Source organism: Bradyrhizobium diversitatis (assembly GCF_016031635.1).
Lineage (GTDB): Bacteria > Pseudomonadota > Alphaproteobacteria > Rhizobiales > Xanthobacteraceae > Bradyrhizobium > Bradyrhizobium diversitatis.
Genome location: NZ_JACEGD010000023.1, coordinates 1 through 98625, shown reverse-complemented (window position 1 = coordinate 98625; position 98625 = coordinate 1). Strand labels below are relative to the sequence as shown.

The 98625-nt window shown below is 64.0% G+C and carries 93 protein-coding genes, 1 tRNA gene, 1 other RNA gene and 1 pseudogene; 63 read left to right on the top strand and 33 right to left on the bottom strand.

The features are described from left to right. Window positions 1–188, top strand: a 188-nt coding sequence (locus H1B27_RS25005; RefSeq protein WP_197965826.1) for a transposase, incomplete at its 5' end; no start/stop codon positions are given. Between the two features lie 144 nt (window positions 189–332). Here the strand turns inward: H1B27_RS25005 and H1B27_RS25000 are convergent. After that, window positions 333–605 carry a hypothetical protein gene (locus tag H1B27_RS25000; protein ID WP_197967876.1) on the bottom strand — a complete coding sequence of 91 codons (273 nt, stop codon included), beginning with the start codon at window positions 603–605 and terminating at the stop codon, window positions 333–335. A 278-nt stretch (window positions 606–883) separates the two neighbouring features. Here H1B27_RS25000 and H1B27_RS24995 point away from each other — a divergent pair, with 278 nt between their 5' ends. Further along, window positions 884–1861, top strand: a complete 978-nt coding sequence (locus H1B27_RS24995; RefSeq protein ID WP_197967875.1) for a dienelactone hydrolase family protein — start codon at window positions 884–886, stop codon at window positions 1859–1861. Window positions 1862–2070: 209 nt separating this feature from the next. Here H1B27_RS24995 and H1B27_RS24990 read toward each other — a convergent pair whose 3' ends face one another. The 3 genes from H1B27_RS24990 to H1B27_RS24980 all read right to left on the bottom strand — a co-directional run bounded on the left by H1B27_RS24990 (window position 2071) and on the right by H1B27_RS24980 (window position 6482). Further along, complete coding sequence (locus tag H1B27_RS24990; protein WP_197967874.1) at window positions 2071–2781, bottom strand: CPBP family intramembrane glutamic endopeptidase; 711 nt, start codon at window positions 2779–2781, stop codon at window positions 2071–2073. Window positions 2782–3212: 431 nt separating this feature from the next. Further along, on the bottom strand, window positions 3213–4880 hold the full coding sequence (locus tag H1B27_RS24985) for a hypothetical protein (protein WP_197967873.1): 1668 nt from the start codon (window positions 4878–4880) through the stop codon (window positions 3213–3215). 963 nt (window positions 4881–5843) lie between these two features. Then, window positions 5844–6482, bottom strand: a complete 639-nt coding sequence (locus H1B27_RS24980) for a TetR/AcrR family transcriptional regulator (RefSeq protein ID WP_061879333.1) — start codon at window positions 6480–6482, stop codon at window positions 5844–5846. A 130-nt stretch (window positions 6483–6612) separates the two neighbouring features. Between H1B27_RS24980 and H1B27_RS24975 the strand changes: the two genes are divergently transcribed. From H1B27_RS24975 to H1B27_RS24960, 4 genes are all read left to right on the top strand, one after another. Then, window positions 6613–7842 (top strand): cytochrome P450, encoded by a 1230-nt coding sequence (locus tag H1B27_RS24975; protein ID WP_197967872.1) that lies wholly within the window; start codon window positions 6613–6615, stop codon window positions 7840–7842. A 132-nt stretch (window positions 7843–7974) separates the two neighbouring features. Continuing rightward, window positions 7975–11646 (top strand): AsmA family protein, encoded by a 3672-nt coding sequence (locus tag H1B27_RS24970; protein WP_197967871.1) that lies wholly within the window; start codon window positions 7975–7977, stop codon window positions 11644–11646. Between the two features lie 356 nt (window positions 11647–12002). Further along, a complete protein-coding gene (locus H1B27_RS24965) occupies window positions 12003–13127 on the top strand; it encodes a DUF2336 domain-containing protein (RefSeq protein WP_197967870.1) in 1125 nt (374 codons plus the stop codon). Between the two features lie 47 nt (window positions 13128–13174). Beyond that, window positions 13175–13417, top strand: a complete 243-nt coding sequence (locus H1B27_RS24960; protein ID WP_197967869.1) for a hypothetical protein — start codon at window positions 13175–13177, stop codon at window positions 13415–13417. A 32-nt stretch (window positions 13418–13449) separates the two neighbouring features. Here the strand turns inward: H1B27_RS24960 and H1B27_RS24955 are convergent, their stop codons facing one another. Both H1B27_RS24955 and H1B27_RS24950 read right to left on the bottom strand, forming a co-directional pair. Then, window positions 13450–15168, bottom strand: a complete 1719-nt coding sequence (locus H1B27_RS24955) for an ATP-binding protein (RefSeq protein ID WP_197967868.1) — start codon at window positions 15166–15168, stop codon at window positions 13450–13452. Beyond that, window positions 15168–16679 carry an ATPase domain-containing protein gene (locus H1B27_RS24950; RefSeq protein WP_197967867.1) on the bottom strand — a complete coding sequence of 504 codons (1512 nt, stop codon included), beginning with the start codon at window positions 16677–16679 and terminating at the stop codon, window positions 15168–15170. The genes H1B27_RS24955 and H1B27_RS24950 overlap by 1 nt, the downstream gene beginning before the upstream one ends. Before the next feature lie 116 nt (window positions 16680–16795). On the opposite strand from H1B27_RS24950, the gene H1B27_RS24945 reads away from it, so the two are divergent. After that, on the top strand, window positions 16796–16978 hold the full coding sequence (locus tag H1B27_RS24945; protein ID WP_197967880.1) for a hypothetical protein: 183 nt from the start codon (window positions 16796–16798) through the stop codon (window positions 16976–16978). 235 nt (window positions 16979–17213) lie between these two features. Next, window positions 17214–17699: a YkgB family protein gene (locus tag H1B27_RS24940; RefSeq protein WP_061879326.1), complete on the top strand. Its 486-nt coding sequence runs from the start codon at window positions 17214–17216 to the stop codon at window positions 17697–17699. A 94-nt stretch (window positions 17700–17793) separates the two neighbouring features. Here the strand turns inward: H1B27_RS24940 and H1B27_RS24935 are convergent, their stop codons facing one another. From H1B27_RS24935 to ssrA, 8 genes are all read right to left on the bottom strand, one after another. Next, on the bottom strand, window positions 17794–18291 hold the full coding sequence (locus tag H1B27_RS24935; protein WP_197967879.1) for a GNAT family N-acetyltransferase: 498 nt from the start codon (window positions 18289–18291) through the stop codon (window positions 17794–17796). A gap of 175 nt (window positions 18292–18466) precedes the next feature. After that, window positions 18467–20335: a ferrous iron transporter B gene (feoB, locus tag H1B27_RS24930; protein WP_197967866.1), complete on the bottom strand. Its 1869-nt coding sequence runs from the start codon at window positions 20333–20335 to the stop codon at window positions 18467–18469. Window positions 20336–20370: 35 nt separating this feature from the next. Then, window positions 20371–20646: a FeoA family protein gene (locus tag H1B27_RS24925; RefSeq protein ID WP_061879324.1), complete on the bottom strand. Its 276-nt coding sequence runs from the start codon at window positions 20644–20646 to the stop codon at window positions 20371–20373. A gap of 115 nt (window positions 20647–20761) precedes the next feature. After that, window positions 20762–21013 (bottom strand): ribbon-helix-helix domain-containing protein, encoded by a 252-nt coding sequence (locus tag H1B27_RS24920; protein WP_025038043.1) that lies wholly within the window; start codon window positions 21011–21013, stop codon window positions 20762–20764. Further along, window positions 21010–21198, bottom strand: coding sequence for a DUF4169 family protein (locus tag H1B27_RS24915; RefSeq protein ID WP_028177109.1), 189 nt, complete (start codon window positions 21196–21198; stop codon window positions 21010–21012). The genes H1B27_RS24920 and H1B27_RS24915 overlap by 4 nt, the downstream gene beginning before the upstream one ends. A 287-nt stretch (window positions 21199–21485) precedes the next feature. After that, window positions 21486–22913, bottom strand: a complete 1428-nt coding sequence (gene fumC / locus H1B27_RS24910; RefSeq protein WP_197967878.1) for a class II fumarate hydratase — start codon at window positions 22911–22913, stop codon at window positions 21486–21488. Between the two features lie 86 nt (window positions 22914–22999). Beyond that, complete coding sequence (locus tag H1B27_RS24905; protein WP_061879322.1) at window positions 23000–23518, bottom strand: SspB family protein; 519 nt, start codon at window positions 23516–23518, stop codon at window positions 23000–23002. Window positions 23519–23635: 117 nt separating this feature from the next. Further along, window positions 23636–24001, bottom strand: a transfer-messenger RNA (tmRNA) gene (ssrA, locus tag H1B27_RS24900). Between the two features lie 84 nt (window positions 24002–24085). Between ssrA and H1B27_RS24895 the strand changes: the two genes are divergently transcribed. From H1B27_RS24895 to H1B27_RS24840, 12 genes are all read left to right on the top strand, one after another. Then, window positions 24086–24682, top strand: a complete 597-nt coding sequence (locus H1B27_RS24895) for a chromate transporter (RefSeq protein ID WP_197967865.1) — start codon at window positions 24086–24088, stop codon at window positions 24680–24682. After that, on the top strand, window positions 24679–25209 hold the full coding sequence (locus tag H1B27_RS24890; protein WP_197967864.1) for a chromate transporter: 531 nt from the start codon (window positions 24679–24681) through the stop codon (window positions 25207–25209). The genes H1B27_RS24895 and H1B27_RS24890 overlap by 4 nt, the downstream gene beginning before the upstream one ends. Window positions 25210–25305: 96 nt before the next feature. Next, on the top strand, window positions 25306–26067 hold the full coding sequence (locus tag H1B27_RS24885; RefSeq protein WP_061879319.1) for a tripartite tricarboxylate transporter TctB family protein: 762 nt from the start codon (window positions 25306–25308) through the stop codon (window positions 26065–26067). 7 nt (window positions 26068–26074) lie between these two features. After that, window positions 26075–27589 carry a tripartite tricarboxylate transporter permease gene (locus tag H1B27_RS24880; RefSeq protein ID WP_197967863.1) on the top strand — a complete coding sequence of 505 codons (1515 nt, stop codon included), beginning with the start codon at window positions 26075–26077 and terminating at the stop codon, window positions 27587–27589. Between the two features lie 148 nt (window positions 27590–27737). Beyond that, window positions 27738–28718 carry a tripartite tricarboxylate transporter substrate binding protein BugD gene (locus tag H1B27_RS24875; RefSeq protein WP_061879317.1) on the top strand — a complete coding sequence of 327 codons (981 nt, stop codon included), beginning with the start codon at window positions 27738–27740 and terminating at the stop codon, window positions 28716–28718. A 187-nt stretch (window positions 28719–28905) separates the two neighbouring features. Beyond that, the gene (locus H1B27_RS24870) at window positions 28906–29700 is read left to right on the top strand and encodes a thymidylate synthase (RefSeq protein WP_197967862.1); all 795 of its coding nucleotides are present in this window, start codon (window positions 28906–28908) and stop codon (window positions 29698–29700) included. 5 nt (window positions 29701–29705) lie between these two features. Continuing rightward, window positions 29706–30191, top strand: a complete 486-nt coding sequence (locus H1B27_RS24865) for a GNAT family N-acetyltransferase (RefSeq protein ID WP_197967861.1) — start codon at window positions 29706–29708, stop codon at window positions 30189–30191. After that, window positions 30191–30700 carry a dihydrofolate reductase gene (locus H1B27_RS24860; RefSeq protein WP_131869807.1) on the top strand — a complete coding sequence of 170 codons (510 nt, stop codon included), beginning with the start codon at window positions 30191–30193 and terminating at the stop codon, window positions 30698–30700. The genes H1B27_RS24865 and H1B27_RS24860 overlap by 1 nt, the downstream gene beginning before the upstream one ends. Before the next feature lie 153 nt (window positions 30701–30853). Next, complete coding sequence (hflK, locus tag H1B27_RS24855) at window positions 30854–31990, top strand: FtsH protease activity modulator HflK (RefSeq protein ID WP_061879314.1); 1137 nt, start codon at window positions 30854–30856, stop codon at window positions 31988–31990. Further along, on the top strand, window positions 31987–32883 hold the full coding sequence (gene hflC / locus H1B27_RS24850) for a protease modulator HflC (RefSeq protein WP_061879313.1): 897 nt from the start codon (window positions 31987–31989) through the stop codon (window positions 32881–32883). Before hflK ends, hflC begins: the two co-directional genes overlap by 4 nt. Window positions 32884–32954: 71 nt before the next feature. Then, entirely contained in the window at window positions 32955–33161 is a 207-nt protein-coding gene (locus tag H1B27_RS24845; protein ID WP_028177121.1) for a DUF2065 domain-containing protein, read from the top strand. A 143-nt stretch (window positions 33162–33304) separates the two neighbouring features. Continuing rightward, window positions 33305–34819 (top strand): Do family serine endopeptidase, encoded by a 1515-nt coding sequence (locus H1B27_RS24840; RefSeq protein WP_197967860.1) that lies wholly within the window; start codon window positions 33305–33307, stop codon window positions 34817–34819. A gap of 95 nt (window positions 34820–34914) precedes the next feature. Here the strand turns inward: H1B27_RS24840 and serB are convergent, their stop codons facing one another. Further along, complete coding sequence (gene serB, locus H1B27_RS24835) at window positions 34915–35820, bottom strand: phosphoserine phosphatase SerB (protein WP_197967859.1); 906 nt, start codon at window positions 35818–35820, stop codon at window positions 34915–34917. A gap of 10 nt (window positions 35821–35830) precedes the next feature. Between serB and miaA the strand changes: the two genes are divergently transcribed. The 10 genes from miaA to H1B27_RS24785 all read left to right on the top strand — a co-directional run bounded on the left by miaA (window position 35831) and on the right by H1B27_RS24785 (window position 46617). Beyond that, window positions 35831–36772: a tRNA (adenosine(37)-N6)-dimethylallyltransferase MiaA gene (gene miaA, locus H1B27_RS24830; RefSeq protein WP_061879310.1), complete on the top strand. Its 942-nt coding sequence runs from the start codon at window positions 35831–35833 to the stop codon at window positions 36770–36772. 328 nt (window positions 36773–37100) lie between these two features. Beyond that, window positions 37101–38876 carry an acetolactate synthase 3 large subunit gene (locus H1B27_RS24825; protein ID WP_197967858.1) on the top strand — a complete coding sequence of 592 codons (1776 nt, stop codon included), beginning with the start codon at window positions 37101–37103 and terminating at the stop codon, window positions 38874–38876. Between the two features lie 4 nt (window positions 38877–38880). Further along, complete coding sequence (locus H1B27_RS24820) at window positions 38881–39852, top strand: threonine dehydratase (protein WP_197967857.1); 972 nt, start codon at window positions 38881–38883, stop codon at window positions 39850–39852. A gap of 23 nt (window positions 39853–39875) precedes the next feature. Further along, window positions 39876–40418, top strand: a complete 543-nt coding sequence (ilvN, locus tag H1B27_RS24815) for an acetolactate synthase small subunit (RefSeq protein WP_028177127.1) — start codon at window positions 39876–39878, stop codon at window positions 40416–40418. A gap of 3 nt (window positions 40419–40421) precedes the next feature. Next, window positions 40422–41117: a class I SAM-dependent methyltransferase gene (locus tag H1B27_RS24810; RefSeq protein WP_197967856.1), complete on the top strand. Its 696-nt coding sequence runs from the start codon at window positions 40422–40424 to the stop codon at window positions 41115–41117. Between the two features lie 49 nt (window positions 41118–41166). Further along, the gene (locus tag H1B27_RS24805) at window positions 41167–42042 is read left to right on the top strand and encodes an EamA family transporter (protein WP_197967855.1); all 876 of its coding nucleotides are present in this window, start codon (window positions 41167–41169) and stop codon (window positions 42040–42042) included. 7 nt (window positions 42043–42049) lie between these two features. Further along, window positions 42050–42652 carry a LysE family translocator gene (locus H1B27_RS24800; protein ID WP_197967854.1) on the top strand — a complete coding sequence of 201 codons (603 nt, stop codon included), beginning with the start codon at window positions 42050–42052 and terminating at the stop codon, window positions 42650–42652. A 133-nt stretch (window positions 42653–42785) separates the two neighbouring features. Beyond that, window positions 42786–43805, top strand: coding sequence for a ketol-acid reductoisomerase (ilvC, locus tag H1B27_RS24795; RefSeq protein WP_027577255.1), 1020 nt, complete (start codon window positions 42786–42788; stop codon window positions 43803–43805). 656 nt (window positions 43806–44461) lie between these two features. After that, window positions 44462–44731, top strand: a complete 270-nt coding sequence (locus tag H1B27_RS24790; protein ID WP_246515689.1) for a hypothetical protein — start codon at window positions 44462–44464, stop codon at window positions 44729–44731. A 173-nt stretch (window positions 44732–44904) separates the two neighbouring features. Further along, entirely contained in the window at window positions 44905–46617 is a 1713-nt protein-coding gene (locus H1B27_RS24785) for a sulfatase-like hydrolase/transferase (RefSeq protein WP_197967853.1), read from the top strand. Window positions 46618–46772: 155 nt separating this feature from the next. On the opposite strand, the gene H1B27_RS24780 is transcribed toward H1B27_RS24785, so the two are convergent. Both H1B27_RS24780 and H1B27_RS24775 read right to left on the bottom strand, forming a co-directional pair. Then, complete coding sequence (locus tag H1B27_RS24780) at window positions 46773–48329, bottom strand: glycine betaine ABC transporter substrate-binding protein (RefSeq protein ID WP_197967852.1); 1557 nt, start codon at window positions 48327–48329, stop codon at window positions 46773–46775. After that, entirely contained in the window at window positions 48326–49108 is a 783-nt protein-coding gene (locus H1B27_RS24775) for an ATP-binding cassette domain-containing protein (protein ID WP_061879300.1), read from the bottom strand. The genes H1B27_RS24780 and H1B27_RS24775 overlap by 4 nt, the downstream gene beginning before the upstream one ends. A gap of 129 nt (window positions 49109–49237) precedes the next feature. On the opposite strand from H1B27_RS24775, the gene H1B27_RS24770 reads away from it, so the two are divergent. From H1B27_RS24770 to H1B27_RS24680, 19 genes are all read left to right on the top strand, one after another. Then, window positions 49238–50056, top strand: coding sequence for an ABC transporter ATP-binding protein (locus H1B27_RS24770; RefSeq protein ID WP_061879299.1), 819 nt, complete (start codon window positions 49238–49240; stop codon window positions 50054–50056). After that, the gene (locus H1B27_RS24765) at window positions 50056–50844 is read left to right on the top strand and encodes an ABC transporter permease (protein WP_028177134.1); all 789 of its coding nucleotides are present in this window, start codon (window positions 50056–50058) and stop codon (window positions 50842–50844) included. The genes H1B27_RS24770 and H1B27_RS24765 overlap by 1 nt, the downstream gene beginning before the upstream one ends. A gap of 101 nt (window positions 50845–50945) precedes the next feature. Continuing rightward, window positions 50946–51488 (top strand): DUF305 domain-containing protein, encoded by a 543-nt coding sequence (locus tag H1B27_RS24760; RefSeq protein WP_197967851.1) that lies wholly within the window; start codon window positions 50946–50948, stop codon window positions 51486–51488. An 11-nt stretch (window positions 51489–51499) separates the two neighbouring features. After that, window positions 51500–52969, top strand: a complete 1470-nt coding sequence (locus tag H1B27_RS24755) for a YncE family protein (RefSeq protein ID WP_197967850.1) — start codon at window positions 51500–51502, stop codon at window positions 52967–52969. A 39-nt stretch (window positions 52970–53008) separates the two neighbouring features. Then, complete coding sequence (locus H1B27_RS24750) at window positions 53009–53527, top strand: sigma-70 family RNA polymerase sigma factor (RefSeq protein ID WP_197967849.1); 519 nt, start codon at window positions 53009–53011, stop codon at window positions 53525–53527. Beyond that, window positions 53524–54297, top strand: a complete 774-nt coding sequence (locus H1B27_RS24745; RefSeq protein ID WP_197967848.1) for an anti-sigma factor family protein — start codon at window positions 53524–53526, stop codon at window positions 54295–54297. The genes H1B27_RS24750 and H1B27_RS24745 overlap by 4 nt, the downstream gene beginning before the upstream one ends. A gap of 141 nt (window positions 54298–54438) precedes the next feature. Next, entirely contained in the window at window positions 54439–55464 is a 1026-nt protein-coding gene (locus H1B27_RS24740; protein WP_197967847.1) for an ABC transporter substrate-binding protein, read from the top strand. A gap of 30 nt (window positions 55465–55494) precedes the next feature. Further along, the gene (locus H1B27_RS24735; protein WP_197967846.1) at window positions 55495–56199 is read left to right on the top strand and encodes an NUDIX hydrolase; all 705 of its coding nucleotides are present in this window, start codon (window positions 55495–55497) and stop codon (window positions 56197–56199) included. 92 nt (window positions 56200–56291) lie between these two features. Continuing rightward, a complete protein-coding gene (locus tag H1B27_RS24730; RefSeq protein ID WP_197967845.1) occupies window positions 56292–57614 on the top strand; it encodes an ABC transporter substrate-binding protein in 1323 nt (440 codons plus the stop codon). 15 nt (window positions 57615–57629) lie between these two features. Then, complete coding sequence (locus H1B27_RS24725) at window positions 57630–58397, top strand: ABC transporter ATP-binding protein (RefSeq protein ID WP_061879292.1); 768 nt, start codon at window positions 57630–57632, stop codon at window positions 58395–58397. Window positions 58398–58400: 3 nt separating this feature from the next. Continuing rightward, window positions 58401–59105, top strand: coding sequence for an ABC transporter ATP-binding protein (locus H1B27_RS24720; protein WP_061879291.1), 705 nt, complete (start codon window positions 58401–58403; stop codon window positions 59103–59105). A 5-nt stretch (window positions 59106–59110) separates the two neighbouring features. Further along, entirely contained in the window at window positions 59111–59992 is an 882-nt protein-coding gene (locus tag H1B27_RS24715; protein WP_197967844.1) for a branched-chain amino acid ABC transporter permease, read from the top strand. Then, complete coding sequence (locus H1B27_RS24710; RefSeq protein WP_197967843.1) at window positions 59989–61008, top strand: branched-chain amino acid ABC transporter permease; 1020 nt, start codon at window positions 59989–59991, stop codon at window positions 61006–61008. The genes H1B27_RS24715 and H1B27_RS24710 overlap by 4 nt, the downstream gene beginning before the upstream one ends. Beyond that, the gene (locus H1B27_RS24705; RefSeq protein WP_197967842.1) at window positions 60968–61897 is read left to right on the top strand and encodes a polyphosphate kinase 2 family protein; all 930 of its coding nucleotides are present in this window, start codon (window positions 60968–60970) and stop codon (window positions 61895–61897) included. Before H1B27_RS24710 ends, H1B27_RS24705 begins: the two co-directional genes overlap by 41 nt. Then, entirely contained in the window at window positions 61894–62931 is a 1038-nt protein-coding gene (locus H1B27_RS24700; RefSeq protein ID WP_197967841.1) for a patatin-like phospholipase family protein, read from the top strand. The genes H1B27_RS24705 and H1B27_RS24700 overlap by 4 nt, the downstream gene beginning before the upstream one ends. A gap of 787 nt (window positions 62932–63718) precedes the next feature. Further along, entirely contained in the window at window positions 63719–66049 is a 2331-nt protein-coding gene (locus H1B27_RS24695) for a mechanosensitive ion channel domain-containing protein (RefSeq protein ID WP_197967840.1), read from the top strand. Window positions 66050–66332: 283 nt separating this feature from the next. Continuing rightward, on the top strand, window positions 66333–67985 hold the full coding sequence (locus H1B27_RS24690; RefSeq protein ID WP_082822036.1) for an NAD-dependent malic enzyme: 1653 nt from the start codon (window positions 66333–66335) through the stop codon (window positions 67983–67985). A gap of 190 nt (window positions 67986–68175) precedes the next feature. Then, entirely contained in the window at window positions 68176–68694 is a 519-nt protein-coding gene (locus H1B27_RS24685; protein WP_061879285.1) for a septal ring lytic transglycosylase RlpA family protein, read from the top strand. A gap of 104 nt (window positions 68695–68798) precedes the next feature. Continuing rightward, complete coding sequence (locus H1B27_RS24680) at window positions 68799–68963, top strand: hypothetical protein (protein WP_197488710.1); 165 nt, start codon at window positions 68799–68801, stop codon at window positions 68961–68963. A gap of 100 nt (window positions 68964–69063) precedes the next feature. Here H1B27_RS24680 and H1B27_RS24675 read toward each other — a convergent pair whose 3' ends face one another. The 3 genes from H1B27_RS24675 to H1B27_RS24665 all read right to left on the bottom strand — a co-directional run bounded on the left by H1B27_RS24675 (window position 69064) and on the right by H1B27_RS24665 (window position 72565). Then, window positions 69064–69369, bottom strand: a complete 306-nt coding sequence (locus tag H1B27_RS24675) for a hypothetical protein (RefSeq protein WP_061879284.1) — start codon at window positions 69367–69369, stop codon at window positions 69064–69066. 111 nt (window positions 69370–69480) lie between these two features. Then, complete coding sequence (locus H1B27_RS24670; protein WP_061879283.1) at window positions 69481–69753, bottom strand: hypothetical protein; 273 nt, start codon at window positions 69751–69753, stop codon at window positions 69481–69483. Window positions 69754–69883: 130 nt separating this feature from the next. Beyond that, window positions 69884–72565, bottom strand: a complete 2682-nt coding sequence (locus H1B27_RS24665) for a flavin-containing monooxygenase (RefSeq protein WP_061879282.1) — start codon at window positions 72563–72565, stop codon at window positions 69884–69886. A 190-nt stretch (window positions 72566–72755) separates the two neighbouring features. On the opposite strand from H1B27_RS24665, the gene H1B27_RS24660 reads away from it, so the two are divergent. Together H1B27_RS24660 and H1B27_RS24655 are read left to right on the top strand one after the other, a co-directional pair. Further along, window positions 72756–73004, top strand: coding sequence for a hypothetical protein (locus tag H1B27_RS24660; RefSeq protein ID WP_061879281.1), 249 nt, complete (start codon window positions 72756–72758; stop codon window positions 73002–73004). A gap of 75 nt (window positions 73005–73079) precedes the next feature. Then, window positions 73080–74546: a carboxylesterase/lipase family protein gene (locus H1B27_RS24655; protein WP_197967839.1), complete on the top strand. Its 1467-nt coding sequence runs from the start codon at window positions 73080–73082 to the stop codon at window positions 74544–74546. A 7-nt stretch (window positions 74547–74553) separates the two neighbouring features. Here the strand turns inward: H1B27_RS24655 and H1B27_RS24650 are convergent, their stop codons facing one another. Next, window positions 74554–74733, bottom strand: coding sequence for a hypothetical protein (locus H1B27_RS24650; protein WP_036006694.1), 180 nt, complete (start codon window positions 74731–74733; stop codon window positions 74554–74556). Between the two features lie 156 nt (window positions 74734–74889). On the opposite strand from H1B27_RS24650, the gene H1B27_RS24645 reads away from it, so the two are divergent. After that, window positions 74890–75684: a DODA-type extradiol aromatic ring-opening family dioxygenase gene (locus H1B27_RS24645; RefSeq protein ID WP_061879339.1), complete on the top strand. Its 795-nt coding sequence runs from the start codon at window positions 74890–74892 to the stop codon at window positions 75682–75684. 47 nt (window positions 75685–75731) lie between these two features. On the opposite strand, the gene H1B27_RS24640 is transcribed toward H1B27_RS24645, so the two are convergent. From H1B27_RS24640 to glgC, 3 genes are read right to left on the bottom strand one after another with little or no spacing between them, the layout of a single operon-like run. After that, a complete protein-coding gene (locus tag H1B27_RS24640) occupies window positions 75732–75992 on the bottom strand; it encodes an SWEET family sugar transporter (RefSeq protein ID WP_061879279.1) in 261 nt (86 codons plus the stop codon). Window positions 75993–76024: 32 nt separating this feature from the next. Further along, window positions 76025–77479, bottom strand: coding sequence for a glycogen synthase GlgA (glgA, locus tag H1B27_RS24635; protein ID WP_061879278.1), 1455 nt, complete (start codon window positions 77477–77479; stop codon window positions 76025–76027). Beyond that, a complete protein-coding gene (glgC, locus tag H1B27_RS24630; RefSeq protein ID WP_197967838.1) occupies window positions 77476–78738 on the bottom strand; it encodes a glucose-1-phosphate adenylyltransferase in 1263 nt (420 codons plus the stop codon). The genes glgA and glgC overlap by 4 nt, the downstream gene beginning before the upstream one ends. Window positions 78739–79086: 348 nt before the next feature. Here glgC and H1B27_RS24625 point away from each other — a divergent pair, with 348 nt between their 5' ends. From H1B27_RS24625 to H1B27_RS24615, 3 genes are all read left to right on the top strand, one after another. Beyond that, window positions 79087–79548, top strand: a complete 462-nt coding sequence (locus H1B27_RS24625; RefSeq protein ID WP_197967837.1) for a hypothetical protein — start codon at window positions 79087–79089, stop codon at window positions 79546–79548. Between the two features lie 374 nt (window positions 79549–79922). Next, the gene (locus tag H1B27_RS24620; protein ID WP_061879275.1) at window positions 79923–80237 is read left to right on the top strand and encodes a septal ring lytic transglycosylase RlpA family protein; all 315 of its coding nucleotides are present in this window, start codon (window positions 79923–79925) and stop codon (window positions 80235–80237) included. A 44-nt stretch (window positions 80238–80281) separates the two neighbouring features. Beyond that, window positions 80282–81451 (top strand): Gfo/Idh/MocA family protein, encoded by a 1170-nt coding sequence (locus tag H1B27_RS24615; protein WP_197967836.1) that lies wholly within the window; start codon window positions 80282–80284, stop codon window positions 81449–81451. A gap of 184 nt (window positions 81452–81635) precedes the next feature. Here H1B27_RS24615 and H1B27_RS24610 read toward each other — a convergent pair whose 3' ends face one another. The 5 genes from H1B27_RS24610 to H1B27_RS24590 all read right to left on the bottom strand — a co-directional run bounded on the left by H1B27_RS24610 (window position 81636) and on the right by H1B27_RS24590 (window position 87689). After that, window positions 81636–82946 (bottom strand): ABC transporter substrate-binding protein, encoded by a 1311-nt coding sequence (locus tag H1B27_RS24610; RefSeq protein ID WP_197967835.1) that lies wholly within the window; start codon window positions 82944–82946, stop codon window positions 81636–81638. A 182-nt stretch (window positions 82947–83128) separates the two neighbouring features. Further along, window positions 83129–84364 (bottom strand): ABC transporter substrate-binding protein, encoded by a 1236-nt coding sequence (locus H1B27_RS24605; RefSeq protein WP_197967834.1) that lies wholly within the window; start codon window positions 84362–84364, stop codon window positions 83129–83131. A gap of 40 nt (window positions 84365–84404) precedes the next feature. After that, on the bottom strand, window positions 84405–85886 hold the full coding sequence (locus H1B27_RS24600; protein ID WP_197967833.1) for an ATP-binding cassette domain-containing protein: 1482 nt from the start codon (window positions 85884–85886) through the stop codon (window positions 84405–84407). Beyond that, window positions 85886–86812, bottom strand: coding sequence for a branched-chain amino acid ABC transporter permease (locus H1B27_RS24595; protein WP_197967832.1), 927 nt, complete (start codon window positions 86810–86812; stop codon window positions 85886–85888). Before H1B27_RS24595 ends, H1B27_RS24600 begins: the two co-directional genes overlap by 1 nt. Window position 86813: 1 nt before the next feature. Beyond that, on the bottom strand, window positions 86814–87689 hold the full coding sequence (locus H1B27_RS24590) for a branched-chain amino acid ABC transporter permease (RefSeq protein ID WP_061879272.1): 876 nt from the start codon (window positions 87687–87689) through the stop codon (window positions 86814–86816). Between H1B27_RS24590 and H1B27_RS24585 the strand changes: the two genes are divergently transcribed. After that, the gene (locus tag H1B27_RS24585; protein WP_197967831.1) at window positions 87680–88036 is read left to right on the top strand and encodes a hypothetical protein; all 357 of its coding nucleotides are present in this window, start codon (window positions 87680–87682) and stop codon (window positions 88034–88036) included. The genes H1B27_RS24590 and H1B27_RS24585 overlap by 10 nt on opposite strands. A gap of 204 nt (window positions 88037–88240) precedes the next feature. On the opposite strand, the gene H1B27_RS40325 is transcribed toward H1B27_RS24585, so the two are convergent. Next, on the bottom strand, window positions 88241–88426 hold the full coding sequence (locus H1B27_RS40325) for a hypothetical protein (RefSeq protein WP_246515685.1): 186 nt from the start codon (window positions 88424–88426) through the stop codon (window positions 88241–88243). Further along, entirely contained in the window at window positions 88423–89661 is a 1239-nt protein-coding gene (locus tag H1B27_RS24575; protein ID WP_061879270.1) for an SMP-30/gluconolactonase/LRE family protein, read from the bottom strand. Before H1B27_RS24575 ends, H1B27_RS40325 begins: the two co-directional genes overlap by 4 nt. A gap of 176 nt (window positions 89662–89837) precedes the next feature. On the opposite strand from H1B27_RS24575, the gene H1B27_RS24570 reads away from it, so the two are divergent. From H1B27_RS24570 to H1B27_RS24550, 5 genes are all read left to right on the top strand, one after another. Further along, entirely contained in the window at window positions 89838–90110 is a 273-nt protein-coding gene (locus H1B27_RS24570) for a hypothetical protein (RefSeq protein WP_197967877.1), read from the top strand. A gap of 398 nt (window positions 90111–90508) precedes the next feature. Further along, window positions 90509–92071 carry a 2-isopropylmalate synthase gene (locus tag H1B27_RS24565; protein WP_061879268.1) on the top strand — a complete coding sequence of 521 codons (1563 nt, stop codon included), beginning with the start codon at window positions 90509–90511 and terminating at the stop codon, window positions 92069–92071. Between the two features lie 283 nt (window positions 92072–92354). Next, window positions 92355–93359, top strand: coding sequence for a TRAP transporter substrate-binding protein (locus H1B27_RS24560; RefSeq protein ID WP_197967830.1), 1005 nt, complete (start codon window positions 92355–92357; stop codon window positions 93357–93359). A 197-nt stretch (window positions 93360–93556) separates the two neighbouring features. Further along, window positions 93557–94165, top strand: coding sequence for a Spy/CpxP family protein refolding chaperone (locus H1B27_RS24555; protein WP_061879266.1), 609 nt, complete (start codon window positions 93557–93559; stop codon window positions 94163–94165). 177 nt (window positions 94166–94342) lie between these two features. Then, window positions 94343–94418 (top strand) — tRNA-Lys (locus H1B27_RS24550). 231 nt (window positions 94419–94649) lie between these two features. Here H1B27_RS24550 and H1B27_RS24545 read toward each other — a convergent pair. Further along, window positions 94650–95693, bottom strand: a complete 1044-nt coding sequence (locus H1B27_RS24545; protein WP_197967829.1) for a tyrosine-type recombinase/integrase — start codon at window positions 95691–95693, stop codon at window positions 94650–94652. Continuing rightward, window positions 95644–95922 carry a hypothetical protein gene (locus H1B27_RS24540; RefSeq protein ID WP_197967828.1) on the bottom strand — a complete coding sequence of 93 codons (279 nt, stop codon included), beginning with the start codon at window positions 95920–95922 and terminating at the stop codon, window positions 95644–95646. The genes H1B27_RS24545 and H1B27_RS24540 overlap by 50 nt, the downstream gene beginning before the upstream one ends. Window positions 95923–97265: 1343 nt before the next feature. Between H1B27_RS24540 and H1B27_RS24535 the strand changes: the two genes are divergently transcribed. Together H1B27_RS24535 and H1B27_RS39825 are read left to right on the top strand one after the other, a co-directional pair. Next, on the top strand, window positions 97266–98342 hold the full coding sequence (locus H1B27_RS24535) for a recombinase family protein (RefSeq protein WP_197967827.1): 1077 nt from the start codon (window positions 97266–97268) through the stop codon (window positions 98340–98342). Window positions 98343–98385: 43 nt separating this feature from the next. After that, a pseudogene (locus H1B27_RS39825) lies at window positions 98386–98625 on the top strand (IS4 family transposase); the annotation flags it as partial.

Below are 98625 nucleotides of genomic sequence, written 5' to 3'. Positions count from 1 at the left end.
GTGAGCGGAAGAAGATTGAGATGCGGTTTGCACACCTGAAGCGCATTCTCAGGCTCGGTCGGCTTCGACTGCGTGGACCACGAGGCGCACAGGATGAGTTTGTTCTTGCTGCCATCGCGCAAAATCTGAGGCGCCTCGCGTCGCTCGTTGCACGACCTCCGCCCGCTCATGCTCTCTGCATCGCGTAGCGTAGGAGTTGCGTAGAGAGCGTCAGGGTCGGCGGATCAAAGCCGGTCCACTTTGCCCAATGGCCGAAGGGGCATTCGTCGGTTACAATGACTTTTGCAACAATATCGGCAAGTAGCGGACATTGCCAACCGACATAGTGATGATCATGGTCCCGCGGACGAAGGGTGGAACCGACTTAGAAATTCATCGATTTCACTATCGTCTGCCTGCCAACCTGAGCCACGCTCAGTTCTCAGCATTGACAGGCCGAGGAGTACTAGAGGGCCATCTGCGATAAGCTCGAGCGTTCCCTTCTTCGCGGTCCAATGCTCCTGGCCATCCCTATTGATGCGCTCAACGAGATATCCGAGTTTGGTCAGCGTGAGATATGCCGGAACGTCGGTATTGCCTGCGGCCGCAATGCGTTCTTGCGCCATCTCGTCCCTCACATCAGTTGAGCCAGAAGTTGACTGCGGCCTCGCTCATCGCAATCGACCTTGCCCGCACTCCGCGACGACCGCAATGGGGGTCAAAGGCCGCCCTTGCCCGCTCGCATCGCCCTGTTCGGGTCAGCTACAGGAAGCGGACCTTGCGGCGCTTTGGGCTAAGGTCAGGCACGGGCATAACAACAGACGTAGCTTTCGTGGAAGCGGCCGGGTAGTTTTGCTTGATCAAGGTGAGGCGAAGGCACCCGATGCACCGGATCTTATGCGGAGTGGTGGCGGCGTTCGCATACGGAACGGCGGCCGGACATTGCCGGACGCCGCAGACAGACGCGACCACAATCACGTTTCAGTCTGTCACCTACAGCGACATGCGCCAGCTTTTGGCGCGAGACGCCACGACCGGACCGGTGACGATCAAGGCGACCCTCGCGCTTCCCGAACAAGTGAAGGACCAATACCCCGCCGTCATCGTCGTGCACACGCTCGCCGGCTATCGCGACGCAAACGAAGGCTATATCGCTACCGAATTGCGCAAGGCAGGCTTCGCCACGTTGACCTATGACAGCTTCGCTGCGCGCGGAACCACCGGCACAGCCCTGCAGGGATCACCAGGTTATTTGCCGATTGGCGTTGCGGACGCATACGCCGCATTGCGCTTCCTTTCCAGCGAGAGTCGGATCGACGCCAGGCACATTGCGATCATCGGCTTCTCGTATGGTGCTGAAGTGGCCCATCTTGCGGCAATGGAGACGCTGCGGTCGGCGCTCAATCCCGGACCAGAGCGGTTTGCCGCCCACGTCGCATTCTATCCCGGAGGTACTTTTGCCGCGATTGCCGATCCGGCCGCCTATGCCGGCTCCCCGATCCTGATGCTGCTTGGCGACAAGGACGATAACTTTCCAGTGACAAAGATCGACGGTTACCTGGCTTACGCGCGCGCCGCTGGGGCGCCAGCTCCAATCCAGACCGTAGTCTATCGGGGCGCCTACCACGCATGGACAGTTCCCGATCTGACCACTGCCCGCTTCTACCCGGACCTCGTCAGCACGAAAAAATGTCCGCTCCTCCTGCTGGGACCGAAGCGGCCGGCCCTGCTAATCGACGGAGAGCCGAAGCCATTTGACCCGGCCGCTATTGGAGCCTGCCTTGCCGCAGCGCCCGGATATTCGATGGGATTTGACGCGGCGGTTCGCGCCCAGTCGATCGCTGATACGGCTTCCTTCCTTCAGCGAAGCCTGCGGCCTTAAGGCAAAAATCAGCGTCATTGCTGCAATTCAACCCGAGGCGTCACAATGTCCGCTCGGGGCAATCTGTTCGGTTTGGCCCGGTCAAAGTGGCGTCCGTTACACCTCACGTCCGAGACTTTGAGGTCGGCCGGAATTTGTCGCAACGATGCCACTAGCGAACGCCTGCGACGGGTCCAGGTGCCGCATTGCCCTCCCAGCCGCTCGAACAACTAGGCGGCTTGCGCGAACCAAGCCATCAACGGATAGGACAGCGTGAGCTGCGCGTTGAAAAGTGCGTGGACGAGCCAAGCGGGAGAAAGCGATTCGTAGCGCAAGCGCAGCGCGTACGTCACCAGGCCCAACAAAATCATCGCTGCAGCCCAAACGAGACCGAGCGGAATAATATGATTGGCAGCAAAGATCACGGTTCCAAAGGCCAGGATGTTGGAATCTTGCCAGCCAATTCGACGCAGCCAAGAAACCAAGAGGCCACGGTAGAGGATTTCTTCGGTCACCGGCGTTGTCACGACGAAAAGAAAGACCACAATTGCGATTGCCTTCGCGTCATGAAAATCGATCCGAACATCCTGGCTTCGATGTCCAGTTACGCTAGCCAACCAATGTGTCACGATGGGCACGCCGGCTGTGACGATCCCGAAGCCAATGAGGCTCGCGGCGATGGCGGGGAGGGTTAGTCTGCGAAATCTGAAGACGTCCGAGCGCAAGGTCTGACGCGTTGTCCAGACCAATGCCAAGGCTACGGCAAGCCAACTGCTGATTGCGTACGACAGCAGGCCAAGCTGGGTGGCGCGGGCAGCTCGGCGGAAGCGCGGTGTATGAAGAGCCACATCGCCCGGGCGGCAAGTCCAATGGTCATCACAATGACCGCAAGCGCCATAGGGGCAAGAACCAGCATCAAAGTTATGATGCTCCGACGCCATTCGAAACCGGCGCGCGAAGTGACGTTCAGGCCGGTGGGCGGCCCCTCGGTTTGCGACATGCGATCAATCACCCCTCGCTCTGCGCGCCTGACCGTATAACAACCTTTGCGGGTTCTCTAGTGGTCCCGCACCATCAAGGGAGCCAGAATGACCGCTCTTTCTGGAAGCTGCGGTCGGTCCGGTCATAGCTCTCGATAAAGTCGTCACCGTTGCATGGCTCTCGGCAGAGAGCCGGATGCTACCGTTGGTATCGATCAAGCGAGGGATGTGGCTAAGCGCAACGAGCCTTACGGATAGGTCTGCACGGACCGGTGTACATCCGGCCGGTCTGCAGGCGAGATTTCCCGACGCATCTGCGCGTCGAGTGCAGCAAACGACCTGATGAACCTGCGCATCCATCCGATCGGTTCCCGGCTACGGGTCAAGCTAGACTAGCGATGGTCGGGCGTATCTTGCCTGTACTGCCGCCAGGGATCAGATGCCGGCTTTGGCTCCTCTGAGGATAGGCCCGCCCTATCTCGAAAGCGGCGCCGCGCTCCGAGCCAAAGATCTTCGCTATAGACCGCTGCAACAAAGCAGGTGAGGAACAGAACGTACGGGTTGGGGTCCGTCGGCTGGCTTCCCCCTGAAGCGGAAAAGATGGCCAATCCGCCCATTGCGGCAAGGAAGACGACGATCGCCGCCGAAAAGCCGCGAATGATTACCCCTGCGAGATCGGACGCCACTGTCTGGTCCTGATAGTCCAGGAGTGCTCCTTTTCGTACGGCTGTGGAAATAGTCGCGCCCAATAGACCGAACCCGAGCATCCCGGCAATCAGCGTCAGGTCCAACGAACCTGTACTGAGCAACCAGCGAGCCGTTGTACCGAATGGTCCCCAGTTTTCGGCCGGAACCAGATCGGGAGCATCCTCCGGCAATTCACTTGTGTTGCAAGTAGCGATTTGCCGTAAAGGCTGCTCTAGGGGCTCAACAATCTGTTTTATGAGATCGCCGCCCAGAACGCGCGTAAACAGAGTTGGCGACGTGAGCCGCTCAAGCGTACTCGACAGATTTATGATGACGCTATCAAAGTTCTCAACTCGACCTTTGCAGTCCCCAATCCTGCCTCCGATAGCCCCCACCTGATTCCGATACCAAGCCTGAAGCTTTTCGGAGTAACGTGCGCGCTCTTGTGCTCCGCGACCAGCGTTGATACCGAATTTCCTGATAGCCTTATTCATTTGCTCGTCTTGTCGACCGAGGCCCGTATATTGGAGGTTCTTGTAAGCGACGAGAGCACCATTCCGAATGCTGTCGAGGCTTAAAAGGAGTGGTGAAGCGACGGCCTTCATGTCTTCATCATTTGACGATGCCAACTTCTCTTTGAGGGTTTTCAATATCGTCGGTTCGCGAATATCTCCGGGAAACTGGCGCTCATAGTCTTCGGCCGAATAGCCCGCCTGCTCTAGCTCTGCTGCGAGCGTCTCCTTCTCTTTCGCTGTTGCTTCGGCCGATTGCCGCAAATACGGAACGGCGACGATTGAGGAAATGCCGACGGTTCCGCCCAAGGCGACAATCGCCAGAAGAGCCACGAGCGTGCGTGTCCTGTACGAAATACTCGCAAAGCCAGCGATCGCCGCCGAACCGAATCCTACTCTCCGTGGAGCGACCAGACAGCTCAGGAGGGTGCCGAGAGCTGCCCATTCAGCCAAGCCGATAAACAGCCTGGTCAGTTCGAGCCGCGACAGGAAGCTCGTTAGTGCTGTTACGAGCAGCCCAGTCAGCCGCATGAATTGATCAAAGAACACAGTTGGATTTGAGCTGCTCTTGAACTGAGCGAGCGTTGTCCCGATTGACTGGGGCACGCTGCTCAGCAGCGGCTTTATGAATCCATTCAGCGCGTCGATCGGATCGCTAAGAATATGGGGGTTAAACCACAAAACGATGCCGAGCGACACGAACCGCGCGGCTGGTGTTTCACCAAATGCGCCGATGTGGCGGACCACCAACCGAATGATCTTCCAGACGAGCCACCACAAAAAGAAAAAAAACAAGAGGCCGTACAGAAGTGAAGCGGCCCACAAGATCAACAAAAGAACCATCTCATTATACTGTGACATTGCAATTCCGCTTTATCGATACAACCCGCATCTAGGCGCAACTGCGCGGCAATACGTTAGCTTAAGCTATTGTAGATGAGCTCCGCGACGGCTTTGTTGCTTCCTTGAGATCGTAGGCGCCCAGAAATCGCATGTGCTGCCTGTGCCACTTTCCTAAGTAAATCAATCATAGAAACGAAGCCCCCAAGGCGCCAATGCGGGGCAAGATTACGTGGCCTGCTACAAAGAGCGTGTGATCCATTTCACCACGAATCTCGCAGCCGCGAAGTGTCGTCCGTATCGATTCGCCACAAATCGTGTCTTCCAAGCAATGCCACGCACCACCGACTACTTCGCCAATGGCTGCCTAAGAGGCACCACCGCTGCTGAACGCACCTTTGCGCGGTAAGCTTGCTGTGTGCACTGACAGACAGCCCGCGATGCTGCGTATACCTGATGGCGGCATCCGTCGCGGTGCCTCCGCTCCTGCTCCAGCCCGTCCGACTACGGCAAGAACCGCTACAACCCTGCCACCGGCCACATGCAGGTCTGCGTCCCCGCTAGTTCAAGGTTGCTCAAGCTGCGATCGAGCGGCTTCACGCAATTCGCGATTGGGGAAGTCATCGTAGAAGTTGAGCACCGCCTGCTCGATTGTTCACTTCTTCAAGCCCAGTTGCTTGAGACGCCGAAACCCGCTCTGTGTGTCCCCTTGGCTCACAAGCCGCTTGATCGCCGCGACGGTACCGCGCCTTGTACGCATCGCGACGAAGGCTGTGGGGTGATAGTCACTCTTTGCGCTGATGTGAATGGACTCGTTGATCCACGCGTCTAGGTCAGATACGTTGCTCATCATCAGCCTGCTACGTGGCCTAAACGACTTCAGCTTCCTTTGATGATGCTAGACTAACCGACCGCGAGGTCGGGGAATTCCTGTATTCGTATTTTGGATGGCCGGTGGAGCCGGTCGGTCCCGACGAGGCCTGATCAAGGCTCGACGCGGACCACTTCGACGTGGTCCGAGGCCAATCCCGTCCTGCGCCTGAGATCCGTGATCGCGCGCAGGAAACTGTCGGCCGGCGTCGTCTCCGGATCGATCAGCCGGTGCAGGCGAAAGCCGTCTTCCAGCGCGAGCACGACGGAGGCCATCCAGGGCGGGTTCAGATTGTCGTTGCGCCCGTTGCTCTTCAATGTCGCCTCGACGATGTCGGCGACCAGCTTGCGCCGCGCGCGCAGGCGCTTGGCAAGCTCCGGGCGGCGCTTCTCGGCGCGTGCGACGAACAGGATCATCTCCATGTGGAGGAGGGGCGAGCGGCCGAGCGGATCCTGCCGGCTGCGGTCCATCGTCTTCAGCGCCGCGATGAAATCGTCGAGATTGTCGTGCTGCGCGAGGATGTCCATGTTGCGCCGGATCGACTGCTCGACATGGTCCTCGAGCATGGCGATGATCAACTCGTCCTTGCTCTTGAAGTTCGAATAGAACGCCCCGCGGCTAAAGCCCGCCGCCGCCGCGATCGCCTCGATGCTGGCGCCGCCGATGCCGTCCTGTTCGAACACGCGCGCGGCCGCCTCGAACAGCCTGTCGCGCGTATCGTCCCTGGTCGGTCTCGTTCTCACCCTTGACATCGGCACAGGTTAGGGCAGACTGCAACTCGATACAACAATGTATCGAGTTCGATCATTCAGGGATGGTTACGCTGCGCATGAGGGGCTGCCCGGCGTATTCGATTCATGCGGCAACCGGTCTGAGGTCACCATGAACGAGCACGTGCAAGGCGCCGGCGGCGGACCGCTGTTCAACCCGCTCTCGCCGGACTTCATCCGCGATCCCTATCCGCATTACGACCGGCTGCGCACGCTCGATCCGATCCATGTGACGCCGTTCGGCCAGTTCGTCACCAGCCGCCACGCCGAGGTGAGTCTCGTGCTGCGCGACAAGCGCTTCGGCAAGGATTTCGTCGAGCGCAGCACGCGACGCTACGGCCCCGAGATCATGAACGAGCCGGTGTTTCGCAGCATGAGCTACTGGATGCTGCAGGCCGATCCGCCGGACCACACCCGGCTGCGCGGCCTCGTGGTGAAGGCCTTCACCGCCCGCCGGGTCGAGGACATGCGGCCGCGGATTCAGCAGATCGTCGATGAGGCCATCGACGCCGTGATCGATCGCGGCCACATGGACCTGATCGAGGATTTCGCCTTCCGCCTGCCCGTCACCATCATCTGCGACATGCTCGGCATCCCCGAGGAGCATCGCGAAGTCTTCTACAAGAGCTCGCGCGACGGCGGGCGGCTGCTCGATCCCGTGCCCTTGTCTGCGGAGGAGATCAAACAGGGCAACGCCGGCAACCTGATGGCGCAGATGTATTTCCAGCAGCTGTTCGAGCTGCGCCGCCGCACTCCCGGGGATGACCTCATCACCCAGCTCGTGCAGGCCGAGGAGGACGGCAACAAGCTCACCAACGAGGAACTGACCGCCAACATCATCCTCTTGTTCGGCGCAGGCCACGAGACCACGGTCAACCTGATCGGCAACGGCCTGCTCGCGCTCCACCGCAATCCGGATCAGCTGGCGCTGCTCAAGGCGCGGCCCGAGCTGATGGAGGGGGCGATCGAGGAATTCCTGCGCTACGATTCCTCGGTGCAGATGACCGGGCGCGTCGCGCTGGAGGATGTCGACCTCGGCGGCGCGAAGATTCCGAAGGGCGAGAGCGTGCTGTGCCTGCTCGGCTCGGCCAACCGGGATCCCGCGGTCTATCCCGATCGGCCCGACCGGCTGGACGTCACCCGCCCAAACGTGAAGCCGCTGTCGTTCGGCGGCGGCATCCATTTCTGTCTGGGTGCCCAGCTGGCGCGCATCGAGGCCGAGATCGCCATCGCCACGCTGCTGCGGCGGCTACCCGACTTGCGCATCGACGACGTCGAAAACCCGGAATGGCGGCCGACATTCGTGCTGCGTGGTCTGAAGCGGTTGCCGGCGAGCTGGTGAGGCGCGCCGGCGTTAACCTCCGCGCGCAACAGTCGCTGTGACTTCGCCACACTTCCCTCTATATAAGGGGCTGTTCCGGCGCGCCTGAGGCCCTCAGGTTCGGCCCGGGCCGGTTTGGCCGAGGGGAGACCCGTGCAGACGACGCTGCTCGGATTGGCGATTGCCTTCATTATTGCGCTGCTGGCCGCGCTGATCGGGCCTTACTACGTCGACTGGAACCAGTTCAGGCCCCAGTTCGAGGCGGAGGCCGCCAAGATCATCGGCGTGCCGGTGCGGGTCGCGGGCGAGCTCGACGCGCGGCTGCTGCCGGCGCCGACGCTGCGGCTGCGCGGCGTCACCTTCGGCGGCAACAACGATCTCGGCCGCCTGCGCGCCGACAAGCTCGACGTCGAGTTCAGCCTCGGCTCCCTGATGCGCGGCGAATGGCGCGCCACCGAGCTTTCGGTGGGCGGCATGGCGCTGGATCTCGGCCTGGACGCGCGCGGGCGGGTCGATCTGCCCTCGATCGCGAGCGGCGCCTTCGATCTGGCGTCCCTCGCCATCGAACGGCTCAATCTCACCGGCCGCATCGCCCTGCACGACGCCGCCAGCCGCTCGACGCTGGAATTGAACGACATCGCCTTCTCCGGCGACGTGCGCTCGCTCGCGGGCTCGGTGCGGGGCGACGGCAGTTTCAGCGCCGCCGGGGTGCGCTATCCGTTCCGCGTCTCCTCCGGCCCGAGCGCCGACGGCAGCGCCACCCGTCTCCACCTCAACATCGATCCCGGCGAGCGCGCCATCCTCGCCGATCTCGAAGGCGTGCTCGCCTTCGACAACCGCCAGCCGAAATTCGACGGCGCGCTGACGCTCGCCGTGCCCGCGATCAGGAAGGCGGGCGAGGCGGGGCCGACGCCCTGGAAGCTCGCGACCAGGCTCAAGGCGGATCCGGCCGGCGCGAAATTCGAGCAGATCGACGCGAGCTTCGGCACGGAAGACGCCGCGCTGAAGCTCGGCGGCGTTGGTGAACTCAGGTTCGGCGCCTCGCCGCTGCTGCGCGCGGTGCTGTCGGCGCGGCAGGTCGATGCCGACAGGCTGACGGCCAGGGACGATGCCGATCCGCAGCGCGTCCTGCCGGCGCTGCGGGCGGGCCTTGCGGCGATCCCGCAGACGCCAATCCCGGCGCAGATCGAATTCAATGCCGATCAGATCATGCTCGGCGGCCGTCCACTTCAGAACATCGCGGCCGAGCTTCAGACCGACGGCAGGTCATGGACCTTCCAGCGGCTCGAATTGCGTGCGCCCGGCACGACGCAGCTTTCACTCAACGGCGCGACCCCCGGCGCGGACAGCTTCAGCGGCCGTCTGCGCATCGAATCGTCCGATCCGGACACGCTGGTGGCCTGGCTTCAGGGCCGCAGCGAGGTCAACCGGCGCAGCACGCGGCCGCTGCGCCTCGCCGGTGACGTGACCATCGCCGCCAATCACCTCGCCATCGACAAGCTGAAGGCCGACATCGACGGCGGCGCGGTGGAGGGCCGCATCGCCTTCGTGCAGACAGGCGCGAGCAAGGGCTCGCGCATCGACGCGGAGCTCAAGGCCGACCGGCTCGACCTCGATGCCGCCGCGAGTTTTGTCCGCGCGCTCGCGGGGCCGCAGGGCGAGTGGCCGGAAGAGGCGAAGCTCTCACTGGATATCGGCCGCGCGATCTCCGCCGGCCAGGAGCTGCGGCCGTTCGCAGCCAGGCTCGCCTACAGCCCCGCATCGCTGTCGCTGGAGCAGTTGCGCTTCGGCCAGGCCAGCGGCCTGACCACGGAGGCGAGCGGCAGCTTCGACCGCACCAAAGCCACCGGCAAGCTCGCGGTGAAATCCTCGGCCAGTTCGCTGCGCGAGCTCACCGCGCTGATCGAGCCGTTTGCGCCCGCGGTGCGCGCGCGCTTCGATGCGCTGCCGTCATCACCCGGCGCGGCCCGTCTCAAGCTCGATCTCAGCCTCGACAGGAACACCGAGCATGCCGATCGCAGCAATGCGCGAATCGTGCTCGACCTCGACGCGCCGCAGCTCAAGGCGACCACGACCCTGGTCGCGCAGACGCCGGCGGCGGCCATCGGAGGAATCGACCTTGAAAGGTTGCGCAACAGCGACTTCACGCTGGATACGAAGGGCTCGGCATCGCAGGCCGGCGCGCTGCTGGCGCTGCTCGGGCTCGATCGCGTCGTGGCCGCGGGCGAGGGCGCCTCGCAATTCGAAGGCCGCCTGAGCGGCGCCTGGCGCCGGCCGCTGCAATTGAACGCGAAGCTCAGCGGCGGCGGGCTCGATGCGGATGCGCAAGGCAGCGTCGAACTGTCGGAGCCCAAATCGTCCGAACCTAAGGCCAGCGTGAACCTGCGGGTGCGCAACGTCAATCTGGCGCCGCTGCTCGGCACCGGGCCGGCCGACAAATCGGCGCAGAACGTCAGCCTGTTCTCCCGCCTCACGCTGTCGGGCAATCGCCTGACCTTCGACGATCTCGACGGCAATGCAGCAGGCTCGCATCTGCGCGGGCATCTTTCGATGACGCTCGATCAGGAGAAGAGCGTCGACGGCGAGGTCGGCCTCGACTCGCTCGATCTTGCCCCGGCGCTCGCAATCGCGATCGGCGCGGCCGGACATGAGTCCGGTGAGCCGTTCAGTCCGGGGCTCGTCGGCGGCTGGCGTGGCCGCATCGCCTTTCAGGCCTTGCGAGGAACGTTGCCAGGCGGCATCGAGCTGCGCCCCTTCGGCGGCACGATCCGGAGCGACGGGCAGTCGCTCGCGTTCGATGCGCTCAAGGCCGGCCTCGGCGGCGGCGAGATGTCCGCGAGCCTCGACGCGCGCAACGGCGCGAATGGTCTTGCGCTGAACGCGCGCATCGAGCTCGGCAATGTCGATGCGGCGACGCTGCGCTATCGCGATCTCGCGCTGTCCAAGGGGCGCGCCTCGGTGCAGATGGCGCTCACCAGCCAGGGCCGCAGCGTCGCGGCTTTGACCGGTGCGCTCGCCGGCAACGGCACGGTGACGCTCGAGTCCGCGGAAATCAGCGGCCTCAATCCGCGTGCGTTCGAGATCGCGATCCGCGCCAGCGACGGCGGCCAGGTCGCCGACGACAACCGTCTGCGGCAGCTCGTCGAGCCCGCGCTGTCGGCCGCTCCCATTACGATCGCCTCGGCCCAGATCCCGTTCACGATCCGCGACGGCCGGCTGCGCGTCGGCGCGACGTCGCTGGAGGCCAAGAACGCCCGCGCCATCGTTTCCGGCGGCTACGACATTCCCGCCGACCAGGCCGACATCCGCGCCAGCCTGACGCCGATCATGACCGGCCTCTCCGGCGCCCCGCCGGAGATCCAGCTGTTCGCGGCAGGGCCCCCCGACAAGCTGAGCCGCACCATCGACCTCACGCCGCTCTCGTCATGGCTTGCGGTGCGCACGATCGATCGCGAGACGCGTCGGCTGGATGCCATCGAACGCGGCGAGCCGCCGCCGGCCACCGCTGCGCTGCCGACGCTGGTGTCTCCGGATGCAGCGCCTGAGCAGGCGCCGGCCCATGTGCCCCTGCCGGGGCAGGACCCCCGCCGCATGCCGGCAAGGCCCAAGGTGGAGTCGAGGCCCGCGCCGACGCCGCGGGCGCCGCAGGCGGCTCCCGCTACGCCAAGCCCCCCACTCACAAGCCCGCAGCTCGCAAGCCCGCCGCTCGCAAGCCAGCAGGCCGCGCCACTGCCGCCGCCGATCGAGGTGAAGCCGGCTCCGGGCCCGCCGCCCGCCAAGCCCAGGCCAAAGCCGCCGCTGGTGCTGACGCCGCAGAATCCGTGAGCGCGAAGTCGGTTTGGAGAGACGGAGCCGCGGGCTCGTTTAGCCTCTCCCGCTTGCGGGAGAGGTCGGCGCGAAGCGCCGGGTGAGGGTTCTCTCCTCTGGGGGACTATCCCGTTGCGGACACACCCTCTCCCCAACCCTCTCCCGCAAGCGGGAGAGGGGGCGCACCGTCTCCGCTGCCCGCCCGTTAACGCATTCCCTCGCATTTGAATGAATCTTGCTCGGCAAAACTGATTTGCCGATTTTACTGAATTCTCGCGTTTCATCTCTAGCGTCGGTTCCCAGAGGAATTCGGCGTCGCGCCAAGAGCGGCGGGACGGCTTGCCAAACGGCTACCAAGAACTGGGGTGATCGAGATGAACGGGGCGAAATCGCTTCTGCAGGATCTGGACGACGCGATCGCGCGCGGCACCGACGAAAGCCGGGCGAAGGCGTTGTGGCATGCGACCGATATCCTGATCACCGGCCGCTACAGCGACGACGAGATCTCCACGTTCGGCGAGGTCATCGGCCGGCTCGCCGAGGAGATCGAGGTCGCCGCGCGGGCGCAGCTCTCGGAGCTGATGGCGGCCTGCGACCACGCGCCGCTCAACGTCATCGAAAAGCTCGCGCTCGACGACGAGATCGAGGTCGCCGGTCCCGTGCTGCGCGAGTCCAATCGTCTCGACGAGAAGATGCTGGTCGAGAGCGCCCTGACCAAGAGCCAGTCGCACCTGCTCGCGATCGCCCAGCGCAAGTCGATCGGCGAAGCCGTGACCGACGTGCTGGTCAAGCGCGGCAACCAGGAGGTCGTGACGTCGGTTGCCAGGAACGACGGCGCGCGCTTCTCCGGGTCCGGCTTGTTGCACATGGTCCGCCGTGCCGAGGGCGATTCGATTCTCGCCGAACAGCTTGGCCTGCGCAAGGACGTGCCGCGCCACATCTTCCAGCAGCTGATCTCGAAGGCGTCGGAAGACGTCCGCCGCCGCCTCGAGACCGAGCGGCCCGAGATGATGGCGCAGATCCAGAGCTCGGTGACCGAGCTCACCGGCGATCTCCAGTCCAAGTTCGGCCCGTCCTCGCGCAGCTATTTCGTCGCCAAGCGCGTGGTCACGACGCAGTACCGGCAGGGCAACCTCAACCAGGACTCCATCTCGAACTATGCGCGCCAGCACCGCTTCGACGAGGTGCAGATCGGCCTGTCGCTGCTCTCGTCGCTGCCTGTCGACGTGATCGAGCGCGCGCTGATGGATCGCAACCGCGAGATGATCCTGGTCTTGTGCAAGGCGCTCGACTTCTCCTGGGACACGACGATGTCGCTCCTGTTCCTCGGCGCCAAGGATCATCTGATCACGGCGCGCGAGCTCCAGGACAACGAGCGCGAGTACGGTCGGCTCAAGATCGAGACCTCGCGCAGCATTCTGAAGTTCTACCAGTCGCGCAAGAATGGCGCGGGTGCCGAGACCGTTACGGGCCGTCAGCCCGAGTTTCAGGTCCACTAGTCGGGTGCACTGAGCATCATCCCGGAATTCGAAGGGGAGTATTTGCAATGTTGCCTCAATTCGGCACCGCCGTTCGCAAGAAGAACCTCGGCAATGCTGTCACCGCCGATCTCGGCGGCGGCGCACCGGACAAGGCGTCGGTCGACGCCGCCTGGCTCGTGCTGGAAGCCGCCAACGATCTCGGCGACCACGCCGCCGTCGATGCCTGCCGTCGCGTCATCGACGCGGAGTTGAACGGCGCGGTCGCAGGCAGCGCGGATGTCGACCTCGTGCTGGGATATTTCCGGTAGGCACGAGTCAATCCTGCCTGACGCGCCGAACCTCAAGAGTTCAGCAAAGAGCTGGAGCGTTTGGATTGCGTATCAACTTGAAGGGTCGATTTCGCGGCATTCAGCGCCGCGGCCAGCTCGTCGATGTGATACGGCTTGGCTAATATCTGGATGCCCGCCGTTTCGGCTTCATGGATCGCGGCCTCGGCGTATCCGCTGGTCAGCAGTACGGGTATGTCGCTACGTCGTCTCCTGATCTCCCGCGCGAGTTCCACGCCATTCATGCCGCCCGGCATCATGATGTCCGAAAAGATGAGATCGACGGAACGACCATCGGCCAGAGCACCGAGAGCAGCTGCGGCGCTGGCGGCCCGCGTGACTTCGTAGCCGAGCTGACCAAGCATCTCACCAACGAGTGCGGCCACCTCGTCGTCATCTTCGACCAGCAGGATTTGGCCCTGGTCGTTCTTCTTCGGCCGTACCGCCCTGTTGAAATCGATCAAGTGTCGTTGCTTGGAAGCGAGATTCAACGAGCGGGGCATGTAGAGCTCGATGCTGGTGCCCTGATCGACTTGCGATTTGATGCGGACGGTCCCGCGTGACTGGGTCGCAAACCCGTGGACCTGCGCGAGCCCCAGTCCGGATCCCTTGCCGACGTCCTTGGTCGTGAAGAACGGCTCGAAGACCCGCGACAGGATCTCCGGAGGCATGCCGACGCCCGTATCGATGACCGACAGCCTGACATAGTCGCCGGCGATCTCCCCGTCATTCAAATCGGGCAGATTCTCGCCGCGGACGACGATGGTGCCGCCGTTGGGCATCGCATCCCGGGCATTGACGGCCAGATTGAGAATGACCAGCTCGAGCTCGCCGGGATCGACCTCGACCGGCCAAAGAGCATCCGGGAAGTCGAATTCGACGTGGACGTCGCCTCGCAGGCTTCGATCGAGCAGCTCGCGCATACCGCCGATCTGCATGGCGACGTCGACGGCTTCCGGGCGCAGCCTCTGCCGGCGTGAGAACGCCAGCAGCTGCTTGGTCAGGCTGGCGCCGCGCTGTGCGGCCTGGATCATCCCGTCCATCAGACGCCGGCGCCGGTTTGGATCTGTCTGGCGGTCCAGCATGTCGAGGCCTCCGGAAATCACCATCAGCAGATTGTTGAAGTCGTGCGCGACCCCGCCGGTGAGCTGGCCGATAGCTTCGATTTTCTGCGCCTGGCGAAGCGTTTCCTCGACGCGAGCGCGCTCGTTCATTTCGAGACGCAGTTGCTCGTTGGCCTCCTCCAGCTCTCGCGTGCGCTCGACCACCAGTTTTTCGAGCTCCTGCGCAGTCTGCTCGCGCGCTGCGATCAGGGCCCGGATCTCATATTGACGCCGCCGTGCCCGCATCGCCGATTGAACCGCGCTGGTCAGCGTGATCGGCTGGACCGGTCGTTCGAGCAGCGAAACGTTGCGAAGCAGGGCGACGATATTGCGGCGCCAGGCGACGACCGCGGGCTGCTCTCGATGGCTGGTGAGAACGACGAAGGGGAGGTCGGACCATGGCGGTTGGCTCGCGATCCATTCAGCGAGCGGCGCCGTGTCTTTCCCGAATAGTCCTTCCTCGGCAAGGAAGACCGCGCCCACGCCGGCACTCATCTCGCTGACGAGTTCGGGCAGACTTCGGCAGTTGACCGCTTCGAGGCTCGCACTGCGGAAAAGCTCGGCCGACGCCGGCCCGTCGCGGCCGATCGGAGCGAAGATGAGAACGCGGTGTCCGCGGTCGGCGCTCATCAGGCCGATCCTTCCGGGATGTCCGTGCCGGTATAACGCGGATTGCCCGAAAAGATGCCCATGAAGTCGGTGAGAGGCGGGCCGAGCTTGACACCGGTGCTGCCGAGCCGAAACTCGCGGATGGTGTGCTCGTGGTTGCCGCTGCGCTTCTTGACGACAGACAAGGCGCGCCGCACCGATCCGCCGGCCTCGAAATAGCGCAGCATGAGCACCGCGTCGCTCAAATAGCTGATGTCGAGCGGCGTATCCATCGGACCGACCAGCCCATGTTGAGCGAGGATCAGGATGGTGAGCACTCCCTGCTGCGCAAGGTAGGTCAGAAGTTCGTGCATCTGCAGGATGAGAAACCGCTCGTCCGGCATCGCGTTCAGGTAGCCGTTCAGGCTGTCGATGATGACCACGCGGGCGTTATCGATTTCCGCGCTCCTGCGCAGGGTCGCTGCGAACTCGCCCGGCGACAGCTCGGCTGGATCGATCTGTTGAAAGCGGATAAGGCCGGACTCGACGTACTTTTCGAGCGGCAGGCCGAGCGTCCGGGCGCGGGCTTCCACTGTGCCGCGGCCTTCATCGAAGGCAAAAAACGCAGCGTGCTCGCCGCGTTCCGCGGCCGCTATCGCATATGTGAGCGCGAGCGAGGATTTACCCACTCCGGCAGCGCCGATGAACAGCGCGTTGGTGCCGCGTTCGAGCCCGCCTCCGAGCAGTTGGTCCAGCTCGGGATTGCCGCTGGGCGTGAACTCGCCGGGAAACGGTTTGTGATGCTCGGCCGCCACGAGGCGCGGGAAGATCCGCAAGCCGCCCTTTGCAATCGTAAAGTCGTGGAAGCCGCCGCGGAATCGAATGCCGCGCATCTTGATCACGCGGATCCGTCGTCGCTCTGCCCCGTAGTCGATCGCGAGCTGTTCGAGCATGACGACGCCGTGCGCGATCGAATGCAGTTGCAGATCATCCTGGGAGGACGAGAGATCGTCGAGGAGCACGACGGTGCAATTGCGGTTGGTGAAGAAATGCTTCAAGGCCAGCACCTGGCGCCTGTAACGAAGCGGGTTCTGGGCAAGCAGACGCAGTTCGGAGAGGCTGTCGAGCACGACGCGCGTAGGGTTGATCCGCTCGACCTCCTTGAAGATCAGACCGGTCGTTTCGCTCAACTCCATCTCGGCGGGATGGAAGACTGTGAGCTCCCGGTCCGGATCGAGCGTGGTCTCGGGCGGGACCAGTTCGAAGATGTCCACGCCTTGCAGGGACCAGCCGTGCCGTTGGGCTACGACCGTCAGCTCCCGCTTGGTCTCGGACAGGGAGATATAGAGCACGCGTTCGCCATCACGCACGCCGCTGAGAAGGAATTGCAGCGCAATCGTGGTTTTGCCCGTGCCCGGCCGCCCCTCGTACAGATACATCCGATTGGCGTCGAAGCCGCCGCCCAGAATATCGTCCAGGCCGTCGCTGCCGGTGGAAACTCGTGGCAAATCTGTGGGGCTACCGTCTGCAGCGCCCGTGGACGTACCGGTCATTGAAATCCCTTACGCTTCTTCGCTCCGGGCAGGCTGGCGTCCAAGCCTCCCGCAGGCCAGCGGCCCGGGAAAGGAACTCATGGGCCGGCACCGAGTTCCCGCCCCGAGAAGATCGCATGGCCGAGGTGCCGGCGGCAGGCTACGTCGCGCTGGTGCTCGGCGTCGTGTTCTCCCTGGTCGTCGGCGTCGGCCTGATGGCGCTGGTGTTCTACAGCAGCCGCAAAGGCTATGACGAACCGGCGGTGCTGATCCCGGAGCAGGAGAGCGAATCGGAGAATGGACGCAGCGACCCGCCGTGACTGGCCGGGCCCGGGAGAGCGACGATGCCCATCGTGCTCCTGTTTAGATTCCATGGACGGGTAGGACCAACTTCATCTTGCGCAGCAGGATCTTCGTCGCGGGTACGCGCACTGCACGCGGCTGTGATCGGTGGAACCTGTGCCGCCGGTAACGCGGCAGGCTTCCCCGCCGTACAGCCTGCAGCGGACGTTTCGTTCGCAAATCAAAGAACGCGTAGCCGGGAGAAATCGTCACATGAACGGGTTCAACGTCGCCGAGAATGGCGAGGGTTCTTATCGTCCTCTCGCCATTCTTCGCTGGGTCATGGTGGTCATCTTCGTGTCGTTTGGAATGCAGAAGTTCACGCTGCAATCGGCGCAGGGCATCGCGCAGTTCATCAGCAATAGCCCGTTCATCTCCTGGCTGTCGGTGTTCGGCTTGAGGGGAGAGGCCTATTTTCTCGGTGTTTCCGAGTTCGTGATTGCGGCGCTGCTCGCAGCCGGCGCGTTCAGCCCGATCCTGTCTGCCCTCGGCTCGTTCATGGGTATCGTGACCTTCGCAATAACATGGTCGTTCTTCTTCACGACGCCCGGGGTCGTGACTTGGAGCCTGTCATCCGATCCGATGGCGTGGAATTTGACCGGCGAGTTCCTGTTCAAGGACATCGTCCTGCTGTGTGTTTGCGTCGTGCTGTTTCTCACCTCGCTGCCGCGGTCGCTCGTTCGGCTCCGCACCGGCTGAGTCAGGCCGTCGAGGTCATTTGCGAAGCGGGCCGTTGCCGGGCTCAACTTCGAGAATAGCAAATCGTATCGGCTTCCAGCCCCTCTGGGAGCCCTCAGCGCCGGATGCGGTAAATCACGACATCCTCGCCGTGGCGGTTCGTGCTCCGCTCGAGAAGGTAGTTCGATTTCTCCAGCACGCGGCGGGATGCACCGTTCCCGACATGGACGATGCCGACGACGGACGTCAGCGCGAGCTGTGCCAGTCCGATGCGCGTCATCGCAGTCGCGATCTCACCGGCAAGTCCCCGGCCCCAGAGGTCGCGCGTGAACGCGTAGGCGATCTCGATCTCGTCGATGTCATCCACCAGGATGTGCCGGAGGCCCGCCCGCCCTGCAAACGACCCGTCGCTCGTTCGCAGCGCCCACAGCCCAAAGCCATACCGGTCCCAATGCGCCATGTTGACGTCGAGATATTCCTTCGTTGTCTCGGCCGAGCGCACGCCGCCGAGATGACGGGACACCTCGGGATCGAGATGCAATGCGACGAGATCTGCGAGATCGGCCTTGCGCAGTCGTTCGGCGGTCAGTCGTTCGGTGACGAAGCGATCGATGGAGCCAGATGGACGCATTTCGAGAAGGTCGCCATGCCGTAGCGGGCCGATGATGCCATTATGCCGCTGTTTTGCCCGACGGTGCAAGTTGATTTAGGATAATCCGCAAGTCATTGATTTCACAACCCCCGTCTACTGTGCATGGGGTTGTTTTCGCATTTTGATCCGGCGAGGGCTATCCCGCCCCGAACGCGACCGCGACATTGTACGTCACGAGGCTCGCCGCATAGGCCAGCACCAGCATGTAGGCGAAGGTCACGGCCATCCAGGCCCAGCTTCCGGTCTCGCGCCGGATCACGGCCAGCGTCGAGGCGCATTGCGGGGCGAACACGTACCAGGCGAGCATTGACAGGGCGGTCGCCAGCGACCATTTCGTCGCCAGCACCTGGCCGATCTGCTCGGCCGCCTCCTTGCCGCCCTCGATGGCGTAGACGGTGCCGAGGGCAGCGACCGCGACTTCGCGCGCCGCCATGCCCGGGATCAGGGCGACCGCGATCTGCCAGTTGAATCCAACAGGCGCGAGCAGCGGGGCGAGCGCCTTGCCGATCATCGCCGCCAGGCTGAAATCGATCGCCGGCTCGGTCGCGCCCGCCGGTGGCTGCGGGAACGAGGCCAGGAACCAGATCAGCACCATCATCGAGAAGATCGTGGTGCCGGCGCGGTGCAGGAACATCTTGGCCCGCGTATAGACCCCGATCGCGATCGATTTCAGCCGCGGCATCTTGTAGTCCGGCAGCTCCAGCATGAACGGCGCCGGCGCAAAGTCGCGGATCATGAAGAACTTGATCACGAACGAGACGGCAAGCGCGCTGACGATGCCGGTGGCATAGAGGCCGAACATCACGAGCCCCTGGAGGTTGATGAAGCCCCAGACGTCCCTGGCCGGAATGAAGGCCGAGATGATCAGCGTGTAGACCGGAATGCGCGCCGAGCAGGTCATCAGCGGGGCGATCAGGATCGTGGTGAGGCGGTCGCGCTTGTTGTCGATGACGCGCGTCGCCATGATGCCGGGAATGGCGCAGGCAAAGCTCGACAGCAGCGGAATGAAGGCGCGGCCGTGCAGGCCGGCGCCGCCCATGATGCGGTCCATCAGGAAGGCGGCGCGCGCCATGTAGCCGAAATCTTCCAGCAGCAGGATGAACAGGAAGATGATGATGATCTGCGGCAGGAACACGATCACGCTGCCGACGCCCGAGATCACGCCGTTCTGGAGGAAGCTCTGGAGCAGGCCGCCGGGCAGGGTGTCGTGGACGAACTCGCCGAGCGCATCGAAGCCCGAATTGAGCAGGTCCATCAGCGGCTGCGCCCAGGCGAACACCGCCTGGAACATCACGAACAGGATCAGCGCGAGCACGATGAGGCCGCCGACCGGATGCAGCACCACGGCGTCGATCCGCGCGGTCCAGGTGTCGGGTCTGGCAGGCAGGCTGACGCAGTCGGCGATGATGCGGTCGGCCTCGCGCTGGGTGGCGCGCAATTCGCTGACGCTGAGCGCGCGCCAGCTGTTCTCCTGCGGCTCGGCGAGCTTCGCCGAGATGTCGTCGGTCAACTGGAGCAGATCGGCCGTGCCGCCCTTGCGCACCGCGATCGAGGTGACCACGGGCACGCCGAGCTCCTTGGCGAGCCGCTCGACGTCGACGGTGATGCCGCGACGGCTCGCGATGTCGAACATGTTGAGCACGAGGATCATCGGCCGTCCCGTGCGCTTGAGCTCGAGCAGCAGGCGGATGGTCAGGCGCAGATTGGTGGAATCAGCGACGCAGAGCACGAGATCGGGCACCGTCTCGCCGCTGGCCTTGCCGAGCACGAAGTCGCGGGTGATCTCCTCGTCCGGGCTGCGGCCGCGCAGCGAATAGGTGCCGGGCAGGTCGACCACCGAGACCTGGCGTCCGAGGGGGGTGACGAAGAAGCCCTCCTTGCGCTCGACCGTGACGCCGGGATAGTTCGCAACCTTCTGCCGGCTGCCGGTCAGGGCGTTGAACAGCGAGGTCTTGCCGCTGTTCGGCGTGCCCACCAGGGCGAGATGCAGCAGGGGGAGTTCCATGTGATCAGGGCCCGGATGAGGCGTCCCGTCGCGATCTAGGCGACGATGATGGCCATGGCTTCGCGACGGCGGACCGCGATGGTGATGCTGTCGACCCGTACGGCGATCGGATCGCGCCCGACCAGCCCCTCATGCAGGATCTCGACCCGGGCGCCCTCGACGAAGCCGAGTTCGATCAGGCGGCTTTCGAGCTCGACGTCCGAGAGCGCCGAGCCCGCCTGCTTGGCGGAAAGGTGCTGGATGACGCCGGTATAGCCGCGCTGGGCCAGACCCAGCGGCATGTGCGGACGCGTGTCAGTGGTGTCGGTCATGCCCTGTATTTTCAACGCAAGGCATCGAGGTCAAGCGCGCACGTTCGCGGAAGCTGCACCTTAGAGTGATTTTAAAGTGTGGCAGCCGGGGTGCCCTCGTGGGCGCCCCCGAAGGCTACTGGGCCGGGACCTTGTCCGGCTGGGCGGCCATGGCGCGGCTCTTGAAGTAGTCCAGGACGAAGAGGCGGATCGCCGAAGACAGATTGCCTTGCTGGCGGTTGTTGTCGATCTCGCCGACCAGCTCGGACAACGTCATGTTGCGCAGGCCGGAGATCTCCTTCATGCCGTTCCAGAATGCCTCTTCCAGGCTGACGCTGGTCTTGTGGCCGGCGACGACGATCGAGCGCTTCACGACGGGCGACTTCATGGCTGCTCCTCGTGATCGATCCGGTGCTGGTCCAGATGCTCCTTGGCCTGGTCCGCCCGCTTCTCCTCCGCCGAGCGTGCCGCCTTCGTGCGACCGAATTTCGCCCGGTTGGCGTCCGCCTGCTTCGCCGAGGCTTCCCGCTCGGCGCGCTTCCTGAATCGATTCAGGTTGATGACGTTCCCCATGCCGCGTCTCCATCATCCGCTCCTCTTCAGGCAGGATGAAACATTCAGAAACAGGGTGCCGCGTTGCGCCCCGCAAGACCCGCAAGACTTGATCGCCATTCGCTCGTCCTCGTCAATCGGCCCATCGGGCCATCAAACGATGAATTTCGCCCGTCGAGGGCAGAATAGCTGCGTAACACGCCGCTCCGCCGTAACATTGACGGTAATCAAATCCCTCCCCCAAAACCGCATATTTCTGGAGGGTCGAGGCTCCGTATCATTACGGATGGCTGTCGGAATTCGGAAATCTATCCCGGGCTGGTCATCTTCTCGGGGCGTACCAGACGGTCGAACTCGTCGGCCGAGACGAAGCCGAGCCGCAGCGCCTCCTCCTTCAGCGTGGTGCCGTTGGCATGCGCCGTCTTGGCGACCTTTGCCGCGTTGTCGTAGCCGATCTTCGGGGCCAGCGCCGTGACCAGCATCAGCGAGCGCTCCATCAGCTCCTTGATACGCTTTTCGTCGGCGCGGATGCCGCTGACGCAATGTTCGGTGAAAGAGCGTGCGGCATCCGCCATCAGGCGGATCGAGTGCAGCATGTTGTAGGCGAGCACGGGCTTGTAGACGTTGAGCTCGAAATGGCCCTGGCTGCCGGCGACGGTGATGGCGGTGTGATTGCCGAATACCTGGCAGCACACCATGGTCATCGCCTCGCACTGGGTCGGATTGACCTTGCCGGGCATGATCGAGGAGCCCGGCTCGTTCTCCGGCAGGATCAATTCGCCAAGGCCCGAACGCGGGCCGGAGCCGAGCAGGCGGATGTCGTTGGCGATCTTGAACAGGCCGGTCGCGACCGAATTGATGGCGCCGTGCGCCAGCACATAGGCGTCGTTCGAGGCCAGCGCCTCGAATTTGTTGGCGGCGCTGGTGAAGGGGAGCTTCGTGATCCCGGCAACATGCCTTGCGAACAGTTTTGCAAAGCGCGGCTTCGAGTTGAGGCCGGTGCCGACGGCGGTGCCGCCCTGCGCCAGCGGATAGAGCTCCTTCACCGCGATCTTGAGCCGGGCGATGCCGCTTTCGACCTGCGCGGCATAGCCGGAAAATTCCTGGCCCAGCGTCAGGGGCGTCGCATCCTGGGTGTGGGTGCGGCCGATCTTGACGATCCTTGCGAACTCCTTCTCCTTCTTGCGCAGCGCGCGGAGCAATTCGCCGAGGGCAGGGACGAGATCGGCATTGATGCGGCTTGCGGCCGCGATGTGCATCGCGGTGGGAAACGAGTCGTTCGACGACTGGCTCATGTTGACGTGGTCGTTGGGATGTACCGGCTTCTTGGCGCCGAGCTCGCCGCCGAGAAGCTCATTGGCGCGGTTGGCGATCACCTCGTTGAGGTTCATGTTGCTCTGCGTGCCGGAGCCGGTCTGCCACACGACAAGCGGAAAATGATCGTCCAGCCTGCCTTCGATCACCTCGCGCGCGGCGCGGATGATGGCGCCCGCCCGGCGCCGGTCGAGCAGGCCGAGCTCGAGATTGGCCTGCGCCGCAGCGAGCTTGACGATGCCGAGAGCATGAACCAGCGAGATCGGCATGCGATCGGTGCCGATGCGAAAATTCTGGCGCGAGCGTTCGGTCTGGGCCCCCCAATAGCGGTCGGCGGGGACCTCGATGGGACCGAAGCTATCGGTTTCGATGCGGGTCGCGGAGCTTGAAGGGCGGGTCTTCTTGGCCATGAGCACATCCATTCCGCCGCGCGAAAGCCGCACGGCCATTCATGTGCTCTCTATATACGCAGTTTGGCTGCGTGCGACGGGCTCGAGCCCAACCTAGATCATTTCTTACGGAAACGATCGAGCCGCACGACTTCGGCGCCACCCTGGCTCGGCGGGGTCGGCTCGTCGGTGGCTTCCGCTGTCTCGGTCGCAGGTGCCGGGACCGAGACGGCCGACGGCGCGGGCGCTGCAGGCAAAGTCTCGGGCGCGACCTCGGCGACGTCGGAGGTGTCGAACTGGAGGCCGAACTTCACGGACGGATCGAGGAAGCTCTTGATGGCACTGAACGGCACCACCAGCCGCTCCGGAATGCCGCCAAAGGACAGGCCGACCTCGAACCGGTCCTCGAGCACGGTCAGGTCCCAGAACTGGTGCTGGAGGATGATCGTCATCTCTTCCGGGTATTGCGCGAGCAGCCGCGGCGACAGCTTCACGCCCTCGGCCTTCGACACGAAGGTGATGAAGAAATGGTGCTCGCCCGGCAGGCCATGGGCCGCGGCGTCGGTCAGCACCTTCCGCAGCACGCCGCGCAGCGCGTCGCGGGCCAGCACATCATATCGGATATGATCGGTCGCCATGGTGGTCCTGTTGCATCCCCGAAGCCGGGCCCTGCCGGCCCGACTCGCCAAGCCGCAATAGTACCGCGCCTGACGGGTGAGCAGGAGTCCCCGCCGGGGAAGAAATGAAAGAGTTAAAGTGGAGGCTTCTGTTGCCAGGTGCCTCCGAACCCCGCCTAGCGGAGCTTAACCCGCTAGGACTTTAGAGTGGTCTTTCAAACTGCGTTACGCAGCCTGAGCAACCGGAGCAAAGTTGTCGTTGGCAACTATTGCAGTAGCCCGATAACGGCGGAACAATACCGGGAAAAAGTACGCCCTTTACGCCCTCGTCGATCCTATTTCGCCCCCGCCAAAGCCCGCTTCGGGACTGCCCGATGGTGGGCTTTGGTGGAGGCGCCGGGTACCGCCCCCGGGTCCGAATGGTTTATTGCGACGACCGTTTATTTCCATAGCCGGCGAACCGGCACTCCCAATATAGGACGCAAAGCTTTCGAAAAACAGGGGTTTCGAGCGGATTGGCTGCGGTTCCCTTTGGATAGGTTCCGGACCGTCTTGGCCACGGCGCGACCCTCGTTCTAAGCTCCTGCCATGTCCTCGGGTTCAGCACCGGCCGTCCAAGAGCCGGATCTCGCCACCACACCGCCAAGCCTGGTCGCGCTGTTTCTGGCCTTCGCCAGGATGTCGCTGGCGGGTTTCGGCGGGGTCCTGGTGTTTGCCCGGCGAGCGATCGTCGAGCAGCACCGCTGGATGACGGCGGACGAGTTCAACGAGACCTTTGCGCTCTGCCACTTCCTGCCCGGGCCCAACATCGTCAATCTGTCGATGGTGTTCGGATCGCGGCTGCGCGGCATCGCCGGCGGCGTTGCCGCCTTTGCCGGGTTGTTGCTGCCGCCGACGCTGATCATGACGGCGCTGGCGATCGCTTACGCCCGTTTCGGCGATCTCGAGGTGCTGCGCCGCATCCTTGCCGGCATCTCCTGCGCGGCGGTCGGCCTCTTGATCGCCGTGGTCTTCCGCATGATGATGCCCCTGCTCAAGCGGGCGGATCCCTTCGCGGTGATCCTGATGCTCGGCGTGTTCCTCGCCATCGGCGTGCTTCGCCTGCCGCTCCAGGCGGTGCTGCTGATCGCGATCCCCATCAGTATCGGCCTCACTTATTTCCTGCGGCGGAAAGTAGCAGCATGACCGGCCACAGCCCGATCTGGTCGCTGATCTCCACCTTCGGTCTGATGTCGCTATTTGCCGTCGGCGGGGCCGCGGCAGCGGTGCCCGAGATGCACCGGATCGCGGTGGAGGTGAATCACTGGATGACTGACAAGCAGTTCGCGGACGCCTATGCGATCGCGCAGCTCTCGCCAGGTCCGAACGTACTTATCGTGACGTTAATCGGCTATGCCGTGGCCGGCGTCCCCGGCGCGCTGGCGGCGACGCTGGCGATGTGCCTGCCGACGGCGCTGCTTGCCTATTATGTCAGCCGGCTCCTGAATCGCCCCAGCCAATCGCGCTGGCCCGGCCTGATCCAGGCTGCATTGGTTCCGCTCTCGATTGGTTTGATGGCGGCGAGTGCCCTTATCCTGGCCCAGTCCACCGATCGCAGCATTGCTGCACTGCTTCTGACCGCAATGGTTGCCGTGATGGCGTCCGTCTCGCGCGTCAATCCCCTGTGGCTCCTGCTCGCTGGGGGCGTGTTGGGTTTTGCTGGCATTGTGTAGTGAAAATCGCTAGGCAGTGATCCGGGGCGGGGGATCCAGTTCCAGCGGATTTAGAACAACAGTGCTCGTGACTTACGGGTCGCGGAGGAGACAGGCATGGCCGACACGATGGGCCACTCAGCGACAGCTACCCGAAACACCAAGGTAGCGCTCGGCTTTTGTCTGCTGGCGATTGCGCCGCAGATTTTCGAATTGATCTGGTCGATCGGGACGATCTTCGGCTGGGGCACCGGCCGCGGTCCGGCGGCGGTCGTGACCAGCCACGCGACGGCGCTGCTCGCCGACGCGCCCAGTGCCATATTCGGATCGTTCGGCGGCGGCACCAAGAAGATGTCGTCCGAGGTGCTGCTGGCGCTGATCTATTCCTATCCGCTGTTCGCCGTGGCGATCCTGACGCTCTTCATGACGATCCGATCGGCACAGGATTATGTCGGCGGCGTCGTTCTCATGGCGCTTGCGCTGTTCGCGTTGTGGGCAGGGAGCGACTTGCAGGGCATGCGGGGCTTCTCCTTCGGCGCAGGCACCGCGCCGCGCATGTTCGGCGGGCTGCTGGTCGCCTTGTCCGCCGGCATCGCCCTGACCGGCCTTCTAACCGATGGGCCGCCGATGGCTCATTATTCCTGGCGGGGACCGCTGTTCGTGGTGGCCGCGATCCTCTTCTTCGCCCTGTCGATCCGGTCGCTCGGCCTCGTGGTTACGGCTTTTTCGAGCTTCATGATCGCGGCGACGGGCTCGCACGAGACGCGATGGCTCGAAGCGGTGATCGTCGGCGCCTGCCTGACGGTCGGCTGCGCCATCCTGTTTCCCTACGTGCTCGGGCTGCCGATGCCGATGTATCCGCGTTTCCTGAACCAGTGAGGGCGTAATGGATATTTTTGCCAACCTCGCTCACGGCTTCGCCGTCGCCTTTTCTCCGATCAACCTGCTGATGTGCCTGATCGGCGCCCTCGTCGGGACGCTGGTCGGCGTGCTCCCGGGCATCGGTACCATCGCTACCGTCGCGATGCTGCTGCCAATCACCTTCGGACTGCCGCCGGTCGGCGCGTTGATCATGCTCGCCGGCATCTATTATGGTGCCCAGTATGGCGGCTCGACCACGTCGATCCTGGTCAACATACCCGGCGAGGCAACATCGGTCGTCACCGCCATCGACGGCCACCAGATGGCCAAGCAGGGCCGCGCCGGCCCGGCGCTGGCGATTGCCGCGATCGGCTCGTTCTTCGCCGGCTGCGTCGCGACCGTCTTGATTGCCATCCTCGGCGCGCCGCTTACGAAGCTCGCGCTTGCCTTTGGCCCGGCCGAATATTTCTCGCTGATGGTGCTCGGCCTGATCTTCGCGGTGGTCCTGGCCAAGGGCTCGGTGCTGAAGGCGATCGCCATGATCGTGTTCGGCCTGCTGCTGTCGATGGTCGGCTCGGACATCGAGACCGGCGCCTCGCGCATGGCCTTCAACATTCCCGAGCTCGCCGACGGCCTCGGCTTTGCGACCGTGGCGATGGGCGTGTTCGGTTTTGCCGAGATCATCCGCAATCTCGACCATGGCGCCGAGATGAATCGCGATCTCGTGCAGCAGAAGATCACCGGCCTGATGCCGACCAAAAAGGATCTGCTCGACTCGACGCCGCCGATCCTGCGCGGCACCGTGCTCGGCTCGATCCTCGGCATCCTGCCCGGCGGCGGCGCGGTCATCGCGTCGTTTGCGGCCTATACGCTCGAGAAGAAGCTGGCCAAGAACCCGTCGCGGTTCGGCCGCGGCGCGATCGAGGGCGTCGCGGGGCCGGAGAGCGCCAACAACGCCGCGGCGCAGACCTCCTTCATCCCGCTGCTCACGCTCGGCATCCCGCCGAACGCGGTGATGGCGCTGATGGTGGGCGCGATGACCATTCACGGCATCGTGCCGGGTCCGCAGGTGATGCAGAAGCAGCCGGATCTCGTCTGGGGCATGATCGCCTCGATGTGGATCGGCAATCTGATGCTGATCATCATCAACCTGCCGCTGGTCGGCATCTGGGTGCGGCTGCTGCGCGTGCCGTACCGGCTGATGTTCCCCTCGATCGTGATCTTCTGCGCGATCGGCATCTATTCGGTGAACAACGCGCCGGTCGACGTCATCCTCGCAGGCGTGTTCGGTTTGGTCGGATATTGGCTGATCAAGCACGATTTCGAGCCGGCGCCGCTGCTGCTCGGCATGGTGCTCGGACCGCTGATGGAAGAGAACCTGCGCCGTGCGCTGCTGATCTCGCGCGGCGACTGGAGCGTGTTCGTCACGCGCCCGTTGTCGGCGGTGCTGCTTGCGGTCGCGGCGAGCCTCTTGATCCTCACCGTCCTACCGGCGTTGCGCGCCAAGCGCGACGAGGTGTTCACGGAGTCCGAGAACTGAGGTCGCCTGCGCCTTGCGTCGGCTCGGGTCCTGCGTCGGCGTGCCGCATCCGAAAGTCGAATCGACTTGTGTGACGGCTTCGTGAAGTGAAAATGCCGGCCTCTTGGCCGGCATTTGTGTATAGCCAAGGGGACTACAGGGGATCGACATGACCTTTATTCGCGCGCTCGCGGGCGCATGTGCCGCAGCGCTCGCCTCGCTGGGCGCCTTTGTTGCACCGGTCGAGGCGCAGACCTATCCGACGCGCAGCATCACCATGATCGTGCCGTTTGCGGCCGGGGGCCCGACCGACGTCGTCGCGCGCATCGTCACCTCGCACATGGCGCAGACGCTGGGACAAAGCATCATCATCGAGAACGTCGTCGGTGCCGGCGGCACCACCGCGACCACGCGCGCCGCGCGCGCGGCCAATGACGGCTATACGCTGATCACCGGGCATATGGGTACGCATGCCGCATCGGTGCCGCTCTATCCGAAGCTCGCCTACCATCCCGAGAAGGACTTCGAGCCCATCGCGCTGCTCGCGGGCACGCCGATCCTGATCCTCGCGCGCAAGGACTTTCCACCGAAGGACCTGAAGGAGTTCGTCACCTATGTGAAGGCGAACGCCGAGAAGGTGAACGCCGCGCATGCCGGCGTCGGCTCGGTCTCGCATGTCTCCTGCGAATTGCTGCACTCGATCCTCGACATCAAGCCGGTCGGCGTGCCCTTCAACGGCACGGGACCCGCGATGAACGCGCTGGTGGCGGGCCAGGTCGATTACATGTGCGACCAGATCGTCAACGCCGTGCCGCAGATCAACGCCGGCACCATCAAGGCCTATGCGATCGCAACGCCGGAGCGCAATCCGTCGCTGCCGAATGTGCCGACGACGGCCGAAGCGGGCCTGCCGAAGTTCCAGGCCCAGGCCTGGAATGCGATATTCGCGCCCAAGGGAACCTCGCCTGCGATCGTCGCCAGCCTGAACGCTGCGGCCGTCAAGGCGCTCGATGACGAGACCGTGCGCAAGCGCCTGCTCGAGCTCGGCAGCGTTATCCCAAGTCCTGCCGAACGGACGCCGGAATCGCTGGCCGCCCTCGTCAAGGGCGAGATCGCGAAGTGGACCCCGGTGCTCAAGCCGGCAACTTAGGCAATGCGATCAAGCTGATAGGCAGAAGGGCGGGACGCAGGTTCCGCCCTTGTCGTTTGTGCCGGGACCACTCATTTTTCCGGGTATAATGGCGGCGGACAGCGAATCGCTGCTGTCGCAGCATGGGGGCGGCCGCTAACTTCGCCGCCTCCCCCAGAGGCTGCCGTCTTCCTAAGGTTTTTGGCACATGCACCAGTATCAGGACCTGCTCGAGCGGATTCTTTCCGACGGCGCCGAGAAGACCGACCGGACCGGCACCGGCACGCTCTCGGTGTTCGGCCACCAAATGCGCTTCAATCTCTCCGCCGGTTTCCCGATGCTGACCACCAAGCGGCTGCCACCGAAGGCGATCGTGCACGAGCTGTTGTGGTTCCTGAAGGGCGACACCAACATCAAATATCTGCGCGACAACGGCGTCACCATCTGGGACGAATGGGCGGACGCCAATGGTGATCTCGGCCCGGTGTACGGCCATCAATGGCGCTCCTGGCCCACGGCCGACGGGCGCAGCATCGACCAGATCGCCAATGTCATCGACATGATCAAGCGCACTCCCGATTCCCGCCGGCTGATCGTCACCGCCTGGAATCCGGCCGACGTCGAGAAGATGGCGTTGCCGCCCTGCCACCTGCTGTTCCAGTTCTATGTCGCGAACGGCAAACTGTCGTGCCAGCTCTATCAGCGCTCCGCCGACGTCTTCCTCGGCGTGCCCTTCAACATCGCCTCCTATGCGCTGCTCACCATGATGGTGGCGCAGGTCACCGGGCTGAAGCCAGGCGACTTCGTGCACTCGCTCGGCGATACCCATCTCTATTCCAACCATCTGGAGCAGGCGAAGCTCCAGCTCACCCGCGCGCCGCGCGCGCTGCCGGTGATGCGTATCAACCCTGATGTAAAGGACATCTTCTCCTTCCGCTTCGAGGATTTCGAGCTCGTCGGCTACGATCCGCATCCGCACATCAAGGCGGAAGTCGCGGTCTAGCGCCGATGTCGTTGGCCATCCGTCGTGCCCAGGCTGGAGAAGCTGGCCTCGTTCTGTCCTTCATCCGCGAGCTTGCCGAATACGAAAAGCTTTCGCACGAGGTGGAGGCGACCGAGGCTGACATCAACGACGCGCTGTTCGGTGATAGGCCGCAACTCTATTGCGCGATCGCCGAATGGAAAGGTGAGCCGGTCGGCTTCGCGGTGTGGTTTGCGAATTTTTCCACCTTCAGCGGCCGCCACGGCATCTATCTCGAAGATCTCTACGTGCGGCCGTCGCATCGGGGCAGGGGCCTGGGCAAGGCGCTGCTGATCTATCTCGCCAGGGAATGCATCGAGAACGGCTGGTCGCGCCTGCAATGGGCGGTGCTCGACTGGAACGCGCCGTCGATCGCGTTCTACAAGTCGCTCGGTGCCGTCATGATGGACGACTGGACGCTGTGCCGCGTCACCGGGCCTGCGCTGACGCGGCTTGCCGGGAACACGCCCTGATGGAGATCGTCTTCGTCGTTGCGATTGCGGAGAACGGCGTCATCGGCGCCGGCAGCGCCATCCCGTGGCGATTGAAATCCGACATGGCCCGCTTCAAGGCGCTCACGATCGGCAAGCCGGTCATCATGGGCCGCAAGACCTTCGAATCCCTGCGCCGGCCGTTGCCGGGCCGCACCAACATCGTGATCACGCGCGATGCGGCTTATCGTGCTGCTGGTGCCGTCGTCACGACATCGGCTCCGGATGCGGAGGCGGTCGCGCGCGGCGATGCCCTGCGACGTTCGGTCACTGAGATCGCCGTGATCGGCGGCGCCGAGATCTATCGGCAATGGCTCGATCGCGCCGATCGTCTCGAAATCACCGAAGTGCATGCGCGGCCCGAAGGCGATACGCATTTCGACATCGACAAGGCCGGGTGGGAGGAGACGGCGCGCATACGTCATCCTGCCGGACCCGATGACAGCGCCGACTTCTCCTATGTGACATATCGTCGGCGGGCGGGCCATTAACCGCATTTGCCAATGTTAACATTGACTTTTCTGCCCCTAGGCTTAGCTCGGAAGACGACCCGGGCTGCGTTGTAAGGGACCTGCCTGTCCCCTATAAAGCCGGACCGGAGAAAGCGGGCGGGGGCAATTCCACCCTGCCGAGGAGAGCGTCGAATGCCGTGGAAGAATCAGGGCGGTGGCCCGTGGGGCTCGGGTCCAAAGGGACCATGGGGCTCAGGCCCGCAACCGGTCGGGCCGAGGCCGCCGGATCTGGAAGACCTTCTGCGGCGCGGCCAGGACCGCCTCCAGCAGATCATGCCGGGCGGCTATTTCTCCGGCATCGGAATCACGCTGATCATCCTGCTGATTGTGGCATTCTGGCTGCTGTCGGGCTTCTTCCGCGTGCAGTCCGAAGAGCTCGGTGTCGTGCTGCGCTTCGGCAAGCATGTCCGCACCGTGCAGCCGGGCCTGAACTATCACCTGCCCTACCCGATCGAGACCGTGCTGCTGCCGAAGGCTCTGCGCGTCAACACCATCTCCATCGGCATGACGCTGATCGACGATCCGGCGCGGCGCGGCCGCTCGGTTCGTGACGTGCCGGAAGAGAGCCTGATGCTGACCGGCGACGAGAACATCGTCGACGTCGACTTCACCGTGCTCTGGCGTATCAAGCCGGACGGCGTCGGCGATTTCCTCTTCAACATCCAGAATCCCGAAGGCACCGTGAAGGCGGTCGCCGAGAGCGCGATGCGCGAGGTGATCGGCCGCTCGCAGATCCAGCCGATCCTGACCGGCGCGCGGAACGTCACCGAGCAGAACGTGCATGAACTGATCCAGAGGACCCTGGACAGCTACGGCGCGGGCATCCAGATCAGCCAGGTGCAGATGCAGAAGGTGGATCCGCCGGCGCAGGTGATCGACGCCTTCCGCGACGTGCAGGCGGCGCGCGCCAATCTCGAGCAGTTGCAGAACGAAGCGCAGACCTACGCCAACCAGGTGGTGCCGCAGGCGCGCGGACGTGCAGCGCAGATCCTTCAGGCCGCCGAAGGCTACAAGGAGCAGGCGGTCGCAGAGGCCAAGGGCCAGAGCGCGCGCTTTCTGAAAGTTTACGAGGAATACAAGAAGGCGCCCGACGTGACGCGTGAACGGATCTATCTTGAAACGATGGAGCGCGTCCTCGGCGGCGCCGACAAGCTCGTCTATGACGGCGGCGCCTCGGGGCAGGGAATCGTGCCCTATCTGCCGCTACCCGAACTGACGACCAAGCGGCCGCCTACCACCGGTCCGCAGTCGAGTGGAGGCAGCCGATGAGGTCTCCGGTTACAGGTTTCGTCACTCTGCTCGGGCTGCTCCTGGTCCTGATCGTCGGCTACATGTCGCTGTTCACGGTACAGCAGACCGAGCAGACCATCGTGCTCCAGTTCGGCCGGCCCGTCGACGTCGTCACCACACCCGGCCTGCATTTCAAGGCACCGTGGAATTCGGTGATCAACATCGATAAGCGGATCCTCGATCTGGAGAATCCATCGCAGGAAGCGATCGCATCCGACCAGAAGCGGCTCGTCGTCGACGCCTTTGCGCGCTACCGCATCAAGGATGCGCTGCGCTTCTATCAGAGCATCGGCTCGATCCAGGCTGCCAACATCCAGCTCACCACGCTCCTGAACGCGGCGTTGCGCCGCGTGCTCGGCGAGGTCACCTTCATCAATGTGGTGCGCGACGACCGCGAGAAACTGATGCTGCGCATCCGCGACCAGCTGGATCGCGAGGCCGATGGCTACGGCATCGAGGTCGTCGACGTCCGGATCCGCCGTGCCGACCTGCCGGAGCAGAACAGCCAGGCGGTCTACCAGCGCATGAAGACCGAGCGTGAGCGCGAGGCCGCCGAGTTCCGTGCACAGGGTGGACAGAAGGCGCAGGAGATCAAGTCCAGGGCCGACCGCGAGGCCACCGTCATCGTCGCGGAGGCCAATTCGCAGGCCGAACAGACCCGCGGTGCGGGCGATGCCGAGCGCAACCGCCTGTTTGCGGAAGCCTACAGCAAGGACGCCGACTTCTTCGCCTTCTACCGGTCGATGACGGCCTATGAGAACGGTCTGCGTTCGAATGACACCCGCTTCCTGCTGCGGCCGGACTCGGATTTCTTCCGGTACTTCAGTAATCCGTCCGGCAAGATGGCAAATGAGACGCCGGCGAAGCCGTAAGCTAGACAAGGGCGGCCGGTCTGGCCGCCCTTTGTCCAGACAAGAACAGTATAGCGGGAGGTTCCATTCCGATGAGGTCCATTGCGTTCGCCGACTTCCTCATCGGCCTAGGCATCCTGTTCGTGCTTGAAGGCTTGATGTTCGCGGCCAGTCCCAACTGGATGCGCAAGGCCATGAAGAGCGCCATCGCTACGCCGGACAACGTGCTGCGGGCGGTTGGGATCGGTTCGGCCGTGGCCGGTCTGGTCCTGATCTGGGTTATCCGGCGCCCGATTTAGGGCATCAGGCCAACGCCAAAGTGAAGGCGCCAGACCGGTTTTCGTCGTATTGTCGGTGTCTTGAGGCCCGTTAAGCTCCGCGCTTGCGCCGTGCCCCCGTTCGAGCGCAGTCTGGCGCCGAATCCCTTTGCCTGGAGATCACAATGACCGCTGCCACCACTGCCCCGTCCCGCTCGCGCCGTTGCGTGCGACTTGGTGTGCGAATTGGGCTGGCCGCGCTCGCCGTCGGTGCTTTCAGCGCGTTCGGCACGCCGGCCCATGCGCGTGGACCGGATGGCATCGCCGACGTCGCCGAGAAGGTGATCGACGCGGTCGTCAACATCTCGACCTCCCAGACGGTCGAGGCCAAGGGCGGCGGCGGCAGCAACACCATGCCGCAACTGCCGCCCGGCTCGCCGTTCGAAGAGTTCTTCGACGACTTCTTCAAGAACCGCCGGGGTCCCGGTGGCGGCAGCAAGGGCGACAACCCGCCGCGCAAGACCAACTCGCTCGGCTCCGGCTTCATTATCGACGCATCAGGCGTCGTCGTCACCAACAACCACGTCATTGCGGACGCCGACGAGATCCACGTCATCCTCAACGACGGCACCAAGATCAAGGCCGAGCTGGTCGGCGTCGACAAGAAGACCGATCTCGCCGTGCTCAAGATCAAGCCGCCGAAGCCGCTGGTCGCGGTCAAGTTCGGCGACTCCGACAAGTTGCGCCTGGGCGACTGGGTGGTCGCGATCGGCAACCCCTTCAGCCTGGGAGGCACGGTGACCGCCGGCATCGTCTCGGCCAAGAACCGCGACATCTCCTCAGGGCCATACGACAGCTATATCCAGACCGACGCCTCCATCAATCGCGGCAATTCCGGCGGTCCGCTGTTCAACCTCGACGGCGACGTCGTCGGCGTCAACACGCTGATCATCTCCCCATCCGGCGGCTCGATCGGCATCGGCTTCGCCGTGCCGTCGAAGACGGTGGTGGGCGTCGTCGATCAGCTCCGCCAGTTCGGCGAGCTGCGCCGCGGCTGGCTTGGGGTGCGCATCCAGAGCGTCACTGACGAGATCGCCGAGAGTCTCAACATCAAGCCGGCGCGCGGTGCGCTGGTCGCCGGCGTCGACGACAAGGGCCCGGCCAAGCCGGCCGGCATCGAGCCGGGCGACGTCGTCGTCAAGTTCGACGGCAAGGACGTCAAGGACCCGAAGGACCTGTCCCGCGTCGTCGCCGACACGGCGGTCGGCAAGGAGGTCGACGTCGTCATCATCCGCAAGGGGCAGGAAGAGACCAAGAAGGTCACGCTCGGCCGCCTCCAGGACCCCGAAAAGGTGCAGGCCGCGGTGAAGACCGACGAGCCCGCGCCCGAGAAGCCGGTGACGCAGAAGGAGCTTGGCCTGGACCTCGCAGCGCTCAACAAGGATCTGCGCACGCGTTACAAGATCAAGGACAGCGTCAAGGGCGTGGTCGTCACCAATGTCGACGCCAATTCAGACGCTGCAGAGAAGCGCCTCTCGGCCGGTGACGTCATCGTCGAGGTCGCGCAGGAGGCCGTTTCCAGCGGCGCCGACATCCAGAAGCGGGTCGATCAGCTCAAGAAGGACGGCAAGAAATCGGTGCTGCTGCTGGTCTCCAACGGCGACGGCGAGCTGCGCTTCGTCGCACTGAGCGTGCAGTAACTTCATCCGTCATTCCGGGGCGATGCGAAGCATCGAACCCGGAATCTCGAGGTTCCGGGTCTGGTGCTTCGCACCATCCCGGAACGACGATTGTGTCAGCCCTCCACGAACTCCTCCCGCCGATATCCCTGCGCATAGAGCAGCGCGGTGAGATCGCCGTGATCGATCCGCGCGGCCGCGGCCGCGGCCACCGCGGGCTTGGCGTGATAGGCCACGCCGAGCCCCGCCGCCTGGATCATCGCGAGATCGTTGGCGCCGTCGCCGACCACCACCGAGTCGATATCATCGAGATCGAACGACTCCATCAGATCCACCAGCGTCGCGAGCTTTGCGGCGCGGCCGAGGATCGGCTCCTTCACCTCGCCGGTGAACTTGCCGTCGCGCACGACGAGCTCATTGGCGCGGTTCTCCTGGAAGCCGATCCTGGCGGCGACCGCGCGCGTGAACAAGGTGAAGCCGCCGGAGACGAGGCAGGTATAGGCGCCGTTCGCGCGCATGGTGGCGACCAACTCGCGGCCGCCCGGCGTCAGCGTGATGCGCTTGGCCAGCACCTCGTCGACCACGTTTGCGGGCAGGTCCTTGAGCAGCGCGACGCGCTCGCGCAGCGCCGGCTCGAACTCGATCTCGCCGCGCATCGCGCGCTCGGTGATGGCGGCGACATGCGCCTTCACCCCGACGAAATCGGCGAGCTCGTCGATGCATTCCTGGCCGATCATGGTGGAATCCATGTCGGCGAGAAAAAGCTTCTTGCGCCTGAAGCCAACAGGCTGCACGACGATATCGATGGGCAGGTCGCCGCGGAGCTCGCGCAACCGCTGCTCGATGGCGTGACGGTCACTTCCGAGGTTACTGTCGGTGCCGAAGGGGATGTCGACCGCGACCCCGTCGAACAGCCAGTGCGCGGGCGCCGCTTGTGGCAGCACGGCGCGGGCGCCGTCGACGATGGTCGAGTCGAGCGCGGGATTGTCGGGGTTGCAGATCAGCGTGGCAACGAGGGACATTGAGGTTTTCGTGAGCGAGGGGCATTCAAGCAAGGCCGTGCTTATCGCAGGCCCGACCGCCAGCGGCAAGTCGGCGCTGGTGCTCGAGCTTGCCCTCGCCACCGGCGGTATCGTCATCAATGCCGATTCCATGCAGGTCTACCGCGACCTCCGTATCATTACGGCGCGGCCGACAGCAGCGGACGAGGCGCTCGTGCCGCATCGCCTCTATGGCCATGTCGATGCCGCCGTGAATTTTTCGGCGGGCGCCTGGGTCAGCGACGCGGCGAAGGCGCTCGATGAAGCAAGGGCTCAAGGCCGTCTGCCGATCTTCGTCGGCGGCACAGGGCTCTATTTCAAGGCTCTGACGGCCGGCCTCTCAGTGGTGCCGCCGATCCCGGCCGAGGTGCGGGAGGACGTGAGGGGGCGACTGGAGCGGAACGGCGTCGAGGCGCTGCACGCGGAACTTGCGCGCCGGGACGTGGCAGCAGCCGAGCGATTGAACCTGCGCGACCGCACGCGGATTGCGCGCGCGCTCGAGGTGATCGAGGCGACCGGGCGTTCACTGCTCGACTGGCACCGGGAGGGACAGCCACCGCTGCTGCCCAAGGACAGATTTCGCGCGGTCTTCCTCGCGCCCGAGCGGGACGAGCTCTATGCCCGCATCGATGCCCGCTTCGACGCCATGCTGGGTGCCGGTGCGCTGCGGGAAGTCGAGCGGCTCGCCGCCAGACACCTCGATCCGCTGCTGCCGGCGATGAAAGCCCATGGCGTGCCGGCCCTGATCCGGCATCTGCGCGGCGAGCTCGGCCTGGAGGAGGCCGCCAGCATTGGCCGCGCCGACACCCGCCACTACGCCAAGCGGCAATTCACCTGGTTCCGGCACCAATTGCCGGAATTCGAATGGGTCAGGCCGGAGGAGGCAAGGGGTTGGCTCGCGGCGGTCGTGAACGCGGGCAGGGCTTCCGACTAACGCGGTTTTGTGGCGGGGGCTCGAATTTACCTCTCGCCGAACCCGGGGAACAGGGCTACACTGGCAAAATCGCGTGGGAACCGCCGCATTGCCTTGACATCCGGGCTTTGGCCGCTATGTTTCGCGCAACCTTTGGGAAGCCGATCGCCCGCCATGCGTAACATTATTACCAAACTCCTTATCGCCGTCGTACCCAGGCACACCGCCGGGGATGGCTAGCTGCCATCCACAAGACAGGCGGTGTGCATGGGCCCTCTTCGGGGCCTTTTTTATTTCCCGAACCCGACACGAACGAAGCCGCTGACAACAGCGCATCCGGAGCAAGCCAATGAGCGACAAGAGCCACGATCCGAACCAGATGACCGGCGCCGCGATGATCGTCCGCGCGCTCATCGATCACGGCGTGACCGACATTTTCGGCTATCCCGGCGGCGCCGTGCTTCCGATCTATGACGAGATCTTCCAGCAGAGCGAGGTCCAGCACATCCTGGTCCGCCACGAGCAGGGCGCGGGCCATGCCGCCGAGGGCTATGCGCGTTCGACCGGCAAGCCGGGCGTTGCGCTGGTGACCTCCGGTCCCGGCGCCACCAACATGGTGACGCCACTCACCGACGCGCTGATGGACTCGATCCCGCTGGTCTGCATCTCCGGCCAGGTGCCGACGCATCTGATCGGCAACGATGCCTTCCAGGAATGCGACACCGTCGGCATCACGCGTCCCTGCACCAAGCACAACTGGCTGGTGCGCGACGTCAACGATCTCGCCAAGGTGCTGCATGAGGCGTTCTATGTCGCAACCTCGGGCCGTCCGGGCCCGGTGCTGGTTGACGTCCCCAAGGACGTGCAGTTCGCGACCGGCACCTACCATCCACCGCGCAAGTCCGATGTGCACCGCTCCTACGCGCCGCGCGTGAAGGGCGATGCGACGCAGATCCGCAAGGCCGTGGCGCTGCTGGCCAGTGCCAAGCGTCCCGTGATCTACAGCGGCGGCGGCGTCATCAATTCCGGCCCCGAGGCGACCAAGCTCTTGCGCGAGCTGGTCGAGGTCACCGGCTTCCCGATCACCTCCACGCTGATGGGTTTGGGGGCGTACCCGGCCTCGGGCAAGAACTGGCTCGGCATGCTCGGCATGCACGGCACCTACGAGGCCAACATGACCATGCATGATTGCGACGTCATGCTGTGCGTCGGCGCGCGCTTCGACGACCGCATCACCGGCCGCGTCGATGCGTTCTCGCCGGGCTCGAAGAAGATCCACATCGACATCGACCCGTCCTCGATCAACAAGAACATCCGCGTCGACGTTCCGATCATCGGCGATTGCGGCAACGTCCTCGGCGACATCCTCCAGGTGTTCAAGGCGGAGGCGAAGAAGCCCGACATCAAGTCGTGGTGGCAGCAGATCGCGCAATGGCGCGCCCGCAACTCGCTCTATTACAAGAAGAGCAACGACGTCATTCTGCCGCAGCACGCGATCCAGAGCCTGTTCGAGGCGACGCGCGGCAAGGACACCTACATCACGACCGAGGTCGGCCAGCATCAGATGTGGGCGGCGCAGTTCTACGGCTTCGAGGAACCGCATCGCTGGATGACGTCCGGCGGTCTCGGTACCATGGGCTATGGCCTGCCGGCGGCGGTCGGCGTGCAGGTTGCCCATCCCGACAGTCTCGTCATCGACATCGCGGGCGATGCCTCGGTGCAGATGACGATGCAGGAAATGTCGACGGCGGTTCAGTACGAGCTGCCGATCAAGATCTTCATCCTGAACAACCAGTACATGGGCATGGTGCGGCAGTGGCAGCAGCTGCTGCACGGCAACCGCCTGTCGCATTCCTACTCGGAAGCGCTGCCGGATTTCGTCAAGCTCGCGGAAGCCTATGGCGCCGTCGGCCTCCAGGTGCACAAGCCCGCCGATCTTGATGGTGCGATCAAGGAGATGATCTCGGTCAAGCGTCCGGTGCTGTTCGACTGCCGCGTCGCGGCGCTGGAAAACTGCTTCCCGATGATCCCCTCCGGCAAGGCCCACAACGAGATGCTGCTGCCGGAGCAGGCCAACGACGAGGCGACCGCGAAGGCATTCGCCGGCGGCAAGGCGCTGGTGTGAGGCCATGTTCGACCTGAGGGAGCTCGAGCGCGCACATGCGATCGTGGGGCAGGCGGTGCCGGCAACGCCGGCGCATGCCTGGCCGTTGCTCGCAGGTCGGCTCGGCACCGAGGTCGTGGTCAAGCACGAGAACCACACGCCGATCGGCGCCTTCAAGGTGCGCGGCGGCCTCGTCTATCTCGAACGGCTGAAGCGCGAGCGGCCGAAGACACCGGGCATCATCTCGGCGACGCGCGGCAATCACGGTCAGAGCCTCGCCTTTGCCGCGAGCCGCCACGGCGTGCCCGCGGTGATCTATGTGCCGCGCGGCAACTCGGTCGAGAAGAACCGCGCGATGAAGGCCTTCGGTGCCGAACTCGTCGAACACGGCGAGGACTTTCAGGCGGCACGCGAGGAAGCCGAGCGTCGCGCGCAGTTCGCCGGGCTCCACATGGTGCCCTCGTTCCACCCGGATCTCGTTCTTGGCGTTGCGACCTACGCTCTCGAACTGTTCCGCGCAGCGCCGGACCTCGATATCCTCTATGTGCCGATCGGGCAGGGCTCCGGCATCTGCGGCTGCATCATGGCGCGCGACCTGCTCGGCCTGAAGACCGAAATCGTCGGCGTGCAGTCGACGGAAGCGCCGTCCTATGCGCTGTCGTTCGCGGCCGGAAAGATCGTGACGACCGAAACCAGCAACACGCGAGCCGACGGCATGGCGACGCGCATCCCTGACGAGGATGCGTTCGCGCTGATCCGCAAGGGCGCCTCGCGCATCGTAGAGGTCACAGACGACGAGGTCGCCGCCGCGATTCGCGCCTACTGGACCGATACGCATAATCTCGCCGAAGGCGCCGGTGCAGCGGCGCTGGCGGCGGCGCTGCAGGAAAAGAGCAAGCTGAAGGGCAAGCGCGTCGGTCTCGTGCTGTCTGGCGGCAATATCGATTTCGATCTGTTCCGCCGTTGGGTCGGGACGGACGCGCCAGCGATGGCGTGACGGAGAGACAAGAGGGGACGACAATGAACCAGCCCGCATCCGCCTATTTCATCGAGGACCGTCACGATCCCAACGAGACGCATACGCTTGCGGTGCTCGTGCAGAACGAGCCGGGCGTGCTCGCGCGCGTCATCGGCCTGTTCTCGGGTCGCGGCTACAACATCGAGAGCCTTACGGTCTCGGAGACCGAGGCCCAGAAGCATCTGTCGCGAATCACCATCGTCACCACGGGTACGCCGATGGTGATCGAGCAGATCAAGCACCAGCTCGATCGCATGATCCCGGTCTACCGCGTCGTCGACATGACCCTGACCAGGCGTTCGATCGAGCGCGAATTGGCGATGGTCAAGGTGCGCGGGCAGGGCGAACACAGGGTCGAGGCGCTGAGGCTGGCGGATGCATTCCGCGCCCGCGTGATCGACGCCACCACCGAGAGCTTTGTGTTCGAGATCACAGGCAATACGGACAAGATCAATCAATTTATCGACCTGATGCGCCCGCTCGGCCTTGTCGAGGTGTCGCGCACCGGCGTCGCCGCGATCGGTCGCGGGCCTGAAGGGATGTGAGCCATGCTGGCGCGCGACTGGTACTACAACGAGCGGAACCGGATGGGGATCGAGCCCGCTGTGGCCTCGATCTACGACAACCATGACGATGCCGATCTGCGGGCGCGCGCCGCTCTGAAGATGCTCGGGGTCCAGCGTGGCTGGCGCATCGCCGATATCGGCTGCGGCAACGGCGTGCTCGCCACCGAAGCGGCGTTGATGGGGGCCGACGTCGACGCCATCGACATTTCGCCGGCAATGCTGGCGCTGGCCGAGATCTATGCCCGCGACCGCAAGGCGCCCGTGCGCACCCAATCCGCCGGTCTGCTCAGCTTCGCCTACCGTCCGGAATCCTACGATCTCATCGTCAGCGAGTTCACGCTGCACCATCTGCCGGATTTCTGGAAGGCGGTGGCGATGTCGCGGATTTTTCGCGCGCTCAAGCCCGGAGCGACGTTTTATCTCCGTGACATTGTTTACTCATCGATGCCCGACGCGATCGAGCGTGACGTCGAGCAATGGGCCGACTTCCAGATCAAGAACCACGATTTCTCCCGCGAGGGCGTGGTGACGCATATGCGCGACGAATATTCCACCTTCGGCTGGGTGATGGAGCGGATGCTGACCGACGTCGGCTTCACGCTGGTCTCGGCCGATTACCACGCGCCGATGCACGGCACCTATCTGCTGCGGAAACCGAAAGCCGGCGAGCAAGGCTAGACCAGAACAACAAGCAGGGCTGCGAGACAAAGCAGAACCGGAAACAACAATGAAGCCGGCCGACATCCTCATCGCCGTCATGGTGGCGATCATCTGGGGGCTTGCCTTCGTGGCGAGCCGGATCGCGCTCGACGAGCTTTCGCCGGAGTTGATGTCGGCGTTGCGTTTCACGATCGCCGCGGCGCCGTGCCTGTTCATTCCCAAGCCGAAAATCGCCTGGTCACTGCTGATCGCGATCAGCTTCACGCTCTTCCTCGGTCAGTTCCTGTCGCAGGCCTACGGCATCGCTCATGGGGTGCCCGTGGGCCTGACCAGCGTCGTCGTGCAGAGCCAGGCACTCTTCACGATCGGCTTTGCCGCGCTCGCGTTCGGTGAGCGGCCGACACCGATGCAGACTTTGGGCATCGTCGTTGCCGCGGCGGGCCTTCTGATGATCTGCGGCACCGTCGGGTACGATTTCAGCGTCGGCGCCTTTGCGGTTCTGATGATCTCGCCGCTCAGCTTCGCAATCGGCAATCTGCTGCTGCGCGGCGCCCGCGGCGTGCCGATGTTCGATCTGTTCGCCTGGCTCTGCCTCGCCGCGGCGGTGCCGCTGTTCGTGCTGGCACTGATCGCCAACGGACCAGCGCCGACATGGACGTCGCTGACGCACCTATCGCTGACGTCGGCGCTCTGCATGCTGATGCTCGGCGGCATCTCCACCAGCATCGCCTATTGGCTGTGGGGCCGCCTGTTGCGCGACTATCCCGCCGCGCAAGTGGTGCCGTTCGCGCTGCTGGTGCCGTTCGTCGGCTCGGCCGCCTCCAGCATCATTTTCGGCGAGCGGTTCGGACCGTTGCGCCTCGCCGGCATGCTGACCGTGATCGGCGGCATCGCCGTGATGGTCCTGGCGAAACGCCCGCAAGTCCTGCCCAAGACCGCGTGAGGTGAATATGACCTACTCGCTGTTCTACGCCTTCCTCGCCTTCATGGCGGTCATGTACTTCACCCCGGGGCCGAACAACATCATGCTGTTGTCCTCCGGCCTGACCTACGGCTTCCGGCGCACGATCCCGCATATCGTCGGCATCGTCATCGGCTTCGCCTTCATGATCGCCGCCGTCGGCCTCGGGCTCGGCACCGTGTTCCTGGCCTATCCGATCCTCCAGACCGTCTTGAAATATGCCGGCGCCGCCTACCTGATTTACCTGGCCGCCGTGATCGCGCTGTCCGGTCCGGCGAAGCCGGGCGAGGAGAAGGCGCGCGGCCCGATGACCTTCTGGGGCGCGGCCATGTTCCAGTGGATCAACGCCAAGGGCTGGGTGATCGTGATCGGTACCATCACGGCCTATGCCGCGATCGCCCAATTCCCGCTCAACATCGCCATTCAGACCGTGATCAGCCTCGTCGTCGGCACAGTCTCGACAGTGGTCTGGGCCCTGTTCGGCACCGCGCTGCGCCCGGTCCTGACCTCCGAGCGGCTGATCCGCGCCTTCAATATCCTGATGGCGGTCCTGCTGCTCGCTTCCCTCTACCCCGTTTTCATGGATGCATGATGTCGCGGATTTCCATGCAGAAACGGGTTTCCCTCAGGGCTGAAAATGCTCTAGACAGCCCCCGAAATCCGCAAATTTCACCCTTCGGACACTGACCATCGGCCGATTTTCGGCCCTGAACGAGGAAACGACCATGCGTGTTTACTACGATCGCGACGCCGACCTGAACCTGATCAAGGGCAAGAAGGTCGCCATCGTCGGCTATGGCAGCCAGGGCCACGCCCATGCGCTCAACCTGAAGGATTCCGGCGTCAAGGAAGTCGCCATTGCGCTGCGCAAGGGCTCGGCCTCGGCCAAGAAGGCGGAAGCCGCCGGCTTCAAGGTGCTGGAAGTTGCGGAAGCCGCCAAATGGGCCGACCTCGTCATGATGCTGACTCCGGACGAGCTTCAGGGCGACATCTACCGCGAGCACCTGCACGACAACATGAAGAAGGGCGCCGCCCTCGTGTTCGCCCACGGCCTCAACGTCCACTTCAATCTGCTCGATCCGCGTGCCGACCTCGACGTGCTGATGATCGCGCCGAAGGGCCCCGGCCACACCGTGCGCTCGGAGTATCAGCGCGGCGGCGGCGTGCCCTGCCTGATCGCGATCGCCAAGGACGTCTCCGGCAATGCCCATGACCTCGGCCTGTCCTACGCCTCCGCCATCGGCGGCGGCCGCGCCGGCATCATCGAGACCACCTTCAAGGAAGAGTGCGAGACCGACCTGTTCGGCGAGCAGGTCGTGCTCTGCGGCGGCCTGGTCGAGCTGATCAAGGGCGGCTACGAGACCCTGGTCGAAGCCGGCTACGCGCCGGAGATGGCCTATTTCGAGTGCCTGCACGAAGTGAAGCTGATCGTCGACCTGATCTATGAAGGCGGCATCGCCAACATGAACTACTCGATCTCCAATACCGCCGAGTACGGCGAGTACGTCACCGGCCCGCGCATCATCACCGACGAGACCAAGAAGGAGATGCGCAAGGTCCTGGCCGACATCCAGGGCGGCAAGTTCGCCCGCGACTGGATGCTCGAGAACAAGGTCAACCAGACCTCGTTCAAGGCGACCCGCGCCAAGCTCGCCGCGCACCCGATCGAGGAAGTCGGCGCGAAGCTCCGCGACATGATGCCCTGGATCAAGAAGGGCGCGCTGGTCGACAAGAGCAAGAACTGACGGCTACGCCGTCATTCCGGCGGCGCGAAGCGCAACCCGGAATCCAGAGGTTGTGGATCGAGATTTCCGGGTTCGCGCTAACGCGCGCCCCGGAATGACGGACGAACGCAACCTTGCTCGCCAAACCAAATCTTAAATCTTCGCGGCTATGATCGAGCGAGATCGCAAACAGTGGTCTCGCTCTTTCCATCCCGCGCGAAGCGCTGCTGCTTTATTCAAATTCTTCGCAAGTTGACGCGCGGCCTGAACGCGAAGAACCGACTTTTAAACCACATTCTTGGCATCGCGGCGTTTGTCGCACTTTCTCGCTGCATTCCGAACATCAAAACCTCTGCGTCTTCAGGGCCAAGGATTCGGCTCTTCATCCGCATTCTCATCTCGTGTCCACCGAGAGCCGGGCCGTTGCATGCCGGCCGAGCGCATCGCCGAAATCGTGCTCGAGCGCTGACCGCGGCAGGTCCGAAGGTGCGCCATCAGATCACGCCGGAGCCGATGCGCCACCTGATCGGGGCCGTCTTGCCGCTGCCGCGTACTGATCGATGCTGCGCTGCAACTTGCGGCGGAGGGAATCGAGCTCTCCGTCCGTGAGGCCGCCTGCCGGGCGGCAGTGTCGGCGGGAGCGCCGTTCCGGCACTTCCCGAAACCGGGATGCCTTGATGGTGGCCATGGCAGAGGAGGCGCAGCGGCGCTTTCGTGCCAAGATCGAGACGGGGCTGGGCTCGGTGCCGGCCGCTGACCTGCTGGCCGGCTTTCACGCGTTCCGCCTCGCTTGTCTGCGCTGGGCCACGGCGCAACCCCGCGCGTGTCCAGATCATCTCCAACGGGCGCGATTTCGTCCATGGCGTTGGCGCGTGGAGGAGCGTGAAATCGAGCGGGTGGCGGAAGCGGTGCTCGACCTGTTCATCGCGGGCGTTGCCAAGCCGTAGCAGCTTCGCCGCTCGCTAACATTAGGCGAAGGTCGGACCGCCCCGTGCGTTGCCTGTCCTTGACCATTCCGTTACAGTTTTATGACACGGTGCAGGCTTCCGGCTGCGCCGGACGCCCTGACCGGCCGGTCAGACGTGTCACAGGGCCGGACTTGAAGTTCAGCGTATTGTCGATGGCGTCCGCGCCCAATCCAGGTCCTTCTGCCGCGACCGCCGTGCTGGCGAGCGTCGCCGCGCTCGGCATCTGGCGCCTGCTCGCGGTTGCAGCGCCGCATCTCGCTGCGCTCGCGCTGATGTACGAGACCGAGACCGATTTCGGCTCGCGCCTGTCCTTTGCGCTGGCTTGGGGCATCCTGAACTTCTTCTGGATCACGCTGCTGCGGCGGCCGGCGCTCTCGGGCGCATTGTCGCTGACCATGGTCGTCGTGCTGGTGCTGCTGTCGCAGCTCAAGCACGAGGTCGTGCAGATGACGGTCAATTTCATCGACCTGATGATGATCGACCGCGACACCGTCGCGTTCCTGTTCACGATCTTCCCGAACTTGCGCTGGTCGGTGATTCTGGCCGGCCTGATCACGCTGCCGTTGATGTATTCGCTGTGGTGGCTCGACCCGTTCCGCGTCCGCCGCCTGCCGGCGCTGGCCTGCAAGCTCGCCTGCCTCGCCGGACTTGTCGGGTATTCGCTCTACCATCCGGATGAAGCCTGGCGCAGCTATTACGACGACGGCTATCTCTCGAAATTCTTCCGCTCGGGCGTCAGCGCGGTGTCGGATTTCGCGCAGTACGGCTTCATGGAGGCGGCCGCTTCGACCAATGAACGGCTCAACATGCCGCTGGTCGATGCCTGCCATCCCGCCGGCCGCCGGCCGAACATCATCATGATCCATGATGAATCGAGCTTCGATATCCGCGCGGCGCAGGGCATCAAGGTGTCGCAGGGCTATGGCAGCCACTTCACGTCCTGGGACGGCAAGCAGCGCACGTTCCTCGCCGAGAGCAATGGCGGACCGAGCTGGTTCACCGAATACAACGTGCTCGCGGGGCTTTCCTCGCGCTCGTTCGGACGCTTCGCTTATTTCGTGACGCGCATTGCCTCGAGCCGGGTTGAGCGCGGCCTGCCGCTGGCGCTGCGCCGCTGCGGCTACGAGACGCTCTCGCTCTATCCCGCCAATGGCGGCTTCATGGGCGCGCGCAGCTTCCAGATGACGACCGGCATCGAGCGCTTTCTCGATGCGAAGGACCTCGGCGCGAAGGATGTCGAGCCCGACAGCTTCTTCTACGACAAGGCGCTCCAGCTGATGGGCCAGCAGCCGCCGAACAAGCCGCTGTTCACCTTTATCTATCTCGGCGCCAATCATTTCCCCTGGGAGACGCGCTTCCGTCCCGACCTGCTGCCGAACTGGCGCGCGCCGGGCAATGTGCCGTCGATCGACGAATATCTGCGCCGGCAGGCAATCAGCGCCGAGCAGTACAAGGCCTTCGTCGCAGGCCTGAGGAAGAATTTTCCGGGCGAGCCCTTCCTGATCGTGCGCTACGGCGATCACCAGCCGGAATTCGCAGCGCAGATCCTCGAGCCCGGGCTCGACGAGGGCGCTCTCGGCAAGAAGCTGGACAATTACGATCCACGGCTCTACGCGACCTATTATGCGATCGACGCCGTCAATTTCGAGCCGCTGAAGAGCGCGGCCGTGATGGACACGATCGACGGTCCCTATCTGCCGCTGGTGATCCAGGAAGCCGCCGGCATTCCGCTCGACCCGTCCTTCGCCGAACAGAAGGAGATCATGCTCCGCTGCAACGGCGTCTTCTACGGCTGCAGGGACGGCGCCGAGGCGCGGCGATTGAACCGGCTGCTGATCGACGCGGGGATGATCAGGGGGCTTTAGTTTTTGTCACCGTCATCCTGAGGTGCCGGAGCGTAGCGGAGGCCTCGAAGGATGCACGACCCGGCTGCATCGTGGCCGTTCATCCTTCGAGGCTCGCCGCACGGTACTATGCGCCGCGCAGCTCGCACCTCAGGATGACGGGTCTTGCCGCGAACCTACTGCTTAATCTTCTCCCACAGCCATCGAGCGACCGCATCCGGCGAGGAGTTCGCGTCATTTCCACTGGCGCGCAAATTGGCTTCGCGCATGGTGGCGATGTCGATCCTGCCGAGCAGCGGCCTCAGCGCCGCCTGCAGTCGCTCGTCACCGGCGCGTTTCGGCGCGAGCAGCAGGATGGCGTCGTAGGGCGGGATGGCGTGCCTGATATCGTCCAGCGCGACGAGATCGTACTTCGCGATCAGGCCATCGCTGGTGTAGCCGGCGATCACGTCGACCTCGCCGCTGGCGGCGGCCGCATACATGAAATCCGGCTGCATCTGGCGTTGGGCGCGGAACGAAAGGCCGTAGGCCTTTTGCAGGGCCGCCCATTCGGGCCGCGAGAAGAATTCGTAGTCGCCGGCAATCGACATCGTCGATGCGTGTGCGGCGAGATCGGCGATGGTGCGGATGCCGAGCGCCTCGGCGCGCTTCCTCGGCATCACCAGCGCATAGGCATTCTCGAAGCCGAGGTCGCCGAGCAGGGTGATGTTGTCCCTGGCGAGCGCTGTCTTGAGTTCCGCGAGCAGCTCGGTGCGCGGCTTGATATCGCTGCGATGCAGCTGGTTGGCCCAAAGCGTGCCGGAATAGTCGACATAGAGATCGATGTCGCCGGCCTTCAGCGCCTCGAAGATCACGCTCGAACCGAGGCTCGAGCGCGCCGTCGCGGACAGGCCGGCGGCCTGGAGACGGTCCCTGAGGAGCGCGGACAGCACATACTGCTCGGCAAATGTCTTGGTGCCGACGACGTAGCCCTGCGAGGAGCGGCCCATTGTCGGCACCAATGTTGCGGCAACGAGAGCTGCGATCCCGCTGCAGCCGAGCGCCGCGCGCAGACGGCTGCGACGACGCAGACCATTCTCGATCAGGCCAAGCAGTTGATCGACGGCGAGCGCGAGCAGGGCCGAGGCCAGGCAGCCGAACAGCACGAACACCCAGTTCTGGGTCTGGAGTCCGGCAAAGATGTAATTGCCGAGGCTGGTTTGCCCGATCGGGGTCGACAGCGTCGCGGTCCCGATCACCCAGACCGCGGCGGTGCGGATGCCCGCCATCATCACCGGCAGCGCCAGCGGCAGCTCGACCATGAGCAGCGATTGGCGTCCGGTCATGCCGACGCCCTTGGCGGCTTCGATCAGCGCGGCATCGATGCCGTTGAGCCCGGTGATGCCGTTGCGCAGCACCGGCAGCATCGAATAGAGCGCCAGCGCCAGCATCGCCGGCAGGAAGCCGAAGGCGGAGAAGGAAACGCCGAACCAGGTCAGCGCGACCGAGGCCGCCGCGAGCAGCAGCGGATAGAACAGTGCGAGCAGCGCCAGTCCCGGCACGGTCTGCACGATGCTGGCGAACGCGAGCAGCATGCCGCGCGGCGCCGGGCGATTGCGCGTGAGGATCGCCAGCGGCAGGCTGACGACGAGACCGAGCGCCAGTGCGGCAAGGCTGACCTGCACATGGTTGCCGAGATAGTCGGGCAGATGCGCCAGCGCCTCGCCCCAGCGTGGATCGGCGAGGAGGCTCATGCCGCACCGCTCTGCGGCAACAGCGCATTCAGCCGATCGGCCTGGCGCCGCGGCGTGCGCAGCAGCTCCAGCACGTAGGCGTCGCCGCTCCTGGTGAGCTCATCGGGCGTGCCCTGCGCGCGCAGCTGTCCGCCGCGCATCACTGCGATGCGGTCGGCGAGCAAGAGAGCCTCCGTCATGTCATGGGTGATCATCACGGTGGTCAGCCCCAGCTTGCGATGCAGCGAGCGATAGTCGTCGCCGAGCGCATCGCGGGTGAGGGGATCGAGCGCGCCGAACGGCTCGTCCATCAGCACGATGCGAGGCCTTGCCGCGAGCGCCCGCGCCACGCCGACGCGCTGGCGCTGTCCGCCGGAGAGCGCTTCCGGCAGACGGTCGCGATGGGCGGCACGGTCGAGCTGCACCAGCTCGAGCAGCTCGTCGACACGCGCCGCGATATCCGCCGCCGATACACCCAGTAGTCTCGGTGTGATCCCGATATTGTCGGCGACGCTCAAATGCGGGAACAGCCCGCCGCTCTGGAACACGTAGCCGATCCGCCGCCGCAGCGCGACCGGATCGACGTCTCTCACATCCTCGCCCTCGACGGTGATGGTGCCGCCGTCGGCCTCGATCAGCCGGTTGGCGAGCCGCAGCAGCGTGGTCTTGCCCGAGCCGGAGCCGCCGACGATCGCCACAAACTCGCCCTCGGCGACGTCGAGCGATACATCGCTCAGAGCCATGAGGGAGCCGAAGCTCTTGGTGACGTGTGCATAGCCGATCATGGGACTGGACGGCATCAGACCTGCGCTCGGCTCGGTTGCCTCTGAGGGGCGGGGTGACGGGACCCATGCGTAGCACGCTTGGCGCCTTGATTGAACTTGGCCGCGCGAGCGGCTAAGGCATCGGCCTGAATTCGGAGGAAGCACATGACGACGCCCACGGCAGTGGCGCTGGAAGATGCCAAGGTCGCGTTCCGCCTCGGGGACGGGCGGGTCTATACGGCGGTCGAGAAGGCCCATCTCACGGTCGCCCAGGGCGAGTTCGTCGCCATCGTCGGCCCGACCGGCTGTGGGAAATCGACGCTGCTCAACGTTGCGGCCGGGCTGCTCAAGCCCGCCGCCGGCAGCGTCCGGATTTTCGACCGGCCGCTGGCGGGGCTGAACCGGGATGCCGGCTACCTGTTCCAGGCCGACGCGCTGTTCCCGTGGAAGACCGCGCTCGACAATGTCGCGATCGGGCTCGAGATCAAGGGCACGCCGCGCACTGATGCGCTGCCGCGGGCGCAGAAATGGCTGACCTCCGTCGGCCTCGGCGCCTTTGCGAGCCGTTATCCGCACATGCTCTCCGGCGGCCAGCGCAAGCGCGTGGCGCTGGCGCAGGTGCTGATCCGCGATCCCAAGATCCTCTTGATGGACGAGCCGTTCGGTCCGCTCGATGCGCAAACCCGTCAGGTCATGGGCAATCTGCTGCTCGACCTGTGGAGCGCCGACCGCAAGGCGGTGCTGTTCGTCACCCACGACCTCGAAGAGGCGATCGCGCTCGCCGACCGTGTCGTGATCATGTCAGCCGGGCCATCCTCGCGCATCATCGGCGACTGGCGCGTGAACCTGCCGCGCCCGCGCGACATCTTCGAGGTGCGGCTGGACAAGGAATTCCATGCGCTGCATCGCGAGATCTGGAGCGTGCTCAAGGACGAGGTGATGAAGGGCTACGCGCAATCGACGCACGCGGCGGAGGCGATCTGATGTCGCGTCCGACGCTGCTTGCGCTGCAAATCCTGGTCGCGGTCGTCTGCATCGTGCTGTGGCAAGTGCTGTCGACCGTTCCCGTCTTCGGCAAGATCCTGCTGCCGCCGTTCTTCTTCTCCAACCCGTTCGACGTGTTCAGCCAGATCGTGAAATGGTTCTCGTCCGGCGTGATCTGGAAGCATCTCGGCATCACGCTGGCGGAATCGATCCTCGCCTTCGTGATCGGATCGCTCGGCGGCGTGCTGGTCGGCTTCTGGTTCGCGCGCCAGCCGCTGGTCGCCGCCGTGTTCGATCCCTACGTGAAGATGGTCAACGCACTGCCGCGCGTCGTGCTGGCGCCGATCTTCGCGCTGTGGCTCGGGCTCGGCATCTGGTCCAAGGTCGCGCTCGGCGTCACCTTGGTGTTCTTCATCGTGTTCTTCAACGTCTATCAGGGCGTGAAAGAGGTCAGCCGCACCGTGCTCGACAACGGCCGCATGCTCGGCATGAGCGAGCGGCAGTTGATGCAGCACGTCTATTGGCCGTCGGCGCTGTCCTGGATGTTCTCCTCCCTGCACACTTCGGTCGGCTTCGCGGTGGTCGGCGCGGTCGTCGGCGAATATCTGGGATCGGCGGCGGGGCTCGGCTATCTCATTCAGCAGGCCGAGGGCGTGTTCGACGTTGCCGGTGTGTTCGCCGGCATGTTCGTGCTCTCGGCCTTCGTCATCCTGATCGACTACGGCGTGACGCTGGTGGAGCGGCGGCTGCTGGTGTGGCGGCCGACCGCGTCGGATGGGCGTGGTTAAGCCGCCTCGTTGCGCGCTGACATTTATGTGATCGGCAGGCCGGAATAGAACGCGCGGCCGCGCGTCAAACCCCCATGCGACCACCCGCATGGGAGTTCTTGATGTACCCGTCACAGTTTCGCTGCGCCGTAGCGGCGCTCTCAGCCAGATGTCGATGGCCCAGGTTCGGCTTCGGCTTCGGCGCGGCGTTCCTCGCCGCGCACATTCTCGTCGCGTTCGCGGTGCCTTCGCTCGCGTTCGCGCATGAGTCCCATCCGGGCAACCCGCCGGCTGCGCTGAGCACGGAGGAACGGGCCTTTCTGGAAGAAAATGAAGCCGCCATGACCAAGATGATGAACGACATGGCGGTCAAGCCGACCGGCGACGTCGATCGCGACTTCGTCGCGATGATGAATCCGCATCATCAGGGCGCGATCGACATGGCGGTCATCGAATTGCGCTATGGCAAGAACGAGCAGCTGCGGCGCATCGCCCAGGAAATCATTGTCGATCAGATGCAGGAGATCGCGGCCATGAAGCTCGCCATAGGCGAGCCGGCCACGGACACCGCACCTGCTCCGACGCAACCGGCATCCGCTCCGGTGGCCAACGTTCGTCATCATTCGGGCATGCAGATGGATATGCCCGCCGGAATGAAGAAGTAGGAGCGACTTACATGAGCACATCGAAATGCAGGTTTGTGAGAAGCATTTTCCTGGCCGCCACGATGCTTGCAGGCGGATCCGCCGCATGGGCGGGGCAGGCACCGGGCGCGCTGTCCGCCCCCGATATTCCGATCAGCCATCACGACCGCGTTTACGCCGCAGAACAATTCTCGAATACGGTTTCGGTCACCGACCCCGTCGACAACAAGCTGCTTGGTGTGATCCGGCTGGGCGACCCGCAACCCGGCAATTTCAGCCCGCTCTACAAGGGCCAGGTCCTCGTGCACGGCATGGGCTTCTCGCCGGATCACAAGACGCTCGCCGTGGTTTCGATCGGTTCGAACTCTGTGAGTTTCATCGATACCGCGACCAACGCGGTCAAGCACGTGACTTACGTCGGGAGGTCGCCACACGAGGCGTTCTACACGCCGGACGGCAAGGAGGTGTGGGTCACCGTCCGCGGCGAAAACTATATCTCCGTCATTGACCCGACCAGCTTTAAGGAGAAAACCCGCATCACGACCCCGAACGGGCCCGGCATGCAGATTTTCTCACCCGACGGCAAGTATGGCTACATCTGCTCGTCCTTCAATCCCGAGACTGACGTGGTCGCTGTTGCCGAGCATAAGATCATAGCGAGGGTGAAGCAGGAGAGTCCATTCTGCCCGAACATCGCGGCGACGCCGGATGGGAACCAAGTATGGTTCACGCTGAAAGACGTGGGCCGGACCCAGGTGTTCAACGCGAGGCCGCCGTTCAATGCGATCAAGACCATCGAAACCGGCCCGATCACAAATCACGTCAACTTCGCGCATACGACCAAGGGCACGTATGCCTATGTCACTGTCGGTGGCCTGAACGAAGTGAAGGTATTCCGCACCGACGACTTCTCGCAGGTCGCGACGATCCCGGTTGGTAGTCTTCCGCACGGTGTGTGGCCGTCCGGCGACGGGACCCGCATCTATGTCGGGCTGGAGAATGCCGACGCGCTTGCGGCTATCGATACGGTAACCAACAAGGTCATCGCAAACGTTCCGATCGGCCAGGCGCCGCAGGCGATCGCCTATGTCCCGAACGCCGCGCCTGACCCGGATGACCGCCAAAACTTGCAGGCTCTCGGCGTTGCCGGCCAGGTTGCCCATCTCGCGCTTGTATCGAAAGGTGGTGCGGGGGGCGGCCAGGCGCCGACCAGCGTGTCGTTGTTCGATCAGGGCTTGATACAGGTCCTGCAGGCTTCGGTGACGGGACTTCAGCCCAGGCAGAAATATGTGCTGGCGCTGGCGGACCATGGCGATGGAAGCGGGCCGCTGCAGCCATTGGCAGCGTTCATGACCAATCCGGCCGGATCAGCCATCGTCAACGCGGTCGGTCCGATCCGGCAGATCGTCGACCAGTCTGCCGCGGCTGCCAGGCGATATCTGGTGATTGCGTCCGGCGAAGCGGCCATGCCGGGCGACGTCATTCAAATCGAGACGCGATGACGTTCGGCGGGCATCAACCGAGATGAGGCGGAGCGCGTCATGAAGGATATGCTGGTTCAGGTCGAGCCGCTGATCCCCGCACTCCGCCGCTATGCGCGTGCGCTCATGCGCGATCGCGCGGCGGCTGACGATCTGGTCCAGGATTGCCTGGAGCGCGCCGTCAGCCGCTGGCAGCAGCGGCGCGATGGCAGCGTCCGCGCCTGGCTCTTCACCATCCTTCACAATCTGGCGATCACGCAATTCCGCCAGGCCACAGCGCGGGGAAGGCATATGCCGATCGACGATGCGGGTGAGCAGGAGCTTGCCAGCGCGGCAGCGCAGGAACAAAGACTGATCTACCGGGACGTCCTGAGCAAGCTTGCGCGACTGCCGGAAGAGCAACGAGCGGTCTTGCTGCTGGTCGCAGTCGAGGATCTCTCCTACGCGGATGCTGCGAAAGTTCTCGGCGTTCCCTTGGGCACCGTGATGTCGCGCCTGTCGCGCGCACGGGAGCGGTTGCAGCAGGAGATGGATGCGGTGGGGCCGAGGAACGTCGTCGCATTGCGGAGCTTGAAATGAACCAGCGGCCGATCACGGAAGATGATCTCCACGCCTATGTGGACCAGGCGCTCGAGCCCGAGCGTCGCGCCGAGGTCGCATCCTATCTGGACGAGCATCCGGATGTCGCCAGCCGCGTTGCGGGCTTCGCCAACCAGCGCGAGCAGCTGCGTGGCGCGCTCGCGTCGATCGCCGACGAGCCATTGCCCGCGGAATTGAACCTGTCGCACATCATCGAGAGCCGGAAGCGCCGTCCCCTGCGGGCGTGGCGGGCAATCGCTGCGATGTTGCTTCTAGGTATCGGAGGCCTCGGCGGATGGACCATGCGCAGCGTACTGCAGGATAGCTCGAACGGACTATCCGCGTTGGCCCAGGAAGCAGCCTATACCTATGGCGTTTACGCACCGGATCGCGTGCGCCCGGTCGAGATACGGGCGTCCGACAGCGCAGAGCTCACGCAATGGATATCCAACCGGCTGAAACAGCCGGTCAAGGTACCGGACCTCTCCGTCTCGGGCTATCGGCTGATGGGCGGGCGCGTGGTCGCTACCTCGCACGGTCCGGCCGCGATGTTCATGTACGACGACGATCGCGGCGATCGCCTCGTGGTGCTGACGCGTCCGATGAGCAGCCGCAATCAGGATGCGCCGATGATGCCGCAGTCGTCCGGCGACGTCGCGGGTTTTGCCTGGATAGACGACGGCCTTGGCTATACCCTCGTCGGCCAGCTTCCGACAGACACCCTCAAGCCGATCGCGAACGAGATCCGGAAGCAGGCGCGTCCGATCTAGCGGCGAAATTCACGAAACGGGCCCGCGCATCGGCGCGAGCCCGATCGCGAGGGCTCAAGGCCGATGGCCAGCCCACCCAGGCAGCGCTTCTCAAGCCCGTCCCGCTGCTCTATGGTGCCGCCGGCCGAACGGAGGACACCAATGAAGAACACGATTGCCAGGCTCGCCGGCGCGCTGCTCGCGCTGACGCTCACCACCTCGCTTGCCGCGGCGCAAAGCAAGGTGACCATCGCGGTCGGCGGTGGTTCCTGCCTGTGCTATCTGCCGACGGTGCTGGCCAGGCAGCTCGGCGAATACGAGAAGGCCGGCGTCAGTGTCGAACTCGTCGACCTCAAGGGCGGCTCGGACGCGCTCAAAGCCGTGCTCGGCGGCAGCGCCGACGTGGTCTCCGGCTATTTCGACCATTGCGTCAATCTCGCGGCCAAGAAGCAGGAGCTGCAGTCCTTCGTGGTCTATGACCGCTATCCCGGCCTCGTCCTTGTGGTCGCGCCCTCGCGGACCAACGACATCAAGTCGATCAAGGATCTCGCCGGCAAGAAGGTCGGCGTCAGTGCGCCCGGCTCCTCCACCGACTTCTTTCTGAAATACATGCTCAAGAAGAACGGGCTCGATCCAGCCGGTACCGCCGTGATCGGCGTCGGCCTCGGTGCCACTGCGGTTGCCGCCGTGCAGCAGGGCCAGATCGATGCGGCCGTGATGCTCGATCCTTCGGTGACCGTGCTTCAGGGCAGCCACAAGGATCTGCGCATCCTTTCGGACACCCGTACCCAGAAGGACACGCTCGAGACGTTCGGCGGCGAATATCCGGGCGGCGCGCTGTACTCGACTGCGGCCTGGATCAACGGCCATGAGAAGGAGACGCAGGCGCTCACCAATGCGATCCTCGCGACGCTGGCCTGGATCCACTCGCACAGCCCTGAGGAGATCATGGCGAAGATGCCGGAGGAGACGGTCGGCAAGAACAAGGACCTCTATCTCGCCGCGCTGAAGAACACGATCCCGATGTTCTCGGAGACCGGCAAGATGGATCCGAAGGGCGCGGATGCCGTGCTCGCGGTGTTCAGCGTCGGCTCGCCCGAGGTCGCGAACGCCAAGATCGACGTCAGCAAGACTTTCACCAACAAATTCGTCGAGCAGGCCAAGAAGACCACGGGCAATGCCAAATAGCCGACGCGAAGGCGTGGTAATCGCCCGGTCATGACGTCACCGGTCATACATCGCGTCACGACGCTCGATCTTACGGTGCGGTCGATCGTCTGGCCGTTCGCCGAGGAACGGCGCGCCGAGATCGCGGCGCATTTCGCCGAGAAGCAGCGCGAGCGGCCGAAGATCTGGAACGGCCGCGTCCTGCTCGGGTGCGACGCCGCGTTCAACGGCGGTCACCTGACGGCGACCTATTTCGAGACGGATTTCGCAAGCTTCCTCGCCTGGCGCGACTGGGGCTTTCCCGACAAGGCCGTGTTCAACGGCTTTGGCATGGGCGCGTTGCGCGCCTCCGACGGGGCCTTCATCATGGGCGAGATGGCGCCCCACACCGCCAACGCAGGCCGCATTTATTTCCCCTCGGGAACGCCTGATCTCGACGATGTCAGGGACGGCGCGCTCGACATTCCCGGCAGTGTCGTCCGCGAGCTCGGCGAGGAGACCGGTCTGACCGCGGCCGACTATCGGATCGAGCCGGGCTGGCATTGCGTGGTCACAGGCCCCACGATCGCGATGTTGCAGGTCATCAACCTGGACATGCCGGGCGATATGGCTCGCGCCCGGATCGAAGCCAACCTTGCGCGCGAAACCGAGCCGGAGCTGTCGGCCATTCACCTCGTGCGCGGGACCAGCGATCTCAGGCCGTCCATGCCGCGATTTGTCACGGCCTTCGTCGAGCAGCAGTTCGCAGCGCGCTGATGCGCGAGGCTTGACATCGCCGCGCGCAGCCCATGTGATGGGCCGAAGAATTGCACCAAGAATGCAATGCACAATCGTCCAGGGAGGTTTTGATGCGCCTGCGCATGGCTGCCCGTTTGGTACGTGGGTTGTTGGTCGCCGTATCGGCGACGGGCTTGGCGGCGTCCGCCGAGGCCCAAGACAAGGCTCAGGAGAAGAAGCTCAAGATCGGTGTCATCTATGATCTGACCGGCCCGCTCGCCGGCGGCGGCTCGGAGCTGCAATATACCGGCGCAAGGATCATGCTGGATCAGTACAGCGCGAAGGATGTCGAGGGCTACAAGATCGAGGCGATCTATGCCGATGCCCAGAGCAAGCCGGACGTCGCCATCAATGAAGCGATACGTTTGATCGAGCAGGAAAAGGTCGACATGCTGCTCGGCTTCTTTTCCTCGGCGCAGTGCGTGCCGGTGGCAGCGCGCGTCGAGCAGCTGAAGAAGTTCATGTGGATCACGACCTGCATTTCGTCCGCGGTGCTGGAGAACAAGAACTACAAGTACGTGTTTCGGCCGCAGGCCTCCGGCGATCAGTTCGGCATGATGACGATGGACTTCATCGCGCAGAACACCAAGGAAAAGTTGGGCAAGGATCCGAAGGACCTGCGGGTCGCCATCATCCATGAGGACGGCGCCTACGGCGTCGACGTTGCCAAAGGCAATGAAGCCGGTGCCAAGAAGGCCGGTTTCAACATCGTGCTCAGGGAAGGCTATTCGGCCACGGCCCCGGATTTGTCTGCGCTGGTCACCAAGCTGAAGCGGGCCAAGCCGGATGTGATCTTCCACACCGGCTACAATCCCGACATCACCCTGTTGCTCCGGCAAGCCCGCGAACAAGGGCTGAAGTTCGGTGCACTGGTGGGACATGGCGCCGGCTACGGGGTCTATGAGAAGCTGAAGGAAGGCCTGGGCGCCGATGTCAACTACGTCTTCAACACCGATCCGATCTCGATCTGGCTCGCCAACCAGAAGAGCATGGATCCGAAGCTGCCGCCGATCATCAAGGCGGTTGGCGAGGAGTTCGACAAGCGCAAGCCGGGCATCGCCATCCGTTCAGCCCATGTCGGCATGGCTGCGTCCAACACCTACCTGTTCCTGACCGACGTGCTGCCGCGAGCGATCAAGAAATATGGCGGCATAGATCCCGACGCCCTGCGCAAGGCAGCACTCGACACCGACATACCCGAAGGCGGCACCATGCTCGGCTTCGGCGTCAAATTCCACGGCGAGGGCTCGCCAATGGCCGGCCAGAACGAGCGCTCGTTCCCCGTCGTGATCCAGTACGTCGATGACAAGTCCTACGTGGTGTGGCCCAAGAGTCAGGCGCAGCGCGAGGCCGTGCTGCCGCTGCCGAAAGGCGCCACCTACAGCAACCAGTAGCGGCGGAGAACGGCGGTGCTGGAAGTGAACGGGCTGGTGAAGCGGTTTGGCGGCTTCACCGCCGTGAACAACGTGTCGTTCAAGGTCGACGAGGGCGAGATCCTCGGCCTGATCGGCCCCAACGGTTCGGGCAAGAGCACGATCTTCAACATGCTCTCCGGCACGCTGGCGCCGACATCAGGTTCGATACTTTTCGCCGGCCACGAGATCGCGGGCCTCGCGCCGCACCGGATCATCAACAGCGGCATCGGCCGCACCTTCCAGATTCCGCGCCCCTTCCGCCGCCTGACCATTTTCGAGAACGTCGCGCTCGCCGGTTTCTACGGCCAGGGCCGCCACAGCCGCGCCAGGGCGGAAGAGGCGGCCGAGCGCTCGCTCGCCATGGTCGGCCTGCCCACCGATCGCCATGCCAGCGTCGATGGCCTCGGAGCTGCCGGCCTGAAGAAGCTCGAACTCGCCAAGGCGCTCGCCACTGCGCCGAAGCTGTTGCTCGCCGACGAGAGCCTCGGCGGCCTCGACGAGGCCGAGATGGATCAGGCCGCCGACATGCTGCGCAACATCCGCGACGAGCTCGGGATCACCATCATCTGGGTCGAGCACATCATGGGCGTGCTGATGCGGGTCGTCGATCGCGTCATGGTGCTGGATCACGGCGAGAAGATCTCGGAAGGCCTGCCGAGTGCGGTCGCCGGCGATCCGCGCGTGATCGAGGTCTATCTCGGCACCGATGCCGAGACCACGCAGGCCGCGGCCGCCGAAGCGCGCCGCCGCGCGGGAGGGTAGCCGATGCTGGAGCTTCGCGGCGTCAATGCCGGCTACGGCACCTTCCAGGCCCTGTTCGACGTCGGCCTCGATGTGAAGGCCGGCGAAGCCGTCGGCGTCATCGGCCCGAACGGCGCCGGCAAGACCACCCTGATGCGCGTCATCTCCGGCCTGATCAGGCCCTCGCGCGGCTCGATCAGAATGGAAGGCGTCGACCTCGTGGCGACGCCCTCGCACAAGATCGTCAGCCTCGGCATTGCGCATGTGCCGGAGAACCGGCGGCTGTTTCCGCAGCTCACGGTGGACGACAATCTCAAGATGGGCGCCTTCATGAAGGAGGCGCGCGGGCGCTATATCGAGCGGCTCGAAGTCGTGTTCGAGCTGTTTCCGCGCCTGAAGGAGCGCCGCCACCAGATGGCGGGCACCATGTCCGGCGGCGAGCAGCAGATGTGCGCGATCGGCCGCGCGATGATGTCCAATCCGAAGCTGCTGCTGCTCGACGAGCCCTCGGCGGGGCTTGCGCCGGTCGTGGTGCAGCAGGTGTTCGAGCTGGTGAAACGGATTCGCGCCAGCGGGCTGACCGTGCTGATCGTCGAGCAGAACGTGCAGCAGGTGCTGAAGGTGGTCGACCGGGCCTATCTGATCGAGGCGGGCACGATCAGGGCGTCCGGCACCTCGGCCGAGATGCTGGCGAGCGACACGGTCAAGGAAGCATATCTCGGGGTGTGACGGGCATGCAGGCGTTCCTGGACATTTTCGACATCTACCTGCTGGAGGCCGTGATCAACGGCATCCTGCTCGGCGGCGTGCTGGCGCTGCTCGCGCTCGGTCTCAATCTGATCTTCGGCGTCATCGACGTCACGTGGATCTGTTATGCAGAGCTCGTGATGATCGGCATGTACGGCATGTACTTCATGGTGCAGTACTACGGGCTCAGCTATTTCGTCGCCGCGCCGCTCACCATCCTGCTGGTCGCGGTGCTTGGCGCGGCGCTGCACTACCTCGTGATCGCGCCGCTGCTGACTGCGCCGCCGATCAACCAGCTGCTCGCGACCGGCGGCGTGCTGTTTGTGCTGCAGAGCTTTGCCACCGTCGCCTTCGGCATCGACTTCCGCAATCTCGGCATCCGCCTGCCGGTGCTTGCCTTCGGCGACATGAACTTCAGCTACGCACGGCTGCTATCGTTCCTGGCGGCGCTGATTGGCATGGTCGCCGTCTATCTGTTCATGACGCGAACCTTCACCGGCACTGCGATCCGCGCCATCTCGCAGGACCGGCAGATCATGGCCTTGATGGGCGTCGATACCAGGCGGATCTATCTGATCACCTCGGCGCTGGGCGGCGCGCTCGCCGGCCTCGCCGCCTGCCTCCTGGTGCTGCAATACGACGTGCATCCCTTCGTCGGCCTCTCCTTCGGGCCGATCACCTTCCTGATCTGCGTGCTCGGGGGCCTCGGCAATTTCATCGGCGGCTTCATCGCCGCCTTCGTGTTCGCCGAGATCATCTCGCTCGGCGGCCTGTTCTCCGATCTCGAATGGGGCTATGTGCTCGCCTTCGCCTTCTTCATCGTCATGATGTTCATCCGGCCCGCGGGCCTGCTTGCGAGGCGCCGATGATGGGGCAGGGGCGGCTTGCAGCCTGGGGAATAGGCCTGGCGGCGCTGGTCGCGCTGCCCTTCGTCTATCGCGATCCCTATCATCTGCACATTCTAGTGCTGATCCTGATCTGGTCGTTCGCCTACACCTCCTGGTCGATGATGGGGCGGTTCGGCCTGGTCTCGCTCGGCCATGGCGGCTTCATGGGGATCGGCGCCTATGTCACGGCGCTGCTCTGGAATCATCTCGGCCTGTCGCCCTGGATCGGCATCCCCATCAGCATGGTCGCGGCCGGCGCGCTGGCGCTGATCGTCGGCTATCCCTGCTTCCGCTTTCGCATCACGGGGCATTATTTCGTGCTGGTGACGCTGGCGCTGTCAGGCATCGTGCTCCAGGTGATCACGGCGACGCGCGACTATACCGGCGGCTCGCTCGGCCTTACCCCAGACCGCGCGTCCGGCAACAAGCTGCTGGCGCTGCAGTTCGACGACAAGACGACCTGGTACCTGATTGCGCTCGCGGTCTGGCTGTTCGGCATCGTGGTCTGGCACTGGGTCGATCGCAGCATGGCTCGCTATGCGCTGGAGGCGATCTCGGAGGACGAGGATGCCGCTGCCGCCGCCGGCGTCGATGTCACGGCGGAGAAGCTGAAGATCACGCTGCTCAGCGCGCTGATGACGGCGCTCGCCGGCGCGATCTACTGCCAGTACCAGATGTTCATCACGCCTGACACGGTCAGCGGCATCGCGGTGTCGCTCCAGATGGTGTTCGCGGCCATCGTCGGCGGCCTGTTCGTCTCGCTCGGCCCGACCGTCGGCGCCATCATCACCATTCTGCTGGCCGAGACCTTGCGCATCGGCTTCGGTACCAAGGCGGTCGGCTGGGACAACCTCGTCTACGGCGTGCTGCTCGTCCTTTTCATCATATTCCTTCCCAAGGGCATCCTTGGTAGCTTGCTCGACCGATTGAAGCCGCAACGCAAGGTGCCCCGCGCTCATGAACAAGAAGCCGTCCAAATCGCTCGCCCGGGAGCTTGACCGCTACATCTCGCCATTCCGCCACGATGGTTCGGGCAAGTTTCACCTCAAGGACCACAAGACCGACGAAAGGGGCGATCTCGACAAGGAGAAGGCGCAGGCGGTCCTCGATTCGAACAAGAAGCGGATGATCGAGTTTCAGGAGAGGCTTTACGCGCAGGACCGCTGGTCGCTCTTGATCGTGTTCCAGGCGATGGACGCAGGCGGCAAGGATTCTGCGATCAAGGCGATCTTCGAGGGCATCAATCCGCAGGGCTGCGAGGTTCATGCCTTCAAGGCACCGAGCAGCAAGGAGCTCGATCATGACTTCCTCTGGCGTCATATGATCGCCTTGCCCGAGCGCGGGCGTATCGGCATTTTCAACCGCTCCCACTACGAGGAATGCCTGGTGACGCGGGTGCATCCGGAGATTCTCGCCAAGGAGAAGCTGCCGCCAAAGCTCGTGACCAAGAACATCTGGAGGGAGCGATTCGAGGACATCTCGGCGTTCGAACGCTATCTCTGTCGCAACGGCACCGTGGTGCTGAAGTTCTTCCTCAACGTGTCCAAGGATGAGCAGCGCGAGCGCTTCCTCGCGCGGCTGGACGATCCGGCCAAGCAGTGGAAGTTCTCCATGGACGACATCAGGGAGCGCGCGCTGTGGCCGCGCTACCAGGCGGTCTACCAGGACATCGTCCGGCACACGGCGACGTCCCATGCGCCCTGGTACGTCGTGCCCGCCGACCACAAATGGTTCGCCCGCGTCGTGATCGGCTCGGTGATCAATGCCGAGCTGGAAAAGCTCGACCTGCGCTTCCCCCGGGCCGACAAGGCCTCGCTGGAGGAGTTCAAGCAGGTGCGCAAGGCGCTGGAGAAAGAAGGGACGGGAGGCAAGAAGCAAGCAAAGTGACAGCCAGCGGGACCACGAACTGCAAGGACGTCAACTTCGCGCTCCAGGGCGGCGGCGCGCACGGCGCTTTCGTGTGGGGCGTGCTCGACCAGGTGCTCGAGGACGGCAGGCTCGCGATCGAGGCGATCAGTGCGACCAGTGCCGGCGCGATGAATGCGGTGGCGATGGCCTCCGGCATGGCGCATGGAGGCGCTGAGGCCGCGCGGGAGAGCCTGCACGCATTCTGGTACGAAGTGTCGCGCATGGACATGGCGTACGATCTGATGTCGCCGCTGAACCAGTGGATCCAGGCCCTGAAGCTGCCGCCGGAATATCATCCGGTCCACGCATTCATCCATACGCTGACACACACGCTGCCGCCGAACCTGCTCAATCCCTTTCATTTCAATCCGCTCCGAGCGCTGCTGCAGCGCGTGGTCGATTTCGACCGGCTCAATTCCTCGCCCGAGGCGCCGCAGCTGTTTCTCAACGCCACCAACGTCCGCACCGGCAAGATCAAGGTGTTCCAGAGCCCGCTGCTCACGGCGGAAACCGTGCTTGCCTCGGCCTGCCTGCCGCCCTATTTCCAGGCCGTCGAGATCGACGGCGAGCATTATTGGGATGGCGGCTATCTCGGCAATCCCGCGATCTATCCGCTGATCTACCGCAAGGGAAGCCACGACGTCATCATCGTGCAGGTCACGGCGATCCGGCGCGACGATCTGCCGGCCAGTGCCGCGGACGTCCTCCACCGCATCAACGAGATCAGCTTCAACTCGTCCTTGATGCGCGAGATGCGCGCGATCGCCTTCGCCACGCGGCTGATCGACGACGGCGAGCTCGACAGCAACAAGCACAGCCGCATGTACATGCATTGGATCGGCAACGACGCGTTGATGTCGCAGCTCGGCACGGCCACGCAATTCCATCCCGAATGGAGCCTGTTGTGCCGCCTGCGCGACGAGGGCCGCGCGGCGGCGCGAAGCTGGTTGGCGCAAAACTTCGACCAGATCGGAAAGGCATCGACCGTCGACTTGGCGGGCATGTTTCTCTAAAACGCGAAAACAACCCCATGCACAGTAGCCGGGGACAGCGAAATCAATGAGTTGCCCATTGCGTAATGCATTTGCGGTTTTTTCGAAGCTCATTTGACTCGTCGGGCAAAACAGGGGCATGATGTCACCATGCCTCGCCGCCCCTTGAGGTCCGCATCTCCGATTGGACAAGAGCACAGCCGTTCAGGGAACCCGCGCGTCAAATGTGATCGTCATATCTTCTGGTCCTGCTTGACAGTTTTGTGTCGCAGGAGGACCATGCCAAGGGTCGCAAACAAGCGACACGCAACGTCCACCTCATGAGCAAGGGGAGGTCTATGACGCCACCTCCGCAAATCCAGCCGCGTTAATTGCGATGGAGCTCGTTCGGACTATCGCATAGCGGCAAAACCGCGAACGGCACGCCGGGACAAGGTTTAGCGGGCTGCATCAGTGAGGCAAAGCCCCTACCTTCCCGGCGCTGTATTTTTGCAGCACATCGATCGCGTCTGACGGCCGTGACGAGGCCGTTGCGGTGAGCATCCATGACATTCTGCTGTCCGCCGTCCTCCTCCTCGCCGTCATTCCGCAATGAGGGGAGAGGTGTTTGCGCGCACGGGGCCTGAAGGCTTTTCGCTGACGCCAGGGCCCCTGATCTTGCATTGCGGCAAATGCCAAGAGAATGTCGCCTCAAAGGCCAACTTCCGACACAGGGCCGGGGCGAATAGCGGCAATCCGACATGATGCATGTGCTTCGTCGGTGACGGTCCCGACGCCGCTGGCGCATTCATATTTCCAGGGAATCCTCGTGTCGCATAAGCTGGCCGCGGCGCTCCTCGCCGCTCTCTTCCTCACGATTCCATATTCCTCCGGCGCCCGTGCCGAGCCGTCTCCGTCGCCGGCAAACAGCGCTGCCGCACTATCGCCCGACGAGGCGAAGCGCGCGCTGGAAACCCTTCAGGACGACAAGAAGCGCGCGCAGATGATCGACACGCTCCGCGCGATCGCCAACGCGTCCGGTCCGCAGCAACCCGCGCCCGAGCCAAAATCGCCGATCCCGCTCTCGGCCGACGGCCTCGGTGCGCAGCTCCTGCTCACGGTGTCGGAGGAGATCGGCGAGATCTCGGGTGAGATCGCCGGCATGGCGCGGACGCTCACGCACTTCCCGGCGTTCTATTACTGGATCATGCGGACCGCGAACGATCCCGCGGCCTACAATCTCCTGATCGAGATCGCCTGGAAACTGGCGCTGGTGTTCGGTTCTGCCTTCTGCGCGGAATGGGTGATCTTCCGCCTGATCCGGCGTCCGGCCGCGTTCCTGGAAGCACGCGCGCCGCAAACAGCACGTCTGCCAGGGCAGGCCCTGCCGATCGCCGATCCGCCGTCATCGGTCGCGGATGTCACCCCGCAGCCGGAATTGCACAAGCGCCGTCACAGCCTCGCGCGGATCTGGCAACTGTTGCTGCGGTTGCCTTTCGTGCTGGGTCGCATCGTGCTCGAACTGCTTCCCGTGATCGTCTTCGTGGGCGTTGCTACGGCGCTGCTCGGGACCGAGATCGGCGAGCCCACCACCGTCCGCCTCGTGATCCTCGCAGTCGTCAACGCCTATGCGTTCTCGCGCGGGCTCATCTGCATGGTCCGGGCACTGGTGGGGCCATTCGGCCTGTTCCCGGTGCGCGCCGAGACCGCCGCCTATATCGAGATCTGGGCGCGCCGCATCGTCGGTGTCGGCGTCTCCGGCATCGCCTTCGCCAATGTGGCGCTGCTGCTCGGCCTGCACCGCGCCGGCTACGCCGCGCTGCTGCGCATGGTGATGCTGGTCGTGCACCTCTTCATCGTCGTCATCATCCTGCAATGCCGCCGCCAGGTCGCCGACGCCATCCGCGCGCCGGCCGAGCGGCAGGGGATTGCGGCCCGTTTGCGCAACCGCATCGCCGGGGGCTGGCACTATCCTGCCATCGCGCTCGATCTCGCGTTGTGGGCGGTTTGGGCGCTCAACATCCGCAACGGCTATTCGCTGCTGCTGCAATATTTCGTCGGCACGGCCGTAGTGGCGCTGGTCACGCGCGTCGTCATCATGGTGACGCTGAGCCTGATCGACCGCGGCTTCCGCATCAAGCCTGAGATCCTCCAGCGCTTTCCGGGCCTCGAGATCCGCGCCAACCGCTATCTGCCGCTGCTGCGCAGGATCGTGTCCGGCGTGATCACCTTCATCGGCTTCGTCGCCGTGCTCGAAGTCTGGGGCGTCGACGCCATCGTCTGGTTCTATGGCGGCCAGATCGGCAGCAGGCTGATCTCCGCCGTGGTGACGATCGGCCTTGCCGTGTTCATCGCAGCCGCGATCTGGGAAGCCAGCAACGCGCTGCTGGACCGCCAGATCAATGCGCTGTCCCGGGACGGCCATTATGCCCGCGCCGCGCGTCTGCGTACCTTCCAGCCGATGCTGCGCACGGCGCTGCTCTGCCTGATCGCCACGGTGGTCGGCCTCACGGCGCTCAGCGAGATCGGCGTCAATGTCGCGCCGCTGCTCGCGGGTGCCGGCATCGTCGGCATCGCGATCGGCTTCGGCTCGCAAAAGCTGGTGCAGGATCTCATCACCGGCCTGTTCCTGCTGCTGGAAAACACGGTCCAGGTCGGTGACAATGTCAGCGTCTCGGGGCTCTCGGGCGTGGTCGAGAACGTCTCGATCCGAACCATCCGCCTGCGCGCCGGCGACGGCGCCGTCCACATCGTGCCCTTCAGCGCGGTCACGACCATCACCAATGCCAGCCGGGGCGCCGGCAACGCCTCGGTCAGCGTCAACGTCGCCTACAAGGAGGACACCGACCGTGCCGGCCAGATCCTCAAGGACATCGTCGACGAGATGCGCCGCGAACCGGAATTCCGTGCGTTGATACGCGGCGACCTCGAGCTCTGGGGCGTCGACAAGGTCGACGGTGCGATGGTGTCGATCGTCGGCCAGATCCGCTGCACCGAGGCCGGGCGCTGGCCGGTCCAGCGCGAATTCAACCGGCGCATGAAGCTGCGATTCCAGCAGAACGGTATCGAGGTCGCATCCGCTACCCAGACCATTTTGATGCACATCGCGCCACCGGCGGATAGCGCCGCCAGTCTGACGCCGCGGCGGGCGGCTGGATAAGCAGCCCCCCAGATTTCTGGCTGCCCTCTCTTGATGCGGCAGCGCGAACATGGCCGCTTTCATGAGGCCGAGACGGTGAAATGGTAGCCTCTCATTGAGACGGCCGACATCAAGCCGGACTAGCCCCGTCAACCCTTTTCTCGCACGCAACTGCCAGGCGTTCGCGAGAATCTCGCTGCGGTGCGAGATCATCGTCCATTCTCGAGTCCTCTCCGTCCTTGATCTGGATGGAGCGCTGGCCGACAATGTGCGCGGTTCAAATAGAAGCTCCTTGGGGGAATTCGTGAATAGACCTGCCCGGGTCGTTGCCCAATCGACGTCGTCCAATTCGCAGCAAGGCATGACGCTGCTGCGCGATCCCTTGCTCAACAAGGGGACTGCCTTCACGGAAGCGGAGCGCGAGACGCTCGGCCTGCGCGGCCTCCTGCCGCCTTGCGTGCTGACGATGGAGACGCAGGCCCAGCGCGTGCTCACCCATCTGCGCACGCTGCCGACGGATCTGGAAAAATACGTCGCCCTGAACGCGCTGCATGACCGCAACGAGGCGCTGTTCTTCCGTGTCGTCGTCGACAATATCGACGAAATCCAGCCGATCATCTACACGCCGACGGTCGGGCTCGCCTGCCAGAAATACGGCCTGATCTTCCAGCGGCCGCGCGGCATGTTCATCTCCTCGCGCGATCGCGGCCAGATCGCGGAGATCCTGAAGAACTGGCCCTATCCGGCCAGGCTGATCGTCGTCACCGACGGCGAGCGCATCCTCGGCCTCGGTGATCTCGGTGCCAACGGCATGGGCATTCCGGTCGGCAAGCTCTCGCTCTATTCGGCCTGCGCCGGCGTGCATCCGGAAGCGTGCCTGCCCATCGTGCTCGACGTCGGCACCAACAACGAGGAGCTGTTGAATGATCCCTATTATATCGGCCTGCGCGAGCGGCGGCTGACCGGCGAAGCCTATGATAGCCTCGTCGACGAGTTCATGCAGGCTGCGCGAAAGACATTCCCGGGCGTGCTGATCCAGTTCGAGGATTTCGCCAATCACTCCGCCTTCAAGCTGCTGCACAAGTACCGGGATGAAGCCTGCGTCTTCAACGACGATATCCAGGGCACCGCGGCGGTGGCGCTCGCGGGCCTGTTCTCAGGCTTGCGCATTTCCGGCGGCAAGCTCAGGGATCAGCGCATCCTGTTCCTCGGCGCGGGCGAGGCGGCAACCGGCATCGCCGATCTCGTGGTGTCCGCTATGATCGCCGAGGGTGCCACCGAGGCCGAGGCGCTCCGCCGCAACTGGCTGGTGGATTCCCGTGGTCTCGTCGTCAGCGGCCGCGAGGGCCTCTCCGGTCACAAGCTCCGCTATGCCCACACCGACCAGGCGCCGATCGCCGATTTCCTCACCGCGATCAAGACGCTGAAGCCGACGGCGATCATCGGCGTTGCCGCGGTTGGCGGCGCCTTCACACCCGACGTGCTCAGGACGATGGCCGAACTCAACGAGCGGCCGATCGTGTTCGCATTATCCAACCCGACGTCGAAGGCCGAGTGCTCGGCGGAGGATGCCTATCGCTACACCGAGGGCCGCGCGCTGTTCGCCTGCGGCAGCCCGTACGATCCGGTGAAGCTCAACGGCCGCAGCTTCGTGCCGCGCCAGGGCAACAATTCCTACATCTTCCCCGGCGTCGGCCTCGGCGTCATCGCCAGCGGCTCGCGCCTCGTCACCGACGAGATGTTCATGGCGGCAGCTCATACGCTTGCCGATTGCGTCGGCAAGGAGGACCTCGCGCAAGGCAGTCTCTATCCGGCACTGCCGCGCATCCGCGAGGTCTCGGTCCGCATCGCTGCGGCCGTTGCCGACGTCGCCTATCAGCGCGGGCTCGCGGACGGACCTGCGCCGAATGACGTGAAGGCTTTGGTCCAGTCGCAGATGTACGAGCCGAAATACTGAGGCCCAAAGCGCGATGCGATCAGGCCGCCTCGCACGCTGGCCAAGGGCCGGCTGTTCCGATTCAGAACACGCACTGTGGTGGAATCGTCACAGCCGGTCGTGAAACGTCCGCGGCCCCAGAGCCGCTTTTGTTCCGACAAGGTTCTGCCCTCATTGCCGACCGAAAATCCGGCCGTTCGGAGGGCGTACCATGTCTCGCATTGCACGTGCCGAAACTGCCCGGATTTCCTTCGCAACCTCGTGCCGGCCGCTGCTCGCGGTCGTCGCCGCAGCATCGCTCGCCGCCTGCGCGCAAGCGCCGGTCGGCCGCCAGAAGGCCGATCTCGCCGCGACCGGCCGGCATGCCGCGGTGGAGCGGCCGCACAGGGTGGCGGCGCTGCATCCACGCCCGATCAGCCGGGCGCGTGCCCCGGACCGTGACGCCAAGCAGACCCCCTCGCACGGCGTCGCCAGCTTCTATTCGGATACGGAAACCGCGAGCGGCGAGAGGTTCGACAAGAACGAGTTGACCGCGGCGCATCCGACCCTGCCGTTCGGCACCAAGCTGCGCGTCACCGATACCTCCTCCGGCCGCTTCGTCACCGTCAGGGTCAACGATCGCGGACCCTATGTTCGCGGGCGCGTGGTCGACATCACCCCTTCTGCGGCCGAGGCGCTCGGCATGGTCGACAAGGGCATCACCAATGTCAGGCTGGAGGTCGTGCAATAGGGGCACGACTCGGCAAGACCGATGCGACCTGCTTAACCGGCTGTTAGCTGCTTCTCGATCACCATGGCTGCCCACACAATTCGGGGCATTCGGGGAGGCGGCGCTTGAACACGATCAAGTATCTCGAAGATCAGGCTGCGCGCGCCGAGCGGCTCGCCAAACGGATCACGGATACGCCGACGATCGAAAAGCTCCTGACCTTCGCCGGCGAGCGCCGCCGCGAGATCGAGGTCATCGCCGGCAAGCACCGCGGCACTCGTTCCCCGTAAACCATGCCTTGAGCGCATCGCGCCACGTCATTCGGCGTGCCCTCAAAGAGCGCCGCGGAACCGGCGCTTCCTTATCGCCTGCAATCGGCGCAACGGGGCTTTAGCGGTGGCTCTCGACGAAGTCGCTGAGATAGTCGGGCAGCGCCACGCCATCGATGTCGCAGCGCGCCTTTATCTCGCCGGCAACATCGGCCGAGATGTCCTTCATCCAATGCTCGAGCGTGTTGAACGAAATCACCTTGACGGGGTCGTTGAAGCAGCCGGCGACGAGCTCGTCGATCGTGGTTTCGAGATCGCTCCGCTCAATGCGGATTTCGGTCGACCGGTCGAGGCGATCGATCACCACGAAGAGAGTCTGGTCTGCGCCATAGGGCACGGCAGGTGAAGATATGCCAGCTTCAAGCATCTGAGGCGCTCACGCCTTGGCTTCCGATCTCGGCTTCCGATCTTGGCTTCCGATCGCTGACAACGGAAAAGTCCGGATGAAGGTTCCTATGCGCGTGCTTCCAAGCTGCCGTCAGAGAAATTCCCTCAGCCGCGACAGCTCGGTGACGTGCTCGGGCGAGAGGATCTCGGTCACGAGTGGCGGCTGCGGCGCCGTCCGGATCTCATAGAGATGCCGGGTCGCTGCCGGCTTCTCCATGAAGGCCGAGATGCACTCGTCGAGGGTACCTTCGCTGATCTGGTATGATTCCCGGTCCAGCCGGCGCTGGTTTGCAAGCGAAGGCCATTTATGCAGCACCGCGAGCGCACCAAAATCGACCTTTGAACCCGCGACCGAATCCCCCATCGCCTCGCCTCACGCAGGAAGCCCCCAGCACGCCGATTTGCGTGCCGGGGCTCGCACCTATCGCTGCATCTCGATGCCGCAAGCGCCTCAACGCGGCAGCTGGGAAAAGGTTCCCGCCGTCTCGTTGCGATCAGCTCGCTGCCGCCGCGATCTTGAGGCTGGCCCGACCGCTGCTGTGCTCGTCGCCGCGGCCGACCTCCGGCGGGAGCCCGGCGAAGCGGCGCAAGGCCTCGGCCATCCGCACCCGGCCAGGCACTCCGGTGATCACCACATCGACCATGGTGAAGGACGAGTGGAAATGGCCGCGGGCCTGAAGCTGCTCGACCGGGACGCCGGCTGCGGCCATTGCCTCGGCATAGGCGACGCCCTCGTCGCGCAACGGATCGAACTCGCAGGTGACGACAAACGCTGGCGGCAGCCTTTCGACCTTGCCGCGCAGCGGCGAGACGCGCGGATCGGTGCGGTCGGCCGGCGAGCAGTAGAGGTCCCAGAACCAGTACATCAGCGAAAGCGTCAGGAAATAGCCGGTCGCATTGTCGTTGTAGGACGGGCGATCGAAGGTGCAGTCCGTGACCGGGCATATCAGGAGCTGGCCCGCGATTTCGGGGCCGCCACGATCGCGCGCGAGCTGGCAGGTGACGGCTGCGATGTTGCCGCCGGCGCTCCAGCCCGCGACCAGCACCGGGCCCGGTTTGCCGCCGAGCTCGCCGGCGTGCTCGGCGATCCAGCGCGTCGCCGCATAGCCGTCTTCCGCCGCAGTCGGGAAGCGATGCTCCGGCGCATGGCGATAGCCGACGCTGACGAACATCATGCCGGTTCGCCGCACCATGTCGCGGCAGAACGGCTCGTCCGACTGCTCGTCGCCGAGCACCCAGCCGCCGCCGTGGAAATAGACCACGACCGGATGCGGCCCGGGCGTTGCCGGCTTGTAGACGCGATAGGGCAGCGGACCGTCGGCGCCGGGCAGGGTGCCGTCGACGATCTCGCCGATCGGTCGTCCGGCTGGGCGGCTCTTGTTGAACTCGTTGACGAAGGCGCGCGCCCCGATCGCGCCCATCGACTCGATCGGCGGCAAATTGAGCGATGCGAGCAGGTTCAGCACCAGCCGCACGTCCGGCTGCAGGCTTACCACCTCGCCATCATTGCACTGCGCAGCAACGTAGGGACCGGTGAGCCTGAAGCCGAGCATGCCGCGGTTGACCACCTCGTCGCAGATGCTGCGATAGGGGCCGACGCCGCCGGTATAGGGCATCAGTCCCTGGACCTTGCCGGGTACGTTGGCGCCCGTATACCAGGTATTGGCGAGCCGGTGCAGCGTCAGCGTCGAACAGTCCGCCATGTGCCGGCCCCAGCCGGCCTGCGCAGTTTCTGTCGGCTCGATCGTGGTGAAGCCGGCCTCGCGCAGCGCAGCAAGGCGATCCACGACCCAGTCGACATGCTGCTCGATCGACACCGCCATGTTCGACAGCACCGACGGGCTGCCGGGGCCGGTGATCATGAAGAAGTTCGGGAAGCCCGCGACCGTGAGGCCGAGATAGGTCTCCGGTCCCTTCGCCCAGACGTCGGAGAGCGACTTGCCGCCGCGCCCGGTGATCGGGTGCACGGCGCGGATCGCGCCGGTCATCGCGTCGAAACCGGTCGCGAACACGATGACGTCGAGGTCGATGCTGCGCCTGGCCGTCGTGATGCCGCCTGCCGTGATCGCCTTGATCGGCTCCTGGCGCAGATTGACCAGCGTGACGTTCGGCCGGTTGTAGGTGGCGTAGTAGTTGGTGTCGAGACAGGGGCGCTTCGCCCCGAACGGATGATCGTCCGGCATCAGCGCCGCGGCGGTTTGCGGGTCCTTCACGGCGGCTGCGATCTTCTCGCGGATGAGATCGCAGATCAGCTTGTTGCCTTCGAGGTCGACCGCCTGGTCGGCCCACAACTGCGTCAGGATGTAGACGAGATCGCCCTTGCCCCAGGCTTCCTCGAACCGCGCGCGGCGCTCGGCGTCGGTGAGCTGCCAGCTCACGACCGTCTGCTGCGGATAGGGCACACCGGCCATCGACTGGCGCGCCTGTTCGCGATAGGCGGCGCGATCGCCCTGCAGCAGGTTCATGCGGTCCGACGGCGCCGGGCCGTTATGCGCGGGCAACGCGAAATTCGGCGTGCGCTGGAACACGGTCAAGTGTGCGGCCTGCTCGGCGATCAGCGGGATCGACTGGATCGCCGACGAGCCCGTGCCGATCACGGCGACGCGTTTTCCCGCGAGGTTGACGCCCTCATGCGGCCAGCGGCCGGTGAAATAGACTTCGCCCTTGAAGTCCTTGACGCCGTCGATCTCCGGCGGCTTCGGCGCGGAGAGGCAGCCGGTGGCCATGATGTAATGGCGGCAGGAGACCGGTGCGCCATTGTCGGTCGTGAGCTGCCAACGCTCGGACGCTTCGTCCCATCTGGCTTCAATGACTTTGGTCTTGAAACGAATGTCGCGCCTGAGACCGTAGCGATCGGCGACGAAACCGAGATAGCGCAGGATCTCGGGCTGGGTCGCGTATTTTTCGGACCAGGTCCAGGCGGTCTCGAGCTCCGGATCGAAGGTGTAGCTGTAGTCGATGGTCTGGATGTCGCAGCGCGCGCCCGGATAACGGTTCCAGTACCAAGTGCCGCCGACATCGCCGGCCTCATCGAGGGCGACCGTGGAGAAGCCGGCCTTGCGCAGGCGGTGCAAGAGATAGAGGCCGGCAAATCCGGCGCCGACCACGGCGACGTCGACCTGCTGGGCGGTTCCGCGCTCATCGGAGACACGTGTGGCAACCATTGCGTCAGGCATGGCATTCCTCCCGTATGTTTTGTTTTGCCGGCAGGCTATCGCCGCAGGTTCAGCTTGTCATTAGAGCAAGTGCAATCCCCGGTGGTTGTTTGCGGCGCATCGTGACCGCGCGAATGTCTGCGGCACCACACGCATCGCGATGCACAATGGCCGTGATAGCCCGGGGTAATCAGAGCGCATCCTTCTGTGTATGCTTGCGCTTACAAGCCACGCGTACCGGCCGGGCGTCATGACAGAGTTGAGTGAGCGAACCAAAGCGAACATGGACGTCGTTCTCGAGCAGACATGCCGCCAATTGCCGCATGGCGGGGATCATGACAGCCGCAGGTTCATCGCCGAGCGCCTGATCGAGGCGGCGGAGTCCGGCCACTGCACGCTCGGCGAGCTCGGCATCGTCGCGCGGCGCGCGCTGGCGGAGTTGATCGGCAAAGGCGGCTAGGCGCGGGCGCGAGGCTTGCCTCGTTGACGGCCCTGGACATAACCTGCCCGGGATCCTTCATCGAGATCTTCGAAGATGCGGTCTTTGCTTGCACTCGTTGCGGCTTGCGTAGTCCTGTGTTGCGCACGATCGGCCGTGGGCCAGCCGGTCGGACAGTTTCCATTCGCGTTGACGCGTGAAGGACAGATGCTCGGCGCCGTGGAAGGCGAGGTGGCGTCCTTCAAGGGGCTGGCCTACGCGGCGCCGCCGGTCGGCGCGTTGCGCTGGCGCGCGCCGCAGCCGACGACCGAAAGCTCGGAGATGCGCACCGCCTACGGCTATGGTGCGCCGTGCCTTCAACCGTCGCTGCAGGATGCGAGCGAGGATTGCCTGACGCTGAACGTGTTCCGTCCCTTCGGGGTCGACGGCCCATTGCCGGTGATGGTGTTCATCCATGGCGGCGGCTTCGTCTCGGGCACGGCGAACGATCCGTTGTTCGATGGCGCCAGGCTGGCGCAGGCAGGCCTCATCGTGGTCACCGTGAATTATCGCCTCGGCGCGCTCGGCTGGCTCGTTCATCCCGCGCTTGCGGACGGCGGCGGAAATTACGGCCTGATGGACCAGATCGCCGCGCTGCATTGGGTGCACGACAACATCGCGGCCTTCGGCGGCGATCCTGATAACGTCACCTTGCTTGGCAGCGGTGCAGGCGCGACGTCGGTCGCACTCCTGATGCTGTCTGCGCAATCACGCGACCTCTTCCAGAAAGCCATTCTGCAATCGGTGCCCGGCCGCGCGCGCCTGCGCTCAGTGCAAGAGGCGGATGCCATCGGCCGGCAGTTCGTGGCCGCGCTTGGACGAGAGGCAGATTTGCGGGCAGCCGAGCCACGGCGCGTGCTGGCCGCCGAACAGCAATTGCTGGAGAACTCGCCGCGCAGCTTCGCGCCGATGATGGATGGACGCCTGGTGACCGAGGACCTTGCCCCGGGCTTCGCGGCCGGACATCAAAGCCGCATTCCCCTGATCATCGGCTCGAACGACGACGAGACGGGTCTGGACAATGAGATCGCCATCAGGAAGGAGCTTGCGTCGTCCGGCATTCCCATCGACGAGCTGCGCAAGCTCTATCCGGACCTTGCCAGATCCTCGGATCTCGCGGCAAGGTTCTACACCGACAAGGTCTTCTCGGAGCCGGTGCGATTGCTGGCTCGCCGGCACGTCGCAAGTGCTGCGCCGACGTTTCGCTATCGCTTCGCCTATGTGCCGGAGGGCCGGCGCGCGAATCCGGAAGCTGGCCACGGTCGGGAGTTGCAGTTCGTCTTCGGTGCGGAAGGCGTGCCCGGCGCCGGCATCTTGTCGCGACGTGATCGCGCGGTCGCGAGCCACATGCGCGCCTACTGGATCAATTTCGCGAGAAGCGGCGATCCCAACGGTCCCGACCTGCCACGCTGGGACGCAGCGGGCGGCGATCGCCTGCTGCTGATCACGAACGACCGCATCGCGAGCAGCGACGATCCATTGGCGGAGCGCCTCGACCGGCTCGCAGGTGAGGGCAGGAAATGAGTTGGAGTTACGCGGCGAGCTCGACGCGCGGCGCCGGGCTCAGCCGGTCCTCCTCCAGATAGTCCATCGCGCCGTCCTTCTCGACGGCGTAGAACTGCTGACCGTCCCTCGACTTGAAGGCGGCGCGGACGACACCACGGCGGCCCTTGTCACTGTTGACGACGTCCCCCAGCGCAAACTTCCTCATCTCACGTCTCACTTGCCTTGAGGCCGACTCCTTCGGCCACACCGGGGATTCTGAGCGGCAAATCGTTAACGGCTTGCTAACCATGCGGGTTTGCCTATGCTCGCCTTGATCGCGCGCTATGCACGCGCATGTTGCGAACCAGACGAGCCGGCATCCATGACTCGATTTCCGACGTTCTTCCTGTCCCACGGCGGCGGCCCCTGGCCGTTCATGGAGGACAGGCGGGTGCAATACGCGAAAACTGCGCAGGAATTCGGCCGGCTGCCGCAGCTTCTCCCGGAGCGACCGAAGGCCGTGCTCGTCATCACCGGACATTGGGAGGCCGATGCCTTCACCGTGTCGACCTCGCCGCATCCTCCGATGGTCTACGACTATTACGGTTTCCCCGAGCATACCTATCACCTGAAATATCCGGCGCCCGGCAACCCCGAGCTCGCCGCGGAGGTGAAGGCGCTGCTCGCACGCGCCGGTCTCGATTGCGGGGAGGACCCCAACCAGGGTTTCGATCACGGCACCTTCGTGCCGCTCGGGCTGATGTATCCGAACGCCGACATGCCGATCGTGCTGCTGTCGCTGAAATCGAGCTACGATGCGGCCGAGCACATCAAGGTGGGACAGGCGATCGCACCCTTGCGCGATACCGGCATCCTGATCGTCGGCAGCGGGCTCACCTATCACAACATGCGCGGCTTCAACCGGCCGGAGTCCAAGCCGGTCTCGTACGACTTCGAGGCCTATCTGAACGAGGCGATCAGCAACCCGGATGCGGCGCGCCGCAACGCGATGCTGGTCGACTGGGAGAATGCGCCGAGCGCGCGCCTCGCGCACCCGCGCGAGGATCATCTGCTGCCGCTGATGGTGGCGGCCGGCGCTGCCGACAGCGACGTCGGACGCCGCGTCTTCGTCGACGAGGTCGCGAATGTCGCGATGGGGTCGTATGTGTTTGGATGATGATCTCTTCTCCCTCGCCCCGCACGCGGGGAGAGGCGAAAAAAACATCACCCGTATCGCAGCTTCATCACCAGAATGCCGCCGGCGAGTACCATGGTGATGGCGTTGGCGGCGACCAGCGGGGCATCGCCCGAGAGCAGGCCGTAGACGAGCCAGAGCGCCAGGCCCAGCACCATGACCAGGAACATGCCGAGCGAGATGTCGCCGGTGGAGCGGGTCTTCCATACCTTGATGGCTTGCGGCGCGTAGGCGACGGTGGTGCAGGTGGCGGCGGCAAAGCCGATCAGCTTGATCGCGAAGGGGTCCATGCCCGGCTCTATAGCATGGATTCGGCCATGCCTCACGCGCGGGCCGCCAGAAGGCGGCGATAGAGCGCGGCATAGTCGCCGGCGCGATTGCGCCAGGAGACGTCGGTCGCAAGCCCGCTTCGCTGCAGCCGGCGCCAGGTCAGCTTGTCGTGGAAGACGGTGTTGGCCTTGCGCAACGTGCCGGCGAGGGCATCCGCCGTCACGGGGCCGAACTTGAACCCCGTGGCATCGTGGCCGGACGCATCGGCCTCGCCGATATCGACGATGGTGTCTTCGAGGCCGCCGACGCGGGAGACGATCGGCACGGCGCCATAGCGCAGCGCGCAGAGCTGGGTCAGGCCGCACGGCTCGAACCGCGAAGGAACGACGAGGGCGTCCGAACCGGCCTGGATCAGATGCGCCAGAATCTCGTCGTAACCGATCACGACGCCGATCCGGCCGGGATTGGCGCGGGCCGCAGCCTGATAGCGATCCTGCAGATCGCGGTCGCCGCTGCCGAGCAGTGCGAGCTGCATGCCCTCGCGCAAGATGGTCGGAATGGCCTCGAGCAGGAGATCGAGCCCCTTCTGCCACGACAGCCGGCTGATGACCCCGAGCAGCGGCGCTTCGTCGGAGGAATCGAGGTTGAATTGCTGCTGCAGCACCGCCTTGTTCGCGGCCCGGAACGTCAGGTCCTGCGCGCCGAAGCGGTAGGCGATGTGCGGATCTTCCTGCGGATTCCACACCGATATGTCGATGCCATTGAGAATGCCGCTCAGCACGCTGGATCGTTCACGAAGCAGACCGCCGAGCCCCATGCCGCCTTCGTCGCTCTGGATTTCCTTCGCATAGGTCGGCGATACCGTGGTGATGCGATCGGCGAAGCGCAGGCCCGCCTTCAAGAAGCTGATGCCGCCGAAATATTCCACTTCGTCGGCGTTGAAGGCGCGCCAGGGCAGGCCGATTGATCCGATCAGCTCGGGAGCGAACTTGCCCTGATAGGCCATGTTGTGGATGGTCATCACGGTGCCGGGCCGCGGACGATCGTCGTAGTGCAGATAGGCCGGCGCCAGCCCGGCCTGCCAGTCATGGGCGTGCACGATATCGGGCACGAATGCCGGAACGAGACCGTGGCCGATATCGGCGGCGACGCGCGACAGCGCCGCGAAGCGCACACCGTTGTCGGGCCAGTCGATGCCCTCAGTGGTGACATAGGGGTTGCCGGGCCGGGCATAGAGGTGCGGCACGTCGAGCACGAACAGGTCGAGCCCGTCATACGAGCCCGCCAGCAGCCGGCCGGGGCCGCCGAAATAATCCGGCCAGCTCCGGAGTTCCTCCGCGCCCGAGACCAGGCGCATCACGTCGGGATAGCCGGGCATCAAGGTGCGCATCTCGACGCCATGCGCCTTGAGCGCAACCGGCAGCGCGCCCGCGACGTCCGCAAGGCCACCGGTCTTGACGAGAGGATAGACTTCAGAGGCGACCGCGAGGACGCGAACAGGCGTCATGTATTGAGCCTGTCGATCATCGGCTGGGTGATCAGCGAGATGCCCTGCTCGGTGGTGCGGAAGCGCTTGCCGTCGAACTCGGGATCCTCGCCGACGACGAGGCCTTCCGGAATCTCCACGCCGCGGTCGATCACGACGTTCCTCAAGTGGGCACCGCGGCCGACATTCACATAGGGCATGATCACGGCGTTCTCGACATTGGCATAGGAGTTGATGCGCACGCCGGTGAACAGCAGCGAGCGCCGCAACGAGGCGCCGGAGATGATGCAGCCGCCGGAGACCAGCGAGCTCACCGCCTGGCCGCGCCGGCTCTCCTCGTCATGGACGAATTTCGCCGGCGGGGTGATCTCGGCATAGGACCAGATCGGCCAGGCTTGGTCGAACAGGTCGAGCTCGGGCACCACGTCGGTGAGGTCGATATTGGCGGCCCAATAGGCGTCGACCGTGCCGACGTCGCGCCAATAGGCGCGGGTGTCGCTGCCGGAGCGGACGCAGGAGGTCGAGTATTGGTGCGCCATCGCGCGGCCGTTCTTGACGAGGTAGGGAATGATGTCCTTGCCGAAATCGTGGTTCGAGTTCGGGTCCTCGGCATCGCGCTTGAGCTGATCGAACAGGAATTTCGCGTCGAACACGTAGATGCCCATGCTGGCGAGCGAGACGTCCGGCTTGCCCGGCATCGGCGGCGGATCCTTCGGCTTCTCCAGGAACTCCTGAATCCAGCCGTTCTCGTCGACATGCATGATGCCGAAACCGGAGGATTCGGTCCGCGGCATTTCGAGGCAGCCGACGGTGACGTCGGCGCCGCTCTCGACGTGCTGGCGCAGCATCACCTCGTAGTCCATTTTGTAGATGTGGTCTCCGGCCAGCACCACGATGAAGCGGCAGGCGTGGGATTCGATGATGTCGATGTTCTGGTACACCGCGTCCGCCGTGCCGACATACCACATGGTCTCGGAGACGCGCTGGCTGGCGGGAAGGATATCAAAGCTCTCGTTGCGTTCGGGGCGGAAGAAGTTCCAGCCCATCTGGAGATGCCGGATCAGGCTGTGAGCCTTGTATTGGGTCGCGACCGCGATGCGGCGGATGCCCGAGTTCACCGCGTTCGACAGCGCGAAATCGATGATGCGGGACTTGCCGCCGAAATAAACCGCGGGCTTGGCACGCCGGTCGGTCAGCTCCAGGAGCCGGCTGCCGCGCCCGCCAGCCAGGACGAACGCCAGCGCCTGACGGGCAAGCGGCTCGGGTCTCGCGGCACTCATGTGATCCTCCCACAACTCTGGCGCTCGCGAGAAGCCTCCCGGCTGCGCACATTGGAACCGATAGTAATGGCACGAATAGTAAATCGGGAAGGTGGTTGTTGGTTGCGAATGCGCGGGAAGCTTAATGCTTTGCGGGTGTTCGGACATCAGGCACCGTCGCGCCGGTGTCACACGAGGCGAGGTCGCCGAGCTTCGCCGGGCACAGGTTGATCAGAACGGAGGCATGCGTCTTGTGCGGTGCACGCAAATTCGAGGCTTTGACATTCCAGGCTTTGACTTGGCGCAAGGATGCCCGATCATGACGCTGCGATCCTTCTCCAAGCGAAAGGTCAGACAGGGAGTAAGACGATGAGGATCTGGAAGACGGCAATTGCCTGCTCGTTGGCCGGCGTGGTCATGGCAGGCCAAATCGGGCAGGCCACGGCGGGTCCGATGCCGACCAACGTTGCGACGATGAAGGCTGCGGCCGGCGACGATGTCACGCAGGTGCATTGGCGCGGCGGCGGATGGGGATTTGCCCTTGGTGGTCTCGCCGCCGGCGCGATCATCGGCGGCGCCATCGCCAGCGGCGCGCCTTATGGCTACGGCTACGGCTATTATGGTCGCCCGTACTATGGCGGCTACGGATATCCGGGCTACGGCTATGGCTACGCTCCGGCATATTACGGCGGTTATGGCTACGCGCCCGCCTATGCCTATCCGCGATACTATGCCTATCCGCGATACTATCGTCCCTATCGTCCGTACTACAGCTATGGCTATTACCGGCCGTACCGTGCCTATCACCGACACTATTACCGCAGATGGTGAGCACCGCGGCTAGAACGAGAGCCACACGATCAAGCTCATGCATGCCAGGTGCATGAGCACGATCGCGGCGAGATGCAATGGGCCGGGCTTGAGGCGAAGCCCACGCGCGTCGTTGCTTTTCGTCGCGCTCGTTCTAATCCTGCGCTGGTCAGCGCGGCACGTTTTGTTCGGAGAGAATAGAATCCGAGCCATCATTGGTCGATTTGACCGAGGCCTGTTCGGCAGACGCAGATCGTCGAAGCACGCAGGCTGGTCCTTCGCAAACGGAAACAATGTGTGATGGCCTGCCGCCAAGCGGACGGCAGTTTTCCAGGAACTTCAGGGAACAAAGCGACGTTTGCAGCTCCGGGCAGTGGGCAACCGGGAGCGGTGCCGTGCGCGCGCAGCCGACTTTATTGCTTGGTCTCGTGACTTCATCCCTTGCCTTCATGTCCGTTGCAAAGGCCGAAAGCGGGCTCGCCTCCTATTACGGATACGGGAAGGCCGGCAGAGGCGGCGAGTTGACCTGCGCCCATCGCACGCGCCCGTTCGGCAGCGTGCTCAAGGTGTCCTATAGCGGGCGCACGATCCAATGCCGCGTCAACGATCGCGGTCCCTTCATCCGCGGGCGGATCGTCGATCTCTCGGTGCCGGCCGCCCGCGCGCTCGGCATGATGAGCGCGGGCGTGGTGAGGGTCTCGGTGGAATAGTCGTCTGCGCGCGCTATAGTGCCGCCCCAAAGCAAGGGGGCGCCATGGCCAGGATCAGGGTAGGGCTCGTCGGCTGCGGCTTCGTATCGGAGCTGCACATGTATGCGTTCCGGCGCGTTTATGGAGTCGACGTCGAGGTCGCAGCGGTTGCGGCGCGTGGCGACCACGTCGTTGAATTCGCCGTTCGACACAACATCCCGCGCGTCTATCGCAGCTTCGCCGATCTGATCGCGGACGCCGATCTCGACGTCATCGACATCTGCACGCCGCCCAATCTCCATGCCGGGATGATCGTCGGCGCCATGCAGGCCGGCAAGCATGTGATCTGCGAAAAGCCGTTCGCCGGCTATTTCGGCCGCGAGGGCGACGAGCAGCCCATCGGCAAGCGCGTGCCGAAGGCGCTGATGTATGAGCGCGTGCTGGAAGAGATGGACGCGACACGCGCCGCGATCGAGCGGACCGGAAAGCTCTTCATGTACGCCGAGGACTGGATCTACGCGCCGGCGGTGACCAAGACCGCGGAGATCATCAGGGCGACGAAAGACAAGATCCTGTTCATGAAGGGCGAGGAGAGCCATTCCGGCTCGCACGCCGCCCATGCCGCGCAATGGGCGATGACCGGTGGCGGCTCGCTGATCCGCATGGGCTGCCATCCGCTCTCGGCCGTGCTCTATCTCAAGCAGGTCGAAGCGAAGGCGCGCGGCGAGCGCATCCGCGTCGCCAGCGTCACCGGCGACGTCGGCAACGTCACCGCCGGCCTCAAACCCGAAGAGCGCGTCTACATCAAGGCCAATCCCGTCGACGTCGAGGACTGGGGCACTCTCACCGCGACCTTCTCCGACGGCACCAAGGCCACCGTGTTCTCCGGCGACATGATCATGGGCGGCGTGCGCAATCTGATCGAGACCTATACGAGCGGCGGCTCGCTGTTCGCCAACATCACCCCGAACACCCATCTGATGAGCTACCAGACCAGCGAGGACAAGCTCGCCGGCGTCTACATCACCGAGAAGGTCGACCGCAAGACCGGCTGGCAATATGTCTGCCTCGAGGAGGAATGGACGCGCGGCTACTTGCAGGAGATCCAGGACTTCATGGAATGCGTTGCGACCGGACGGCAGCCGCTGTCGGACCTCGCGCTCGCGTACGAGACGATCAAGGTGAACTACGCCGGCTATTGGGCGGCGGAGGAGGGGCGGCGGGTGGTGCTGTAAACACCGGCGGAGCGGCAATGTCACCTCGCCCCGCTTGCGGGGAGAGGTCGGAATTCAAGCGAAGCTTGGATTCCGGGTGAGGGGGACTGTCCGCGAGTCCGACTGTCACCGCCCTGCGGAGACTCCCCCTCACCCCAACCCTCTCCCCGCAAGCGGGGCGAGGGAGCGGAGCCGTCGCTTCCCCTCACGTCCCGTAGGTCGAGCCCTTCGGCAGCGGGAACACCGGGTCCTGTGTTCTGATATTGGTCGGCCACACCACGGAGATGTGCTCGCCGGCATTCTGCATCACCACCGGCGTCGAGCGTTCGTTCTGGCCGGAGAGCGGGGTGCCCGGCGGGAAGAATTTCACACCGTAGCCCTGGATGGTGCCGCCGGCGGGGATGTCGACGTCGAGCGCGGCCTTGCGGATGGCCTCGGGCTCGAAGCTGCCGTACTTCTCCTTGGCGACCGGCAGCACGTTGTTGAGCAGCACCCAGGTCTGGTTGAAGCCCATCGAGCAGTGTGGCGGCACGTCGGTCGCACCGGTCTTGGCCTTGTAGCGCGTGACCATGGCGTTGATCAGATCGCCAATGCCCGGCGCGAGCTTGGCGGAGTCGAGCAGTTGCGCCGGCACCGGGTCGATGTTGCAGAAATTGTCGATGTCGGCCCCGAAGGTGGCGCGCAGCTTGTCGAGCTGGCTGTAGCCGGCGCCGGCCCCGAACAGCATCTTGAAGCGCAGGCCGCTCTCGCGCGCCTGGCGCAGGAACAGGGTGATGTCAGGGTTGTAGCCGGCATGCGAGATCACGTCGGCCTTGGCGCGCTTGATCTTCGTGACCAGCACCGACAGGTCCGGCGCCGATGCCGAATAGCCCTCGCGCAGCACCACCGGGATGCCGGCCTGCTTGGCATAGGCTTCGTCGGCCGTGGCGACGCCGACGCCGTAGGGCCCATCCTCGTGGATCAACGCGACCTTGACCTCCTTCGGGTCCATGCCGAGCTTGGCTTTCGCATGCTCGTTGATGAAGCTTGCAAAGGCCTGCCCGTACTGATCCGAATGGATCTGCGCGCGAAACACGTATTGCAGGTTCTTGTCCTTGAACACGGCGGTCGAAACCGCGGTCGTGATCCAGAGGATCTTCTTCTGCTGCTCGACCTTGGCCGCGAGCGGCACCGCATGCGAGCTCGCATAGACGCCGTTGAGGATGTCGATCTTCTCCTGGCTGATCAGCCGTTCGGCCTCGTTGATCGCAACGTCGGGCTTGCTCTGGGAATCCGCGGCGACCGGAGCAATCTTGGTCTTGCCGCCGATACCGCCTTTCTCGTTGACGAGATCGATCGCGATCTGCGCGCCGATCGACGAGGCGACCGAGCCGCCCGCGGCGAAGGGGCCGGTGAGGTCGTAGATCAGGCCGATGCGTAGCGTCTCGGCTTGCGCCTGGGCCCGTGTCCAATCGAGGCTGAGTGCGGCGGCGGCAGCCGCCGAGCTCTTCAGCAGCTGCCTGCGTGAAGTCGGCATCCTATCCTCCCTCAAAACCGTCTTATGATTGGTTGTTATTTTTTTTGCGAAGTATGGGGAGCGGCGCGGCGGAAAGTCAACATGGCCCAAGGTCGATGGGCACCGCCACAACGCAGCTGCGAAAGACAACTAAACGGCCCACCGCTCCCCGGGAAGCGATGGGCCCGACATCGGCGAGCCGACTACTGTGACAGCTTCACGAAGTTTGGAAACTTCATCTTGCCTTCGGCGATCCTCTCGGGCCAGACCACGACCTGCTTGGAGTCCTGCCACTGGAACACGAGGCCGGTGACGGTGCCGGGGCCGGATTTGATGCCGTGGGTGAACTCGTCGTTCTTGCCGTAGAACTGGATCCGGCCGATCGTGCCCTCGTAGTCGGTCTTCTCCAGTTCGGCGACCATTTTGTCGGGATCGGTCGAGCCAGCGCGCTTGATCGCGTCGGTGATGATGTAGACCTCGTCGTAGGCGGTGTAGCCTGTATAGGCCGGGGGGCTACCGAACTTGGCCTTGAAAGCGGCGGCGAACGGCCTTGTCTTCGGGGTCACGGCGACATCGGGTGTCGCCACCGCGAGCGACGGGATGCCGTCGGCGGCGCCATTGGTGTCCTTCCAGAAGGTCGGGCTCAACGCCTGCGCGCTGATGCCGAACATCGGGATCGGCACCTGCTGGTTCTTCCACTGCACCGTCGGCTGCACGCCGACATGCGAGATGCCTGTTACGATCACGTCGGGCTTCTTGCTCTCGATGTTGTTGAAGATCGGCGTGAAGTCGGTGGTATCAGGCGAGAAGCGGACGTGCTCGACGACCTTGAGACCCGCCTTGGGCAGGCAGGCCTCGTAGCCGACGTCGAGCGGCTTGGTCCAGGCCGCGTCCTCGCTCATGATCGCGACGGTCTTGAACTTGAGCTTATCGACGAGCAGGTCCTTGGCCGCGTCGCAGACGAGCTGGGCCTGCGCGGCCGAGGTCAGATAGCCATGGAATGTGTACTTGTTCTTCTCGTAGTCGTTGTGGATCGCCTTGGTGATCTCGTTCGAGGCGGCGCCGGGCGTGATCAGGGGCATCTTCAGCCGCGCGGCCCACGGCTCCAGCGCCAGCACGACCTCGCTGATGTAGCTTGCGATCACCGCGGACACCTTGTCCTCGCTCACCGCGCGCTGGAAGGCGCGCACGGAGTCTGCCGACGAGCTCTTGTTGTCATAGGTGACGATCTCGACCTTGCGGCCGAGGATGCCGCCCTTGGCATTGATCTCGTCGGCCGCGATCTGCGCGCCGCCTGGCGTCGCCGCGCCGGCGATCGACTGCACCTCGGCGATGACGCCGATCTTGATCGGACCGTTCGACTGCGCGTAGGCGGGTGCGGCGAAGCACAGCACCAGCGCGGAGGCGAGCAAGCTGCTGCCGAGAATTGATGGTCGCATGGTCGTTTCCCTTTCCATGTTCTTGTTGATGTTGACGCACTCAAAGAAAATCGGCGCCGGCCTCCGCCGCGAAGCGACCGGGATCTCCCTCCCAGACGATCCTTGCATGCTCCAGCACATAGACGCGGTCGGCATGTGGCAGCGCGAAGGTCACGTTCTGCTCGCCCAGCAGCACCGTGATAGCCGTGGTCTGCCGCAGCTTCGTCAGCGCCTTGGAGAGTAACTCGAGAATGACGGGGGCAAGGCCCAGCGTCGGCTCATCCAGGATCAGGATCTGCGGCTGCATCATCAGCGCGCGGCCAATGGCGAGCATTTGCTGCTCGCCGCCGGACAGAGTTTGCGCGAGCTGGCCCTGGCGCTCCTTCAGGATCGGGAACAGCTCGAACAGCCAGGCAAGCTGTGCGGCGCGCTTCTCGTCGGAGAGATGCTGGCCGCCGAGGTCGAGGTTCTCGCGAACGCTCATCTCGCCGAACAGCTCGCGCGATTCCGGACATTGAACGAGGCCGCTGCGCGCGATCTTCGCCGGGCTGGTCCCGCGCAGCTTCTCGCCACCGCGCACGATCTCGCCGCTATAAGGCAGGAAGCCTGAGATGGTGTTGAACAGCGTCGTCTTGCCGGCGCCGTTGAGGCCGACCACGGAAACGAACTCGCCCTCGTGGACGTGGATCGAGACGTTCTCCAGCGCCTGGGCTTTGCCGTAGAACACGCTGACATTTTCGACCTCGAGCAGCGGCGCCTTGTCCTTGAAGCTGATCTCGGGCCGCGCATGGGTCTCGATGGCGCCGCCGAGATAGACCCGGCGTACGGTCTCGTTCTTCATGACCTCGTCAGCCCTGCCGGTGACGATCTCCTCGCCGAGATACATCGCGAGCACCCGATCGACGAGAGCGGCCACGCTCTTGACGTTGTGGTCGACCAGCATCACCGCGCGGCCCTCGTCGCGGAAGCTGCGGATCAGGTTGGAGAACATCTCGACCTCGGCGCGCGTCAGCCCGGCGAAGGGCTCGTCCACCAGCACGACCTTTGGATCACGCGCGATCGCCTTGGCGAGTTCGAGCCGGCGGAGGTCGGCGAAGGGCAACGTCGGCGGGCGGCGGTTCATCACATTGCCGAGCCCGACGCGCTCGGCGATCCATTCGGCGCGTTCGACCAGCGCCTTGTCCGGGAACAGCATGAACAGGCTGTCCGGCAGCAGCGCGACCAGGATGTTCTCCAGCACCGTTTGCCGGTTCAGCGGCCGCGAGTGCTGGAACACCATGCCAAAGCCCTTGCGCGCGATCTTATGCGCGGGCAGGCCGGCGACGTTCTCGCCCTCAAAGATCACCTCGCCCGATGTCGGGCGTTCGATTCCCATTACGGTCTTCATCGCCGTCGACTTGCCCGAGCCGTTCGGCCCGATCAGGCCGAAGATCTCGCCGCCATTGACCTCGAAGCCGAGGTTCTTCACCGCCGTCAGGCCACCAAATCGTTTGGTCAGGCCGCGGACTTCGAGCACGGCCCGGTTTGAAAGCCTCATATCCATCACGTGCGGGCCTCGCGCGAGAGGGCCGCTCCGAGGAAGCCGCCGGGAAAGAACAGCACGACGAGAAGCGCGACCGCCGAGACGATGAAGGTCGCGAGCTCACCGGTCGGCCTCAGGAATTCGCCGGCGACGATCAGGAAGATCGCGCCGAGTGCGGCGCCCAGCACCGTGCGGCGGCCACCGAGCACGGCGGCGACGATCACGTTCACGCCGACCGCGACGTCGACGACGGTGCCGACCGAGGCGGTGCCGAAATAGAACACCAGCAGAGCACCCGACAGGCCCGAGAAGAACGCGCTGACGACGAAGGCGGCGAGCTTGTGCTTGACGATGTTGAAGCCGAGCGCGCCGGCCTGCACCGGATCCTGGCCGCTGGCCTGCAGCACGAGGCCGATCGGCGATTGCGACAGGCCGTAGAGGATGGCCGCGGAGATCGTCATGAAGCCGAGTGCGATCCAGTAGTTGGTGCCGGCATTGATGCTGATGACGTCGGGGATGGTGAGGCCGATCTCGCCGCCGGTGAGATCGGCAAACACCACGATGAAATTCTGCAGCATCAGCACCGCGACCAGGGTGGTCAGGCCGAAATAGGGCCCGCGCACGCGCAGCGCAGGCAGCGCCAGCAGGAGACCGGCGATGACCGAGGCGAGCGCGCCGAGCACGATGCAGGCATAAACCGACCAGCCCAACTGCGCATTCAGGATTCCGGCGGTGTAGGCGCCGACGCCGATCAGGAAGGTGGGCCCAAAGTTCACTTCGCCGGCAAAACCGAACAGAAGGTCCCAGGCCATCGCGAACACGCCGAAATAGAAGGCGACGGTGAGCAGGCCGAGCACATAGCCGGAGACGTAGAGCGGCAAGGTTGCCGCGATGACGACGAGCGCGAGCGAGATGAACAACAGGCGCGAGGTGAAGAAGGTGGACATCTCAGCGTCTCCCCAGCAGGCCCTGGGGCCGGATGTACATCACGAACACGAGCAGCAGCAGTGCCGGGATGGTGCGGTAGGCGGGCGAGACCAGATAGGCCGTCAGAGTCTCGAGATAGCCAACCACGAAGGCCGCAATCAGCGAGCCGGAGACGCTCCCGAGGCCGCCGAGCACGACGATCGAGAATGCGCTCGCGGTCAGCGGTCCGACGCTGTAGGAGCTGACACCCAGGAACATTCCGAGCAGTACACCGGCGATGCCGGCCAAGATGCCGTAGATCGCCCAGACCACGATGTAGATGTTGGTGAGCTCGAGCCCGAGCAGGGTGACGCCGCGCGGGTTCATGGAAGCCGCCAGCACCGCCTTGCCGGTGCGGGTGCGGTTCACCAGAAGCCACAGCAGCGCAATCACGAGACAGCACACGATTGCCGTGAAAATCTCGTTTCGTGGCGTGCGGACGCCGAGGATCTCGACCACGCCCTCGACGATCGGCAGCACAGTCTTGGCGTTGTTGGTGAAGAAGTAGGCGATCAGCTCCTGGATCATGATGCCCCAGAGCAGCGTGCCGGTGAGGACGAAGATCTCCTTCTCCTCATTGGGGATGCGCCGCGAATCCTGGATCGGCTTCACGACCGCGAAATACGTGGCAAATGCAGTGAGAAGCGCGACAGCGACGCCGATCAGCGCGCCGGCATAGGTGCCGACACCAAGCATGCTGGCTGCAGCCCAGGCCGCGACCGCTGCTGCTACCATGATGGCACCGTGGGAGAGGTTGAGTACGCCGGAGACGCCGAAGATCAGGGTGAAACCGGTGGCGCCGAGAGCGTAGAGAGCGCTGATGGCAAAGCCATCGATCAGAATCTGGAATGCTCGCATTGCTGATTTGCCGGGCAATCTGGCTGCCGCTTGAAGGAAAGGTGCTGCGTGAACCGCATGCAGAAAGCCGTCCGTGCAAGGCCCGGATGCGGTCCGATCAGTTCGCGGGTAGGCTGGATGATGTTCGGGAGACCGACGTCAGTTCTGACGACGTCCTTCGCGCCGATCAGGGCGGTGTTGAGCGAATTCGCAACGCAACAGAGAGTCTTTTCTTCATGTTGTTTCTCTCCTTGAACAAGCTTCTCGTGAGCTATTGGAGCGCGACTATACCGGCGACCGCAGTCTCGGCAAGTGAAACTGCGTTCAGGATTGCGCGAGGCGGATTGAGTCTGGCGCGGCGCAAATAGAGAGAGCAGCGCAGTCATGCAGATTTCGGCGGCTCCCATGCATGTACGTCAGCGCGCGCAGCAGAGACGGATCGAGCGGGATCGAATGGTGAGAGGTCGTGTCGTACACGATGCTTGGGCGTTGGCCATAGACAGCGGGCAGGCTTATCCATGCGCCGCGAAGCCGCCGGCCTTGCCCGAGGCGGCCGCCGCCACCTCGGTCCGTTACACCACGATGACGTCGATGCCGCGGCGGAGAAGGAACCACGCGATACAGGCCCCGATCACGCCGGCGCAGATCACAACGGTCTCTGCCCTGACGATCCTTTTTGCATCGAAAGAACCGTCGAAGAATTCGGCGCCGGCGTGGCACGCCGGCGCCGTGTGGTCGACATTGGTCGCCTCGCTCAACCCGGGCCCGCGCCTTGCGTCGCCGTGTACACTGCATAGAGTGATTGGCTGGCGGCCATGAAAAGACGATTGCGTTTCGGACCGCCGAAGCAGACGTTGCCGCAGACTTCCGGCAGGCGGATGCGGCCGAGCAGCTTGCCTTCGGGCGACCACACGGTCACGCCGCTGTAGCCGACGGAGCGGCCGGCATTGCTGGAGGCCCAGAGGTTGCCGTTGACGTCGCAGCGCAGGCCATCCGGTCCGCACTTCACACCGTCGATCACGCAATCGCTGAACTTCTTCAGGTTCGACAGCTTGTTGTCGCTGCCGACGTCGAACACGAAGATCTCGCCCTTGCCGCCGGGCCCGGTGTCGCCCGGTCCCTTGCCGGTCGAGGCGATGTAGAGCTTCTTGTAGTCGGGCGAGAAGCAGAGCCCGTTCGGGTCGGGCACCTGGTCCTCGGTGACGACGAGGTCGATGCGGCCGGAGGGATCGATGCGATAGCAATTGGTCGGCAGCTCGCGCTTGCCCGGCACGAAGCCGGCCGGCTGACCGATCCGCGGATTGAGCTTGCCGCCCGCATTGCTCGGGCCGCCCGCGACGTCGGGCTCGCCCTCGTAGAGCTGGCCGCCATAGGGCGGATCGGTGAACCAGTAGCTGCCATCGGGATGCGCCGCGATGTCGTTCGGCGAGTTCAGCTTCTTGCCCTGATAGGAGTCGGCCAGCACCGTGGCGGTGCCGTCATGCTCGTAGCGCGTGACCCGGCGCGTCAGGTGCTCGCAGGAGAGCTGGCGGCCCTGGAAGTCGAACGAGTTGCCGTTGGAATTGTTGGAGGGCGAGCGGAATACGCTGACGCGGCCGTCGTCCTCGCTCCAGCGCATCTGCCGGTTGTTGGGAATGTCGCTCCACAAGAGATAGCGGCCCTGCGCGCTCCACGCCGGGCCTTCGGCCCAGAGCAGTCCGGTGTACAGACGCTTGATCGCGGTGTTGGGCTGCGCGAGATCGTTGAAGGACGGATCGACCGCGATGATGTCGGGGTCCCAGAAATAAGTCGTCGGCGCGCCGCCCGGGCCGAAATCGCGCGGCGGGCTTGTGATGGTGGTCGGCGGTGCGGCGGGCCCGGTCTGGGCCAGCGCGGGGCCGGCTCCGATCGCGGTCGCAGCGGCGCCCAGCGTAAGTCCCCGGACAAGCGTTCGTCGTGAAAGCGCAGCGTGCTGGTCACGCTGCTCGTGGTCACGAGCCTCCTGGCGTGTCATCGCGTTCTCCCGATCATGTTCACTGGCCGGTTGATCCGGCCGAGCGGTCGAAGGTTAGTCCGGTCCGGTGTCGGTTGCGAGAGGTGGAATCGAAACCACGACGCGATGGCGGGTCGCAATTTCGTCACCTTCGAGTGCGTTTTGGATGAGAGGCTGACGGGATAAAACCGGAGCTCATTGTGCAGATTGTCGTCCTGGTCTTCATCCTCGCGATCGCATTTGCGGCCGGCTATTTCGCGCGCGACTACGTCTCCCGCAAAAGGCATGCGGAGGCACGCCGCTGGCGCGAATACGCCGCCGAACCAGATTGGCTCCATGCGAACGCGCCGGCCAATACCAACGAGCTTGCGAAAGCCGGCACCGCTGCACCCGTGCCGACCGGCGAGCTCGGCCAGATGCTGGACCGCTGGGAGAGCAGGGCCCGTGCCCGCCGCACCGGCGCGGGATAGCCGCCTCAGGCCATGTGGGCCTGCTAGGTCAAACATGCTGACCATCTTTTGGCGTTGCAGTTACAGCCGTTTTTCGTCTAGAAACGGGCCGTACTGAGCCTTCCGGCAACGAACCTTCAACGGTTTTGGCCGAGGATTTGTGGCTCAAAAGGGTCCGGCAATGCTGATTCGCGGCCAAATCGAGGGGATTTCGGGGGAGACGGCTCGAGCCGCCGCCACGATCCCGGCCGCGTTGCTGCCCACCCTCCTTATTGGCGGCCTCCTTCTTACTTGCCCCTGAGGGCCGGCTGGGCGCCACGCGCCTGGGCGCTCAGGGGTTGGTCGAGATCACCGGACACCTCAAGCGCCAAGGGACAAATCGGTCTGAACGGCGCAAACGCTCAAAAGGAAATTTCGTAATGGCCACCCAGAACAAGTCCGACAAGGACCGCGTCATCATTTTCGACACCACGCTGCGCGACGGCGAGCAGTGCCCCGGTGCCACCATGACCTTCGAGGAGAAGCTCGAGGTTGCGGAGCTGCTGGACGATATGGGCGTCGACGTCATCGAGGCCGGCTTCCCGATCACCTCCGAAGGCGACTTCCAGGCCGTCAGCGAGATCGCCCGCCGCTCCAAGAACGCGGTCATCGCCGGCCTCTCGCGTGCGCATCCGGCCGACATCGACCGCTGCGCCGAGGCGGTGAAATTCGCCAAGCGCGGCCGCGTCCACACCGTGATCGCGACCTCGCCGCTGCATATGCGGGTGAAGCTGAACAAGACCCCGGAGCAGGTGATCGAGACCTCGGTCGCCATGGTCGCGCGCGCCCGCAACCAGATCGACGACGTCGAATGGTCGGCGGAAGACGGCACCCGCAGCGAGATGGACTTCCTGTGCCGCATCGTCGAGGCCGTCATCAAGGCCGGCGCCACCACGGTGAACATTCCCGACACCGTCGGCTACACGGTGCCGGAGGAATACACCCACTTCATGAAGACGCTGATCGAGCGCGTACCGAACTCGGACAAGGCGGTGTTCTCCGTGCACTGCCACAACGATCTCGGCATGGCGGTCGCGAACTCGCTGGCCGGCATCGTCGGCGGCGCGCGCCAGGTCGAGTGCACCATCAACGGCATCGGCGAGCGCGCCGGCAACGCCGCGCTCGAAGAGATCGTGATGGCGATCAACGTGCGCAACGACAAATTCCCCTACTGGAACAAGATCGACACCACGCAGCTGACTCGCGCCTCGAAGCTGGTATCGGCGGCGACCTCGTTTCCCGTCCAGTACAACAAGGCCATCGTCGGCCGGAATGCCTTCGCGCATGAGAGCGGCATCCACCAGGACGGCGTGCTGAAGGACGCCTCCACCTACGAGATCATGCGGCCGGAGATGGTCGGCCTGAAGCAGTCCTCGCTGGTGCTCGGCAAGCACTCCGGCCGTCATGCCTTCGTGCACAAGCTGGAGGAGATGGGCTACAAGCTCGGCCCCAACCAGCTGGAAGATGCGTTCACGCGGATGAAGGCGCTGGCCGACCGCAAGAAGGACATCTACGACGAGGATATCGAGGCGCTGGTCGACGAGGAGATGGCGGCCTCGCACGACCGCATCAAGCTGACCTCGCTGACGGTGATCGCCGGCACCCATGGTCCGCAGCGCGCGACCATGAAGCTCGACGTCGACGGCCAGATCAGGATCGAGGAGGCCGAGGGCAACGGTCCCGTCGACGCGGTGTTCAACTGCATCAAGCGCCTGGTGCCGCACGAGGCGAAGCTGGAGCTGTATCAGGTGCATGCGGTGACCGAAGGCACCGACGCGCAGGCCGAGGTGTCGGTGCGGCTGTCGCAGGAGGGACGTTCGATGACCGCGCGCGCTGCGGATCCGGATACGCTGGTGGCTTCGGCCAAGGCCTATCTCGGCGCGCTTAACAAGATCGTCATGAAGCGTCAGCGCGACACGGTGACGACGGCGGCGGCGAGCTGACGCCGTTGGCTTCGCCTCTCCCGCTTGCGGGAGAGGCCGACGCGCGAAGCGTGGTGGGTGAGGGTTCTTTCCCCACGGGGAATGTCCCGTTGCCGAAACACCCTCTCCCCAACCTCTCCCGCAAGCGGAAGAGGGAGTGTGGGCGTGCGTGCGGTATTCACCATGAATGCCTGCCCTGCTAAGGGCCAATAGCGGCGTAAGCCGGCGGCCTGTATTGATACAGCCGGCATGAAGAAAGGCCGCTCGGCATGCCGGGCGGCCCAAATAACACCAGGGAGAGATTATGCGCACCTTCGCGATCGCCGCGTCCATCGCGGCATTGGCACTTGGCCTGACCGGGCCGGCACTGGCCCAATCACCCATCGTCATCAAGTTCAGCCACGTCGTCGCCACCGACACGCCGAAGGGCAAGGGGGCTGAGAAGTTCAAGGAGCTCGCCGAGAAATACACCGGCGGCAAGGTCAAGGTCGAGGTCTACCCGAATTCGACGCTGTACAAGGACAAGGAAGAGCTCGAGGCGCTCCAGCTCGGCAGCGTGCAGATGCTGGCTCCGTCCAACTCCAAGTTCGGGCCGCTCGGCATTCGCGAGTTCGAGGTGTTCGATCTGCCCTACATCCTGCCTGACCTGAAGACGCTGCGGAAGGTGACGGAAGGCCCGCTCGGCACGAAGCTGCTCAAGCTGCTGGATGCCAAGGGCATCACCGGCCTTGCCTATTGGGACAACGGCTTCAAGCAGATGAGCGCCAACAAGAAGCTGATCACGCCCGCCGACTATCAGGGCGTCAAATTCCGCATCCAGTCCTCGCGCGTGATCCAGGCCCAGTTCAAGGCGCTCGGCTCGTTGCCGCAGGTGATGGCGTTCTCGGAAGTCTACCAGGCGCTCCAGACCGGCGTCGTCGACGGCCAGGAGAACACCTGGTCGAACATCTATACCCAGAAGATGCACGAGGTGCAGAAGTACATCACCGAGACCAACCACGGCTACATCGGCTACGTCGTGATCGTGAACAAGAAGTTCTGGGACGATCTGCCGGCCGACATCCGCGACCAGCTTTCCAAGGCGATGAAGGAGGCGACCGCCTTCAGCAACACGCAGTCGCAGAAGGAGAACGACGACGCGCTCGCCGAGATCAAGAAGAGCGGCAAGAGCGAGATCATCAAGCTCACGCCGGAGCAGGACGAGGCGATGCGCAAGGCGATGGAGCCGGTCTACAAGGACGCCGCGACCCGCGTCGGCCAGTCGCTGATCGACGAGTTCCAGAAGGAAGCGAAGAGCACGACGAACTGATCCTGACGGACGATGAATGATGAAAAGGCTTCCGTGCGGTCCGCACGGAAGCCTTTTTGTTGCGAATGATTTCCGATCGCGGCTGGAGGTAAAATCGGCCGTTACATCTTCGTAACAACGCGCTCCCTGTCCAAGTTGTAAGTTGCGCGTCAGCCGCGCCGCGCTCATCCTCGGGCATCCTTCCAGAGGAGGTTCGTATGAGGAAATTCACCATCGCAGCCATCGCCGTGCTCAGCATCGCCGGCTCGGGCGCGGTCTATGCCCAATATCATCGCCCGTGGATGGAGCACGTCCGCCACATGCGCATGAACCCCGAGGACCGCGCCGCCTTCGTCGACGCGCGGATCGCTGCCGTCCATGCCGGGCTGAAGCTCAACGCCGATCAGGAGAAGCTGTGGCCGCCGGTCGAGACCGCCGTGCGGGAGTTCGCCAAGCTGCGCATCGATCGCGCCAACGCGCGGATGAATGCCGGGCCGGGCGATGCCGACAGGCCCGAGGATCCGATCGCCCGCCTGCGCCAGCGCGCCGAGGACATGGGCGCCAGCTCCGCCGCCCTGAAGAAGATCGCCGATGCCGCCGATCCGCTCTACAAGACCCTGGACGAGGGCCAGAAGCGGCGCCTCGCGGTGCTGACCCGCCACCGCGGCCCGTTCGGCGGCGGCGAGGATGGGCCGCGGCACCGCCATTTCATGGAGCGCATGGAGCGGGGCATGGACCGCATGATGGAACGCGGCATGGACCACTTCCACCATGACCGTTTCGACCGCGACGGCGGTCCGGACCGGGACCGCGAGGGCCGGCTCTGAGCGGATCGGGTTTCCGGCCGTTAACCCTGGTGAAGCCGCTGGAATCCAGCGGCTTTTCGCTTTTTACGTCCCGCGGAAGAGGCTTCGGCAAACCCTTGGAAAACCTTCACCGGATCGCTTGCCAGACCCGGATCGCTTTGCTAAACGACCGGCCTCGCAAGGCTTTAGCCGCCTTTCGGGCGCATAGCTCAGTTGGTAGAGCAGCTGACTCTTAATCAGCGGGTCCCAGGTTCGAGCCCTGGTGCGCCCACCAAGCAAATCAAGCACTTACAGCAGTGCGCACCAGAACGGACCAGTCGGTTTGACGTCCGGTTTGAGAAATTTGTTCGTCATCCGTACGCCAATTTGAAGGATGGCGTGATTGCTGCGCGTTACCACAGCGGCTAACTCGTTCCCCGGCGGCGTCGAGCGCTCTCTCACGCAAAAACGTTGGCGACCGAGGACGCCTTCACGTGGGGTCGTTCCACATCCCAAGCTCATGTTCCTACCCGTATACTTCACTCAATTTCTTGATCGCTGACTCGGCGAGTTCGAGCCGGCCGCCCAGGTAGTGCGCATCGAGAATCTCCTGCACCGTCTTCATCGAATGGCCAGTTATCGAGGCGATCTCCGGAACCGAGCAATTCGATAGCGCGAGGCGCGTAACAGCAGTGCCGCGCAAATCATGGAAGTGCAGATCCTTCAACGACGTTTTCTTGAAAGCCTTGTCCCAGCTCGTCCGGAAACCGTCCTCCGTCCATGGCCGGCCGAACGAGTTGACCAATATAGTCACGGCCGAGCGCTCTTCCTTCAACGCAGCGTCAAGCGCCGCCTTCAGCGGCGGTCCCACCGGTATAGTTACACGGCGCCGGCCCTTGTTGCCGCGTCCCTTCGATTGGCGCATCCGGATATAAGTGCCATCGTAATCTTTCCAGGTCAGGCGCAGCAGGTCTCCCTGGCGCTGACCCGTCCATAATGCGAGTAGGAGAGCGGCTTGCAGCTCAACCGACGCCACGCCACAAAAGGCCCGGATGTCCTCGGCCGACCAAACGATCTCAGACCGGTCAGATTCATAAAGCCGACCGCCACGCTCGCACACGTTCACTGAGATCTTGCCACGATCCTTTGCAACGGACAGAACACGCGCAATCGTCGTCCAGATATAATCCGCCTTGCGTGGCGTGTCGGAAAATGAATCCCGAAACTCCTTGAAGTCGCCCCGTGCGCGCTTGTCCTCGAGGGCGCCAATCGGCATCGAACCGAACCTAGTTTCGATAAGCTTGAGGTATCCGTCGTAAGCGCGCTTACTCTTGTCACCAAGATCTTTGTACTCACTGCAGTCCTTGAAGTAGTCGATTAGCGAGCTAAACGTCTCGGAGTTCTTCTTCGTGTAAGACGCCACTGCTTCGTTGTACAGGCGCATAAATTCCGGTGTGCCGGGTGTCGCGTCAATGCGCGGGCCTCCCTTCCACGCATACCAGTAGGTCTTCGACGTACCGTCACCGAGCTTTTTTATGGACCAGTTGATCCCCTTCAGCCGCACTCGCATTCTGGGATGCCTTCCACGCGTCGTATGGTGCCAGTTGAGCTTCAATTTTAGGCTGCAAACCAGATAACCGGTCAAGCGCTACGTCAATCGCTTTTTTATCCCATTTGCGTGTTCCAGGTATTGCCCTCGGCATGATTCCGCGTCGAACCCACTCGTTGAACGCTGAAAGCGACTCGCAACCTGCGTAAGCCGCAGCTTGTTCCTTGGACATGCCACGGGGCTCGATCATTCGGTGCTCCCACTGCCGGCGATCTAAGTAGCGGTGCTGAACTCGGCAGGACCGTAGTTGATCAAGGCCGAGAACCTTGGCGACGAAAGAGTGAGAAACTAGACCTCGCAGATTCGGCTAGCGTGGAGTGGAAATCGGACAGGCCTACGTGGCCCAAAGGCTCTGGAATCTATTTGCGGGATTTTGAAATCCAGCTCTCTCTGGTGCGGTAATCTTGCCTCGCGAAGGAACAGGACGTTGCAGGCCTTGGAAGCCTGGATAGTCGTGTGGTTGTGCATTGCGGGATGCGACATTAGCCAGCACATGATAAATCGTGCGCTCGGCGAGTAGTTGGGCACGAAGAAAGAGGCCGCCCCGAAGGGCCTCCTCAGGACTCCTGGCTGCGGCACTCAGCTCTTCCTGTCGCGTTCGTGAACGTAGGATTGATCTCTCCCCCTAGTTGCGCTTGGATGGTAGCTAAGGGGGAGGCGATGCGTCGGACTGCGATTTCTGTTTCGCTTTTCATAGTCGTGCAGGTTTGGCCGGCTTCATCGGCGTTCGCGGCCTGCGGGGACAATGGAGGTCCCGGATACCGAAACCGATCGGGCAAGTGTGTCGGCTGGGAAGCGCTTGCGCGTCAGTGTGGAAATCCGCCCTCAAGCAAATGCAGCCCTGAGCGCGTCGCTGAAGGTTCGCAAGAAGCGGCAGCGAAAGGAGCGGCTGTCCGATCGCTGATGGATCGTTCGCATGAAGCGAAAAAGGTGCCGGCCAATCCCTAAGGCATGAGGTCCCATTTCTTTTGGAGCATGGTCAGGTTCTAGGCTGGCTGCGTGTCCTGCCCGTAACCCATACCCGGTTAACCCTCCACGGCACTCTGATCCTCGAAAACCCGCACCAGCCCTTGATCTCGCGCGGTAGTTGCGTTTGGACGTGCCGCCTTGGGGGAGAGGAAATGCGTCGGCTGGGGATTGCAGTGCTCTGTATGGCGCTCGGGGGATGTTACGCAACGGGTGCGGATGTTCGCGCCAAGCTAGGCCAGGATTACATCGGGAAAAATGTTGATGCCCTTGTCGTTCGGTGGGGGCCGCCCACAAGTAGCTTCAAAATGAACAGCGGTGAAACCGCTTATAGCTGGCAGCTGGCGGCCGGGAGTTATTTTCGGTCTCGCGTGATAGCCAGACCAGCGCATCGGGAAGTTCGCGGGAGTACGCTTGCAAGGTCAACGTCGTTGCATTGCCGAACGGAATGATAAAAAGTCTCGATACCGAAGATAAAGACAGTAGCCGACCAAATGGCTCTTGAATATTCCAGGCGCGGGAGTTCTATTTCATCTCGGCAGGGGCCGTTCGAACTAGAGGTGGCGAATGAGCAATGCGCTCGTCGTTCACAAGGCCCACCTGCCGAAAGCTCTTCTCGGCGTTCGTGCTGCTCAGTACGTCCGAATGTCTACCGAGATGCAGCACTATTCAATTCAAAATCAGGCCGCAGTAATAGCTGCCTATGCGCACGCTCACAATCTAACTCTTGTCCGTACCTACCGAGACGAGGGCGAAAGCGGGTTGCTCATCAAGAACAGGCTGGGCCTCCTCCAGCTATTGGAGGATGTCGAGAGTGGGCAAGCCGACTTCGGGCACATCCTTGTCTACGATGTAAGCAGATGGGGACGCTTCCAGGATGCAGACGAAAGTGCGCACTACGAATTCGTGTGCAAGCGCGCGGGCATCAAGGTCGCATATTGCGCCGAACAGTTCGACAACGACGGGACTATGCTGACGAGCATCGTCAAGAACATCAAACGAGTGATGGCGGCCGAGTACAGCCGAGAGCTCTCAGCGAAGGTCTACGCCGGTCAATGCCGCTTTGCTCGGTTAGGCTACAAGCTCGGCGGTTATGCGGGCTATGGTTTGGTGCGGGAGCTTGTTGATGAGAAGGAGCAATCGAAGGGTGTTCTAAAGAAGGGACAGCGGAAGTATCTCTTGACTGATCACATCAGAATTAGTCCCGGGACTCCCCAGGAAGTTGTTACAGTCAGGTGGATATTTAGTCGTTTCCTCGAAGTGAAATGTGAAACGGTAGTGGCTTGGGAATTGAATAAGAAGAGGGTGCCGACGCGCTCCGGGGATCCTTGGACGCGCGTGATGGTCGGAGCCATACTCCGAAACGAAAGCTACATCGGAAATCTCATTTTCAATCGAAGGTCATTCAAGCTACGCCAGACCTACACGTACAATCCTCCAGACCAGTGGATCAGAGCTGAAGGCTGCATTCAGCCCATCGTTGATCGTGACGTTTTCGCAAAGGTCAACAAATTTATCGAAGAACGGCGCGTCGATCTAACCGAAGAAGAGATGCTCGTCCGCTTGCGAAGAGCTTTGCTCAAGGAGGGGAAGTTGAGCAAGGGCATTATAGACCGCACGCCGGGTCTACCCCATAGGCGTTAAGTTTATTCTTGAGTGTTGGAATCACACGTGATTCCAAAGCGGGATGGCAGACGAATCGCTTCTGAACGAGGACTGGACGAGAGTGGTTACGCAGCTCGGCGGGGCTGCGCAGCTTGAGATAAGCGCGCGCCAGACGAAGGCTTTCGTGCGGCGGCGCCAAATTCCAGATGCGGTGTCGTTACTTCGGCTGATGCTGGCCTATTGTCTGGGTGAACGAGGGTTGAGATCGACAGCCGCGTGGGCCGCTTCTGTTGGCCTTGCCGACCTCAGCAGCGTGGCGTTG

Bases quoted from the DNA above. Each gene is read 5' to 3' on its own strand.
- H1B27_RS24715 (WP_197967844.1), top strand. From the start codon at position 59,111: ATGCAGGCGTTCCTGGACATTTTCGACATCTACCTGCTGGAGGCCGTG.
- H1B27_RS24640 (WP_061879279.1), bottom strand. From the start codon at position 75,992: ATGGACCCCTTCGCGATCAAGCTGATCGGCTTTGCCGCCGCCACCTGC.
- H1B27_RS24880 (WP_197967863.1), top strand. From the start codon at position 26,075: ATGGATATTTTTGCCAACCTCGCTCACGGCTTCGCCGTCGCCTTTTCT.
- H1B27_RS24885 (WP_061879319.1), top strand. From the start codon at position 25,306: ATGGCCGACACGATGGGCCACTCAGCGACAGCTACCCGAAACACCAAG.
- H1B27_RS24595 (WP_197967832.1), bottom strand. From the start codon at position 86,812: ATGTCCACCTTCTTCACCTCGCGCCTGTTGTTCATCTCGCTCGCGCTC.
- H1B27_RS24655 (WP_197967839.1), top strand. From the start codon at position 73,080: ATGCGGTCTTTGCTTGCACTCGTTGCGGCTTGCGTAGTCCTGTGTTGC.
- H1B27_RS24685 (WP_061879285.1), top strand. From the start codon at position 68,176: ATGTCTCGCATTGCACGTGCCGAAACTGCCCGGATTTCCTTCGCAACC.
- serB (WP_197967859.1), bottom strand. From the start codon at position 35,820: ATGTCCCTCGTTGCCACGCTGATCTGCAACCCCGACAATCCCGCGCTC.
- H1B27_RS24790 (WP_246515689.1), top strand. From the start codon at position 44,462: ATGGTGGCCATGGCAGAGGAGGCGCAGCGGCGCTTTCGTGCCAAGATC.
- H1B27_RS24825 (WP_197967858.1), top strand. From the start codon at position 37,101: ATGAGCGACAAGAGCCACGATCCGAACCAGATGACCGGCGCCGCGATG.
- H1B27_RS24575 (WP_061879270.1), bottom strand. From the start codon at position 89,661: ATGACACGCCAGGAGGCTCGTGACCACGAGCAGCGTGACCAGCACGCT.
- H1B27_RS25000 (WP_197967876.1), bottom strand. From the start codon at position 605: ATGGCGCAAGAACGCATTGCGGCCGCAGGCAATACCGACGTTCCGGCA.
- ilvC (WP_027577255.1), top strand. From the start codon at position 42,786: ATGCGTGTTTACTACGATCGCGACGCCGACCTGAACCTGATCAAGGGC.
- H1B27_RS24785 (WP_197967853.1), top strand. From the start codon at position 44,905: ATGGCGTCCGCGCCCAATCCAGGTCCTTCTGCCGCGACCGCCGTGCTG.
- H1B27_RS24675 (WP_061879284.1), bottom strand. From the start codon at position 69,369: ATGCTTGAAGCTGGCATATCTTCACCTGCCGTGCCCTATGGCGCAGAC.
- H1B27_RS24730 (WP_197967845.1), top strand. From the start codon at position 56,292: ATGCGCCTGCGCATGGCTGCCCGTTTGGTACGTGGGTTGTTGGTCGCC.
- H1B27_RS24735 (WP_197967846.1), top strand. From the start codon at position 55,495: ATGACGTCACCGGTCATACATCGCGTCACGACGCTCGATCTTACGGTG.
- H1B27_RS24670 (WP_061879283.1), bottom strand. From the start codon at position 69,753: ATGGGGGATTCGGTCGCGGGTTCAAAGGTCGATTTTGGTGCGCTCGCG.
- H1B27_RS24765 (WP_028177134.1), top strand. From the start codon at position 50,056: ATGTCGCGTCCGACGCTGCTTGCGCTGCAAATCCTGGTCGCGGTCGTC.
- hflK (WP_061879314.1), top strand. From the start codon at position 30,854: ATGCCGTGGAAGAATCAGGGCGGTGGCCCGTGGGGCTCGGGTCCAAAG.
- H1B27_RS24870 (WP_197967862.1), top strand. From the start codon at position 28,906: ATGCACCAGTATCAGGACCTGCTCGAGCGGATTCTTTCCGACGGCGCC.
- H1B27_RS24860 (WP_131869807.1), top strand. From the start codon at position 30,191: ATGGAGATCGTCTTCGTCGTTGCGATTGCGGAGAACGGCGTCATCGGC.
- H1B27_RS24650 (WP_036006694.1), bottom strand. From the start codon at position 74,733: ATGAGGAAGTTTGCGCTGGGGGACGTCGTCAACAGTGACAAGGGCCGC.
- H1B27_RS24810 (WP_197967856.1), top strand. From the start codon at position 40,422: ATGCTGGCGCGCGACTGGTACTACAACGAGCGGAACCGGATGGGGATC.
- H1B27_RS24980 (WP_061879333.1), bottom strand. From the start codon at position 6,482: ATGTCAAGGGTGAGAACGAGACCGACCAGGGACGATACGCGCGACAGG.
- glgA (WP_061879278.1), bottom strand. From the start codon at position 77,479: ATGACGCCTGTTCGCGTCCTCGCGGTCGCCTCTGAAGTCTATCCTCTC.
- H1B27_RS24770 (WP_061879299.1), top strand. From the start codon at position 49,238: ATGACGACGCCCACGGCAGTGGCGCTGGAAGATGCCAAGGTCGCGTTC.
- H1B27_RS24545 (WP_197967829.1), bottom strand. From the start codon at position 95,693: ATGCGAGTGCGGCTGAAGGGGATCAACTGGTCCATAAAAAAGCTCGGT.
- H1B27_RS24845 (WP_028177121.1), top strand. From the start codon at position 32,955: ATGAGGTCCATTGCGTTCGCCGACTTCCTCATCGGCCTAGGCATCCTG.
- H1B27_RS24610 (WP_197967835.1), bottom strand. From the start codon at position 82,946: ATGCCGACTTCACGCAGGCAGCTGCTGAAGAGCTCGGCGGCTGCCGCC.
- H1B27_RS24780 (WP_197967852.1), bottom strand. From the start codon at position 48,329: ATGAGCCTCCTCGCCGATCCACGCTGGGGCGAGGCGCTGGCGCATCTG.
- H1B27_RS24615 (WP_197967836.1), top strand. From the start codon at position 80,282: ATGGCCAGGATCAGGGTAGGGCTCGTCGGCTGCGGCTTCGTATCGGAG.
- H1B27_RS24590 (WP_061879272.1), bottom strand. From the start codon at position 87,689: ATGCGAGCATTCCAGATTCTGATCGATGGCTTTGCCATCAGCGCTCTC.
- H1B27_RS24800 (WP_197967854.1), top strand. From the start codon at position 42,050: ATGACCTACTCGCTGTTCTACGCCTTCCTCGCCTTCATGGCGGTCATG.
- H1B27_RS24960 (WP_197967869.1), top strand. From the start codon at position 13,175: ATGTTGCCTCAATTCGGCACCGCCGTTCGCAAGAAGAACCTCGGCAAT.
- H1B27_RS24925 (WP_061879324.1), bottom strand. From the start codon at position 20,646: ATGACCGACACCACTGACACGCGTCCGCACATGCCGCTGGGTCTGGCC.
- H1B27_RS24535 (WP_197967827.1), top strand. From the start codon at position 97,266: ATGAGCAATGCGCTCGTCGTTCACAAGGCCCACCTGCCGAAAGCTCTT.
- H1B27_RS24805 (WP_197967855.1), top strand. From the start codon at position 41,167: ATGAAGCCGGCCGACATCCTCATCGCCGTCATGGTGGCGATCATCTGG.
- H1B27_RS24710 (WP_197967843.1), top strand. From the start codon at position 59,989: ATGATGGGGCAGGGGCGGCTTGCAGCCTGGGGAATAGGCCTGGCGGCG.
- H1B27_RS24750 (WP_197967849.1), top strand. From the start codon at position 53,009: ATGAAGGATATGCTGGTTCAGGTCGAGCCGCTGATCCCCGCACTCCGC.
- feoB (WP_197967866.1), bottom strand. From the start codon at position 20,335: ATGGAACTCCCCCTGCTGCATCTCGCCCTGGTGGGCACGCCGAACAGC.
- H1B27_RS24665 (WP_061879282.1), bottom strand. From the start codon at position 72,565: ATGCCTGACGCAATGGTTGCCACACGTGTCTCCGATGAGCGCGGAACC.
- H1B27_RS24945 (WP_197967880.1), top strand. From the start codon at position 16,796: ATGGCCGAGGTGCCGGCGGCAGGCTACGTCGCGCTGGTGCTCGGCGTC.
- H1B27_RS24875 (WP_061879317.1), top strand. From the start codon at position 27,738: ATGACCTTTATTCGCGCGCTCGCGGGCGCATGTGCCGCAGCGCTCGCC.
- H1B27_RS24890 (WP_197967864.1), top strand. From the start codon at position 24,679: ATGACCGGCCACAGCCCGATCTGGTCGCTGATCTCCACCTTCGGTCTG.
- hflC (WP_061879313.1), top strand. From the start codon at position 31,987: ATGAGGTCTCCGGTTACAGGTTTCGTCACTCTGCTCGGGCTGCTCCTG.
- H1B27_RS24940 (WP_061879326.1), top strand. From the start codon at position 17,214: ATGAACGGGTTCAACGTCGCCGAGAATGGCGAGGGTTCTTATCGTCCT.
- H1B27_RS24865 (WP_197967861.1), top strand. From the start codon at position 29,706: ATGTCGTTGGCCATCCGTCGTGCCCAGGCTGGAGAAGCTGGCCTCGTT.
- H1B27_RS24895 (WP_197967865.1), top strand. From the start codon at position 24,086: ATGTCCTCGGGTTCAGCACCGGCCGTCCAAGAGCCGGATCTCGCCACC.
- H1B27_RS24540 (WP_197967828.1), bottom strand. From the start codon at position 95,922: ATGATCGAGCCCCGTGGCATGTCCAAGGAACAAGCTGCGGCTTACGCA.
- H1B27_RS24585 (WP_197967831.1), top strand. From the start codon at position 87,680: ATGCTCGCATTGCTGATTTGCCGGGCAATCTGGCTGCCGCTTGAAGGA.
- H1B27_RS24625 (WP_197967837.1), top strand. From the start codon at position 79,087: ATGAGGATCTGGAAGACGGCAATTGCCTGCTCGTTGGCCGGCGTGGTC.
- H1B27_RS24955 (WP_197967868.1), bottom strand. From the start codon at position 15,168: ATGAGCGCCGACCGCGGACACCGCGTTCTCATCTTCGCTCCGATCGGC.
- H1B27_RS24705 (WP_197967842.1), top strand. From the start codon at position 60,968: ATGAACAAGAAGCCGTCCAAATCGCTCGCCCGGGAGCTTGACCGCTAC.
- H1B27_RS24600 (WP_197967833.1), bottom strand. From the start codon at position 85,886: ATGGATATGAGGCTTTCAAACCGGGCCGTGCTCGAAGTCCGCGGCCTG.
- H1B27_RS24720 (WP_061879291.1), top strand. From the start codon at position 58,401: ATGCTGGAGCTTCGCGGCGTCAATGCCGGCTACGGCACCTTCCAGGCC.
- H1B27_RS24820 (WP_197967857.1), top strand. From the start codon at position 38,881: ATGTTCGACCTGAGGGAGCTCGAGCGCGCACATGCGATCGTGGGGCAG.
- H1B27_RS24840 (WP_197967860.1), top strand. From the start codon at position 33,305: ATGACCGCTGCCACCACTGCCCCGTCCCGCTCGCGCCGTTGCGTGCGA.
- H1B27_RS24560 (WP_197967830.1), top strand. From the start codon at position 92,355: ATGCGCACCTTCGCGATCGCCGCGTCCATCGCGGCATTGGCACTTGGC.
- H1B27_RS24965 (WP_197967870.1), top strand. From the start codon at position 12,003: ATGAACGGGGCGAAATCGCTTCTGCAGGATCTGGACGACGCGATCGCG.
- H1B27_RS24760 (WP_197967851.1), top strand. From the start codon at position 50,946: ATGTACCCGTCACAGTTTCGCTGCGCCGTAGCGGCGCTCTCAGCCAGA.
- H1B27_RS24990 (WP_197967874.1), bottom strand. From the start codon at position 2,781: ATGGCGTCGGAGCATCATAACTTTGATGCTGGTTCTTGCCCCTATGGC.
- H1B27_RS24915 (WP_028177109.1), bottom strand. From the start codon at position 21,198: ATGGGGAACGTCATCAACCTGAATCGATTCAGGAAGCGCGCCGAGCGG.
- H1B27_RS24905 (WP_061879322.1), bottom strand. From the start codon at position 23,518: ATGGCGACCGATCATATCCGATATGATGTGCTGGCCCGCGACGCGCTG.
- H1B27_RS24740 (WP_197967847.1), top strand. From the start codon at position 54,439: ATGAAGAACACGATTGCCAGGCTCGCCGGCGCGCTGCTCGCGCTGACG.
- H1B27_RS24920 (WP_025038043.1), bottom strand. From the start codon at position 21,013: ATGAAGTCGCCCGTCGTGAAGCGCTCGATCGTCGTCGCCGGCCACAAG.
- fumC (WP_197967878.1), bottom strand. From the start codon at position 22,913: ATGGATGTGCTCATGGCCAAGAAGACCCGCCCTTCAAGCTCCGCGACC.
- H1B27_RS24745 (WP_197967848.1), top strand. From the start codon at position 53,524: ATGAACCAGCGGCCGATCACGGAAGATGATCTCCACGCCTATGTGGAC.
- ilvN (WP_028177127.1), top strand. From the start codon at position 39,876: ATGAACCAGCCCGCATCCGCCTATTTCATCGAGGACCGTCACGATCCC.
- H1B27_RS24565 (WP_061879268.1), top strand. From the start codon at position 90,509: ATGGCCACCCAGAACAAGTCCGACAAGGACCGCGTCATCATTTTCGAC.
- H1B27_RS24645 (WP_061879339.1), top strand. From the start codon at position 74,890: ATGACTCGATTTCCGACGTTCTTCCTGTCCCACGGCGGCGGCCCCTGG.
- H1B27_RS24950 (WP_197967867.1), bottom strand. From the start codon at position 16,679: ATGACCGGTACGTCCACGGGCGCTGCAGACGGTAGCCCCACAGATTTG.
- H1B27_RS24775 (WP_061879300.1), bottom strand. From the start codon at position 49,108: ATGCCGTCCAGTCCCATGATCGGCTATGCACACGTCACCAAGAGCTTC.
- H1B27_RS24975 (WP_197967872.1), top strand. From the start codon at position 6,613: ATGAACGAGCACGTGCAAGGCGCCGGCGGCGGACCGCTGTTCAACCCG.
- glgC (WP_197967838.1), bottom strand. From the start codon at position 78,738: ATGAGTGCCGCGAGACCCGAGCCGCTTGCCCGTCAGGCGCTGGCGTTC.
- H1B27_RS24985 (WP_197967873.1), bottom strand. From the start codon at position 4,880: ATGTCACAGTATAATGAGATGGTTCTTTTGTTGATCTTGTGGGCCGCT.
- H1B27_RS24555 (WP_061879266.1), top strand. From the start codon at position 93,557: ATGAGGAAATTCACCATCGCAGCCATCGCCGTGCTCAGCATCGCCGGC.
- H1B27_RS24660 (WP_061879281.1), top strand. From the start codon at position 72,756: ATGCTTGCGCTTACAAGCCACGCGTACCGGCCGGGCGTCATGACAGAG.
- H1B27_RS24605 (WP_197967834.1), bottom strand. From the start codon at position 84,364: ATGCGACCATCAATTCTCGGCAGCAGCTTGCTCGCCTCCGCGCTGGTG.
- H1B27_RS24755 (WP_197967850.1), top strand. From the start codon at position 51,500: ATGAGCACATCGAAATGCAGGTTTGTGAGAAGCATTTTCCTGGCCGCC.